This is a genomic window from Aeromonas sp. R2-3, from assembly GCF_040908375.1.
GTDB classification, from domain to species: Bacteria; Pseudomonadota; Gammaproteobacteria; order Enterobacterales; family Aeromonadaceae; genus Aeromonas; species Aeromonas veronii.
Genome location: NZ_JBFODP010000003.1, coordinates 63630 through 177240 on the forward strand (window position 1 = coordinate 63630; position 113611 = coordinate 177240).

Consider the following 113611-nt stretch of genomic DNA (forward strand, 5'->3'; position numbering starts at 1 on the left):
CTGTCGGTGAACGCCGACAGTGGCAGACCGGATTGGCTCACTCTATAGTCGGGATGCAATTTTTTGCATCGCAAATGAAGTAACCGAAGGGCAAACCGATCGCAAGATCGGGACGCAAAGCTTCCGGTCCAGGGATGAGCCGTACTTGAGATAGCGGGGCCACCACAGGTTGTTGTGCACCTTTGCCAAGAGGCCGCACTGCCGTCTGCGTTACCTGTCAGGGCGTAGCCCTTTTCGTTGCCAACATAACGAAATAGGGAAATATAAAAATGCTAAGTCCAAAGCCTACCATGCTGGCCCTCGCGGTCGGTCTGTGCTGCGCCTCGTCCGCTTATGCTGCGGCGCCCGGCAAGCCCACCATCGGATGGGGCCCCACCAAGTTTTCCATCGTTGAAGTCGATCAGGCGGCCACTGCCTACAACAATCTGGTCAAGGTAAAGGATGCCGCCGATGTGGAGGTGAACTGGAACCTCTGGAGCGGCGATCTGGGGCAGAGTGCCAAGGTGCTGCTCAATGGTCAGGAGGTGTGGTCCGGCCCCTCGGCCGCGGCGGGCAGCGCCAAATTCAAGGTGAAGAAAGGGGGGCGCTACCAGATGCAGGTGGCGCTGTGCAACGCCGATGGCTGTACCCTCTCTGATGCCAAGGAGATCGTGGTTGCCGATACCGACGGCAGCCATCTGGCGCCACTCAAGGCGCCGCTGCAGGAGAACAACAAGCCCTACGCCAACAAGTCCGGCAAGGTGGTGGGGACTTACTATGTGGAGTGGGGGGTCTATGGTCGCAAGTTTACGGTGGACAAGATCCCGGCCCAGAACCTGACCCATATCCTCTATGGCTTCACCCCCATCTGCGGCGGGGATGGCCTCAATGACAGCCTCAAGGAGATCGAAGGGAGCTTCCAGGCGCTGCAGCGGGCGTGTGCCGGCCGGGCCGACTTCAAGGTGGCGATGCACGATCCCTGGGCCGCCATCCAGATGCCGCAAGGCAGCCTCACCGCCCATGACGAGCCCTACAAGGGCAACTTTGGCGCCCTGATGGCGCTCAAGCAGGCCTATCCGAACCTCAAGATCCTCCCCTCGGTCGGCGGCTGGACCCTCTCCGACCCCTTCTATTTCCTCGGTGACAAAACCAAGCGCGATGTGTTTGTCGGCTCGGTGAAAGAGTTCCTGCAGACCTGGAAATTCTTCGATGGCGTGGACATTGACTGGGAGTATCCGGGCGGACAGGGTGCCAACCCGAAGCTGGGTAGCCCTAACGATGGGGCCACCTATGTGACACTGATGAAAGAGCTGCGCGCCATGCTCGACGAGCTGGAGGCCGAGACCGGTCGCCAGTATGAGCTGACGTCGGCTATCGGGGCCGGGGGGGACAAGATCCAGGATGTGGACTACAAGGCGGCCCAGCCCTACATGGACCACATCTTCATGATGACCTACGACTACAACGGTGCCTGGAGCAACACTGAGCTGGGTCACCAGACCAACCTCTATGCGGCAAGCTGGGATCCCGCAACCAAGTACACCACCGACAAGGCGGTGAATCAGCTGCTGGCGCAGGGGGTTGAACCGGGCAAGCTGGTGGTCGGGGCCGCCATGTATGGCCGTGGCTGGACCGGGGTGAGCGGTTATCAGGGCAACAACCCCTTCACCGGCAAGGCGACCGGCAAGGTGAAAGGCACCTGGGAGGACGGGGTGGTGGATTACCGCGACATCGTCAACAACCGGATGGGGGCTGGCTGGGAGAAGGGGTATGACGAAGTGGCCGAGGCGCCCTATCTGTTCAAGGCGGCGACCGGCGATCTCATCACCTATGACAACGAGCGCTCGGTCAAGGCCAAGGGGCAGTATGTGCTGGCCAACAAGCTCGGTGGCCTCTTCTCTTGGGAGATTGATGCCGACAACGGTGACATCCTCAACGCCATGCATGAGGGGTTGGGTCACGGCAGTGGCGTCACGCCACCGGTCAACAAGCCGCCGCTGGCCAACGCGGGCAGTGACCTCAAGGTGACCGGCCCGACCGAGGTGACGCTGGATGGTTCGGCCTCCCACGACCCGGAGAATAGCGCGCTCAGCTACAGCTGGAAGCAGATCTCCGGCCCGCAGGTTGGCTTGCTTGATGCTACTCAGGCCAAGGCACGCGTGGTGCTGGATGCCGTGACTGCCGACATCAATCTGGTGTTCGAGCTGACAGTGAGCGATGACCAGCAGTTGAGTGCCAAGGATCAGGTGGTGGTGACCAACAAGGCGCCGCAGGCCAATCTGGCGCCGGTGGTGAGTCTACCTGCCACGGCCTCTGTGGAGGCGGGCAAGCAGGTGACCATCAAGGCGACCGCCTCCGATCCGAACGGTGATCCGTTGACCTATCAGTGGAGTGTGCCAGCAGGCATCACCGCAACGGGTCAGAACAGCGCCACTCTGGTGGTCACCGGCCCGAGCGTAACCAGCGACACCGGCTATGACCTGAGCGTCACTGTCTCCGACGGCGGGCTGGATGCCAGTGCGGCAACCCGTCTGACGGTCAAACCGGCCAGCAGCGGCGGTGGTTGCACGGCGACCGATCCGGATGCGGCCAACTGGCCAGTCTGGAAAGCGGCCAGCACCTATAACAGCGGCGACAAGGTGAGCCACAACCAGCTGGTGTGGCAGGCCAAGTACTGGACCCAGGGCAACGAACCTAGCCGCACCGCGGATCAGTGGCTGCTGGTGAGCAAGGTGCAACTGGGTTGGGATGCCAATGTGGCCTACAACGGTGGCGAGCTCACCACCCATAACGGCCGTCAGTGGAAGGCGCAGTACTGGACCAAGGGCAATGAGCCCGGCAAACACGACGTCTGGCAGGATGTGGGGGCCGCCAGCTGTAAATAAGCATTGAATGGTGGCGGGGCATGCCAGTCATGCCCCGTTTTTTCTCCCCGCTTCGCCACATTCTGGCGGGTCTGCCAACCGGTTTCCCCCAGCTTCTCTCTTGTGCTTGCAAAGCGGCCCTTCCGGGCTAGTGATTAATGCTCTCCCCGCTTGCTGGCATCTGTGCCGCACGCTGCTCTTTGTGGTGCCACTTGTGTTGATACATGTCGGCATCGGCTCTGGCAAACGCGGCGGCAAAGTCGCCGCGATAGGGGGCCATCCCCATGCTGCACGAGATAGTGGGGGAGGCGCTGGCCAGCATGGTCGTCAGCCTGGCCATCGCCTGTTGCAGTTCGGTCGGTGTCAGAGTGGTGAGCAGCACAAACTCATCCCCGCCGAAGCGGGCGGCAATCACCCCCTGACCAAAATGCTGGCGTATGCCGTCTGCGATAAGGCGCAGGGCCTGATCACCCGCCAAATGGCCACTGCTGTCATTGAGCTGCTTGAGATTATCCATGTCGATCAGCAGCAGGGTGCCTTCCGGCTGTGCTTGCAGAGCGAGTTCGAATTGCTGGCGATTGGCGAGCCCGGTCAGCTGGTCGGTATTGGCCAGCTGATAGATGCGGCGGGACTGCTGATAGATGGTGATGGCGTGGCGAATATCCCGCGCCAAGATCGCCATCAGGTGGCTGTCGTAGCGGGTAAAGGCATTACGTTTGCTGCTGTCCATATTGATCATGCCGTAGAGCTGACCATCGATATGGATCGGGGTCGCCAGCGTGGCCTGGATGGGCAGGTCGGTGCAGTTGACCAGCAGCTCTCTATCCTGTTCGGACAGAGGCATGGTGGCATTTACCTTCGACAGGTCGTTGATCAGCAGTGTTTTGTTGCAGCGCCCCTGAGTCAGCTTGTACTGAAAGGTGTGCTCCAGCGGCAGATTTATCCGCCGCAGTTTCACCAGATCCATGCCGATGGCCGCTTCATACCTCAACATGCCTGTGCCCGGCAGCAGCTTGATCAGGCAGCCCATCTCGGCCCCCGGGATCAACATCACGGCTCGTCTGAGCAGATCCTCCAGAAAGGCCTCTTCGGTCTGGTATTGCGCCGAGTTACGGGCCAGTTCGGCGGTGGTTTCGTTGATCTTGAGCGCCTCACTCAGATGCTGCCACTGGCGGTGCAGATGGTAGCGGTAGTGGCGATAGAGCCAGAAGGTGCAGATAAGGTAGCTCTGGACTAGCAAGGTGCTGGAAAGCGGCGCCCTTTGCCAGCCATTGAGACTGTTGATAAGCCAGATCATCCCGGCCAGTGGCAAGGCATAAATCGTCAAACGAACAAATTTGTCGTATCTGGATAACCGGGTGCGTGAGGGCAATTCGCTGGGCATGAAGACACCTGCTGACCATGCAAAGCGGCGATTATAAATTCATTAGTTGCGATACAGATGGGTCTTTTGTCGCATATTGTTCTTACTCATTGATTTTTCTCAATTTGGTGTGATGCAGATCAAAAAAATGGTGTGAGGTATCTGGTTGGAGGTGATGAGATTATGTCTGCATATCCGGCTGTTTTTTAAACATTAATTTCTTGAAAGTAGGTAATTGTCGGGGTTGGTAACTGGTGGGCTGGCAATGGTCCGATTTGCTTACTTATCAGAATTACCCTACAGTCAATCGGCGATTATTTATCGCCAGAAATAACGTTGTGACAAGGGCAAACCGATTGAAAAGTCGGGACGCAAAGCTTCCGGTCTAAGGGTCAAGACGACCTAGGATAGCGGGGCCACCACAGTAGAATGCAGGCTGCCTTTGCCAAGGGGTGGCCGTTTTTGTGTCACCTGTCGTGTTGCGTTGCCCTTTCGTTTTTCCAATAACGAAAAGGAAAGCAATATGCTAAGTCCAAAACCTGCACTGCTGGCTATGATGGTCGGCACCCTGCTCGCCTCCTCCGCCGCTTATGCGGCAGCTCCCGGCAAACCCGCCATCGGTTGGGGCCCCACCAAGTTTGCCATCGTCGAAGTCAACCAGTCCGCGACCGCTTATAACGAGCTGGTCAAGGTGAAGGATGGCGCCGATGTGACCGTCACCTGGAATCTCTGGAACGGCGATATCGGCCAGAGTGCCAAGGTGCTGCTGGATGGCAAGGAGGTGTGGTCCGGTCCCGCTTCCGCCGCGGGTACCGCCACCTTCAAGGTGCACAAGGGGGGCCGCTATCAGATGCAGGTCGCGCTGTGCAACGGCGATGGCTGTACCCTGTCTGATGCCAAGGAGATCGTGGTCGCCGATACCGACGGCAGCCACCTCGCGCCGCTCAAGCCAGCCCTGCAGGAGAATAACAAACCCTATGTCAACAAATCCGGCAAGGTGGTTGGCACCTACTATGTGGAGTGGGGGGTCTATGATCGCAACTTCACCGTGGACAAGCTGCCGGCCCAGAACCTGACCTATATCCTCTATGGCTTCACCCCGATCTGTGGCGGTGATGGCCTCAATGACAGCCTCAAAGAGATTGCCGGCAGCTTCCAGGCGCTGCAACGAGCCTGCGCCGGGCGCAAGGATTTCCAGGTCGCCATTCACGATCCCTGGGCCGCGCTGCAAAAAGGGCAGGGGTCACTGGTTGCCTGGGATGAGCCCTACAAGGGCAACTTCGGCAATCTGATGGCTCTCAAGCAGGCTTATCCGGACCTGAAGATCCTCCCCTCCGTCGGTGGCTGGACCCTCTCCGACCCCTTCTTCTTCATGCATGACAAGGCCAAGCGTGACGTGTTCGTCGCCTCGGTCAAAGAGTTCCTGCAGACCTGGAAGTTCTTCGACGGTGTCGATATAGACTATGAGTTCCCGGGCGGCGACGGCGCCAACCCCAATCTGGGGGACAAGACCAAAGATGGGGAAACCTATGTGCTGATCATGAAGGATCTGCGCGCCATGCTCGACGAGCTGGAGGCCGAGACCGGTCGCACCTATCAGCTCACTTCCGCCATCGGTGCTGGTTACGACAAGATTGAGGATGTGGATTACAAGGCTGCCCAGCAGTACATGGACCACCTCTTCGTGATGAGTTACGACTACAACGGTGCCTGGAGCAATACCTCCCTGGGTCATCAGGCCAACCTCTATCAGGCTACCAACGGCTCGGCCAACAAGCGCTACAACACTGATGCAGCGGTGCAGCAACTGCTGGCGCAGGGGGTTGACTCCGAGAAGCTGGTGATCGGTGCCGCCGCCTACGGTCGCGGCTGGAAAGGGGTGAGCGGTTATCAGGGCAATGACCCCTTCACCGGCACCGCCACCGGCAAGATCAAGGGCACCTGGGAAGATGGCGTGCTGGATTATCGCCACATCGTCAACAGCCATATGGGCGCAGGCTGGGAGTACAACTACGACGAGACTGCCGAAGCGGCCACCCTGTTCAAGCCCTCCACCGGCGAGCTGATCACCTATGACGACGAGCGCTCGGTCAAGGCGAAAGGCCAATACGTGCTGGCCAACAAGCTGGGCGGGCTCTTCTCCTGGGAGATCGATGCCGACAACGGCGACATCCTCAACGCCATGCATGAAGGTCTCGGTCACGGTGAAGGGGTTACCCCGCCAGCCAACAAGCCGCCAGTGGCCAACGCGGGCAGCGATCTGAGTGTCACCGGCCCGACCGAGGTGACGCTGAACGGCTCTGCGTCACACGATCCGGAAAATGGCGCTCTCACCTATAGCTGGAGGCAAGTCTCCGGCCCGCAGGCCGCTCTGCTTGATGCCACTCAGGCCAAGGCCCGGGTTGTACTCGATGCCGTGTCCGCCGACATCAATCTGGTATTCGAGCTGACGGTGACCGATGACCATCAACTGACCGCCAGGGATCAGGTGGTGGTGACCAACAAGGCGCCGCAGCCCAACCTGCCTCCGGTGGTGACTTTGCCTGCCAGCGTCAAGGTGGAAGAGGGCAAGCAGGTGAGCATCACCGCCAAGGCATCCGACCCCAATGGCGACGAGCTGATCTACCAGTGGCAAGTGCCTGCCGGTATCACGGCGACCGGCCAGAACAGCGCCACCCTGGTGGTCACCGGCCCGGCGGTGGATGTCGAAACCGGTTATGACCTCTCTGTGACCGTCTCCGATGGCGCACTCGATGCCAACGCGGCCACCCGTCTCACCGTCACGCCAATCAACGAAGGTGGTGAGGGTGGCTCTTGCAACACCACAGATCCGGAAGCAGCCAACGTTCCCGCATGGCAGGCCAGCAAGGTCTATAACGGCGGTGACAAGGTGAGCCACAACCAGCTGGTATGGCAGGCCAAGTACTGGACTCAGGGTAATGAGCCGAGTCGCGCCGCCGATCAGTGGGCGCTGGTGAGTCAGGTTGATCTGGGTTGGAACGCAGCCGTTGCCTACAACGGCGGGGATCTCACCAACCACAACGGCCGTCAGTGGAAGGCCAAGTGGTGGACTCAAGGCAATGAGCCGGGCAAGCACGATGTCTGGCTGGATATCGGGGCAGCAAGCTGTAACTGAGGCCTCCTCACCGATGACGGGGCATGGCGACATGCCCCTCATTCCCGGTAGCAATATGAACGAGAACCCGACAATGACCACAAATGTGACCCGAATCGCTGCCCTCATCATGGCAACCCTGGCGGCTGGCCCCCTGTCTGCCGCCACCTCGCCCCTGATATTCAATGAGACGACACCGCAAAGCGATCTGGCGGGCAGCCTGGCTGCCAGCGTGCAGTTTGCCCAGAGCCAGATCCTGCCGTCCCATCCCAAAGAGGGGGATCGCCAACCCATCCTGACCAGCCTGCGCAAGAGCCTGCTGCTGGTTAAACCGCTCCAGGCCGACGGGGTGACCCCCATGACGGTGGAGGCCCGTGACGGCAGCGGCGAGCTGCTGGGCACCTTGACCTTGTCGCCGCCATCGGCGCTGCCAGAGACTGTCTACCACCTCGCGGGGGCTCCAGAAGGGGGAGTGAGCTTCGTCCCTGAGAGCGGCACCACTGCCATCATCAGCAGCAGTGCTGATTTGGCCAAACTGAACGACAAGAGCGGCGCCTTCCTCAAGGAGCGGCTCACTGGTCGCGCGCTGGTGGAGATCCAGACCGCCGACGGCCGCTGGGTTCGGGATATCTACCTGCCCGTGAGCCCGGAGCTGGAGGGGAAGATGGTGCGGATCCGCTCCAGCGCCGGTTATAACTCGACGGCCTTCTATGGCGAGCGACAGGTGACCGTCTCCCGTGGCCAGACCCTGCAGTTCAAGTTTGCCAATGGGCAGTGGTTCCGCGAGGGGGAGCTGGAGAACAACCGCATCACCTATGCAGCGGATACCTGGAGCGGCGAGCTGCCTGCCGAGTGGATCCAGCCCGGACTGAACCTCTCCGTTCGGCAGGGCAATCTCAGTGGTGAACTGCGTGACATCAAGGTCGGCGCCCCCGGCGAGCTGCTGCTGCACACCATCGACATCGGCATGCTCACCACGCCGCGGGATCGCTTTGCCTTTGCCAATGACAAGGAGGCCCATCGCGAATACTTCCAGACCATTCCGGCCAGCCGGTTGATTGTCAGTCAGTATGCACCGCTCTCCCTGCCTGAGGTGATGCTGCCCAACGGCACATTGCTGACTGATTTTGACCCGAGCGAGGGGGGGTGGCATGGCGGCACCATGCGCCAGCGCATCGGCAAGGAGCTTATCTCCCACGGTATCGACAATGCCAATTACGGCATCAACAGTAGTGCCGGTGAAGGGGAGGGAAGCCATCCCTTTGTGGTGGCCCAGCTGACGGCGCACAACAGTCGCGGCAAGTATGCCAATGGAGTTCAGGTGCACGGTGGTTCCGGTGGCGGTGGCATCGTCACGCTGGATGATTCGCTGGGCAACGAGTTCAGCCACGAGGTGGGCCACAACTTCGGCCTTGGCCACTATGTGGATGGTTTCCGCGGCTCGGTTCACCGCAGTGCCGATCAGCTCAACTCCAGCTGGGGCTGGGACAGTGACAAACACCGTTTCATCCCCAACTTCTCGCCGACCCGCACCAATGAGGATGCCTGTCTGGATGGCCAGTGCCAGCCACCGTTCGATGGCCGTAAGTTTGGCCACGATGCGATGGCGGGCGGCCGCCCTCTCTCCGGCGCCAACCGTTTCACCCTCTATACCCCCAATTCGGCCGCCATCATCCAGCGTTTTCTGGAGAGCAAGGCGGTGTTCGATGCCAACTCGGCCACCGGCTTTAGCAAGTGGAACAGTGCGACGGCCAGGATGGAGTCCTATCAGCACACAATCGAGGGGATCGAGAAGGTCGATGCCCCCATGGATGCCCTGAGCGAGGCAGGACTGAGTGCCCTGCTGGCGGATTACGACTTGGTCAGGGTCGCCATGTGGGATGGTCGCTGGACCCGTGATATCCGGGTACCGATTGCCTCTGCGGACAACCGTGGGCGCAGTCTGACCATCGATCACGGGGCCGGTTACAACAGTCGCCTCTTTATCAACGGCAAGGAAATTGTGGTGAACCGGGGCTTCAAGAAGAGCTTCACCTCGGATGGCCAGAGCTGGGTGGAGGTCTCCCCCATCGATACCAAGGTTGCGCGCAAGCCCGAGCAGTTCGGCGTGCCGGTGACCACTTTGGTGGGCTATTACGATCCGCAAGGAGCCCTGCGCAGCTACATCTATCCGGCACTGCACGGCGCCTATGGCTTCACCTACCCGGATGACAGCAGCACCCTGTCCGGCAATGACTGCCAGTTGCAGGTGGAGACCCGCGATGGTCTGCAGCGCTTCAGGCTGGCCAATCACAGAGCGGCCAGTAGCGTCATGAACAAGTTCCACATCAACCTGCCTACCGCCAGCGAGCCCGGCCGCGCCACCATCCAGTGCCGTGGCCAGACACTGGTACAGCAGAGCTTGCTGCCACCGCAGCAGGCGCTCTCCTTTACCGTCAACGGGCGGCCGCTGGAGCAGGGCGTGGTTGAGAACCAGTCTCCGGTGGTGACCGTGCCGGCGCAGCTTGGCGGCATCGGCGGTGAGTGGCTGACCATCACTGCCGAGGCGAGCGATCCCGAGGGGGATGCGCTCAGCTACCGTTGGCACTTCCCCGCGGGCTGGCAGGCGGAGGGCGAGACCAGTGCCAACCTGCGTCTGTTACTGCCGGTTGTCACCACCAGCGAGCAGCATGAGCTGAGTGTGAGCGTCTCGGACGGGGTACATCAGAGCGAAGGGCGCGTCGTGCTGACGCTGGCCCCCGTGGTCGACGGCTCTTGCAACACCACAGATCCGGAAGCGGCCAACGTTCCCGCATGGCAGGCCAGCAAGGTCTATAACGGCGGTGACAAGGTGAGCCATAACCAGCTGGTATGGCGTGCCAAGTACTGGACTCAGGGTAATGAGCCGAGCCGCGCCGCCGATCAGTGGGCGCTGATGAGTCAGGTTGATCTGGGCTGGAACGCAGCCGTTGCCTACAACGGCGGGGATCTCACCAACCACAACGGCCGTCAGTGGAAGGCCAAGTGGTGGACTCAAGGCAATGAGCCTGGCAAGCACGGCGTCTGGCTGGATGTCGGGGCGGCAAGCTGCCCCTAGGTTGAGTCCATGATGAAGATGGCGGAGCCTGTTCAGGCGGGCTCTGCCTTTTGCCACAAAACCATAGAGAGCAAGAATAATGAAAAAAAACCGCATCACCCTTCTGCTTGCCGGCATGATGCTGAGCGGCCACCTGTGGGCGGCCGAGGCATATGACATCAACAAATCCTATTCGGGCGGCAGCCAGGTCAATTACAACGGCCTGGTTTTTGAGGCCAAGTGGTGGGTCAACCCGGGTCAGACTCCCGGCATGGCGGCCGCCAATGAGTGGGATACCCCGTGGAAGCTTGTCGGCGAAGGGGAAGTGACCCCGCCGGATACCGGCGGCGATGACAAGCCCAATCCGCCGACACCTACCCCGCCGGATGGCAGCACCACCCCCGTCTATATGAGCCAGGCCGAGCTGGATGCCAAAGAGAAGGCGCTGACCGACTTCCCGGCGATGGAAGCGGTCAAGGCCTCCATCGCTACCCGGGACAATCTGGTGGTCGAGGCGGTGCAGCCGGGCCGTGCCGACAACCCGGGCAACGTCAAGCGGATCGAAAGCCTGTTGAGCGAGGGTCAGTTCAACTACCTCTTCCCGCTGCGCGCCCCCGAGTACACCTATCGCGGCCTGCTGCAAGCGGCGGCCAAGTTCCCGGCTCTGTGCAGCGACTACAGCGATGGCCGCGATGCCGATGCCATCTGCCGCAAGACGTTGGCAACCATGTTCGCCCACTTCGCCCAGGAGACCGGTGGCCATGAAAACTGGCGCCCGGAGGCCGAGTGGCGTCAGGCGCTGGTCTACGTGCGCGAGATGGGATGGAATGAGACCATGCGCGGCGGTTACAACGCCGAGTGCCGCCCCGATGTGTGGCAGGGTCAGCAGTGGCCGTGCGGTACGTTCGACAATGGCGAGTTCAAGAGCTACTTTGGCCGCGGCGCCAAGCAACTCTCCTACAACTACAACTACGGCCCCTTCTCCGAGGCGATGTTCGGCACGGTGCGCACCCTGCTCGACCGCCCCGATCTGGTGGCCGACACCTGGCTGAACCTCGCCAGTGCGGTGTTCTTCTATACCTATCCGCAGCCGCCCAAGCCCTCTATGCTCCACGTCATCGATGGCACCTGGCAGCCAAACGAGCACGACAAACAGAACGGTCTGGTGCCTGGCTTCGGGGTCACCACCCAGATCATCAACGGTGGGGTGGAGTGCGGCGGCCCGATCGAGCACGCCCAGTCCCAGAACCGCATCAACTACTACCGCGAGTTTGCCAACTACCTCGGGGTGGCGGTGCCATCCGACGAAGTGCTGGGTTGCAAGAACATGAAGGTGTTTGACGACAATGGCGCCGGTGCCTTGCCCATCTATTGGGAGCAGGACTGGAGCTATGTGGCAGAGAACCCCAACGGCGGCAAGAGTTACGCGTGCAAGCTGGTGGGTTACCAGACCCGTTTCAGTGCCTTCAAGGCAGGGGATTACAGCCGCTGTGTTCAGCACTTCTATCCGGAGGTGGTGATCGAAGATAACGGCGGTGGCACCAACCTGCCACCAGTGGCCAATATCACTGGCCCGGCTCAGGCCGAAGGTGGCAGCAAGGTGACTCTCTCCGGCCAGCACTCCAGCGATCCGGAAGGCAAGCCGCTCTCCTATGCCTGGACTATCCCGGCTGGAGCTTCTGCCCCTGCGCTGGATCAGGTCACTCTGGAGTTGACTCTGCCCAAGCCGGCCAGCGATACCAAGCTGGAGATCAAACTGACGGTGACCGATGAAGGGAGCTTGAGCCGTAGCGCCACCCATAGCCTGCTGGTGAAAGGGGAGGAGGGGGGCGTAACGCCGCCTGACTATCCGGCCTATAAAGAGGGGACTCCCTACAAGGCGGGCGAGCGGGTCAGCAATGGCGGTGCCAGCTACGAGTGCAAACCGCACCCCTACACCGGCTGGTGTGCAGGTGCCGCCTGGGCTTATGAGCCGGGCAAGGGTACGGCCTGGGCCGATGCCTGGATCAAGCTCTGAGCCGTTCTAGGGTTACAAGGCTTGCCGATTAGCCGGAGCACTATCTGGTGCAATGACAATCCGGAGCAATAAAAGATGGGGCCTGCGGGCCCCATTCTTGTTTGGTGGAGTTCAGGTTTGGCCGTGGAACATCTGGCCCGGACAGGACAGCGCCTCGAAAGGGCTGTGTGATGATGTGTGCTGTTGTTTTATTACATTTTCCGTGAAAGGCTTTCAGTAATTATTTGCCGTAGCGGAAGTAGTATTCACGGGTGGAGGGGGCATAGGCATCTTTCTCTACAACGCCGTTCTTGGTGGTTGCACCGCGCAGGTGGAACAGGACTGCCAGATTCTCAAACATGGTTTACCTCATCGCTCTGTCATTTATGGTTATGGTGTGTGACCTGGGTCACGGTTTGATCCTATGGTCATTTGTGAGCTAGATCAACTTTCAGTGTTGTAAATTTACAAAAATCATGGAAAGGGTTTTCAAATGCAATGCCCTTTATGGAAAGGCTTTCCCGAGGTGACGGGGGAGAAGCTGATGATCAGCTAGCAAAAGGGGCCTGAGAGCGGGGGCGTTGCACGGGGAAAGAGGCTTGCTGCACGGCCTCTCCTTTATAGGTGCTTGAGCCGATTTGTGACATAAAACAGAGAGATAGCACGCGTCTTGCTGGTAAAAACAGCGAACTGCTGCAATTTTGACTAAACGAATCAGTCGCGGTTATTTTAGGGTTGACAGCAAAGCGGGTGATGCCTATCATGCGCCTCCGTTGCCGGAGATAACTTCGTCAGCGCCGAGGTGAGTTGGGGTTATAGCTCAGCTGGGAGAGCGCTTGCATGGCATGCAAGAGGTCCGCGGTTCGATCCCGCGTAGCTCCACCAAATTATCCTCGAACAATCTGGAATCAAAGGGGTTATAGCTCAGCTGGGAGAGCGCTTGCATGGCATGCAAGAGGTCCGCGGTTCGATCCCGCGTAGCTCCACCAGATTCTTGATTGACATGAAGTACCCAGGGCAGTGTGGTGTGTATCACCCAAGCCGACCTTTGTGGGGTTATAGCTCAGCTGGGAGAGCGCTTGCATGGCATGCAAGAGGTCCGCGGTTCGATCCCGCGTAGCTCCACCATTATTTAGGATGAATGGCCGCCAGAACCATTCATTAAGTACCGAATTTGGGGTTATAGCTCAGCTGGGAGAGCGCTTGCATGGCATGCAAGAGGTCCGCGGTTCGATCCCGCGTAGCTCCACCAAATTCAGAGTGACTGCAGGTCATTCACAAAAATCGGGGTTATAGCTCAGCTGGGAGAGCGCTTGCATGGCATGCAAGAGGTCCGCGGTTCGATCCCGCGTAGCTCCACCAAATTCTTGTTACAAGAAGCAAAAAGGCCACCGCATCGCGGTGGCCTTTTTATTTTCTCCATCATTTATTTTCTCCATACGTCCGCGCCTTTCATTTGTAAATCCAATGACCTGAATGAAAAAGCCCGCGAGAGTCGCGGGCTTTGCTTGCACTATTCAGATACGCCAGTGGTTAACGGCGACGTCGCCAAGCCAGCGGCAACAGGGCCAGTAGGCCGAGTCCCAGAGCACCACCGCCTGAGGAGGTGTCCGGTTTGGTGGCATCGCTCTCCAGTCTCAGGTCGACGATGATGGGGTCATGGTCGGAGGCACTGAAGGGGTTGTCAGACTTGAGCAGGGTGCCGGTGTACTGGCTGCCGTACTCGAACAGGGAGCTCTCGAAGGAGTTGATGTGCCAGTCGGCGACACCAGCCACCTTGCTGGCCAGCGCCGAGTTGGCGAGGGCATAGTCCAGGGTGCCCAGCTCCCCGTCGTAGCTGTAGGAGATGGCTTTCTCCTTGTTGAATTTGACGTTGAGATCGATCAGGCCGTAGCTGCGAGTCACTTCGCGACCGAGCTGTTCATAGGACTGCTCACCGATAAAGGTGTGAGAGGCCGATACGATCTTCCGCTCGCTGGTGGCCGGGTTGTAGTCGGTCAGCACCCGGATCGGATCTTCCTTGGCGTAGGAGTTGAAGTCGCCAACCAGCAGCACCTGGCCCGGCAGTTTGCTGACCGCTTCACCCAGCACCTTGGCCGCGCTCACGCGGAACTCGGTACACTTGCCCTGCAGGTCGGCCGGTTCTGTCTTGCCATCGCCATTTTCGTAGCAGCCTGACCCCTTGGATTTGAGGTGGTTGACCACCAGCGTCAGCGGCTCCTTGCTCTTGGCGAGGGTGAAGGTCTGAACCAGAGAATCGCGCTGACCAGCTGTCTTGGCTACACCACCAGTGGTGTAGCGCTGCTCCGGCAGCTTGATGACGCTGGCATCTCCGCTGGGGGTGAGCAGGGCAGGGCGGTAGATCATCGCCACCATGATGGCGTCGCCGCCGAAGAACTTGCCATCGGTAAGGGCAGTGACCGGCAGACGCACATAGGCGTAGTGTTTGCTCGCATCCTTCTGCTGTTCGTTGAGGCGGGTCACCAGATTGTGGAGGGCCGAGTTATCCTCGAAGCCGTTGTTCTCCATCTCCATCAGGCCGAGCAGATCGGCATCCATTGCGGTAATGGCATTGACGATCTTGGTGCGCTGCTTCTCGAACTCAGGCTGGCTTTTGGCACCCCGGTTGCAACCTTTGGCGTTGTCGGCATCCGCCTGATCCTTGCACAGGATATTGAGTGCGCCGCCGATGCTGGAGTGGCTGGTGAAGTAGTTGAGCACGTTGAAGCTGCCGATCCGCAGATCGCTGCCAGCGAGGCGAGCTGGCGCGTCTTGACGATCCTCTTCAGGGCTGCGCAGCAGAGCACCGGCAGTCAGGGTGACATCGCTCGGTACCACCAGACGGAACGCATCCTTGTTGTATACGATCACCCCCTCCAGCCCGGTCAGTTGATCACCGATGCGCAGATATCCCTGATCGGCATCCCAGCTCGGGAACCAGGGCAGTACGCCATCCGGTGCTTTGTAATCAGACTCGACTACCAGACGGTTACTGCCATTTTTGGTGGCCAGTGCGACAGCGTCCGCACTGTTGGCAACATGAAGTTGGGTCGGTTTGATCAGCGGGGTTTTGTGGGCCAACTCTACGTTGTTGCGATAGACCTTATAGTCGAAGCCGTAGTTGCGGGTCAGGTGCAGGTCACTGCGGCTGTCGAGCCGTACCCGCATCCCTTCGTGGCGATTGAGCGCTTGCGCCAGCGTCTCCCCTTCATTGACCTGCAGTACGCTGGTCGGCACATTCAGCCCTTGTGCGGTGACTTGCAGGCGGGCTTTGCTGGATTCGAAGGTGGGTTTGAGCTGGGTGCCGCCGTAATACTCCTCGACCTTGGCTTCAAGGCAGAGTTCAGCCCCCGGTTTGATGTCTTTATATTTGGTCGCGAAGTCCTTGTCGTTCAGATAGACAAAGATGCCATCAGAGGTGGCCGGATCGCCATCACCCACCGGGTCGGTCAGATAGAACCCCTTGGTCAGGCTTTGGCCCAGCGTCGTCACGATACCGCGAACGTTGAAGGTGCCCGTGCTGATTTTACCGGTCACATTGCCGTTCTTGTCGGTCACGGTCTGGGTGGCCAGCGCGCTGGCGGAGCCTGTACCCTGAATGGTCGGGATGGGGGTGAGTTGAGCCGGATCGGACGGGCAGACAAATGCCGCATGGGCGCCTGAGGATGCAAGTGCCAGCCCCACGGCCAGCGACAGCAGGGTACGAGTACCTTTCATAGGTGTTCCTTTTTTATTTTTGCCAGTGATTCCATAGCCTTGGCTCGTTGACCAAGGGCGCGCATTGTCACATTTCTGGCATGTCATACCAGTGAGCCAACGCACATTAAATGAATCTGGGAAGGTGCGGGAAAGCGTTTTTATGATCCCAGTAACGATATGATTTTTTTGATAATTCAATCAATTTTAACCCTGTGATCATGACGCTTTCGTGGCAGGGGATAATTCTCTTTGAGAATAAAGATTGAGGGGATCTTGTCGCCTTCCTATACTGGGTTCGTTCCTCACGGAACCCAGGTAAAGGGCAAACCGGCAGTGATGTCGGGGCGCAATGCTTCCGGTCTCGATCGTGGATCCAGATAGCGGGGTTTCCCTGGGTGAGGGGTGGTTTTTGTGGCAGGTCCATTGCCAGTTGTCTGCGCCCATCATGCAGGTTGCGATTGTTCTTTGCCTTGGTGACCAATGCCAAGACAAAACAAGGAAGATAACAATATGCAACAGCTCTTCAGACCCAGCAGGCTTGCCATGCTGGTCGCCCTTGCGGCTGCGCCCGCGTGGGCTCAGGCCGCTTATCCCGCCTATAAATCCGGTACTGCCTACAAGGCTGGCGATATCGTCAGCAACGTCGGTGCCCTCTATGAATGCAAAGAATTTCCCTATTCAGGCTGGTGCGGGGCATCCCCCTATCACTATGAGCCGGGTGTCGGGGTGGTCTGGGCAGATGCCTGGAAGCCCTATGGTGGCGAGGTGCCTCCTCCTGCGATCGGCGTAGCCATCAGCTCACCGGCTGCCGGTGCCAGCTTCAACGAAGGTACCAGTGTGGCGCTGGCGGTGACCTTGAGCGGCCCGGTAACGGCGTTGGCCCGGGTGGAATATCTTGTCGACGGCAAGCTGGTCGCCACGGCGAGCGCCTCGCCCTGGAGTGCCAGCTGGAGCGCCGCCGGAGTGGGGGCCCATACCCTCAAGGCTCGCGCGCTGGATAAAGATGGCAAAGTGCTGAGCGAAGCGGATTCGAGCTTCAACGTCGCCGCCGTGGTGGCGCCAGAGGCCCCCAAGGCGAGCATCAGCAGCCCGGCCAATGGCGCCAAGGTGACGCTGGGTCGCAGTGTGGCGGTGAGCGGTAACGTCACCGATGCCAACAACGATGTGGCCAAAGTCGAGCTCTATGTCGACGGCAAGAAGGTGGGCGAAGATACCACTGCCCCCTGGCAGGTGAACTGGACGCCGGATGCCAAAGGCAGTGCCGCCCTCAAGCTGGTGGCCACTGACAAGAGCAATCTGAGCGGCGAGTCGGCGGCAGTGACCGTCAATGTCGAGGAGGCCGCGCTGCCGCCCACCGGTGGCAACCTCTCTTGTGACATTCGCCAGGTCTATCGCCCGGATGGCTACGAGTGCATGGGGGATGACCATGCCCGCCGGGTCATCGGCTACTTCACCTCCTGGCGCACCGGCAAGAACGGCCTGCCCGCCTATCTGGTGAGCGATATTCCATGGAACAAGATCACCCACATCAACTATGCCTTCGCGGCGGTGGATGAGCAGAGCCACACCATCAAGGTGGACGATGCAGCCACCAAGATGACCTGGGATGGCGTGCCGGGTGCCGAGATGGATCCTGAATTCGCCTACAAGGGCCACTTCAACCTGCTGTCGAAGTACAAGAAGCAGTATCCGGACGTGAAGACCCTCATCTCGGTCGGCGGCTGGGCCGATACCCGCGGCTTCTACACTGCCACTACCAAGGGTGACTGCTCGGTCAATACTGCCGGTATCAACACCCTGGCTGACTCGGCGGTGAGCTTTATCCGCCAGTACGGTTTTGACGGGGTCGATATCGACTACGAATACCCCACTTCGATGAAGGATGCGGGCAATCCCAACGACTTCCCGCTCTCCAACCAGTGCCGGGCCAAGCTGTTTGCCAATTACGAGGTGCTGATGAAGACCTTGCGGGCGCGGCTCGACAACGCCGGTAACGAAGATGGCCGCAAGTATATGCTGACCATCGCCTCACCGGCCTCGGCCTATCTGCTGCGCGGGATGGAGAACTTCCAGGTCACCCAGTATCTCGACTACGTCAACCTGATGACCTACGACTTCCACGGCGCCTGGAACCACTTTGTCGGTCACAATGCGGCCCTGTTCGACAACAATGCCGACCCCGAGCTCTCCCACTGGGGCGTCTATACCCAGACCCAGTTTGGCGGTATCGGTTACCTCAACGCCGCCTGGTCTGCCCACTACTTCCGCGGTGCGCTGGCGGCTGGCAAGATCAACGTTGGCGTGCCCTATTACACCCGCGGTTGGCAGGGGGTGAGCGGTGGCAGTCATGGGCTGGGTGGCAAGGCAGCCCTGCCGAGCCAGAACGAGTGCCAGCCGGGCACAGGTGGCAGCACCATTCCGTGCGGCAACGGGGCGGTCGGCATCGACAACATCTGGCATGATCTCGACAAGAACGGCAAAGAGATCGGCGGTGGCGCCGTGCCCATGTGGCATGCCAAAAACCTGGAGCACGCGGCCAGCCTCGGCATCACCACATTGCCAAGTTATGGCACTGCCTGGGGTCTGGATCCCAACAATCCGGCCGACGTGATGCAGGGCAAGTATGTGCGTTACTACGATGACAAGGCCCACGCGCCCTGGTTGTGGAATGAAGAGAAGAAGGTGTTCCTCTCAACCGAAGATGAAGAGTCCATGGGCCACAAGCTCGACTACATCATCAAGCGAGGTCTGGGTGGCGTGATGTTCTGGGAGATGGCGGGTGATTACGCCTTCGATCCGGCCAAGAACGAGTACGGCATGGGCAGTACCCTGACCACCCTGGCTTATGAGAAGTTTGCCAAGGCAACTCCGTACAACACCAAGCAAAACGATCTGGCCGCGCCGAGCGCCCAGCTCGACATCCAGGTCAGCCTCTCCGGCTTCAAGGAAGGGGACTCCAACTACCCGATCAACCCGAAACTCAAGCTGGTCAACAAGTCGACCCAGACCATTCCGGGCGGCGCTCGCATCGAGTTTCTGGTGCCCACCTCCACCTCTGACACCATCACGGATCAGAGTGGCATGGGCCTGAAAGTGGTGGAGAGCGGTGGCAACGATAACTCGGAAGGCATTGCGGGCGAGAAGGACTTCCACAAGGTCGCCATGAACCTGCCGGGCTGGCAGACTCTGGCGCCGGGGGCCGAGATTGAAGTCGCCATGACCTACTACCTGCCCGCCGCTGGCGTGCCGAGCGGTATGCGCATCATCAGTGGCAGCCAGACCATTGGTCTCAAGGTCGAGTTCCCGACCCTGCCGGAGGCCGTGCTGGGTTCGGGTGGCGGCGAGAATCCGGGCACCAGCTGCAGCAGCCAGAACGTCAATCCGGCGGCCTACAAGGCCTATCCGAGCTGGCCACAGGGGGATCATGCCAATGGCGGCGATCGCATCACCCATAACAAGGTAGTGTGGCAGGCGAACTGGTGGACCAGCAGCGAGCCCAAGGCAACCGATGGCAGCTGGAAGTCTGTCTGTAGCTATTGACTTTAAAATCAATGAGATAAGTGAGGCTTCGGCCTCACTTTTTTTGTCTGGTTGGTCGCTCTGGTTGAAAATGCGCCTGCCTTTCCTGGCGGGCAGCCTCTATAATAGAGTCGATTAATAATCAGATGGATATCAGCGTATGGCGAGTATATTGGATTCCGTTGATCAACGAACTCAACTGGTGGGGGAAAACCGCCTCGAGTTGTTGATGTTTCGTCTCGGCACCCGTCAGATGTTCGCCATCAACGTCTTCAAGGTACGGGAAGTGGTCAAGTTGCCCCATCTGAGCAAGATGCCGGGCTCCCATCACAATATCAGCGGGGTGGCCAATATCCGCGGCACCTCGATCCCGGTGATCAACCTGCGCAGCGCCATCGGCATGCGCCCCATGCCCATCGACAGTGAATCCAACCTCATCATCACCGAGTACAACCGTACCATTCAGGGCTTTCTGGTGGGGCAGGTGGCCAACATCGTCAACATGACCTGGAAGGATATACTGCCGCCGCCGCGCTCCGCCGGGCGCGCCAACTACCTCACTGCCATCACCCGCATTCCCGAAGATGGAGTGGAGCAGATCGTCGAGATCATCGATGTGGAGAAGGTGCTGGCGGAGATCATCACCTATGACATCCGCATCTCTGAAGAGGTGCTGGATCGGGAGATCCTGCCCGAGATGCATGGCCGCAAAGTGCTGATCGTCGATGACTCCAGCACCGCCCGCAATCTGGTGCGCGAGACCCTGGGCCAGCTTGGGCTTGAGGTGATCGAGTGTCAGGATGGTTTGCAGGCGCTGACCCTGCTCAAGGGGTGGTGCGATGCTGGCAAGAAGGTGACCGACGAGATCCTGCTGATGATCACCGATGCCGAAATGCCGGAGATGGATGGCTACCGCCTGACCCACGAGGTGCGCAGCGATCCGCGCATGTCTGACCTCTTTATCACCCTCAACACCTCCCTGAGCGGCAACTTCAACGAAGCCATGGTCAAGAAGGTGGGGTGCGACCGCTTTATCTCCAAATTCCAGCCTGACTTGCTGGTCGGCGTGGCCCAGGAGCGGCTGCGTCAGGTGCTGGAAAGCTGAGAAACTGCCTGCCGGTTATGCTAAATCAATAACAACACATCCCGCTTCGGCGGGATGTGTTGTTATTGGGTATTGGCGATGGATTGGGTGAATCAAGGTGCCACGCAGAGATCGTCGACCGCTCAAAACATCCGATTTGGCGGGATGCTTGGTTATGGGATATTGGCGATAGACGGCGGGCTTATTGGCTGAGCAGCGGCTCCATAAAGCGGGCGACTTTATCGCGGATTTGTGGCTGGGCCGCCGGGGTGGGATGAATACCATCGTTCATCATAAGTTCAGGGCGCAGCGCAATATCATCCATAAAGAAGGGGAGCAGCGGCAGATCGTTAGCCTGGGCCAACTCGGGAAAGATCTGTTCGAACTGGCGCAGATAGCGGGCACCGTAGTTGCGGGGCAGCTGGATTTGGGTCAACACCACACGGGTCTGCTGCTCCTTGGCGAGCGCGATCATGCTGGCCAGATTTTGGCGGGTAATGGTCGGTGCGAAGCCACGCAGGCCATCGTTGCCCCCTAGTTCGATCAGCAGCCAGTCCGGCTTGTGCTCCTTCAGCAGAGCGGGCAGACGGGCCAGCGCCCCCTGGGTCGTTTCACCGCTGATGCTGGCATTGAGCAGGGTGTGTTTGCCCCCCTCCTCCTGCCATTTCTGGTTGAGCAGGGCGGGCCAGCTCTGCTCAACCTGCATTTGATAGCCGGCGCTCAGGCTGTCTCCCAGCACCAACAGGGTCTGGGCCTGAGTCGACGAGAGCAGGCTGCCGAGGCCAACGAACAAGACAAACAGAATACGCACCATCAATTCAACTCCCGCTATGGATTGTCATCAAGGGATTGGAACAAAGGATACAGAGCATGAGTTCAACCCCCATTATTGTCGTCAAGGGCCTCGGCAAATCGGTTCGCCTCGGCCAGGAAAGCCTCACCATCCTTGAAGGGATCGATCTGCAAGTCAATAGTGGCGAGACGGTGGCCCTGGTCGGCGCCTCCGGCTCCGGCAAGTCCACCCTGCTGGGACTGCTGGCCGGGCTCGATCTGCCGAGTCAGGGGGATATTGAAATCCTCGGCAAATCCTTGGGCGAGCTGGATGAAGAGGGGAGGGCCAGATTGCGCGCCGAGCAGATCGGCTTTGTGTTCCAGTCGTTCCTGCTGCTCCCGACCATGACGGCGCTGGAGAATGTGATGCTGCCCGCCGAGCTGCGCGGCGAGCGTGATTGCGAACCAAGAGCTCGCGAGCTGTTGGCCGCGGTCGGGCTTGGCGAGCGGTTGCACCATCTGCCGCCACGGCTCTCCGGCGGTGAGCAGCAGCGGGTGGCCATCGCTCGCGCCTTTATGACCCGCCCCAGTCTGCTGCTGGCGGACGAGCCGACCGGCAACCTCGACAGCAAGACCGGCGAGAAGGTGATAGAGCTGCTGTTTGAACTCAATCGCAAGCACGGCACCACGCTAGTGGTGGTAACCCATGACCATCAGCTGGCCGAACGCTGCCAGCGGCAACTGGTCATGACGGCGGGTCGGCTGGATCGCGAGGTGACCCATGGTGTGGTGTAACGGGGTGAGCTGCGGGTCATGTGGGAGATGCAAGGGATGATGCAGTGGCGATTGGGATGGCGACTGCTTCGCCGGGAAGGTTTCAGCGGCGAACTGCGCTGGTTTGTGCTGGCACTGGCCCTGAGCGTGGCGTGCATCTTGAGTGTGGCGCTGGTAGCTGATCGGCTCGATGCCGGACTCAAGGCATCGGGCCGCGACTTTATCGGGGCGGATCGGGTGTTGCGTACTGCCGCTGCTCTGCCGGATGGTTGGCTGGAACGAGCGAAACTGGATGGCTTGGCGGTGCAGACCACCGTCAGCTTCAACAGCATGCTGTTTCACGGTGATGCCTTGCAGCTCGCCTCCATTCGGGCGGTGCCCGATGGTTTTCCCTTCTACGGCAAGCTCACTCTGGAACCTGCCCGTGCCCCGGCTCCCGGCGAGATCTGGCTCTCCGCCCGGGTGATGCAGCTGCTCAAGGCCAAAACGGGGGATGAGCTGGAGGTGGGCAATACGGTGCTCAAGGTGGCAGGCCTGCTTGGCGAGGAGCCGGATCAGGGCTTCAGCCCCTTCCTGCTGGCGCCGCGTGCGCTGATCCACAGTGCCGATATCGAGGCGACCGGCGCTCTGCTCCCGGGCAGCCGCCAGCAGTGGCGCTATCTGTTCAAGGGGCCGCGAGAGTCGCTGGCCCGTTACGAGCAATGGCTGCTGCCGCAGTTGCAGGCCGGACAGAAGTGGATCAAACCGGATGACAGCGAATCCCAAGTGGGCCGCTCGCTGGCCAATGCCGAGCGTTTCTTCCGGCTCGCCTCGCTAAGCGGGGTGTTGCTGGGGGCGTTGGCGATGGGGATTGCGGTGCGCCACTTTGCCGAGCGCCAGACCAATATGGTGGCGTTGCTCAAAACCCTGGGGGCATCCCGTCGCTCGCTCTGGCAACTGATGGGAACCCTGCTGCTGTCGTTGACGCTTATCGGCGCGTTGCTGGGTCTGGTGGCGGGCACAGCCATGCAGTGGATCACCTTGCAGCTGCTGGGGGATCTGCTGCCGCCGGATCTGCCGCCCCCCTCCTGGCGACCCTTTGCGCTAGGCGTGGCGGTGGCGCTCTTTATCACCCTGCTGCTCGCTTTTGTGCCCTTCTTGCGGCTGCTGAAAGTGCCGCCGCTGCGGGTATTGCGCCGGGAGCTGGAGGCGGGGATTCCCCCCTGGATGGCCCTGCCGGTCGGCCTGCTCGGGCTGTTTGCGCTGGTCTGGGGCTTTACCGCCGATGTGCGGCTGGCGCTGGGTCTGGTCGGTGGCATGGGCTTGCTGATGGGGCTGTTGGCCCTGCTGGCTGCGTTGATGTTGCGGCTGGGAGCGAGAGTGAGCGGGCCTCATGCCTTGCGGCTGGCGCTGGCCCACCTGTCGCGCGAGCGCAGCAGCGGCCTGTTTCAGCTGGCGGGCTTTGCGCTGGCATTGATGCTGTTTGGTCTGTTATGGGCGGCCCGGGTCGATCTGCTGGATGAGTTTTCGGCCCGTCTCCCGGTTGATGCGCCCAACCGTTTTCTGGTCAATGTGGCGGAGAACGAGCGGGAGGGGATCCTGAGCGAACTGGCGGCAGCCGGGGCCAACACTTCCGACTTCTACCCCATGGTGCGCGGCAGGCTGACCCATATCGCCGGTGAGGCGGTGGGCGAGGGGGCCAGCAGTGGCCGCGAGGGGGTCGATCGGGAGCTCAACTTCACTACCACAACAACCCTGCCAATCGACAACAAGCTGGTGGCCGGTAAATGGCTCGCTGGCCCCGGCGAGGTGTCGGTGGATAGTGAGCTGGCCAAGCGGCTCGATATCAAGCTGGGGGACATGCTCGCCTTTACCATCGAGGGGCGCAGCTTCGGCGCCAGGGTCACCAGTCTGCGCAGCATCAAGTGGGACAATATGCGGCCCAACTTCTACATGATCTTCTCCGAGGATCTGCTGGCACCCTTCTCCCGTACCTGGCTTGGTAGTTACCGATTGCCCGAGGCGGGGCGCTCTGCCGAGGTGGAGTTGATCCGCCGTCACCCCACGGTGAGCCTTATCGATGTGGATGACCTGATTGCGCGGCTCACTCAGGTCTCGGAGCAGGTGAGTAGGGCGCTGGCGCTGATGCTGGGGCTGGTGACAGTGGCGGCACTGCTGGTGCTGCTGACCCAGACTCAGGCCAGCATGGCTCAGCGTCGGCGCGAGCTGCTGCTGATGCGCACTCTGGGTGCCAGCAGCGATCTGCTCAGGAAGATGCTGCGCTGGGAGCTGGTGGCCAGTGGTGCGCTGGCGGGGCTCTGTGCCGCCATGGTGGTGGAGCTCTGCTCCTTTGGCCTGCAGTGGTGGTGGTTCGAGGGGCAGTGGCAGTTCCACTGGGCTATCTGGCTCGGCCTGCCGACGCTGGGGGCACTGCTGGTGACGCTGGCGGGGCAGGGGATGCAGCGTCAGCTGCTGGCTGGCACCCTGAGCGATCGGCTGCGGGGGCTGGGTCAGGGACTGTTGTAATCCTGCCAGCGCGAGCCGATGCACACAAGGTGCAATAGCGCAGCCACAATAAACAAGCAGCCCGACCATTGGCCGGGCTGCTTGCTATGTGAGGTGCTGATGAGCGGACGCAGCGAGCGGGTGTGAGTTAGCGGGGCTCACGCAGCAGATTGGTGAGGGCGCTCGGCAGTTCGGGATAGCTGAAGTGAAAACCGGCCTGTTGCAGCCGCGCTGGTATCACCTTTTGTCCGGTCAGCAGCAGATCGGCCGCCTCCCCCATCACCAGTTGCAACAGCGGCGCCGGGACGAAGAAGAGGTGTGGACGGTGCAGCGTGGTGGCAAGGGTCTGGCTGAACTCCCGGTTGCTGACCGGATGGGGCGCAGTGCCGTTGAAGATGCCGCTGCACTCTTCGTGATCCAGCAAGAACAGCATGGCGCGCACCAGATCCTGCACATGGATCCAGCTCATCATCTGGCTGCCCGATCCCATGGGGCCGCCGAGTCCGAGTCGGTAGGGGGGGAGCATTTTGGGCAGGGCGCCGCCATCCATGCCAAGCACCAGCCCGATCCGCACGATACAGACCCGGGTTTGGCGGCTCTGGGCCTCCTGCGCCAGGGTCTCCCACTGCTGGCAGAGCTGGTGGGTAAACTCGTCGTTGGGAGAGCGGCACTGCTCGTCGAGGGTTTCGGTGCCCTGTCTGCCATACCAGCCGATGGCGGAGGCGTTGATCAGCACCTTGGGCGGCGTGCTGGATAGCTTGATGAGATCCACCAGCTGCTCGGTCAACAGCCAGCGGCTATCGCAGAGCAGCTGTTTGCGCGACTCGCTCCAGCGTCCGGCGGCGATGGGTTCACCGGCCAGATTGATCACCGCGTCCACGTCATTGAGGTCATCGAGCCGGTCGAGGTTATCCAATACCTTGATATCGTGGCCCAGCAGGGAGTAAGCGCGGCTCCCCTGCCTACTCAATACCACGACCTCGTGATTGACCTTGAGATGGGCAACCAGCTTGCGGCCGATAAAGCCGGTTCCTCCGGTAATAAGAATCTTCATCGCTGCATGCTCCTGCTGCCGTTTGCTCAACTTTAATGGTGTGGCTTCCCTTCAACAAGTGAGACGTGCTTCGGGAGTTTTCTGTTTGACGTTTGTTAACTCTATCCTCTTCTTACGACATATTGTTGAACAATAGTTTGAATTGATTGATTTTTGTTGGGTGGACATTTGTTGAACAATCGCTATTATGGCGACCCTTTTCGCCTGTCCAACGAGGCTGTCACCCATTATCCGAGCATCAAAGAGGCCGCCATGCCATTTCGTCGTTTGAAACTTCGCCAGCTTTACTCGAGGATTCTCTTGGCGCTGCTGATGGGGGGCGGGATCCTGCTGCTGGGGGTTGTTGCCGTTATCTGGCAGACGGTGACGGAGACAGAGCGTGATGCCGATTCACGGTTGCAGCATGCCCGTGTGATGTTTGAGCGCTCCATCGGCCATGCCCAGCAGGCAGCCATCAATGTGAAGGGGATGCTTGGTCACTCGTGCAAGGAGGCGGCACAACTGCTGCGCGAACAGGTGGCCACGGTGCCTTATGTCCGTTCCGCCAATCTGGCTGTAGGCAGCCACATCTATTGCACCTCGCTCTATGGTGACTACGATGGCCCCTTCAATCCCGACCGCTATGTGGATGGCAGGTTGCAACTGCTGCCTGGCAATGAGGTCACACCGGATCGCCCCTTGATCGTGCTGCGTCATGAAACGGACAAGGGGAGTGTGCTGATCGGTGTAGATGGCTACTACCTGCGCAATACCCTGGAGATCTCCAGCAAGAACTCCCCGATGGCTCTGGTGGTGGGGCAGAGGGCACTGTTTGGCTCAGGTCAGGTCGGGGCGGCGCCCTCTCCGACAGAAGAGGGCTATATTGCCCTCGCTTCGGCCGATTTCCCCTACCAGGTCGTCACCCGGGTCACGGTGCATGACTACTGGAGCCACGCATGGCGCTATTCCAGATATACCTTGATCCTCTCTCCGCTGCTGGCGCTGCTGATTGGATTCGGCACCTTCAGGCTGATGGGGCGTAGCAGCTCGCCAGCGGAGGAGCTCAAGCGGGCGTTGATCGAGGAGGAGTTTATCCCCTATCTGCAGCCGGTGGTCTCCGGTGAGGATGAGCAGTGGCGTGGCTGTGAGGTGCTGATGCGCTGGCAGCATCCCAAGCAGGGGATGATCTCGCCGGATCGCTTTATTCCGCTGGCGGAAGATAGCGGGTTGATCGTGCCCATGACCAGCCTGTTGATGGCGCAGGTGCGCGACCACTTCTCCCCTTATGCCCGCAAGCTGCCGGCAAAGTTCCATTTTTGCTTCAATATCAGCGCCAAGCACTTTCAGGATCTCGACCTGTTGGCTGACTGCAAGGCGTTTCTCGACGCATTTAAAGACAATCCCGTTGATTTGGGGCTGGAGCTGACTGAGCGTGAACTGCTGGTGGCTGATGAGACAACGGCTCAGATGTTTGCCGAATTGCGCAAACTGGGCGTGTTGATCTCTATCGATGATTTTGGCACCGGTCACTCCAGTCTCACCTATCTGCAACAGTTTCAGGTCGATGCACTCAAGATTGATCGGAGCTTTGTAGAGATGATCGGCACGGATGCACTCTCAAGCCATATCGTTGAAAACGTGATTGATCTGGCGAAGCGACTTGAATTGATCCTGATCGCGGAGGGGGTCGAGAAGCAGTCGCAGGCGGACTACCTGCGGGCTCGCCACGTTGACTATCTGCAAGGGTATCGTTACAGCCGCCCCATCCCGATGAAGCAGTTTTGCAAGACCCTGTTTGGCTGAACGGTTGAATGGGGAGCATAAAAAAACCAGCGATCGCTCGCTGGTTTTTTGTTGGTACGGTTTGGCTTGGGCGATCAGAGCATGCGCTGGAGGGCGCGGGCCAAGCGTTTGACCCCCTCTTCAATGGTCGCTTCATCGACGCAGGAGAAGCTCAGGCGCAGGGTGTTCTTGATCTCGGGGCGCACGTAGAAGGGGGCGCCGGGTACGAAGGCCACCTTCTCCTTGATCGCCTCGTCAAACAGCGCCATGGCACTGATGTGGGTTGGCAGGGTCAGCCAGAGGAACATACCCCCTTCCGGTCGGGTGTAGCTGACGCCGGGCGGGCAGTGACGGGTCAGCGCGGCCTCCATGGCGGCACGCTGGCGACCATAGACCTCCTTGATCTTCTCCAAGTGAGCGTCGAGGGAGTTGTCGGTCAGGAAGCGGTGCAGCACCTGCTGGCTGAAGGCGTTGCTGTGCAGATCGGTCGCCTGCTTGGCGATGGTCACCTTCTTGCGCAGCCACTCCGGCATCACCATCCAGCCCAGACGGAAGGCGGGCACCACGGTTTTGGAAAACGAGCCGAGCAGCACGGTATTGTTTGGCGCCAGCTTGGCAATCGGGGGGAGATGCTCCCCTTCGAAGCGCAGCTCGCCGTAGGGATCATCTTCCACCATCAACAGCTCGTGGCGAACCAGCCGCTCGGCCAGTGCCTCGCGGTTGGAGCGGCTGTAGGAGACACCGCTCGGGTTCTGGAAGTTGGGCACGCCGTAGAGCAGCTTGGCATTGGAGCCGCTTGCCAGCAGCGCATCCAGCGCTGCCAGGTCCAGTCCCTCTTCTTCCAGGGTGATCGGCTTGAAGGTGGGCTGGTAGACAGAAAAAGCCTGAATGGCGCCAAGGTAACCCGGCTCTTCGATGATGAGATCCTGACCCTCGTCGATCAGCACCTTGCCCAGCAGATCCAGCGCCTGCTGGGAGCCGCTGGTGATGAGGATGTTGTCCGGATTGATCTGCATGCCGTGGCGGGCCAGATAGCGGTCGGCAATATATTGGCGCAGCGGGGCGAAGCCCTCGGTCGCCGCATATTGCAGGGCGGCAGCCCCTTGCTCGCGCAGCACATCCTGACAGGCCTGATCGATCGCCTTGACCGGAAACAGGTGGGGATTGGGCAGGCCACCGGCGAAGGAGATGATCTCCGGATTGGCGGCAACTTTGAGGATTTCACGGATAAAGGAAGGCTCGACCTTCTCGAAGCGCTGGGCAAAAAACGGCTGCATAGACAATTCTCTCGGCATGTGGGCGGTCGCTCCATTCGACCGCCAGGTTATCCGTTTGTATCAGATTTCAGAAATGAGGCAATGATTGTCACAAAAATCGCCAAAAAAGGGCTGGAACGACTCTACTGCGGATTATATTGGACGGTTAGTCGGTGTGGTGATGCCAGTGAGGGAGCAGGGAAGTGGATGGCCGGAATATTTGTTGCGCGAAACACTTGCGCCTTGGGCCTATCTTGGGATAATTCGCTCCCCTGTTTTCGCGGGTCGATGAAATGCCGAGCCGCGAGCGGTCCCGCTCGGGATCGGACACAAGATGTATTACCCGGATTGATGAAATAACGAGACCATTATGCCTGTGACCCAAGATGTATTTAACGAAGACGGCAAGTTCATGCGCAAGATCCGCAGCTTTGTCCGTCGCGAAGGCCGCCTGACCAAAGGGCAGGAGAAGGCCCTGGAAGAGCTCTGGCCGGTCATGGGCATCGATTTCGAGCCAAAGCAGCTCGATCTGGTCGCACTGTTTGGCCGTGAAGCACCTGTGGTGCTGGAGATCGGCTTTGGCATGGGCGCCTCTCTGGTAGAGATGGCCAAGAATGCCCCCGAGAAGAACTTCATTGGTATCGAAGTGCACTCCCCGGGCGTGGGTGCCTGTCTGGGTACCGCTCAGGAAGCGGGGGTCACCAATCTGAAGGTGATCTGCCACGATGCGGTGGAAGTGCTGGAGCACATGATCCCGAACGGTTCCCTCTCCTGCCTGCAGCTCTTCTTCCCGGATCCCTGGCACAAGAGCCGTCACCACAAGCGCCGCATCGTACAGCCTGCGTTTGCCCAGGACATTCGCCAGAAGCTGGCCATCGGTGGCGTGTTCCACATGGCGACCGACTGGGAAAACTATGCCGAGCACATGCTGGAAGTGATGAGCGCTGCCGAGGGTTACGAGAATACCTCTGCCACCGGCAACTGGGTGCCTCGTCCGGACTGGCGTCCGCTGACCAAATTTGAACAACGTGGCCACCGTCTCGGCCACGGGGTTTGGGATCTGATTTTCAAGCGTGTCAGCTAAGCTGGCACGTCAACACACCTAGCGTATCAACTAACTTGAGGAGCTATCATGGCCAATCGTAGCCGCCGCCTGCGCAAGAAACTGCGCGTCGATGAATTCCAGGAAATGGGTTTCGACATCAGTTTCAACTTCCCGGTCGGCACTGCCGAAGAGACCATCGATGCGGTAGTCGATGCGATGATCGATGAGGTTGTTGAACCCCGTAAACTGGCTTTTGCCGGCTCCGGTCACCTGGCCTGGGAAGGGATGATCTGCACCCAGCAACTGGGCAAGTGTACCGAAGAAGACCGCGCCGCCGTCAAATCCTGGCTGGAAGGCAAGGGGATGGAAGCCGTGGTCGTTACCGAGCTGTTCGACCTCTGGTACGGTGAACCGGCCTGATACAAGGCTGCCGCATCTGGCGCCTTGTTGTGGGTAACTGAAAAATCCCGCCGCTGGCGGGATTTTTGTCAGTGGGGATGGGATCTCCACCGCTGTTTTAGTCATGGAATCGCTTATTGCTTATGGTGTTGTCATCCGAATTACTGGCCAGCATCCTTGAAGAGGTGCGCCCGTTGCTGGGACAAGGCAAGGTGGCCGACTACATTCCGGCACTGGCTCAGGTACCGGCCGATCGGCTGGGTATCGCAGTCTGTACCGTCGAGGGGGAGCTGTTCACCGCCGGTGACGCTTTTGACCCCTTCTCCATCCAGAGTATCTCCAAGGCCCTGAGCCTGACCCTGGCACTCACCCTCTATCAGGAGGAGGAGATCTGGGCCCGGGTTGGCAAGGAGCCCTCCGGCCAGCCCTTCAACTCGCTGGTTCAGCTTGAGTTCGAGCAGGGGATCCCCCGCAACCCCTTTATCAATGCCGGGGCGCTGGTAGTGAGCGATCTGCTGGAGACCCGCCTCACTGCGCCCCGTCAGCGTACCCTTGAGCTGGTGCGCCGCCTTTCCGGCAATCCGGCCATCATGGCGGATCAGGTGGTCGCCCGCTCCGAATATCAGCACTCTGCCCGCAATGCCGCCATCGCCTATCTGATGAAGGCCTATGGCAACTTCGAAAACGAAGTGGACAAGGTGCTGCAAAGCTACTTCAATGCCTGTGCCATTCGCATGAGCTGCGTCGATCTGGCGCGGGCATTCATCTATCTGGCCAACCGTGGTGTACCACTGGGCGAGAGCGTACCGCTGCTGCCAGCCCGCACCACCAAGCAGGTCAACGCCCTGCTCGCCACCTGCGGCCTTTATGATGAGGCTGGCGATTTTGCCTATCGGGTCGGCATGCCGGGCAAATCGGGGGTCGGCGGCGGTATCATCGCCCTGATCCCGGGCGAGCTCTGCGTCTGTGTCTGGTCGCCCGAGCTCAACAAGGCCGGCAACTCGCTGGCGGGCACGGCGGCACTGGAGCTGCTGGCCGAGCGGCTGGGCCGCTCCATTTTTTAACCTTGTTCACTATGAATCGAGAAATCACCATGAAACGACATCTTCGCTTCCTGCAGGCCGCGCTGGCGACCTTACTGCTCTGGTGTGCCCTGCCCGCCGTGGCAGGGGAGTTGCCACCGCTCTCGCTGGCCGATGCCAAGGCCAAACAGGCTGTCATCCTGGATACCCGCGCCAGCTACTTCTATCAGGGGTGGCCGATGGAAGGGGAGAAGCAGGGCGGTCATGTGGCGGGCGCTGAGAACCTCTCAGCAGAATGGAAATACAGCGATGAAGAGTGGCCAAAGGCGCTCGAGATCAAGGGGCTGAAGGCCGATCGTCCGGTTGCCCTCTACGGTGCGTCCCGCGAAGTGGCCGAGGTGGCCCGTCTGCTGCGCAAGCAGGGGATCAAGCAGCTGTTCGAGCTGCAAGGATGGCAAGCCGCACCGCGCGAGTCGCTGGCACGCTGGCAGCAGCTGGTCTATCCGCGCTGGTTGGCGGATCTGCAAGAGGGCAAGCCGGTTGCGGCGGCGCCCAAGGGAGACTGGAAGCTGTTTGAAGTGGATTGGGGTTCACCCAAGGCCTACCTCATCAGCCACATCCCGGGGGCCGGATATATCGATACCAACAGCCTCGAAGAGGAGCCGCTGTGGAACAAGGTCTCTGACGAAGCGCTCAAGAAGCTGCTGCTGGATAACGGCATCCGTCACGACACCACCGTCATCCTTTACGGTCGCAACACCATGGCGGCTGCCCGTGCTGCGCACCTGATGATGTATGCGGGGGTGGAAGATGTGCGCCTGCTGGACGGTGGCCTGGATGCCTGGTTTATCCAGCACCTGCGTACCGAAACCGGTCTGCCCAACAAATATGAGCCGGTGAAGGAGTTTGGCGTGGCCATTCCCGCTCACCCCGAGTACTACACCACGCTAAGTCAGGCGAAAGAGCTGCTCAAGCAGCCCGATAGCGCACTGGTCAGCGTGCGTACCTGGGACGAGTTTGTCGGCAACACCTCAGGTTACAGCTACATCAAGCCGAAGGGCGATATCCCGGGGGCCAAGTGGGGTCATGGTGGCGTCGATGCCAACAGCATGAGCGACTTCCACAACCCGGACGGCACCATGAAGCCAGCCCGCGAGATCCTCGCCATGTGGGAGCAGTGGAATATCGAGCCAACTCAGCAGGCTGCGTTCTACTGCGGTACCGGCTGGCGCGCCTCCGAGGCCTTCTTCTACGCCTGGCTGATGGACTGGAAACAGATCAGCGTCTACGACGGCGGTTGGTACGAGTGGAGTTCCGATCCCAAGAACCCGACCGTGACCGGTGAGCGTCAGCCTGCCAAGTCATGATTGCGCATTTGCGCTTGAAAGAAGAGGCCGGACAGAGATGTCCGGCCTTTTTCATTGCGCTCGCCACCCGGCCAGATAACTAGGCTAAGTCGCTGATTATTGACGGCGATCCCGCTTTGCTCATCCCATCATCCCGTACCGTGCGATTGAACTAGGCTTCAAGAAACATCCTCGTGGTGAGGATGATCGCAGAAGAGGCCGCAATGAAAAAACTGATGATGATCCTGGTGTGTGCCCTGGGGCTGGTGGCATGCAGCTCCCAATACATCATGAGCACCAAGGATGGCAAGATGATCACCACAGAGAGCAAACCCAAGCTGGACGAGAGCACCGGCATGTATCGCTATTACGATCATGAAGGGCGCGAGGTGATGATCAAGAAAGATGACGTGACTCAAATCATGGAGCGCTAAGCGCTCTCTTGCCGCAAGGGCCGCTATCTGCGGCTCTTCTCTTTTTGCCGAAAAGTCGCGCTGTTTTCTCTGTTGATCCCCGCACATTCGCAGCAAATTCAGTCGTGATACAGCTTCCGTTATGGTTTAACCCTTATCATCACACTCCATTTTTTATTGGAGGTGTTATGTCCTTGATGTCTATCTGGAATTCCCGTTTTTCTGCACGCAGCTTGCTGGGTGGTGCCTTGCTGGTGGTGGCGTCAGCCAGCCATGCCGGTGACGATCAGTTCACGCTGGGGCGGACTATTTTGCTGGGAGCCGGTGATCATGGTGCGACAATTCCTTTGGTGGTTTGCCGTCAGACCAAATATATCAAGGTGAAGGCGGAGCGTGATTTGACCCTGGATCGGGTGGTGGTGACCTATGGCGGTGATCGTACCAAGACCATTCGTTTCGATCGGGAAATGAGCAGTGATAAAGAGACCGAGTGGAAATCACTGGGCTCGCGTCGCTGTGTGAAAAAAATCGAAGTGTACGGTAATTCAGAGCGCAGCAAAGCGGGCGTAAAAGTATTCGGCCGCAAATAATTGATGCGTTTTTTCTGCGCAGACAGATGAGTTAAAAATAATGGCGAGCCGTGGCTCGCCATTATTTTTTATGGTCGGGTTCGCTATTTTTTCGGCCGAAATGGCTTGATGACGGTTTCATCGCACTCAAGATACGGCCCTTCCATCAAATCGATACAGTAGGGGATGGCGGGGAAGACTGCATCCAGACATTCGCGGATTGATTTGGGCTTGCCCGGCAGATTGACGATCAGGGTATCGTCGCGCAGCCCGGCAGTCTGGCGCGAAAGAATGGCGGTCGGCACAAATTTGAGGGATTCGGCCCGCATCAGCTCGCCAAAGCCCGGCATCATGCGGTCACATACCGCCTCGGTCGCTTCCGGCGTGACATCCCGCTTGGCCGGGCCGGTGCCGCCTGTGGTGACGATGAGACAGCACTGCTCCTCATCCGCCAGCCGGATCAGGGTCGCTTCAATCTGATCCTGCTCATCGGGGATCACCTGATAGACAGGTTCCCACTCCGAGGTCAGATAGGCGTTCAGGGTGTCGATGATGGCCTTGCCGGAGAGGTCTTCATAGATGCCCGCGCTGGCGCGATCGCTGACGGTGACGATACCGATTTTTGCCTTGCTCATGGTCTGCTCTTGAATGTCCGATAAAAGTGGCAATTAAAATAACATAATCAGTGAGATATGTTAAACCGTCAGGAGATGACGCGGGTCGGTGAGGGAAGAATAAAGTGTCGAATGAAGCAAAATAAGGCCACCCGGATTTTTATTTGCAATAAAAAACAGAAAATCACAACCTAAAATGTATAAGTGTTTTATCTCGCCTGAATTAAAAACAATCGCTTGTTTCCAAACACAATTAAAATAGATAGACACCCTCGTAGTGACCATTGTCCGGTTTAGTCGCCAGTGGATGGATTGAACCCTTTTTAGCCGCGTCGTATATACAGATTTATATGGCTGGGACGTGATGGTGTGGTACTGCAGTGTGTTGCCAGCAATAGTCGCCAAGGAGGGCATATGGAGTTGCCTGATTTTGACACCCTGAAGGAGTTGGCTGCGAGTGAGCCCTCCCGGCTGGATGCGATTCTGGAGCAGCAGATCGACCAGTTGATGGCCCGAGCGAGCCCCGATCAGCAGCGCCGTCTGCGCGGGTTGCAGTTCAAGATTGATGGTCAGCGCCGTCTGGCGAAAAACAATCTTGATAGCTGTATCCGGATTACCAACATGATGCGGGAATCTTTTTATTTGATGCGCAGCGAAATGAGCCAGTTCAGAGAAGAGGGGGACCCTCCGCCTGAAAGCGATGGCAGTGGTAAAATAATCCGTCTGGCGGACTATCGACGTCGTAAATAATCTGCAATAACCCCCTTGGTTGATATTTCAGCCAAATCGGTGAGGCCATAATAAAGGGAAATGCTGGCGACCTGATTGTTATGGTTTTTAATGTTAGTCGTAATGTATTTGTGATGTAATTTCTTTTCTCCTTCTTGTAATAACTAATTAGTCAGGTTGTGATAGGGGTGGATGAATAACAGTAAAAGTTAGGCTAATATGGCCGAAATTTTTATTGCTACGACTCGAAGGGATTATGAGAAGTATCACACCAAGACGGGTGTTGTCGCGGGAGCAACAGACAGAGATCACCCGCATTATCGTCAAGGTGGGTCAGATGTTGGCCCAGTTCGGGGCGGAGAGCCGGATCATCGAGCAGACCACGGTGCGGCTGGGGATGGCGCTGGGGCTGGAGAGTGTCGAAATGGCCATCTCTTCCAGTGCCATCGTACTCACCAGTCTCTATCAGGGGGGTTGCGTCACCACTACCCGGCGGGTGCGCGAACATGGCATCAATATGCAGGTGGTGTGCGAGATCCAGCGGATCTGCATCATGGCGGAAAAAGAGCTGATCGGTGCCCGTGAAGTGCGCCAGCGCCTCGAAGCCATCGTCCCCTTCCACTATCACCCCTGGCTGGTGGTCCCCATGGTGGGGCTCTCTTGCGGCGCCTTCAGCCTGTTGTTTGGTGGTGACTGGCCCATCTTCCTGGTGACTTGCTTCTCGTCTGCCGTGGCGATGCGGGTGCGTCAGCTGATGGCCCGCCATCACCATAGCCCGCTCATCAACTTTGCCGCCACCGGCTTTATCGCTACTTTGCTCTCCTCCAGCGCCACCTTCTTCAACTGGGGTGACCAGCCCTATCTCGCCATGGCGGCCAGCGTGCTGCTGCTGGTGCCGGGCTTTCCGCTGATCAATGCGGTCTCCGACATGGTGAAGGGCTACTTCAACATGGGGCTGGCCCGCTGGGGGACCGCGACCTTGCTGACCATCAGCGCCGCCATAGGTATCATTTTGGCCATGTCGGTCACCGGGATCTGGGGGTGGAAAGTATGATGGATTTGCTCTGGCTACTGGCCAAGGATGCCTTCTGGTCCTCCATCCCGGCGGTGGGGTTTGCCATGCTGTTCAACGTGCCGCCACGGATGCTGAAGTATTGCGCCATGGGCGGCGCGCTGGCCCACAGCCTGCGTACCCTGCTGATCCACTATGGTATGCCCATCGAGTGGGCGACGCTGGCTGCGGCGACCACGGTCGGCTTTGTCTGCGTCTACTGGTCTCGCCGTCTGCTGGCGCCGCGTCCGGTGTTCAGCGTTGCCTCCATCATTCCGATGATCCCGGGCAGTTATGCGTTCAAGACCATGATTGCGGTGGTAGAGCTCAACATCAATGGCGTGACCATGGAGTTGATCCAGAGTGCGGTGGAGAACGGCCTCAAGGCGCTCTTTATCGTCGGTGCTCTCAGTTTCGGTTTGGCGATCCCCTCTCTGGTCGTGTACCGTAACCGCCCCATAATCTGACAGACGGTGAGAGGCCCCATGAAGATTTCCATGATTGCCGCCATGGCCCACGACAGGGTGATCGGCAAGGACAACCAGATGCCCTGGCATCTGCCTGCCGATCTGGCTCACTTCAAGCGTGTCACCCTCGGTAAACCGGTATTGATGGGGCGCAAGACCTTCGAATCTATTGGTCGACCGCTGCCCGGACGGCGCAATCTGGTGATCAGTCGCAATCCCGGCTATCAGGCTGAGGGCATTGAGGTGGTGGGCTCCGTCGAGGCGGCGCTGGCGCTGTTGGCAGGCAGCTCGGTGGAGGAGTTGATGGTGATCGGTGGTGGTCATCTCTATGCCGAGATGTTGCCGAGCGCGGATTGCCTCTATCTGACGCAAATCGATCTGGCGGTGGAGGGGGATACCCGTTTCCCCGCTTTTGACGATGGCCACTGGCAACGCGTTGATTGCGAGAGCCACCCTGCCGATGAGAAGAACCCGCACCCCTATAGCTTCGAGACCTGGCTACGCCGCTGACGGGCGAATGCTAATGGGCAAATAACAACAAGGGCATCTTCGGATGCCCTTGTTGTTCTGTTGGGTTTTCAAGACGGGATTAGATGCCTGAGCCGTCGTTCTCGCCATTTTCCTCGTGCAAACCGCACTCGCGCTTGAGGCCGAAGAAGCGGGTCTGCTCCTCGCTCATGCCCGGTTCCCACTTGGCGGTGGTGTGGACATCGCCCACCGAGAGATAACCCTGCTCCCACAGCGGGTGGTAGGGGAGGTCGAACTCCTTGAAGTAGTAGAAGACATCCTTGTTGCTCCAGTCGATCACCGGCAGGAACTTGAAGCGGCCGCGCTGGATGCCCAGCACCGGCAGCTTGCCACGGCTGCCGGACTGCTCCCTGCGCAGGCCGGAGAACCAGGTCTGGGCCCCCAGCTCACGCAGGGCGCGGTCCATCGGCTCCACCTTGTTGAGCTGGTTGTAGCGGGTGATCCCCTCCACCCCCTGCTCCCACAGGAGGCCAAATCGCGCCTCCTGCCAGGCTGGGCTGAGCTCGGCCCGATAGATCTTGAGATTTAGCGCGAGGCGCTCGGTCAGCTCGTCGATAAAGCGGTAGGTCTCGGGGAACAGATAACCGGTATCGGTCAGCACCACCGGCACATCGGCCCGCTCGCGGCTCACCAGATGGAGCATCAGCGCCGCCTGAATGCCGAAGCTGGATGAGAGCACATGCTCCCCCGGCAGATTTGCCAGGGCCCAGCGCACCCGCTCGGGGGCACTCATGGTATCCAGCTCCCGGTTGAGGGGCGCCAGCGCCTCGACTTGCTCCTCACGGCCGAGGGCCAGCAGTGCCTGTAGGTCAAGACTGCCATCTTCAGTGACATTAAGCGGCAGATTAAGCGGCATAGAAATCCCTCGCAGAATCGATAACGGGGGCAATCACCCCAACTCGGATCACGAAGTCGCCGAAGCACTCACCTTGATTGCGCTCGGTGGCCCAGCGGCCGATCAACGCGTCCAGTTCGGCCAGGATCTGCGGCTCGGTGATGTTCTCCTGATAGAGGCGCGGAATGCGGGTCCCCTCCAGGTTGCCTCCCAGATGGAGGTTGTAGCGGCCGGGCGCCTTGCCCACCAGACCCACTTCCGCCAGCATGGCGCGGCCGCAGCCGTTGGGGCAGCCGGTGACCCGGAAGATGATGGCGTCATCAGCCAGGCCGTGCTTGGCCAGTAAGCCTTCGATGTCGGTGACAAACGCCGGCAGCATGCGCTCCGCTTCAGCCATCGCCAGCGGGCAGGTGGGCAGGGCCACACAAGCCATGGACTGCTTGCGCTGCTCGCTTACGCCGTCATCCAGCAGGCCGTATTGGCGCGCCAGCCCTTCGATGCGGGCTTTCTCGCTGGCAGGTACCCCGGCGATGATCAGGTTTTGGTTGGCGGTCAGGCGAAAATCCCCCTGATGCACCTTGGCGATCTCCAGCATGCCGGTTTTGAGCGGCTTGCCCGGGAAGTCAAGCAGGCGGCCATTCTCGATAAACAGGGTGAGGTGGTGCTTGCCGTCGATCCCCTCGACCCAACCGAAGCGATCGCCACGGCTGGTGAACTCATAGGGGCGAACCGGCCCGAACTGGATGCCAGCGCGACTCTCCACCTCGGCCTTGAAGGCTTCGACGCCAACCCGTTCAAGGGTGTACTTGGTCTTGGCGTTCTTGCGGTTTACCCGGTTACCCCAGTCGCGCTGGGTGCTGACCACGGCGGCGGCCACCTCCAGCACGTGGGAGAGCGGAATAAAGCCAAAGTCGCTCGCCTTGCGCGGGTAGGTGCTGGTGTCGCCGTGGGTCATGGCGAGGCCACCACCCACCAGCACGTTGAAGCCTACCAGCTTGCCGTGTTCGGCAATCGCTACGAAGTTGAGATCGTTGGCGTGGATATCCACGTCGTTATGAGGCGGGATCACCACAGTGGTCTTGAATTTGCGCGGCAGGTAGTTGGAACCCAGGATCGGCTCCTCATCCTGCCCCAGTTTTTCACCGTCCAGCCAGATCTCCACGTAGGCGCGGGTCTTGGGCAGCAGGTGTTCGGATATCTTCTTGGCCCACTCGTAGGCCTCCTGATGCAGCTCGGACTCCACCGGGTTGCTGGTGCAGAGCACGTTGCGGTTCACATCGCCGGCGGTGGCGATGGAATCGATGCCGGTGCTGTTGAGGGTCTGGTGCATCAGCTTGATGTCGCGCTTCAATACCCCGTGGAACTGGAAGGTCTGACGGGTGGTCAGGCGGATGCTGCCGTAGAGGCTGTGCTCTTCGGCGAACTTGTCGATGATCTGCCACTGGGCCGGGGTGATGATCCCACCCGGCAGGCGGGCACGCAGCATGACGTTGTGCAGCGGCTCCAGCTTCTGGGCAGCGCGCTCCGGGCGGATGTCGCGGTCATCCTGCTGATACATGCCGTGAAAGCGGATCAGCTGGAAGTTGTCGCCGTTGAAGCCGCCGGTGAGCGGGTCTTGCAGATCTTGCTCAATGGTGCCGCGCAGGAAGTTGCTCTCGCGCTTGAGGCGCTCGTTGTCGGCCAGCGGCCCTTCGACCGGTCCCGCTTTGGGGTGAGAAAGAGGTTGTTTGCTCATCAATAGACATCCCTTTGATAACGTTTGGCACGACGCAATTCGCTCAAATACTCTTCTGCTTCCTGACGGCTCTTGTGGCCGTGTTCGGCAATCACTTCCAGCAGGGCCTCCTGCACATCTTTGGCCATCTTGTTGGCGTCACCACACACATAGAAGTGAGCGCCTGCTTCCAGCCACTGGTAGAGCTCCTGGCCCGCTTCACGCAGACGGTCCTGCACATAAATCTTGTTGGCCTGATCCCGGCTGAAGGCTAGCGAGATCTTCGACAGCAGCCCAGATTTCACATAACGCTGCCACTCCACCTGATAGAGGAAATCCTGGGTAAAGTGGGGGTTGCCGAAGAAGAGCCAGTTCTTGCCCTCGGCCCCCTGCGCTTCCCGTTCCTGCATAAAGGCGCGGAACGGGGCGATGCCGGTGCCCGGGCCCACCATGATGACGGGGGTGTCGGGGTTTTGCGGCAGGCGGAAGTTGTCGTTGTGCTCCACAAACACCCGCACCTCGCCATCCTCAATCAGCCGATCCGCCAGATAGGAGGAGGCGGCGCCAGAGCGCACAGTGCCATCTTCCTGCGGGTAACGCACCACACCGACGGTTAGGTGCACCTCCTCTTCCACTTCGCTCTGGGCAGAGGCGATGGAGTAGAGGCGCGGGGTGAGGGGGCGCAGCAGGCTGACCAGCTGCTCGGTCGTGAGGGCGGTCGGGAAGCGTTTCAGCACATCCACCACCTGGGCAGAGGCGACCAGTGCATTGACCTGGGCCTTGTCGCCAGCCAGATCTTTCAGCGCCGCATTATCCGATATGTCAGCGAGCCCTGTGATAAAGCTGCCGTGCAGCCGGGTCAGTTCGAAGTGACTGGTCAGGGCTGCGCGCAAGGCGCCGTGGGCCGTGGCTTCATCGCCAGAGAGGCCGGTCAGGGCCAGCACTTCGCCCACCAGTTCGGCGTCATTGTCGAACCAGACGCCGAGGGCATCACCCGGTTGATAGGTGATGCCGGAGTCGGCCAGATTGATCTCGATATGGCGGATATCCTTGGTGGAATCCCGGCCGGTGATCTTCTGATTGACCGACAGGCGGGCAGGGAAGGGATTCTCCTTGCTGTACTGGCTGTGGCCAACCGCCTGCTGTACCGCGCTGGCTACGCTGCTGCCAGCAGGGCTGGCAGAGAGGGTGGCGGCGATGGCGTTGAGTGCCTGCTCGCCCCAACTCTTGGCCGCATCCTGATAATCCACATCAAGGCTGGCGAGTTCATAAATGCGCTCGGCCCCAGCTTTGGCGAGGAAGTCGTCAAAATCTTTGCCGGTCTGGCAGAAAAATTCGTAGGAGCTGTCACCCAGCCCCAGCACCGCGAACTTGAGGCCGTCCAGCTTGCCAATCTTGCCTTTTTTAAGCTGCTCGAACAGATCGACGGCGCTCTCCGGCGGTTCACCCTCCCCGTAAGTGCTCACTACCACCAGCAGGTGGCTCTCTTTCTTGAGCTGCTTGGGTTTGTAGTCGGCCATCGACGCTAGGGTGACCGGTAGACCGCGGGCCTCGGCCTGCGCCTTGATGGCAGTGGCGACCCCTTTGGCGTTGCCGGTCTGGGAGCCGTAGAGAATGGTCAGGCTGCCGCTGGGCGCAGCCACGGCGGCGCTGGTTGCAACGCCTTGGTGACCGCTCTGGGAGAGGCCGTAGAGATATCCGCTCACCCAGGCCAGTTGCTGGGTATTGAGGGTCGAGAGTACCTGACCCAACTGACGTTGCTGCTCGTCAGAGAGGGGGGATAGGTTGAATGGGGAATCCTTCAATTGCATCACACGCGTCTTCCATGGTCTGATTTTTGGCCAGATTAAAGGGCGTGTTGGATAACAACAAAGAATAAAAATGTCTTCTTTATTCTATTAATGCATTAAAGGGGCAGAGGTACGCCTGTTCCCGCAGCAAAAGAGGGGCGTGGTATAAAGAGCGTTAAATGAGAGCCACTTGATAACACAGGAAGTGCCATGTCGAATATCCGATTGTTTCATGTCAATGCGTTCAGTCAGCAGCCCCTTGGTGGCAATCCCGGGGTGGTCGTATTGGGAGCAGCCCTGCCTGATGCCAGCCAGTTGGCGATGGCGGCCGAGTTCAATCTCTCCGAGACGGCCTTTCTGGTGCGACTTGGCAGGGCCCATTACCAGTTACGCTGGTTCACACCGAAAGTCGAGGTTGATCTCTGCGGTCATGGCACCTTGGCGGCTGCTCATGTGTTGTGGCAGACAGGGGCGGTCGCTGCACACGAGACTATCCGCTTCGAGACCCGCAGTGGTGAGCTGCTGGCCCGGCGCGAAGGGGAGTGGATTTGGCTCGATTTTCCGCGTATCGCGTTGACGCCACTGACGCTGGATCCCGCCTATGCTGCCGCGCTTGGTTGCCAGCCACGACAGACCTTGGCGGTCGGGGCCAAGTTCTTGCTGGAGCTGGCAAGTGAAGAGGAGATCCGTGCGCTTTTGCCAGATTTTCATGCTCTGCGTGCTTTGCCGGGACGGGGGGTGATAGTTACGGCACCCTCAAACGGCCCGAACCATGACTTTGTCTCCCGCTATTTCGCCCCTTGGGTGGGCGTCGATGAGGATCCGGTTACTGGTTCCAACCACTGCGCTCTGGCGCCCTTTTGGGCCGAACGGCTTGGTAAACGGCAACTGCGGGCCCGTCAGATTTCGGCCCGTGGTGGTGAGTTGCGGCTTGAACTGCAGGAGGGTCGGGTACTGATGGCCGGTCAGGCCGTCACCTTGTGGCAGGGAGAGTGGCTGCTACCGCCAGCCTCATAAGCGGTAAGCGTTCGTCAATTGTTGTGAGCATTATAAAAAAACGCCCCGCAGTGGCGGGGCGTTTTTATTGGCTATCACGCTCGGGATTGACCCAAGGGATGTAGCTAACTTCTGCGGGCCTTATTTCTGCGGACGCAGGGCCGGGAACAGGATGACGTCACGGATGGTGTGGCTGTTGGTGAACAGCATTACCAGACGGTCGATACCGATGCCCTGACCGGCAGTCGGCGGCAGGCCGTGTTCCAGTGCGGTGACAAAGTCGGCGTCGTAGAACATGGCTTCGTCGTCGCCTGCTTCTTTCTGATCAACCTGATCCTGGAAGCGCTTGGCCTGGTCTTCTGCATCGTTCAGCTCGGAGAAGCCGTTGGCCAGCTCGCGGCCACCGATGAAGAATTCGAAGCGGTCGGTTACATCCGGGTTCACGTCGTTGCGGCGGGCCAGCGGAGATACGGCAGCCGGGTACTCGGTGATGAAGGTCGGTTGCAGCAGCATGTGCTCCACGGTCTCTTCGAAGATCGCGGTGATCACGTGGCCCAGCTCCCAGCCCTTCATCAGCTCGATGTGCAGACGCTTGGCAACGGCCTTGGCGCTCTCGAGGGTAGCCAGATCGTCCAGGGTCACATCCGGGTTGAACTTCAGGATGGACTCGACCATGGTGAGGCGCTGGAACGGCTGACCGAAATCGATGGTCAGGCCCTCTTCGCCCTCTTTGGCGTAACGGATCTTGGTGTCGCCCAGAATGTCCTGCGCCAGGGTGCGCAGCAGCTCTTCGGTCAGGTCCATCAGATCGATGTAGTCGGCGTAGGCCATGTAGAACTCGATCATGGTGAACTCGGGGTTGTGACGCACCGAGATACCTTCGTTACGGAAGTTGCGGTTGATCTCGTAGACACGCTCGAAACCACCGACCACCAGACGCTTCAGGTAGAGCTCCGGAGCGATACGCAGGTACATGTCGATGTCCAGCGCATTGTGGTGAGTGACGAACGGACGCGCGGAGGCACCACCCGGGATGACTTGCATCATCGGGGTTTCCACTTCCATGAAGCGCTTTTCGTTGAAGAACTTGCGGATACCGGCAACCACCTGGGTGCGGATCATGAAGGTCTTGCGGGACTCTTCGTTGGCGATCAGATCCAGGTAGCGCTGGCGGCAGCGAGCTTCCTGGTCGGTCAGGCCTTTGTGCTTCTCGGGCAGCGGACGCAGCGCCTTGGTCAGCAGGCGGATATCGGAAACGTGAACGGAGAGCTCACCGGTCTGGGTCTTGAACAGGGTACCTTCGACACCCACGATGTCGCCCAGATCCCACTTCTTGAACTGCTCGTTGTAGAAACCTTCCGGCAGGTCGTCACGGGTGACGTAGACCTGGATCTTGCCGGCCATGTCCTGCAGGGTGGCGAAAGAAGCCTTGCCCATGATCCGGCGGGTCATGATGCGACCGGCAATCTTCACCCGTTTACCCAGGCTCGTCAGCTCCTCGGCGCTCTTGTCGTCGAACTCTGCGTGCAGATCGCCAGAGAGGCTGTCGCGACGGAAGTCGTTGGGGAACGGATTACCCTGGGCGCGCAGGGCGGCCAGCTTGGAACGACGCTCGGTCATCTCGTTGTTGAGTTCGAGAGTTTGGTCGACTTCCGGAGTGATGGTTTGTTCAGACATGGTGATTCCTGCTTGTTTACAGACCTGATTTCAGGCTGGCTTCGATAAACTTGTCCAAGTCACCGTCGAGCACCGATTGGGTATTACGGGTTTCGACGCCGGTGCGCAGATCCTTGATACGGGAGTCATCCAGCACATAGGAACGGATCTGGCTGCCCCAACCGATATCAGACTTGGTCTCTTCCAGGGCTTGTTTCTCAGCGTTCTGCTTCTGAATTTCCAGCTCGTAGAGCTTGGCTTTCAGCTGCTTCATACACTGGTCTTTGTTTTTGTGCTGGGAACGGTCGTTCTGGCACTGTACCACGACACCGGTCGGAACGTGGGTAATACGCACCGCGGATTCGGTTCGGTTAACGTGCTGACCACCGGCACCGGAGGCACGGTAGACGTCGATCCGCAGATCCGCCGGGTTGATCTCGATATCGATATCGTCGTCGATCTCGGGGTAGACGAACACAGAACAGAAGGAGGTGTGACGGCGGCCACCGGAATCGAACGGAGACTTGCGAACCAGACGGTGCACGCCGGTTTCAGTACGCAGCCAGCCGAACGCATATTCGCCGGTGAACTTGATGGTGGCGGATTTGATACCGGCCACGTCGCCTTCGGAGCATTCAATCAGCTCGGGCTTGTAACCGTGGGCATCGCCCCAGCGCAGGTACATGCGCAGTACCATGTTGGCCCAATCCTGTGCTTCGGTACCACCGGAGCCGGATTGAATATCGATATAGCAGTCGGAGCCGTCGTGCTGACCGGAGAACATGCGGCGGAACTCGAGATCCACCAGCTTGGCTTCCAGCTGTTCGGATTCGGCGATGGCTTCGTTGAAGGTCTCTTCGTCTTCCCCTTCCACGGCCAGGCTCACCAGCATCTCGACGTCATCCACGCCCTGGGTCAGGGTGTCGATGGTGCCGACCACGTTTTCCAGCGCTACGCGCTCTTTGCCCAGCGCCTGTGCGCGCTCGGGTTCATTCCATACGTCCGGCTGTTCCAGCTCGGCGTTGACCTCTTCTAGACGCTCTTTCTTGGCGTCATAGTCAAAGGTACCCCCTAAGAAGCTCGGTCCGCTCAGACAGCTCCTTAAGTTTATTTAATACGGGATTAACTTCGAACATCGTGAAAACTCTCAGGGTCGATGTGATTTAAAAACGGGATATTCTAGCCAATTGTGGAAGGAATAAACAGGGTTGCCTTGGCTTGTGCGGCTCATGCCGTCAATTTCTGGTGCACTTTTCTCCACCTCGGTAGAAAATATCGCCCGCCGACCCATTTTCAGGTTCAGTTTTGGCCATTCGGGTCGCTAATGACTACGTGTAGTGTTGTGCAATTTAGGGAAAAACCCGCTCCTCACCTCAATAAGAAGAACACATGATGAAAAACCTGTCACTCAAGCAGAAGATACTGTTGTCAGTGGTGATCGCCCTTTCGTTGGTGATTTTGTTGCTCTCCTGGCAGAGCTATAGCAGCCAGAAGTCCCTGTTGCTGCAAGGCAGCCAGGAGCAGTTGCAACGGCTGGGTACCCAGCAGGCCGAGCGTGTCAGCGACTGGCTCGCCGCCCGTCGCGACGTGATCCAGGCGCTCGGCAACAAGGCCGGTGCCGACCCCCTCAATGCCTTGCAACAGGCACAAGTTTCCGGCCGTTTCCAGCTCACCTATTTCGGTGAGAGCAGCGGCAAGATGAATGACTCCGATCCCTCCATCAACCGCGATGGCTACGACCCGCGCTCCCGTGGCTGGTACCAGGAGGCGATGAGCAAAGGTGGCCTGATTGTCACCAAACCCTATCTCGATGTGGCTTACAACATCATGGTGGTGACCCTGGCCCAGCCGGTTGCTGGCGGGGTCGTCGGTGGTGACCTCTCCATCGCCTCGCTGGTGGAAGACGTGACCAAGATGCAGCTGCCTGCCGACGGTTTCGCCATCATGATGCACAAGGATGGCACCATCATCGCCTATAAGGATGCTGCCAAGGCGATGAAACCGGCCAGCGAGATCGACAACGATCTGACCAACGCGCTGATCGAGCAGAGCAAGTCGAGCAAGGAACTGGTGCCGGCCTACTTCGACAACGAAGGTCGCGACAAGCTGCTGTGGGCGGCTGATATCCCCGACACGGATTGGGAGCTGGTGCTGGTGCTGGACAAGGCCGCGCTGGAAGCGCCGCTCTCCTCTCTGCTGATGACCCAGCTGGGGATGGCGCTGCTGGTGCTGGTGGGGAGCATCCTCGCTATCTCCTGGCTGGTCAGCATGCTGCTTGGCCCGCTCACCAAGGTCTCCCAGGCGTTGGCCCGCATTGCCGATGGTAACGGCGATCTGACCCAGCGCATCAAGATCGACGCCAACGACGAAGTGGGCCAACTGGCCAACAGCTTCAACCGTTTCGTCGGCAGCCAGCATCAGCTGATCGGCAATATCCGTCAGCTGGCCAACGAGTTGAACGCCGATGCCGAGCGCAGTCTGGTGACCAACCAGGCCGCGGTGGACGAGCTGCAGCGTCAGCAGCAAGAGGTGACCATGGTCGCCACTGCGGTCACCGAGATGGCGAGCGCTACCATGGAGATCGCCGGCAACGCCGAGAATACCGCCGCCGCTGCCCAGCAATCTGCCCAGAGCAGTGAGCAGGGCAAGATGCTGGTCAACAAGACCCGCCAGTCCATCAATGGTCTGGCTGAAGAGGTGGGGCAGGCGACCGAGGTGATCGGCGAGCTGAGCCGTCACGCGCAGGCCATCACCAGCATTCTCTCCACCATTCAGGGGATTGCCGAGCAGACCAACCTGCTGGCGCTGAACGCAGCCATTGAAGCGGCCCGTGCCGGTGAGCAGGGGCGTGGTTTTGCGGTGGTGGCTGATGAGGTGCGGGTACTGTCGCGCCGTACCCAGGACTCCACCCAGCAGATCCAGTCCACCATCGAGACCCTGCAACAGACTACCGCCCGTGCGGTGAGCCTGATGCAGACCAGTCAGGGGCTGGCGGACAACAGCGTGCAGGATGCCGATCAGGCGGTGCGTGCGCTGGAAGAGATCACCAGCGCCATCTCCCTCATCTCCGACATGGCGGGTCAGATCGCCACTGCCGCCGAGGAGCAGACCCAGGTGACCGGCGAGATCACCCAGAACACCACCGCCATCAAGGATGTGAGTGACGAGATCACCGCCGCCGCCATGCGCGATCTGGATCAGGCCCACAGCCTCAAAGGGCGTGCAGCTGACCTTAACCAGCAGGTGTCGACCTTTATCCTGTAAGGTGCAACTCACGGTCTGTTCCGGCTGAGATAAACAAGCCCCGTCCTCTGTCGAGTGCGGGGCTTTTTGTTGTTCGGAGGGTGTGCGGGCTTGGTGATTTCGGGCTGTCTAGGTTGCTCGCGGGTCACTCTGGTGGCGGATACGAGCCCCGGTTCTGCCTGCGTCAGCTGGCGAGTAGAGAACAAACAAAGAGCCCACCGAAAGGTGGGCTCTGATCATATACGTCTGACGGAAAGGGAATTACAGGAATGGCATCGCCATAAACAGCTTGATCACCATGGCGTTGATGATGTCGATAAAGAAGGCGCCCACCATGGGCACCACCAGAAACGCCAGGTGGGAGGGACCGAAGCGCTGGGTGATGGCCTGCATGTTGGCGATGGCTGTCGGGGTGGCCCCGAGGCCAAAGCCGCAGTGACCTGCCGCCAGCACGGCCGCATCGTAATTTTTGCCCATCACCCGGAAGGTGACGAAGATGGCGTAGAGCGCCATCGCCACTGTCTGGGCGGCCAGCAGGATGAAGATGGGCAGTGCCAGGCTGGCCAGATCCCACAGTTTCAGGCTCATCAGTGCCATGGCGAGGAACAGCGACAGGCTGACGTTGCCCAGCAGGGAGACCTCGCGATCGCTCACCTCATGCCAGTTCAGCAGGGTCAGGACGTTGCGCAGCAGCACGCCGACAAACAGCACGCAGACAAAGATCGGCAGCTCGAAGGCGCCCCCTTTGAGCGAGGCGGAGAGCAGCTCGCCGCCCTTGAGGCTGATGGCGATCAATGCCAGCGTTTCGATAACGCTGAAAGTGGTGAGGGGGCGCTCCATATCGGGCATTTCGAAGCCCTGTGGGGCCTCATCCTGATTGTGCTCCTCACCGGGCACCTGCACTTTCTTCACCAGATAGCGAGCCACCGGGCCGCCGATCAGTCCGCCCAGCACCAGACCGAAGGTGGCACAGGCGATGGCGAGTTCGGCGGCGGATTGCACCCCGTATTTCTCGGAGAAGGTAGCGCTCCAGGCCGCACCGGTGCCGTGGCCGCCGGAGAGTGTGATGGAGCCGGCCAGCAGCCCCATGTGGGGATCCAGACCGAGCAGGGTCGCCAGACCGACACCCAGACTGTTCTGCACCAGCAGCAGGCCGGTGACCACCATCAGGAAGGTAACCACCGCCTTGCCGCCGCGTTTCAGGCTGGCGAGATCGGCGGAAAGACCGATGGAGGCGAAGAAGGCCAGCATCAGCGGGGTTTGCAGACTGGTATCAAATTGCAGCTCCATTTGCAGGGTGGAGCGCAGCAGCAGTAGTACCAGCGCGACCACCAGGCCGCCGGCTACCGGTTTGGGGATGTTGAAGGTACGCAGCAGCCCGACTCGGGTAACCAACACCCGGCCAAGCAGCAATACCAGAGTGGCAGCGACCAGCGTTGCGTAGGAATCAAGTTGTAACATTCAGTACTCCCATGTTGATTGGCTGTGTCTTTCATAGCAAAAGACTTACAGATTCAGCCGGGATGAAAACAGTGTGGCTTATGTGCCAGCAAAGAAGGGGAAACATCTCCCCGCCCCAGGAAAGATGGGGCTTGTGCGGGCCTGAAATGCTCAGGCATCCAGATGAGATTTTAGTAAAATCCGGCGGATTGTAGCAAAAAGCATCGTTTAATTCCATCTTTGTCGTATTAATGCTCGTTTTAGTCGTTTATTGTGACATTTAACACTATGTAGGTAGAGGGCGGAAAAGCCGAAAAGGGTGCATGGAACGGCTGTCATTTGGGGCGCCAGTCTCTATAATTCGCCGGTTTCCGCTGCACGCAGAGGCGCTGGCGGGCGTTGACATTGTGGTTCACCCCGACATGGTTCATGTTTTGGCGGTGTTCACTTCATCAAGAGGAGAGGGTGTGAAGAAGTCTATCTACATTGCCTACACAGGCGGCACCATTGGGATGCAGCGTTCCGATCACGGCTACGTGCCGATGGCGGGCTTTATGGAAGACTGTCTGGCGCGGATGCCCGAGTTCCACCGCCCCGAGATGCCGGATTACCATATCCACGAATATGCGCCCCTCATCGACTCCTCCGACATGACCCCGGCGGATTGGCAGCGCATCGCCGAAGACATTCGCGACAACTACGAGAAATACGATGGCTTCGTGATCCTGCATGGCACCGACACCATGTCGTTCACCGCCTCGGCGCTCTCTTTCATGCTGGAAGATCTGCACAAGCCGGTCATCATCACCGGTTCCCAGATCCCGCTGGCCGAGCTGCGCTCCGACGGCCAGCAGAATCTGCTCAACGCCCTCTACATCGCGGCCAACTACCCGATCCACGAGGTGACGCTGTTCTTCAACAATCAGCTCTATCGCGGCAACCGTAGCAAGAAGGTGCACGCCGACGGCTTCCACGCCTTCGACTCCCCCAACTATCCGCCGCTGCTCAACGCCGGGATCGCCATCTCGCTGGAAGCGGGTGAGCTGGGCGTGCCCTCCGCGCGGCCGCTGGTGCTGCACGACATCACCCCCCAGCCCATCGGCGTGGTGACCCTCTATCCGGGGATCTCCAGCGAGGTGATCGCCAATATCCTGCAACAGCCGGTGAAGGCGCTGATCCTGCTGTCGTTCGGGGTCGGCAATGCGCCGCAGAACCCGGCCATGCTGGCGCTGCTCTCCGAGGCTTCGGCTCGCGGCGTCATCATCGTCAACCTGAGCCAGTGCCTGCACGGCAAGGTCAATATGGGGGGCTATGCCACCGGCAACGCCCTGTCGCGGGCCGGGGTGATCTCGGGCTTTGACATGACCGCCGAAGCGGCGCTCACCAAGCTCCACTTCCTGCTGAGTCAGGACTTGCCATCCCACCGCATTCGCGAGTTGATGCAGCAGTCGCTGCGTGGGGAGCTGACGCCCTGAGAAACTGTCCGCGACCTTACTGCGAAGCCGTGATCAAGGCTCATGTGCTGCTCGGAATCCTCATGTATGTATATACACTCCGGTTCCTGCGCTGCTCTTCACCTTGCTGACGTCTTCTCGCTACAGGTCGTGAACAGCTTCTGACCTCCCTACCATGGAGAGTGGAAAAAGAGGGGAGCCATAATGGCTCCCCTCTCTGTTGTGGCCGCTGCGAGCGGTCTGCCGAGTCAGGTTCAGTGGTTAAGGTCGACCCGTACTATCTCTTCCTCATTGCGATACTGACGCTTGAGCTCGCTCTTGCTCTTCATCACGATCTCGCCGTCACGGCCGATGTTCATGTGTTCGGGATTGTCGATGTGCATCGACTGCCAGGCCATCACGGCTTGCAGGGAGGTGGCCTTCTGCTCGTCGGTCAGGGGCTTGCCATCGGGCCACTTGCCCAGCTCGACTGCGGTTTTGAGCTGCTCATACACCTCTTCGGGCATCTGCCTGATTGCTTGTAAAAACTCACCCTGTTGAAACGACATCCGGCCTCTCCTTGAACTATTGAGCCATAAACAGCGGGATCTGATGGGCCATGCAGGTAGACCCTATCGGTCTATGCAGGTAGATCCTGGCGGACTACGCCAGCCATCTGCTCCATCACCCGCACTACCTGACAACTGTACCCGAACTCGTTGTCATACCATACGTAGAGCACACAATGATCCCCTTCGGCGATGGTCGCCTGGGAGTCGACGATGCCCGCATAACGGGAACCTACCATGTCGGAGGAGACCAGCTCGGTGCTGGCGCTGAAGTCGATCTGGCGGTGCAGGGCCGAGCTTAGCGCCATCTGCTGCAGATAGGCGTTGAGGCTCTCCCGATCGGTGGCCTGCTCCAGCGACAGATTGATAATCGCCAGCGAGACGTTGGGGGTCGGCACCCGGATGGCGTTGCCGGTTAGCTTGCCCTTGAGTTCGGGCAGCGCCTTGGCCACCGCCTTGGCGGCGCCGGTGCTGGTCATCACCATATTGAGGGCCGCGCTGCGACCGCGGCGCTCGCCTTTGTGATAGTTGTCGATGAGGTTCTGATCGTTGGTGTAGGAGTGGACCGTCTCCACGTGGCCGTGGCGGATGCCGAACCGCTCCTGCATTACTTTGAGCACCGGGGTGATGGCGTTGGTGGTACAGGAGGCGGCGGAGATGATCCTGTCATCCGGGCCTATTACCTCATGGTTGACCCCGAACACCACGTTCTTCATCTCCCCCTTGCCGGGAGCGGTCAGCAGCACCTTGCCAGCACCGCGCGCTTTCAGGTGCTCGGAGAGGCCTGCCTCGTCACGCCATACCCCAGTGTTGTCGACGATCAACGCATCGTGAATGCCGTAGGCTGTGTAGTCGATGTCGGCCGGGCTATTGGCGTAGATCACCTGAATGAAGGTGCCGTTGGCGATGATGGCGCTGCGCTCCACATCCACCTCGATGGAGCCGTTGAAGGGGCCGTGCACCGAGTCGCGGCGCAGCAGGCTGGCACGTTTCTCCAGATCTCCGTCGCGACCACCGCGTACCACGATGGCGCGCAGTCGCAGCGGATTGGCGGCGCCGGTACGCTCGATCAGCAGGCGGGCAAGCAGGCGACCGATACGGCCAAAGCCGTAGAGCACCACGTCGGTCGGCTGCGGCATCTGGCTGCGGCCAAGGGCCGGTGCCAGTCGCGTTTGCAGATAGTCCTCGATCCCCGCTTCATCCTGATGATCCTGCCAGTAGCCGACTGCCAGCTTGCCAAGGTCTACCTCGGCGGCGGTGGGTTTGAGGGCAACGATGGCCTGAAGCAGGGGGAAGCTTTGCTGGATGGGGAGGGGAGCGCCCTGGTGGCGGCGGACGACCCGGTGGGCCTTGAGGATATCGATGGTGGAGGCGTTTTGCAGCGGGCGGCCGTAGAGGGTGATCTCGACCCCTTGTTGTCGGTAGAGGCGACCAATCAAGGGCTGCATGGCTTCGGCGAGCTCCTGGCTCTCCTGCCACGCTTGCAAGTAGTGCTCGTGGGTCATTGACCAGATCCTTTATTTCACGTTGTTGGTGTAAATAGAAAATTCGTCGAATGCAGATCAGTGTAGGGGTGTATATTTCGTTATATTATTCTGCAATCGCGGCCTTATATGGCGCGCGCATTGTAATGGATATGTAACCGGTTTGCTAGCCGGAGGTGGCCCGTAAAGGCGCCAGTTGTTACCAACCGCGTTACCAACAAGATGTGAACCATGGCCAATTTCCCCCTGCGACAGACCTTCATCATGCTTTCAGTCGGCCTTGCTGTGGCTGGCTGCAATGACGATCGGATCCATAACATCTGTGGCAATCATCCCGAGCTCTGCCAGGATCTGGTGGACGATGGCTGGTGTCGCTACGAGCGTACCGATGTGATCCGCAGTCGCTTCTATCTCAAGGAGGAGGGGACGGATCGGCGCAAGTACGAGCTGATGCGCAACCTTGAGCGCTATCTCAAATGTGCCGAGCGCTCCACCAGCATTGAATACAAGAATGCCCGCGAGCAGAAGAGTCCACGGGTAGAGGGAATGCTGGCGGCCGGGGATCAGTTGGCCCAGCTCGATGCGGCGACCCGCAATTCACAGGATCCCTACCTGCTGCTCTGGCACTGGACCAACAACACCAACGAGCTGGCTCGTCAGCAGTTTATGGCGCTGGAAGGCACCAAGGCGCTGGATGAACCCGAGTTGCAACTGGCACTCGGCGGTATCTACGCCAAGAGTGACCCGGAAAAGGCCATTGCCACCCTGCAGCACGGCCTCTCCCTCTATCAGGAAGGGGACAAGGTTAACAGCCGTATATTCACCTCCCTCAGCACCCTCTATATGGGCCAGAAACAGTATGGGTTGGCCTATCTGTGGGGTAAGGTGAGCGAATCGTTTCAGGATAGTCCCGAGGTCTCAGCCAAACGTTTTGGCATCTACCACACCCTGAGCAAGACAGAGCAGGATGGCTACGATGTGCGGGCTGCCGAAATTGTCGAGCAGCTAAAGTATGGCAACTACCGGCCCTGAGGCAGTGATGACGATGCTCTCCCCGGCCAACTGCTGGCCCAATCCGTTCGATCTCTCTTTCGTTCATGGCGAGGTACGTACCGATGGCCGCACGCTTGAGCGCCTCACGGTGCGTGCCGTGGTGCCCCGTGGCGACGAGCTGCTGCTGGTCCACTCCCGGGTCAACGGCGATCTGATGTTCCCCGGGGGCGGCATTGAAGCGGGGGAGAGCCACCATGTGGCGCTCGCTCGCGAGCTGCTGGAGGAGTGCGGTGCCGAGCTGCGGGAAGTGGGGGGCCTGCTTGGCGAGACCCGTGAATATCGCGCCGCCCGCGAGCCGGGGTTCGATGCCTACTGCATCCGCTCGCTCTACTACTTGTGCCGGATTGGCGATCAGCTGGTGGCCCCGCAGCCGCAGCCCTACGAGATCCGCCTTGGCTTCGTGCCCGGCTGGTTTGCCCTCGATGAGGCGCTGCAGACCAACAAGACCCAGCTGGCGGGGCCCTGTCCCCAGTGGACGGCGCGGGAGACCCGGGTGCTGGCCCAGTTGCAACGCTGGCATCAGCAGGGGATCTTTGACAACGATTGTTGAACACATCAAACGGAAACGGTCAGTGATACTAATAAAAAGAGCGCCAATAGGCGCTCTTTTTCATTGTAAGGGTGGCGGTTACTTGGCCTCCCTGTCGTACGAGATCATTTGACCTCTTCGCCCTTGGCTTGCAGATCAGCATGGTAGGAGGAGCGAACGAAAGGACCACAGGCGGCGTGGGTAAAGCCCAGCTCCATGGCGACATCTTTCAGCTCGTCAAACTCTGCGGGCGGCACGTAGCGCTTGACCGGCAGGTGGTGGCGGCTCGGCTGCAGATACTGACCCAGGGTCAGCATGTTGACGCCGTGGGCGCGCAGATCTTTAAGTACCTCGACGATCTCTTCGTTGGTCTCGCCAAGGCCCATCATCAGACCGGACTTGGTCGGCACGTGGGGGTGCATCTCCTTGATGCGGCGCAGCAGCTCCAGCGACCACTTGTAGTCGGCACCCGGGCGGGCGACGCGATACATGCGCGGCGCGGTTTCCAGGTTGTGGTTGAAGACGTCCGGCGGGGTCTCGCGGAACACCTCCAGCGCCTGCTCCATCCGGCCACGGAAATCCGGAGTCAGGATCTCTATGCGGGTCTGCGGGCTGTGTTCGCGGATCTCGCGGATGCAGTCGGCGAAGTGCTGAGCACCGCCGTCGCGCAGATCGTCGCGGTCCACCGAGGTGATCACCACATACTTGAGGTTCATCTCCTTGATGGTCAGCGCCAGCTTCTTCGGCTCTTCCGGATCGAGTGCCAGCGGGCGGCCGTGGGCCACGTCGCAGAAGGGGCAGCGACGGGTGCAGATGGCGCCCATGATCATAAAGGTGGCGGTGCCGTGGTTGAAGCACTCCGCCAGGTTGGGGCAGGAGGCCTCTTCACAGACCGAGTGCAGCTTGTTCTTGCGCAAGGTGCTCTTGATATGTTCGATCTTCTGGCTGGAGGGGGGCAGCTTGATCCGCATCCAGTCCGGCTTGCGAAGGAGTTCTTCGTTGGGATCCGGCATGAATTTCACCGGGATCAGGGCCATCTTGTCGCCATCGCGCAGCTTGACGCCCGGCTCCATACGAACGGGTTTGCTCATGATTCACTCTCGGTGTTTGTTATTGTTTGATAGCCAATCAGGCGAGCCAGTTCGGCCACCAGAATGGATTGCGCCTCGGCCACGCTCTGCGGGCCGCCCAGGGCGCTGGTCTGGGTCATGGCCATGCCCGCATAGCCGCACGGATTGATGTGCAGGAAGGGGGTCATGTCCATGTTGATGTTGAGGGCCAGCCCGTGGAACGAGCACCCCTTGCGGATGCGCAGACCCAGCGAGGCCAGTTTTGCCTCCATGCCAAGGTCATTTTTCACATAGACCCCGGGGGCATCGGCCTTGGCATAGGCCTGGATATCGCTTTTGGCGAGGGTGTTGATGATGGCTGTCTCCAGCGCGGTCACCAGCTCGCGAACCGAGAATTTGCAGCGGCGGACATCCACTAGTACGTAGAGCACCAGCTGGCCCGGGCCGTGATAGGTCACCTGACCGCCGCGATCGCTCTGCACCACCGGGATATTGCCCGGATTGAGCAGGTGTTCGGCCTTGCCGGCCTGACCCTGGGTGTAGACGGAATCGTGCTCGACCACCCAGAACTCGTCCGGGGTATCGCTGGTACGGTTGTCGGTGAAGGCTTTCATGGCGTCCCATACCGGCTGGTAGGGGCGGCGACCCAGCTGCCTGACAATCAGGCTGGACTGGGCGGGGATCTGGGATGACATGGCGTCCTCGCGGCGTGCTGCGGCCAAAAACAGTCGCCCCGCAGAACGGGGCGAGAGAGAAATTACAGTACGTATTTCACCAGCTCGATCTTGCCAAGGGCGTGGTACATCGCTTCGATGTGCTCCTTGCTCTGGGCAGTCACGGTCACGCGGACCGAGTGGTAGTTGCCCTTGGAGCTGGGCTGGACTGTCGGGCTGTAGGTGCCGGGGGCGTGCTGCTGCAGCACTTCAACCACCATTTCCGGCAGTGCCGGGTCGGCAACGCCGAGTACCTTGAACGGGAATTTGCAGGGAAACTCCAGCAGTTCATCAAACTTGGTATTCATTTACTCACCTTTTGCGTCATCACCGGGATGACTTCATCTTGGATGGCTAGTGGCCGATGGCCCGTGGAGGCCGCCATTTCAAGTCTATATGGGCACGGCTCATAACTATATGGGCGCTGCCCGGACCGGGATCAAGGCCAGGATCGGTCAGACAAGGATGGAAGTGCTGCTTTTTACCACAAATCAGGGTGAGGCGGAACCTGCAGTTTACAGGGTTATTCACTGCCTTTGCCGGTCACAGACAGCAGCGGCGCCTGTTGGCGCCGCTGTTTGGTGAGGATTGTGCGTTGGATTACTTGAACCAGCTGGTGACCAGCAGTACCAGATAGTCCCACAGACGGCTCATCAAGCCACCTTCCTGCACCTCTTCCAGGGCAACCAGCGGCACCTGCTTGATCTCTTTGTCGCCCTGTTTCAGGAACACGGTACCGACGCGCTGCCCCTTGGCCAGCGGCGCTTTCAGCTCGCTGTCGAGCTGGAAATCAGCCTTCAGGTTGTTACCCTGACCGCGGGTGACCAGCACGGAGACATCTTTGTCGACGCCCAGTTTCACTTCCGGTTTGTCGCCCATCCAGATCTTCTGGGTAACTAGCTCGGTGCCTGCCTTGTACGGGGTCAGGCTCTGGAAGAAGCGGAAGCCGTAGGTGAGCAGTTTTTTGCTCTCGGCGGCGCGGGAGGCTTCGCTGCTGGCGCCCAGTACCACGGCGATCAGGCGCATGCCTTCGTTGTTGGTGGCAGAGGAGACCAGGTTATAGCCGACCTGACTGACGTGGCCGGTCTTGATGCCATCCACTTGCAGGGATTGATCCCACAGCAGGCGGTTGCGGTTGTGCTGGGTGATGCCGTTGAAGACGAAGGATTTCTGGGAGTAGATCTTGTACTCCTCCGGCAGGTCGCGGATCAGCGCCTGACCCAGACGGGCCATATCGTGAGCGGTACTGTAGTGACCTTCCGCATCCAGACCGTGCGGGTTCATGAAGTGGCTGTCGTTCATGCCGAGCTTGGCGGCCCAGCTGTTCATCAGGCTGGCGAAGGAGTCGGTGCTGCCTGCCAGGAACTCAGCCATGGCGACACAGGCGTCGTTGCCGGACTGGATGATGATGCCCTTGTTCAGGTCATCGACGGAGACCTGCTTGCCCACCTCGATAAACATCTTGGAGGAGTCGGAGTAGTTCTTGGACCAGGCGTTCTGGCTGATGGTCACCATGTCGGTGCGCTTGATGTTCCCCTTCAGCAGCTCCTGGCCGATGATGTAGGAGGTCATCATCTTGGTCAGACTGGCGGGCGGCAGACGCTCTTCGGCGTTCTGCTCGGCCAGCACCTGACCTGAGTAGTAGTCGATCAGAATATGGGCCTTGGCGGAGATCTCCGGCGCGGCGGGAACCACCATGGGCATGGCATTCGGGGTCGGTGTCGGCACCGGCGTATTGGCCTGGGCGGTTACGCTGATCAGTGAGGCCAGAAGAACTGAACGGGCAAATTTGGACATCTTGAAATTCCTGCGAGCCAGATGGGGATAAAATGCGGGCCTAACTATACCAGATGCGCCCGCAGGTTATAGCCCGAGATGGCGATCAGAACTGGTTTTTTATCCATCACTCCCTGTCATCACGCCATAAAACGACGTGATGACAGTGAGTAAGCGGTTAGTCACATCCGCGGCAAAAGGGGACGATCAGGGCACGATAAAGGCCTGTTCCAGTCCGCCCTGACGTACTTTTTCCAGCACACTTGCCTGCTGGTCGGCGGCGACCGGGCCAATCAGCACCCGGAAAATGGCGCCATGGGCATCGATCCGGTAGGGCACGCCGTAACGCTGGGTCATCACCTTGCCCATCGCCTCGGCCCGATCCCGGGAGCCGCTGGCCAGTACCTGGATCATCTTGCCATCCCCACTACTGGCGGGCGCTGCGGCCTTGGCAGGCGCTGGCTTGACAGGTGCCGCTTTGGCTGGCTTGGCGGCGGGCGCCTTGACGGGAGCGGGAGCGGGAGCGGGTGCGGCAGCGGGAGTGGCCATCGCCAGCGCGGTCGGTTCACCCAGGAAGCCATCTTGCGACAGCGTGTTGGAGGCCGCAGCCGGAGTGGTCGGGGTCATCTCGATGGGCTTCATTGGCTCCATGATCACCATCTGATCCGGAGTGTCGCTGATCAGCTCCAGCCGTACTCGGGCCTCACCGCTATCGACCATCTCCAGCTGCTTGGCCGCTGCGTAGGAGAGGTCGATCAGGCGCGGGCTATTGAACGGGCCGCGATCGTTGACCCGCACTATGGTCTCCAGCCCGTTGTCCAGATTGGTGACCCGCACATAGCTCGGGATGGGCAGGTTGCGGTGAGCGGCACTGAACAGCTTGCTGTCCAGCACATCGCCGTTGGCGGTCTTCTGGCCGTCCAGATCCGGCGACAACCAGCTGGCGGTGCCCTCTTCGCTGTAGTGTTTGATGTCGCGCCACACCTCGTGCTTCTGCTTGCCGATCCAGTAGTCCCGGTTGCCGCTGGCACTCAGGGGCTCGGGGCGCGGAATGGCGCCGGTGGCTTGCGGGATCTCGATAACGGGTGGCTTGCTGACCGGTGCTTGCGGCTCGACGGGGGCGCTCTGTTCCGGCTGGCTGCTACAGGCGGCCAGCAACAAGCTCAGGCTGAGCGGGAGGAGTTTGTGACGAAGATGCATACGCTTCCTGAATGGCTTGGCTAAGTTGATACACCGCCATCGCATAGAGTGGGCTGCGATTGTAACGGGTGATCACATAAAAGTTATGCCGTGCGACCCAGTATTCCGGTCCATCGGCTTGGGCAAACACCAGCAACTTGACCGGCGTCTGTGGGGCCAGCGGCGTGGCGAGCTCAATCCCTGCCGCCGCCAGTTCTGACCACTGTTGTGTTAACTCGGGCTCAGGCCTGAGTAGAGGTTCGACTGCCATCAACCCGATCTGGGCCGGTTCCACCACGGATTCGCCCCAGCGCCACTGGTGGTTGGCAAAATAGTTGGCCACGCTGCCGATGGCATCGACCGGGTTGGCAAACAGATCCCGCTTGCCATCCCCGTCAAAGTCGACGGCATAGTGGCGATAGCTGGAGGGCATGAACTGCCCCATCCCCATGGCGCCGGCATAGGAGCCCTTGAGGGTATCGAGTTGCCACCCTTCCTCTTTGGCCAGCACCACCAGTTGGGCAAACTCCTTGGCAAAGAAGTCGCTGCGCTCCGGGTAGTGGAACCCCAGGGTGTAGAGGCTATCGAGCACCGGATGGCGGCCCATCTGGCGACCGTAGAAGGTCTCGACTCCTATGATGGCTACGATGAGCGAGGCGGGCACCCGATAGGTCTGCTCCGCGCGGGCCAGCGTCTCGGCATGTTGTTGCCAGAACTGCTGGCCATCACGGATGCGATCCGGGGTAACAAACAGCGGCCGGTAGCGATGCCAGGGTTTGCCCTCCCACGGCTTGCTGATGGTGTCGAGCACCTCCTGCCGTAACTGGGCGCGGGCGACGGCCGCCTGCAGCTCCGCCAGCGGCACCTGCTGCTGTTCGGCGAGCAGGGCCAACCGATCCGGCGACACGGCGGCGGTCGCCATCGTGGTGGCGAGCGAGAGTAGCAATCCAACCCGTCTCATCAGGCGAGCAGTCTTCTATGAGTCTGGATGGACATCAGGATACCGAATCCGGCCATCAGGGTCACCATGGAGGTGCCGCCATAACTCACCAGCGGCAGGGGCACCCCTACCACTGGCAAGATGCCGCTCACCATGCCCATGTTGACGAACACATAGACGAAGAAGGTGAGGGTGATGGCACCACCCAGCAGTCGCTCGAAGCTGTTCTGGGCCTGCATCGAGATAAACAGGCAACGGCTGATGACGTAGAGGTAGAGCACCAGCAGCAGGGCAACCCCTACCAGACCGAACTCCTCGCTGAATACTGCGAAGATGAAGTCGGTATGGCGCTCGGGCAGGAACTCCAGCTGGGATTGGGTCCCTTGCAGCCACCCCTTGCCAAAGACGCCGCCGGAGCCGATGGCAATCTTGGACTGGATGATGTGGTAGCCGCGGCCGAGCGGGTCTTTCTCCGGGTCGAGCAGCATCAGCACCCGCTGGCGCTGGTAGTCGTGCATCAGGAAGAACCAGAGTACCGGCATAAAGGCCAGCATCAGCAGGACCGCCAAGCCGATCAGCCACCAGCTGAGCCCCGCCAGGAAGATGACGAAGAAGCCGGAGGCGGCCACCAGAATGGAGGTGCCAAGGTCAGGCTGGGCGGCGATCAGCAGGGTGGGCAGCAGCACCATGATGAGGGCGATCACCACATGGCTGAACTTGGGGGGCAGCGAGTGGCGACTGAGCCAGGCGGCCACCATGATCGGCATGGAGAGCTTCATCACCTCGGAGGGCTGGAACTTCATAAAGCCCAGATCGAGCCAGCGCTGGGCCCCCTTGCCGATGTGGCCGAACACGTCCACCGCAATCAGCATCAGCACAACCACGGCGAACAGCGGCACCGACCAGCGGGCGTAGAGGGAGGGGGGCAGCTGGGCCAGGCCGATCATCAGAGCAAAGGCGAGACCGCCGCGCACCAGCTGGCGCACGATGGAGTCCATATCCTGACCGGAGGCGGAGTAGAGCACCACCATGGAGAGGGTCATCACGGCCAGCAGACCGAGCAGCAGGGGCAAGTCGATATGCAGCTTGTACCAGATGCTCTGCTGGCGGGCAGAATTACTCATTGGGAGCGACCTCACTCGGTTGGGACGGCTTTTCCGGTGCCGGTGGCAGTTGCGGATCAGGGGGCAGCAGATAGGCATCCAGCATCTGGCGTGCAATGGGCGATGCAGCTCGACCACCACCACCTCCGATGGAGTTTTCCAGTACCAGAGCTACCACCGCTTTGGGTGCCTCGAAGGGGGCATAAGCAACGAACAAAGCGTTATCGCGATGCTCCGCCTTGACCGTCTTGATGTTGTAAACCTGATTTTCCTTCAAACCGACTACCTGGGCTGTGCCCGATTTGCCGCCTGAGGAGTAAGGCGCCTTGGCAAACGAGTGACGGCCACTGCCTTCACTGCCATGGTTGACTCGCCACATCCCATCCTGTGCCACTTTCCAGAAGCTGTCGTTCTTGAGCTTGAGGGCGATATTGGGGTTGATGGGGGCATCGACTACCCCCGCCTGGGAGGCTGTGCTCTTGAGCAGGTGCGGGGTGACGTCGTGACCATTCTGGGTCAGGATGCTGATCGCCTTGGCCAGTTGGAGCGGGGTGGCGCTCCAGTAGCCCTGACCGATACCGACAGAGATGGTGTCACCCTGATACCAGGGCTGGCGCCAGCGGGCCATCTTCCAGTCACGGGACGGCATGACACCCTTGGTCTCTTCATAGAGATCGACCCCTGTGTACTGACCGAAGCCAAACTTGGTCATGTAGCTGTGGATCTTGTCGATGCCGACCCGATAGGCGAGATCGTAGAAGTAGGTATCTGCCGAGACCTCGATGGCGCGATAGACGTCGAGCCAGCCATGACCCCAGCGGCGCCAGTCGCGAAACTTCTTGGTGGTACCGGGAATGGAGAAGCTCGGGCCGCCGAAATAGCGGTAGCCCGGGGTGATGGCCCCCTCGTTGAGACCCATGATGGACATCATGGGCTTGACGGTGGAGGCAGGGGCATAAATGCCCTGAGTGGTGCGATTCACCAGTGGCCGCGCCGGATCGTTGAGCAGCGCCGAGTAGTTGGCGCTTGAGATACCGGTCACGAACAGGTTGGGGTCGTAGCTGGGGCTCGACTCCAGGGCCAGGATGGCGCCGGTTTTCGGGTCCATCATCACGATGGCACCGCGCTGGCCAGCCAGCAGTTGCTGGGCCTTGAGCTGCATCCGGACGTCGATATTGAGGTAGATATCCTTGCCCGGAATAGGTGGCTGGAACTTGAGGGTGCGGACAATCCGGCCGCGGTTGTTCACCTCGACCTCCTGATAGCCCGCCACACCGTGCAGCTCATCCTCGTAATACTTCTCAACCCCCTGCTTGCCGATATCCTTGGTGGCCGCGTAGTTGGCGAGTTTTTCTTCCTTCTCGAGGCGCTCTACGTCACGGGTGTTGATCTTGGCCACATAGCCCAAAGCATGGGTGAGGGTGTCACCAAACGGGTAGTAGCGTTTGAGGTAGGCCTCGATGCTGGCGCCCGGGTAGTTATGCTGATTGACCGAGAAGAGGGCCACCTGATATTCGGTCAGCTTCTCGTAGAGGGCGACCGGCTTGAAGCGGCGCTGGCGCTTCACTTCGGCGAGGAACTTCTCCTTGGTGCCTTCCGGCAGACCCAGCAGGGTGATCAGCTGGTCGGCGGTTTTTTCGAGATCCTTGGTCTCTTCCGGCACGATTTCCAGACTGTAGACCGGGCGGTTTTCCGCCAGCAGCACACCGTTGGTGTCATAGATGAGGCCCCGTGGCGGTGCCACCGGCACCACGCGGATGCGGTTGGAGTTGGAGCGAGTCTGGTAGGTGTCGTAGGACTCGACCTGCAGATAATAGAGATTGCCCAGCAGCACCAGCATCAGCACGACGATACCGATGTAGGCTACCAGGGTGCGCCGGAAGAACAGATTGCCCTCGGCACTGTGATCGCGCATTTCGATGCGTTGTTTCAGCATGCCTTTACCTCAAGACCCTTGGGGGCAATAAGAGCAGGAACTGCATTGTTCACTCTCTGTGATAGGGGTGAATATGAGAGGTGAGACTCCAGAGACGCATGGCTCACTCTCTATGATACGGATGATTGGTGGTGATGCTCCAGGCCCGATAGAGGCTCTCGGCCACCAGCACCCGCACCAGCGGATGGGGCAGGGTGAGCGGTGACAGTGACCAGCTCTGTTCGGCGGCAGCCTTGCATTCGGGGGACAAGCCTTCCGGCCCGCCTACCAGCAGGGCTACATCGCGGCCATCGAGTTTCCACGCCTCCAGCTGGGTAGCCAGCTGCTCCGTGGTCCAGGGCTTGCCCGGAATGTCGAGGGTGACGATGCGCGAGCGCCCCGCAGCCGCCAGCATGGCTTCCCCTTCCTTCTGCAGGATGCGGGGAATGTCGGCATTTTTTCCCCGTTTGCCTGCGCCGATCTCGACGAGTTCAAACGGCATGTCTTTGGGGAAGCGGCGACGATACTCTTCGAAGCCATGCTCTACCCAGGCGGGCATCTTGGTGCCCACCGCAATCAACTGGATCTTCATGGTCGTTACACTTGTGCTCTTATTGCGTATTCATTTGAGCGGCACCGCTCCACAGCTTTTCCAGTTGGTAGAAGTCACGATGTTCATCCTGCATCACATGCACGATCACCGAGCCCATATCTACCAGCACCCATTCACCGCTCAGTTGCCCTTCCACGCTCAGCAGATCCAGACCCGCGTGGCGGGCTTCGCTGGCCAGATGGTGGGCAATGGCGCTGACGTGACGACTGGAGTTGCCGGAACAGATGATCATGGTGTCAGTAATGCTGGATTTGCCGCGTACATCGAGGGTGATGATGTCGCGGCCTTTCATGTCATCGATCTTGTCGATGATAAAGGCATGCAATTCTTGGCCTTGCAATGAGTCTCTCCTGTATTCCGGCGCGCAGCGTTTGCGTCAGGGCGGCGGATTATATCATGGTCACTCCCGTTTCCCATCGGGCGGGGCGGGATTACGACAGGGGCTAGCGGCGGTTGGCGCGGTAGAGCCCCTGTTGATCAATATAGTGCGCAACCGACTCGGGCAAGAGGTAGCGGGTGTCTTGTCCCGCATCCAGCAAGGCCCGCAGTCGGGTGGCTGACAGTTCGATGGGCTGGTTGTCCGCCAGCCAGATATGACCGGCCAGACGCTGATGCAGCGCGTTGGCATCTGGGGTGTGATGGCGCGCCAGCAGCTGCGCCACCCCGGCCGGATAATCCGGTTGCCAGCCCGGCCGTACGCTCACCACCAGATGGGCATAGTCGAGCAGCTCCTGCCAGCGGTGCCAGCTTGGCAGGCTCAGCAGGGAATCCATCCCCATCAGAAAACAGAGCGGCGTATCGGGCAGTTCACGACGCAGCTCGATCAGGGTATCGATGGTGTAAGAGGGCTTGTCCCGTCTCAGCTCCCGCTCATCCACCACAAAGTGGTGGTTCTCCGCTGCCGCCAGCTTGACCATGGCGAGGCGCTGTTCGCTGGAGCAGAACGGATTGGCACGGTGGGGCGGGATATGGTTCGGGATCAGCCGTACTTCGGCCAGATCTATCGCATCGCGCGCCTCGATGGCGGGGCGCAAATGGCCGATATGGATAGGGTCGAACGTGCCCCCCAGCAGGCCAATAGGCGCCTTCAGCACGGGCTGCTCTCCATCACCAGCGGCAGCGGGGTGCCATCACGAAAGCCGAGGGCAATGGTCTGCAGCATCAGCCAAGCCTGTTCGGTATCGAAGCGGCGCTGGGCGTCGTCCAGCTGGGCCATCAGCTGCCACAGTTGCTGCAACTTGGCAAACGGCAGGCGGGTCAGTGCTTGCTGAATGAGCTGCTGGCGGCTCTGCCAGATGCGCAGGCGGCTGAAGTGCTCACCCAGCGGCTGGCCGTTGCGCATCGCCAACGACAGCTCGGTCAGCTGCTCCAGCTCGCGGCAGAGGGTCCAGGCCAGCATCCCCGGCTCGGTGCCTTCGGCCCGCAGGGCGGCCAGAATGCGCTGGGCCCGGTTCACCTTGCCCTCCAGCAGGGTATCGACCAGCTGGAACGGGGTGAAGTGGGCGTGGCGGATAATGGTCTCTTGCAGATAGGTGACGCTGATGGGCTGGGGCGGCGAGAGCAGGGTCAGCTTCTCGATCTCCTGGCTGGCGGCCAGCAGGTTGCCCTCGTAGGAGTGGCACATGAAGTTGATGGCATCGGGCAGCGCCTTGAGGCCGAAACGCGCAAAACGGGCGCTCATCCAGCGCGGGAAGAACTTGGGCTCCGGATGGTTGACCGGCACATAGGTGCCAATCTGGTAGAGCTTGTCGAACCAGGCTGCCTTCATCTGGGTCTGGTTGAGGCGACCGCCACTCAGCACCAGCAGCAAATCTGGATGAAGCTGCTTGCCAATTTCGCTGATGCGGGCGGCCAGATCCTTGTCCACCTTGGCGGGCAGCTCCAGCTCGATGATCTGACGGGCGGAGAAGAGGCTCATGGCCTGACAGGCATCGTAGACCTGATTCCAGTCCAGCCCCTGTTCCACCACGAAGGTGTGGCGCTCATCGAAACCCTGCTTGCGGGCGACCTGACGGATGGCATCGATGGCCTCCAGTCGCAACAGGGGCTCGTCGCCAAAAACGAGATAGCAGGGCCGAAGCCCTGCTTTGAGGTGGTCACCAAATTGTTCCGGGTAAATCCGCATCAGAAGCTGACCTGACTCAACTGCCGGATCACCTGATTGGCCGCCTGCTCCTGCATTTCGCGGTTGAGCTGCTCCTGCTCACGGGAGGAGGCGAGCGCTGCATCCGGCTTGTTGAGGAAGCTGCGGTTGAAGTTGATGGGGAAGACCTGAGTTGGCTTGCCCGGTACCGAGATGGTGAACTGGGTACCAAAGCCCAGCACATATTCGGTGTCCGTCCCCAGCGCGTTGACCGAGGCAACCTGACTGGTGCTGCCTACACCGCCCAGAGTGAGCACCGGAATGCCCTCCTTGTCGGCCAGGGTCACGCCAGAGGCCTTCAGACGGGTGGTAACCATCCGGTAGAAGTCGCTCTTGTTGTCGCCCACGACCTTCATGGTCATCAGCTCGCTCGGAATGCCGTTGCCGCGCATGTGAAAGCCGCAGCCTTGCAGCAGCAGACCAGCCAGCACGATGGCCATCCAGCGGGTGAAGATGGTGCCCATAGAAAATCCTCTTTGCATTAAGGGAAAGCGGCGGGCGCAGGGCCCGCCGTTATCATCCGTTTGCTGTCACAGATTGGCAATGATCAGTTGGCAGCCAATTAGTTAGCGACAATGTTGAGCTGTCATGGGCCGGTACGTCGTTACCCATGAGTGGCCACACAGTCAGCCAAGGTCGCCAAATGGTATGACATCAGTTGGCAACCGATCAGTTAGCGACAATATTGAGCAGCTTGCCTGGTACATAGATCACCTTGCGCACGGTCAGACCGTCGGTGAACTTCTGTACCGAGGCATCGGCCATCGCCAGCTTCTCGACGTCGGCCTGGCTGATCTCGGCCGGCACGGTCAGTTTGCCGCGCATCTTGCCGTTGATCTGCACTACCACCAGTTTCTCGGTCTCGACCATGGCCGCTTCGTCGGCCACCGGCCAGGCTGCGTGATCGATGTCGTCGCCTTTGCCCAGCATCTTCCACAGCTCGAAGCCGATGTGCGGGGTGATGGGGTAGAGCATGACTACCACAGCTTCCAGCGCTTCCTGCATCAGGGCGCGGTCTTGCTCGTCGTTGCCCAGCTTGGAGAGATTGTTCATCAGCTCCATGATGGCGGCGATGGCGGTGTTGAAGGTCTGACGGCGACCCACGTCATCGCTCACCTTGGCGATGGTCTTGTGCAGTTCACGGCGTACTGCTTTCTGCTCGTTGGTGAGAGCCGCCACATCCAGTGCGGCAACGGCGCCACCGGAGACGTGCTCAAAGGTGACGCGCCACAGGCGACGCAGGAAGCGCTGGGCACCCTCTACGCCGGAGTCGGACCACTCCAGAGTCATCTCTGCCGGGGAGGCGAACATCATGAACAGACGGACGGTATCGGCGCCGTAACGCTCGACCATCAGCTGCGGGTCGATGCCGTTGTTCTTGGACTTGGACATCTTGGTCATGCCGGAGTGCATTACCTCACGACCTTCGTTGTCGATGGCCTTGGTGATGCGACCCTTCTCGTCACGCTCTACCTTGACGTCGGTCGGGCTGACCCAGACGTTGCCGCCCTTCTCGTCTTTGTAGTAGAAGGCGTCGGCCAGCACCATGCCCTGACAGAGCAGGCGCTTGAACGGCTCGTCGCTGTTGACCAGACCCGCGTCACGCAGCAGCTTGTGGAAGAAGCGGGCGTAGAGCAGGTGCATACAGGCGTGCTCGATACCGCCGATGTACTGATCCACCGGCAGCCAGTGGTTGGCAGCCGCCGGATCCAGCATGCCCTTGTCGTAGTCCGGAGAGCAGTAGCGCGCGTAGTACCAAGAGGACTCCATAAAGGTGTCGAAGGTATCGGTCTCGCGGAACGCTTCCTGACCGTTGTAAGTGGTCTTGGCCCACTCGGCGTCAGCCTTGATCGGGCTCTGGATACCGTCCATCACCACATCTTCCGGCAACAGTACCGGCAGCTGATCTTCCGGCGTCGGCACCACGGAACCGTCAGCCAGGGTCAGCATCGGGATGGGGGCACCCCAGTAACGCTGACGGGAGACCCCCCAGTCACGCAGGCGGTAATTGACGGTGCGCTTGCCTTTGCCCAGCCCTTCCAGCTTGCTGGCGATGGCATCGAAGGCGCCCTGGAAGTCGAGACCGTCGAACTCGCCGGAGTTGAACAGCACGCCCTTCTCGGTGTAAGCGGCTTCGCTCACGTCGACGTCGCCATCAACCGGCTTGATCACCGCCTTGATGTCGAGGCCATATTTGGTGGCGAATTCGAAGTCACGCTGATCGTGGGCCGGAACCGCCATTACGGCGCCGGTGCCGTAGTTCATCAGCACGAAGTTGGCGACCCAAACCGGTACCTTGCGGCCATCCAGCGGGTGAATGGCATAGAGGCCGGTGGCCATGCCCTTCTTCTCCATGGTGGCCAGTTCTGCTTCGGCTACCTTGGTGTTCTTGCACTCTTCGATAAAGGCGGCCAGCTCCGGATTGTTCTGGGCTGCTTGCAGCGCCAGCGGGTGACCGGCAGCGATACCGACATAGGTGACGCCCATGAAGGTATCCGGACGGGTGGTGTAGACCTCCAACTGCTCAGCCTGACCCTCGATGGCAAAGCTGATGTTGACCCCTTCGGAGCGGCCAATCCAGTTGCGCTGCATGGTCTTGACCATCTCCGGCCAGCCTTCCAGATTGTCGATGTCGCTGAGCAGCTCTTCGGCGTAGTCGGTGATCTTGATGAACCACTGGGGGATCTCTTTCTGCTCCACCGGGGTGTCACAGCGCCAGCAGCAGTTGTCGACCACCTGCTCGTTGGCCAGCACTGTCATGTCGTTCGGGCACCAGTTGACGGAGGAGGTCTTCTTGTAGACCAGCCCCTTCTCGTAGAGCTTGGTGAAGAACCACTGCTCCCAGCGGTAGTAATCCGGTTTGCAGGTGGCGACTTCACGATCCCAGTCATAACCCAGACCCAGCATCTTCAGCTGGTTCTTCATGTATTCGATGTTTTCGTAGGTCCAGGGCGCCGGTGCGGTATTGTTTTTGATCGCGGCGTTCTCGGCCGGCAGACCGAATGCATCCCAACCTATGGGTTGCAGCACGTTCTTGCCATTGAGGCGTTGATAACGGGAGATCACATCACCTATGGTGTAGTTACGAACGTGCCCCATGTGTAGTCGACCAGACGGATAGGGGAACATGGACAGGCAGTAGAACTTCTCCTTGTCTACCTTCTCCACGGCCTTGAAGGTTTTCTTGGCATCCCAGTGCTTTTGCACTGCTGGTTCGATTGATTGGGGAACGTATTGCTCTTGCATTGGTGACATCCGGATCTGTGAAATGAATAGATAAATCAGCTGGGAAATCGCAATAGAATACCCATATCCTGCGGCGGCAACAACCGCCAGCGTCCCTTGGGCCTTAAGCCGGGCCAGATCAGGGTTTAGTAGAGGAGTTAGAGCCATGGACAAACGTCAAAAAGGGTACGAAGCCTTCATTGCCGAGCTGCAAAAGCAGTGGCAAGAGACTGAAGAGTTCCAGGGGGAGCGCCTCAACCGGATGATTGCCAAGGTGCAGGCCTATCTGGAGGCTGCCAGCGACCTGACTCAGGACGAACTGGCGCTGATCGCCGAGTACGTGAAGCGTGATCTGGGCAACTATGACGAGGGGCGCCATGAGGATAGTGCGCAGGTGGAAGAGTCTGCCTTTATGTTGGCCCTCAAAGACACCGCCTGGTCCTGGTTGGCGGATGTGACCGACCGCGCCCAGGTGGAGTGGCGCGAGCTGGCTGACGAGCTGGAGCACAAGGGGGTCTATGAGGCGGGCGACTGGGTGGGGCTCGGGGTCATGGTGTGCGACCAGTGTGGCTGGCGCCATACCGTGCTGCATCCCCAGCAGCTCGATACTTGCCCCGAGTGCGGCTGCGCCGAGTATCATCGCGAGCCGCTCTCGCCCTGAGTCATGCCATCAATGTGGACGAGATAACGAGCAAAAAGGCGCCATCAGGCGCCTTTTTCTTACTTGCAGGTTTCGTCGGGGCGTTTACTTGCCCGCGACGGAGAGGCCGCCAAAACGGATCTGCGGGGCGTAGAAGCCCTTGCCGTCGTTGTGGTGCAGGGTATCGCCGACCGCTTCCAGCTCGCCCAGCAGGCGGTAGAAGTTGCCTGCTACCGTGATGCCGCGCACCGGCTGCAGGCGAACGCCATCGCGACAGAGGAACCCTGACGCGCCAAAGGAGAAGTCGCCGCTCACCGCATCGGCACCGGAGTGCAGGCCGTCCAGCTTGACCAGCTCCAGATAGTCACCGCGCTGCACCTCCGCTTCGCTATGGGGGCCCGCGCCAAACACCAGATGGCGAGCGGTCACATCGAGGGCGCTGCGAGCGCCGCGGGCGGCCGAGCCGTTGCTGGCGACGGCAAAGTGGCGGGCAGTAGCGCTGTTGTGGAGCAGGGTCTTCAGCTCCCCTTCGCCAATCAGCAGCAGATCCGAGCTGGCCGCCCCCTCGCCATCAAACGCCTTGATGTTCATGCCGCCCGGCATATAGACCCGGCTTTCCAGAGTGAGCCAGCGTGACGCCACGCTTTGGCCGACCTTGCTGCGCCAGGGGTTGATCCCTTGTTGGGCCCACTTGCCCGACAGCACGCCCTGAAAGCAGCCAAACAGGCTGGCGAAGCAGTTGGTGCTGAAGATGACGCTGTAGCGACCGCTCGGCACCGCTTCACCGGGCAGCAGACCATCGGCGATGGCGTAGATCTGCTCGATCAGGGCCTGACTGTCCAGCTCGTCGAAGCGACGGCCATACTGCCCCTGCGAGTGCATCGACTGGCGGCCATCCCGTTCCACCAGCGCCGAGGTGTAGCAGCCGACGCTGAACTCGCCGTGCTGGCAGAGGGTGCCCTGACTGTTGGCGAGCCAGAGCTGGCTCTCCCCTTCGAAGAAGCTGTTGTAGGGGGCGCCGCTCACATCGGGCATGGCCAGCATGTCAGATTCCAGACGCAGGGCCAGGGCGATCTTCTCCTCAACCGGCGTGCTATCGGGCTGGTTGATCTCGGCGCAATCTGTGGTGATCCGGCTATTGGCCACCGAGATGCGCTGATCCGCATCCACCTTGGCAAAGCGGCTGGCATCGAGCGCATCCTGCAGCATGGCATCCAGCGCCAGCTCATCGAGGGATTCCGAGTAGGCGATGCCGACTCGGCCCTCTTTGATCAGGCGAATACCGAGTTGCTGGCTGCTGGTGACCTTGTATTCACCCAGCTCGCCCTTGTCTGCCTTGAGGGAGAAGGCCTTCTCCTGATTAGCGATGATGTCTGCCTCGGCGTTGAGGTCGGCCACCTTGTCGAGCAGGCGGGTGAGCAGTTGGTTCATGTCGAGCTGGCTCATCAGGCGTTCCCTCCCACCAGAATGTTGTCTACTTTCAGCGCCGGCTGGCCCACCGAGGTGGGGACCGAGCCCGAGACAGAGCCGCACATACCGGCGGCCAGCGCCAGATTGCGGCCCACCATGGAGATCTCTTGCAGCACCTGCGGGCCGGTACCGATCAGGGTGGCTGATTTGAGCGGTCTGGTGATTTTGCCGTGCTCGATGAGGTAGGCCTCCTGCACATTGAAGTTGAATTCACCGGTGCCGGGCTGTACCGAGCCGCCCCCCATCTTCTTGGCGTAGATGCCGTGCTCCACCGTGGCCAGCATATCGTCGAGGCTGTGGTGGCCCGGTTCGATATAGGTGTTGCGCATGCGCGAGGTGGGAGCGTACTTGTAGGATTCGCGCCGCCCGGAGCCGGTGCGGGCGTAGCCCGTCTTGAGGGCCCCCATTCGGTCCACCAGAAAACCGGTCAGTACCCCGTCCTTGATGAGCTGGGTGTGCTGGGTCGCCATCCCCTCGTCATCGACGTTGATGGAGCCCCAGGCGTTGCCTTGCAGTCCCTCGTCCACCGCATTGACCTCCGGATTGGCGATAAGCTGGCCCATCTTGTCGTGGAACACCGATGCCTTCTTGGCCACCGAGGTGGTCTCCAGCAGATGACCGCAAGCCTCGTGGAAGATGACGCCGCCAAAGCCGTTCTCCATGATGACCGGCAGGGTGCCGCTCGGGCAGGGAGCCGCGCCCAGTTTCACCAGTGCCTGACGGGTGGCGGTGAGGGCCAGCTCGCGCGGATCGATGCGATCGGCATGCTCCCAGCCCATCAGGGCGCCGGGTGCCTCGTAACCGACGCTCTGCTCGCTCCCTTCCATGGCGATGGTCTGGGCCATGATGCGGTTGTAGTGGCGGCGATCGGCGACTTGCAACCCTTCGCTGTTGAAGATCTCCACCTCCTGCTCCCAGCCCAGCACGTTGCCGGAGAACTGGCTCACCTTGTCGCTCTCGGCGCGGGCCGCCGCATCCATGGCGTGCAGATAGGCGATCTTCTGCTCCAGCAGCTTGTCGGCCGACAGGGGCAGGGCCACCGGGTTGCGGTCGGTCAGGCGGGTGAAATCGAAGGCGGTGGCGGTCACCACGGGGTCGCGGCGGTCTTTGGCCGCCAGCAGGGTGACGATGCGCAGCAGCTCGTCGCGGCTGGCCAGATTGGTGTAGCCGTAGAGCACCTTGTGGCCGTAACAGAGGCGCACACCGATGCCGAAATCGAGGCCACCGCTGATGTTCTCTATCTGGCTGGAGAGCAGGCTGAGCTGGCTGCGGCGCTTGCGCTCGACAAACAGCTCGGCGAAATCGGCACCCAGCGCCAGCGCGTGATCGAGCACGTCACGGGCAATGGCGGGGGCCAACAGGGAGAATGGGGTCATAGAATATCCTTTTCTGGTCTGTCCGTTTGCTTCCGACATCCGGCTCTGATTGTTATGGGATGTCGAGTCCATTGTTGCAGACCAGCACAAAAAAGTCGCTATAGCGTCATGCGATGATACCGATTGAGAAAATCGGTGCGATAACTGCGCCCGGCGGCCAGGGCCAGGCGCTCAGGGTCGTTTTGCCAAAACGTGGGAAAGATCAGAGCAGGGCGTGGATTTCGCTCAGGATCTGCTCGACCCACTGCTCGATGCGCGGATCGGTCTGGTCATATTGGTTGGCATCATCGAGGGCTAGCCCGACGAAGTGACGGCCATCGTCGATCAGTGCCTTGGAGGCATCGAATTCGTACCCTTCGTTGGGCCAGTAGCCCACCAGCTTGACTCCTTTTGGCACCAGCTGGTCGTGCAGCATGCCGAGGGCGTCCTGGAACCATTCGCCATAACCGAGCTGATCGCCGAGGCCAAACAGGGCCACGATGCGTCCCTCCAGATGGAGATCGGCGATATCTTCCCACCGGGACTCCCAGTCCTCCTGCAGTTCGCCAAAATCCCAGGTGGAGATGCCGAGGATCAGGATCTCGTAATCCTCCATCAGGCGCAGGGAGACATCCTTGATATTGTGAATATCCACCAGCTCGGGGCCGATGAGGGCGCGGATCTTCTCGGCAGCCATCTCGGTGTAGCAGGTGGTGGAACCGTAAAACAGACCAATCTTCATCGCTCTTCTCTCTGTTGGCGCTTTCTCGCTTGCTTTTGGCGCGTTCTCGCATGCTCGTGTGGGCTGCGCCATGTTGGCAACACGATGGGTAACGTAAGGGGAGGGCGCCAGTCTAGCAGATTGCCATTCGACCTTCACCGCCCGGCAAGGGGCGTGGCAAACGTGCCTTATCTTTCCAATGAAAGTGCCTTGTCTTTCCAAGGAGTTGACGCGTTACAATGGGCCATCGATCCCCTGATTGCAGCGCACCATGAGCAAACCCGACCCACATCCCCTGATTGAACCCTTTCTCGACGCCCTCTGGCTGGAGCGGGGATTGTCTGACAACACGGTCAGCTCCTATCGCAGCGATCTGGAGAAGTTCTCCCTCTGGCTCGACGAGCAGGGGAGCTCGCTGCTGCTGGCGGGGATGGACGAGATCCAGCACTACCTCGCCTGGCGGGTCGATCATCAGTTTGCGGCCAGCAGTACGGCCCGCTTCCTGTCGGCCCTGCGCCGCTTTTACCAGTATCTCAACCGCGAGAAGCTGCGCAGCGACGATCCGACCGTGCTGCTGGAGGGGCCCAAGCTGCCGAAAAAACTCCCCTCCGATTTAAGCGAAACGGAGGTGGAAGCACTCTTGAGTGCGCCGCTGGTGGATGACCCGCTGGAGTTGCGGGACAAGGCGATGCTGGAGCTGCTCTACGCCACCGGCTTGCGAGTTTCCGAGCTGGTGGGGCTCACTGCCGAGCATGTCAGTTTGCGTCAGGGCTTGGTGCGGGTTGTGGGCAAGGGCAACAAGGAGCGGTTGGTGCCGATGGGCGAGGAGGCGATGCACTGGCTGGAGCGTTACAACCGGGAGGCCCGTACCCTGCTGCTGGGGGGCACCAGCTCGGATGTGGTGTTTCCCTCCAAGCAGGCCCGTATGATGACCCGCCAGACCTTCTGGCATCGCATCAAGCTCTATGCCCTGCGGGCCGGGATCAACGGTGAGCTGTCCCCCCATACCTTGCGCCACGCCTTTGCCACCCATCTGCTCAACCACGGCGCCGACCTGCGGGTGGTACAGATGCTGCTGGGCCATGCGGATCTCTCCACCACCCAGATCTACACCCATGTCGCCAACGAGCGGCTCAAGGCCCTGCACGGGGAGCACCACCCCAGAGCTTGAGTGGCTGGCCTCCCAAAAACAAAAAACCGCCAGCAAGCGGTTTTTTTATCTCTACACGACAGGAGATGGCGCTTATTTCCCTTGCTGGGATTTCAGCAGATCACGGATCTCGGTCAGCAGCTCCTGATCCTTGGTCGGGCCTGCCGGGGCGGCGGCTTCCTCTTCCTGCTTTTTCTTCAGGGTGTTGATGGCCTTCAGTCCCATGAAGATGGCAAAAGAGATGATCAGAAAGTCGATGATGGTCTGGATGAACTTGCCATAGGCGATGACCACGGCGGGTGTTGCACCTTCTGCGGCCTTCAGGGTGACCGCCAGGTCGCTGAAGTCCACGCCGCCCAGGATCAGGCCGATGGGCGGCATGATCACGTCACCGACAAAAGAGGAGACAATTTTGCCGAAGGCGGCACCAATGATGATACCGACCGCCATATCGATGACGTTGCCGCGGGCGGCAAAGGCTTTGAACTCTTGAATCAGACTCATTATTTCCTCCGAAATTAAACAAGATAGCGCGTTGATTACCCTTGCCAAAGGGTGAACTCTTGTCAGGAAAAACAGAGGCTAAGCCGCGTTGTTCCTGTCGTCCTGACTAGCTTGCGGGCGTTATGAGTCCTTGGCAATCGGGGGGAACCATTTTTTTGGTACAAAGTGATATTAATTTTTTGGTAAGTAGCTGGTTGAATGATGAGCTGTGCTGCTGTAGTTTGCTGGGTCGATTCATTCATACCACGTGAGTAAACAAGTGAAGTATTTACTACTGGGAATGATGCTTTTGTGCACATTTGCTGCCAGAGCGGGGATGGATACCCAAGCCTTGAAACAGACCATCACAGCCCGGCTGGGGGTCCCCGTCTATCTGGTTGAACCGACCCCGATCGCGGGGTTGTATATGCTGGGCACCTCACAGGGGGTGCTCTACAGCGATGCCAAAGGGGATTATGTGGTGCAGGGGGTCATGCTTGATATGACCCGCGACATGAAGAACCTGACCATCTCGGGTATGCGCGAGCAGCGCCGACTTGGTCTGGCGCAGGTGGCCCATGCCCCCATCGTGCTCAAGGCCCGGGATGAGCGTCACCGGGTCGCGCTGTTTCTCGGCGAGCAGGACGCCAGACGTCGTCAGCTCTCCGGCACTTTGCAACACCTGCAGGCATCCGGGGTGAGCGTGGCTCTCTATCCGGTGATTGATCACGCCGAACGGGCTGCCGACTGGTGCAGCGATCCCCTGCTGCAAAATGATCCGTTAAAAGCCTATTTGCCTCAAACGGCATGTAGTGAGACCCTTATCCAAAATATTGGCCTGAGCCAATGGTTGGGGGTCAAGGTACTGCCGGCCTGGGTCTCCTCCGACGGGGATCTGGTGCGCGGGTATCAGAGCCCCGAACAGCTGCTCAAGATACTGGATCATATTGATGTCCCTGCAAATCCGTCGTCGTCCGCGAGTTGATGATTCCCATCTGCCTGCCACCCTGCATCCCCTGCTTCGCCAAATCTTCGCCAGCCGTGGCGTAGAGGATCCCGCCCTGCTGGAGCGCAGCGCCAGCCAGCTGTTGCCGCCCCAGCGCCTCTATGGCATGGAGCAGGCGGTGCCGCTGCTGGCGGAGGCCCTGACCGCCCAGAAACGGATCCTTATCGTCGGCGACTTCGACTGCGACGGAGCCACCAGTTCGGCGCTGTGTGTGCTGGCTCTGCGCGCCATGGGTGGCCGCCATATCGATTTTCTGGTGCCCAATCGCTTCGAGTTTGGCTACGGCCTCACCCCCGAGATCGTCGAGCTGGCGGTGGCCCGCGGCGCCGAGTTTCTGATCACGGTGGATAACGGCATCTCCAGCATCGCCGGAGTGGCGGCGGCCAAGGCGGCCGGCATGCAGGTACTGGTTACCGATCACCATTTGCCGGGTCAGGAGCTGCCTGATGCCGATGCCATCGTCAACCCGAACCAGCGCGGTTGCGATTTCCCCTCCAAGTCGCTGGCCGGGGTGGGGGTAGCCTTTTACCTGATGGCGGCCCTCAACACCCATCTGCGTCAGCTTGGCTGGTACGAACGGCAAGGGTTGCGAGCCCCCAATGTGGCGGATTACCTCGACCTGGTGGCCCTTGGCACGGTCGCCGACGTGGTGGCGCTCGATGGCAACAACCGCATTCTGGTCCATCAGGGGTTGCAGCGGATCCGGGCTGGCCGTTGTCGCCCCGGCATTCAGGCGCTGGTGGATGTGTCGGGCCGCGATGGTCGCCGCCTCACTGCCGCCGACCTCGGCTTTGCGCTGGGGCCGCGCCTCAACGCGGTAGGGCGCCTCGATGACATGTCCCTCGGGGTCGCCTGTCTGCTCTGCGATGACCTCAATCTGGCGCGCCAGCTTGCGGCCGAGATGGACAGCCTCAATCAGGAGCGCAAGGAGATCGAGCAGGGGATGCAGCAGGAGGCCCTCGCCACCCTGGAGCAGATCCGGTTTCGCGATGGCGAGGTGCCGTCGGGCATAGTGCTGCATCGGGACGAGTGGCATCAGGGGGTGGTGGGGCTGGTGGCTTCCAAGGTGAAGGAGAAGTACTACCGCCCGGTCATTGCCTTTGCCGAGAGCAGCGAGAGCGAGCTCAAGGGCTCCGGCCGCTCCATCCCCGGCGTGCACCTGCGCGATGCGCTGGAACTGCTCGATACCCGCCATCCGGGCCTGATGGGCAAGTTTGGCGGCCATGCCATGGCGGCGGGGTTGACCCTGCCCAAGGCCAACATCGAGGCGTTCGGTCGGGCCTTTGAGGCGGTCATCAGTGAGCTGGTGACACCGGAGCTTTTGACCGGGGTGTTGCTCACCGATGGCGAATTGTTGCCGGATGAGCTCAACCTCGAGCTGGCGGAGCTGATTCGCGCCTCTGGCCCCTGGGGTCAGGCCTTCCCCGAGCCGCTGTTCGACGGCGAGTTCGTGCTGGTGCAGCAGCGGCTGGTGGGGGAGAAGCACCTCAAAATGATGCTGACAACCGATTCCGGTCACGCGGTGGATGCCATCGCCTTTGGCGTCGATCTCAAGCGCTGGCCCGATGCCTCGGTGAAGCGGGTGAGGCTTGTCTACCGGCTTGACGTCAACGAGTGGCGCGGCAACCGCAGCGTGCAGCTGCTGGTGGAGCATCTGGAGGCAGCCGATCTCTGAGCCGGTAGTATCGCTGCTTTGTTGCTGACATCGTTGACAACGGCCACCCTCGGGTGGCCGCTTTTGTTGGCGGATCTCTGGAAAAGGGCGTTGACCTGTCTATAGCTTCACAGTTTAAGCTCATCTCTATCGGGTCATCTGAGGGCCCGCACCGTGAGTGATTGCCATGAAAATATCCGAACTGGCCCACCGCTGCGGCCTCGCCCGCTCCACCCTGCTCTATTACGAGAAGCTGGGAGTGATTGCCGGTACTCGGGCCGCCAACGGCTATCGCCACTATGACGAGGGGGATCTGCAGCGACTGCAGATGGTGCAGGCCCTGCAGGCAGGTGGTCTCAGCCTCAAGCAGTGCCTCGCCTGTCTGGCTGGCGAGATAGAGCAAGCGGCATTGCAGGCCCGGGTCAGGGAGCTGGATGAGGAGCTGGCGCGGATGCAGCGCGCCCGGGATCTGTTGGCGGATCTGGCAGGGCTGCGCCCGCGCTCCGGTGAGGAATTCAAGGCCTGGCAGCTGCAACTGAAGCGCGAGGCACCGGAGGCCTACTTCGCGTGGGCGATGAAACAGGGTTTTAGCGAGAAAGATCGCTACCACTTGCAATGGTTGAGCAAAGACATGAATGAACATGAGCGTTACATCAAGGACTTTATCCAGCTGCTGGATGGCATGAGTTACTGGGGGCCGGGGGATCGCGCCTTCACCCAGCAGCAGTTTGCCGCCTTGCCCATCCGGCCGCGCCGGATCCTTGACATGGGTTGCGGGCGCGGTGCCTCGACCATGGCGCTGGCTCAGGTGACCGATGCCACTATCGTAGCCATCGATCTGGAAGAGGAGGCACTGGCCGCCGTGGCGCACTCCGCCCGTGCGGCGGGCTTTGAGCATGTCTCCACCCTCTGCGCCAACATGGCGGCACTGCCGGACGATCTGGCCCCGGCCGACCTCATCTGGGCAGAGGGGAGCGCTTACGTGATGGGGGTTGCTAATGCGCTGAAGGCGTGGCGTCCGCTGCTCGCGAGCCCGCAGTCTTGCATCGTGCTGAGTGATGCGGTCTGGCTGACCGATAACCCGCCCGAGGAGGCATTAGCATTCTGGCAGCAGGATTATCCCGCCATGCAGACGCTGGCGGGCCTGCTTGAGACGGTACAAGCGGCAGGCTACCGCTGCCTATCACACACACCCTTGCCGATGAGCGCCTGGAACAACTATCTGGACCCTATCGAGGTCAATCTGGTGCGCTATCGAGACGAGCTGTGGGAGAGTGCCGCCTGGCAGGACTTGAGCCGGGAAGTAGCCATCCACCGCCAATATCTGGGCAGTTACGGCTATGTGATCTGCTGCCTGCAAAAAGATGCGTGATAATTTGTCGTAAAAAAATGAGGCGCCTGTGGGCGCCTCGTTGTTTATCAGGGATGGTGGATGGCCATTACAGCTCACGGGCCCAGGGGTGAGCCTTGGGGCGCAGCGCCAGGGCCAGACCCAGCAGCAGTACGGTCAGACCGTAGAGGGGCCAGCTGCCAAAGCGCAGGTAGGGGGTCTCGCCGTGGGCGGGACGCACCTCGCTGCGCAGCACACCCGCTTCAAACTGCGGGATCTGGCCGATGATGCTGCCATCGATCTCGGTCACGATAGTGATGCCGGTGTTGGTGTCGCGCAGCAGCGGACGAGCCAGCTCCAGTGCGCGCATCCGGGCGATCTCCATATGTTGCCAGGGGCCGATGCTGGTGCCAAACCAGGCATCGTTGGAGACGGTCAGCAGGAAATCGGTATCGGCATTGACGTTGCGGCGCACCTCCTCCGGGAAGATGATCTCGTAGCAGATGGCGGCGGCAAACTTGAGCCCCTTGGCGATCAGGTTTGGTTGCACCTCGTCACCCCGGCTGAAGGAGGACATCGGCAGGTTGAAGAAGGGGGCGATGGGGCGCAGCAGATCTTCAAACGGCACGAACTCACCGATGGGCAGCAGGTGGTATTTGTTGTAGCGGTTGGAGTGGTTGTAGAAGTAGGACTCCTTGCCATCCGCATCCTGCACCCCCATGCCGAGCACGGTATTGTAGAAGCGCTGTTGCTGCTCGTCGTAGTGAATAATCCCAGCCAGCAGGCCGGTATCGTTCACCTTCATCGCCTTGTCCAGATTCTCCAGATAGGGGCCCATCGCCTTCTCGATGGCCGGGATCGCCGATTCCGGCCAGATGATGATGTCGGCATCCTGATTCTCGCGGCTCAAGTCCTGATAGGTGCGCACCGTGGGGGCCAGCGCCTCCGGATCCCACTTGAGGGACTGGGCAATATTGCCCTGCACCAGTGCCACCTTGACCGGTTCGCCACGGGTCACCCAGTTGAGCTGCATAAGTCCGTGGGCACCGGCAACCAGCAGGGCGGGCACCGCCAGCCAGAGCGGGGAGCGGGACTTCCACACCAGCCAGATAGCGGAGGCGGACAGCAACAGGGCGAGGGTGATGCCCTGCACCCCGAGAATGGGGGCAAAGCCCTTGAGGGGGCCGTCGATCTGGCTGTAGCCAAACCAGAGCCAGGGGAAACCGGTCATCACCCAGCCGCGCAGCCAGTCAGCGACCAACCAGAGGGCCGGGAAGGCGAGCAGCCAGCGGCTCCAGTGACGGCCGCCAAAGAAGCGGGCAAAGACCCAGCAGGCGAGCGTCGGGTAGAGTGCCAGATAGGCGGAGAGCCCGGCCAGCAGGACGAAGGCGACCGGCAGCGGGATGCCGCCAAACTCGGTCATGCTGACATGGATCCACCACAGCCCCGGCAAAAAGAGTCCCATGGCGTAGCCAAAACCGCGCCAGGCAGCCTGTTTCGGCGTGGCTTTGTCCAGCAGGGCGTAGAGGCCAAGCAGGGAGGGGATCACCAGCGGCCAGTAGCCGAAGGGGGAGAAGGCCAGCACCGCGATGGCGCCAGAGGCCAATGCACTGAGGCTTAACAGAATTTTGGAAGTAACAGGGGATAATCTCACGGGCGATGGTGCTCGTCTTGGTGTGCAACTGGGGTCGAATGGCCGGTATCTTAACCTGTAAGCGGGGCAACGGCGAGCCTCGATGCCGGTGGCAGAGAGCACAACGCCCCGAGGTCGGGGCGTTGTTTCACACATCGAGCGGATCTGCCTATTGCGGCTCGGATTGCGCCGCCGCGTGGTGCTCGGGGATCTTCACCTGCAGCTGCTGCAGACGGCGCCGGTCGGCATGCATCACCTTGAACAGGTAGCCGTCCAGCTCGATCTCCTCGCCCTTCTTTGGCAGGTGGCTGAAGGCGTGCATTACCAGACCACCCACCGTATCCACCTCTTCATCGCTGAATTTGGTGCCGAAGAAGTCGTTGAAATCCTCGATCTCGGTCAGGGCGCTGATGGAGAAGACCCGCTTGCTGAGGCGGCGGATTTCGTCCGGCTCATCCTCGATGTCGTCAAACTCGTCGTCGATCTCGCCAACGATCAGTTCCAGTATGTCTTCGATGGTCACCAGACCGGAGACGCCACCAAATTCGTCGACCACGATGGCCATGTGGTAGCGCTCTTCACGGAACTCCTTGAGCAGACGGTCAACCCGTTTGCTTTCCGGCACGATCACCGTGGGGCGCAAGATTTTCTCGAGCTGCAGCGGCTCGCTGGCGTGATGGCCGCCAAACCCGAAGGGGAGCAGATCCTTGGCGAGCAGAATGCCCTCCACATGATCCTTGTCCTCGTTGATCACCGGGAAGCGGGAGTGACCGGACTCGATGATCACCGGCAGGATTGCATCCACCGGTTGGGACTTCTCGATGGTCACCATCTGGGAGCGGGGGATCATGATATCGCGCACGCGAAGATCGGCGATCTCCAGCACCCCCTCGATCATGTCCTTGGTGTCCTGATCGATGAGGTCGCGCTCTTCGGCATCGGCTATCACGTCTACCAAATCATTGCGGTCTTTTGGCTCGCCCTGGAAGAGTTGGCTGAGTTTGTCGAGCCAGGTTTTCTTCGGCGAGCCGGTACTAGGGTGATCGTCGGTCATTTTTTCTCTTGGTTACTCGCTTAAACACACTTGAAATTGTTCGGGTTATATAAGGATGGCCATCTGCTGTTTCAAGTCGATGACCGTCCGACGTTTTACTCTTCGTCGTTCAGATAAGGATCGGCAAAACCGAGCTCCTGCATGATGTCGCGCTCAAGCGCTTCCATCTCTTCGGCTTCCTCATCCTCGATATGGTCATAACCTAGCAGATGCAGACTGCCGTGCACAACCATGTGGGCCCAGTGGGCCATGAGGGGCTTGCCCTGCTCCTCGGCCTCGCGCTCTACCACCTGACGGCAGATCACCAGATCGCCGAGCAGCGGCAGCTCCAGACCGGGTGGCGCCTCGAACGGGAAGGATAGCACGTTGGTGGGCTTGTCCTTGCCGCGATAGGTGAGGTTGAGCTCGTTGCTCTCCGCCTCGTCGACGATGCGCACCGTCACTTCAGCCTCCTGCTGGAAGCCGAGAATGGTGCCGTCGAGCCAGCCTTGCAGCTGGGCTTCGGTGGGCAGGCCGTCGGTGCTGGCACTGGCCAGTTGCAGATCCAGGGTTACGCTCATTGCTCGCTCTCTTTGCTGGAGTTTGTTTGGCCGGCCACCTTCTCGGCTGCCTGTTTGGCATCGAACGCCTCATAGGCCTGCACGATGCGGGCCACCACCGGGTGGCGAACCACGTCTTTGGACTCGAAGAAGTTGAACGACAGACCATCGACCCCTGGCAGCACTTCCAGCGCGTGGCGCAGGCCGGATTTGGCGTTGCGCGGCAGGTCTACCTGGGTGATGTCGCCGGTGACCACCGCCTTGGAGTTGAAGCCGATCCGGGTCAGGAACATCTTCATCTGCTCGGTGGTGGTGTTCTGGGCCTCATCGAGAATGATAAAGGCGTCATTGAGGGTTCTTCCGCGCATATAGGCGAGCGGCGCCACCTCGATGATGTTGCGCTCCATCAGCTTCTCGACCCGCTCAAAGCCCAGCATCTCGAACAGGGCGTCGTAGAGCGGGCGCAGGTAAGGATCCACCTTCTGGGAGAGATCGCCAGGCAGGAAGCCCAGCTTCTCGCCCGCTTCCACCGCCGGACGAGTCAGCAGAATGCGGCGAATTTCCTGACGCTCCAGCGCATCCACTGCTGCCGCGACCGCCAGATAGGTCTTGCCGGTACCGGCCGGGCCTATGCCGAAGCAGATATCGTGGCGCACGATATTAGCAATGTACTGGGCCTGATTTGGGCTGCGTGGCTTGATGAGACCGCGCTTGGTCTTGACCGTCACCTCCTTGCCATAGGGGATGCTCGGTGCCGGTTCGTCATCCTGCTCCAGCACTCGCGACTCCTGAATGGCCAGATGGACCATGTCGGGGGTGATGTCGGTCACCTTGCCACCCTTGAGGGGCTGGGTTTCCACATAAAGGTGCTTGAGGATGACGGCGGCGGCATCCATCTGGGCCGGTTTGCCCACCAGCTGGAAGTGGCTGTCACGGTAGCTGATCTCGACGCCGAGGCGGCGCTCCAGCTGCTTGATATTGTCATCGAAGGGGCCGCACAGGCTGGCAAGGCGCTGGTTGTCGGCGGGCTCCAGATGCAGATTCAGGGTCGAGATGTGTCGGCTCAAAATATCCTCGTCTCAAGGCGCTCCCCATCCGCCGGGCGAATGGGGAGGAGGGGATTAATGGGGTGTGAAGGCGGCCACGCCCAGCTCGTCCGGTACGTTATCCGGGCGACGGGCCAGGATTTCGCTCGGTGCCGTGGCGATCCGCAGGTTCATCTCGCTCTCGCCGCGGATGAACTTGCCGCGCAGGGAGTTGGGACGCACCTCGGTGATCTCCACGTCGGCAAAGCCGCCGATCAGGGTATGCTGGCCTTCGAAGTTGACCACCCGGTTGTTCTCGGTGCGGCCACATAGCTGCATCGGGTCGAGCTTGGAAGGCCCTTCCACCAGGATGCGTTGGGTGGTGCCCAGCATGGCGCGGCCAATCTGCATCGCCTGGTTGTTGATGACGTGCTGCAGGCGGGCCAGACGGGCTTTCTTCACTTCCATGTCGACATCGTCGGGCATGTCGGCGGCCGGGGTGCCCGGGCGCGGACTGAAGATGAAGCTGAAGCTCATGTCGAAACCCACATCCTCGATCAGCTTCATGGTCGCTTCAAAGTCTTCGTCCGTCTCGTTCGGGAAGCCAACGATAAAGTCGGAGCTGATGGTGATGTCGGGACGGGCGGCACGCAGACGACGGATCTTGGATTTGTACTCCAGGATGGTGTGCGGGCGCTTCATCATGGTCAGAATACGGTCGGAGCCGCTCTGCACCGGCAGGTGCAGGAAGCTGACCACTTCCGGGGTGTCTTTGTAGACTTCGATGATGTCGTCGGTGAACTCGATCGGGTGGCTGGTGGTGTAGCGAATGCGATCGATACCGTCGATGGCGGCCACCAGACGCAGCAACTCGGCGAAGGTGCAGATGCCGCCATCAAAGGTCGGGCCGCGGTAGGCGTTGACGTTCTGGCCGAGCAGGTTCACTTCGCGCACGCCCTGCTGGGCGAGCTGGGCGATTTCGTAGAGCACGTCGTCCAGCGGTCGGCTCACCTCTTCACCGCGGGTGTAGGGCACTACGCAGTAAGTACAGTATTTGGAGCAGCCTTCCATGATGGAGACGAACGCGGTGGCCCCTTCGGCGCGCGGTTCGGGCAGGCTGTCGAATTTTTCGATCTCGGGGAAGGCGATATCAACCTGGGCACCACGGCCCTCTTGCACTTCCTTGATCATGGCGGGCAGGCGATGCAGGGTCTGCGGGCCGAACACGATATCCACATAGGGAGCGCGTTGGCGAATCGCATCGCCCTCCTGAGAGGCAACGCAGCCACCCACGCCGATCACCAGACCGGGCTTGTTGGCCTTGAGCTTTTTCCAGCGTCCCAGCTGGTGGAACACCTTCTCCTGCGCCTTTTCGCGGATGGAGCAGGTATTCAGCAGCAAGACATCTGCCTCTTCGGGCTCTTCGGTAAGGGTGTAGCCATTGCTGGCATCCAACAGGTCGGCCATTTTGGACGAGTCATACTCGTTCATCTGGCAACCCCAGGTTTTAATGTGAAGTTTCTTGCTCATTGCTTCTCTTGACTTGTTTTGAAATCGGCATGGTCAAAGGACCGCGCATTTTACTCCGCAATCTGGATACTGCCTAGCTAATATCCAGATGGCAATGGTGCTCACCCGATACCTGTTGCCAGCAAGCTCAATAAGCTTTCTCCTTGATTTGACGCAGCAATTCCCCGTTTGTCTCACTGTTTATCAGTCGCCCTTGCGCTATCATGCAGCCATCCGGTTCACGTCCGGGCGCTGTCGCCGGACGCACCCTTTCAGGAATAAATGTATGGAACAGTGTGATATCGCCATCGTCGGCGCCGGCATGGTGGGCGCCGCCACCGCCTGTCTGCTGGCAGCTCAGGGCCTCTCGGTGCGGGTCATCGAGACCCAACTGCCGGAGCATTACGCGCCGGAGCAGCCGTTGGATCTGCGGGTCTCCGCCATCAGTCAGGCCTCGGTGGCGCTGCTGGAGCAGGCCGGTGCCTGGCACCATCTGCAGCAGATGCGGCTCTGCCCCTACCGCCGACTGGAGACCTGGGAGCTGGACGGTTTTGCCACCCGCTTCAATGCCGCCGATCTCGGCTTGCCCCAGCTTGGCTACATCATCGAAAACCGGTTGGTACAGCTCGCCCTGCTCAAGCGGATGGAGGATTTTCCCACCATCCAGACCCACACCCCGGCGGCGGTGACCAGCCTGCGCCAGAGTGCAGATGAAGCTGTGCTGACTCTGGACGACGGCACCGAGCTGGCGGCCCGATGGGTGCTGGCTTGCGACGGCGCCGAATCCCACACCCGCAAGCTGGCGGGTATCGGCGTATCGCGCTTCGAGTACCGCCAGCACTGCATGCTGATCAATATCGACACCGACTTTGCGCAGGAAGATATCACCTGGCAGCAGTTCACCCCGAGCGGCCCGCGCGCCTTCCTGCCACTACCAGGCCAGCACGGCTCTCTGGTGTGGTATGACAGCCCGGCCCGGATCCGGGCGCTGGCGGCCATGAGCAACGAAGGGCTTGCCGCCGAAGTGCGCCGCCACTTCCCGAGTCGGCTCGGCGGGTTCACCGTCACCGGCAAGGGGAGCTTCCCGCTGGTGCGCCGCCACGCCAACGACTATCACGCCGGTCGGGTGGTGCTGCTTGGCGATGCTGCCCACACCATCAACCCGCTGGCGGGGCAGGGGGTCAACCTCGGCTTCAAGGATGTGGCCTGCTGGGCTGATCTGCTGCAAGGAGCTGGCGCCGACTGGCATCAGCTGGCGTTGGCCGAGCGTTACGAGCGACGCCGTCGCCCCGACAACCTGCTGATGCAGTCGGGAATGGATCTCTTCTACGGGGTATTCAGCAACGAGATTGGCCCGCTCAAGCTGGCCCGCAATCTTGCTCTCAATCTGGCGGACAAGGCGGGCCCGCTCAAGGAGATGGCGCTGCGCTATGCACTGGGGCTGGTTTGACAGGTAGAAACCAGGTAACACGGGCAGAATGCGCGAAGGAGCAAAGGTGATGAACAAGGCACTGTTGGTGATCGATTTTATCAACGATATTGCCCATCCCGACGGGCGCATTGCCGCCTCCGCAGCCCACGTGGTGGAGCAGGATGCCATTGCGCATGCCAATCAGGCGCTGGCCCATGCCCGCGCCCACGGCTGGCTGGTGGTGCTGATCAAGGTGGGCTTTGACGGCGGCTATCAGCTGCAACCCAAAGGCTCCCCCATGTTTGGTCGCGCTCACCAGCAGGGTGCGCTCTCTTTGGCTGACAGCGGCACCGACTTTCATCCTGATCTGGATGTGCAGCCCGGCGATCTGGTGCTGACCAAGCCCAGGGTCAGTCCCTTCTATGGCACGGCGCTGGAGCCTGCGCTGCGCGCCAATCACATCGACCACCTCTATCTGTGCGGGGTGAGCACTAGCTGGGCCATTCAGGCGGCGGCGCGGGATGGTCACGATCGCGACTACGCCATCACCATTCTGGAGGATGCCTGCGCCGCCGCAGATGCCACCGAGCATCACACCTCGCTGCGGATGCTGGGCCGTATCGCCGAGATCATCAAGGTGTCCCGGCTGGCTTGATCCTTAACGCAGGCAGCACCCGAGCACCGTGTTGAGATTGACTCAGCGGCCCCTTGTCGGGCCGCAGCGCTTTTGGGCAACATGATTGTCGGGCAATATAGTGCTCACATGGATAACAACAAGGATGGACAGATGCGTTATCAGGGACGGATCGCGAGCTGGAACGAGGCGCGCGGCTTTGGATTTATTACGCCGGAGCAAAATGGCGCCGAGCAGGCAATCAATGGAGCACGCAGTGCAGGGCTGTTTGTGCACGTTACGGCGCTGCAATCAGATGGCCGCGTGCCCGAGCCGGGGGAGCGTGTCACCTATCTGATCGGCAGTGGCCAGGATGGCAAACCGAGGGCGTTACAGGTCTTTTTCCCCGATCGCCCGCTCACGTTGGCGGATGCCGAGCCTTCATCCGCATCATCGGCGGCGCCATCGTTTCGGGCGGCAAGTCAGCCGCCACGATCCACCTCGACCAGAGAGAGAAGTAACCCCTATCGACGTCGCAAGAGCAGCTGGAGTGGCAAATTGATCCCTCTGCTGGTGCTCGTCGGCCTCTTTTCCATCTATTCCCGTTTCTCGGCCGAGTCGATGGCGCCATTGCCGGTCTCATCTTTCAATCAGGAGGAGGTCAGCACGCCACAGGCAACAACCTTTATTCGTCAGTGTGATGGTCGGCAGCATTGCTCCCAGATGACCTCCTGCGAGGAGGCAACCTGGTTTTTGCAACATTGCCCGAACACCAAAATGGACGGAGAGGGCGATGGCATCCCCTGCGAAAATCAGTGGTGTGGCCATTAAATGTGACTTATCAGATACATATGCTCATGATGTGCTCTTGTGATCCGGACCTGGGAAACTGGCCTGAAACCTTGCCGGATAGTGTTCGATGGTGAAATTTGGTCTCAGTTGGCTAAGTGGGAATGGGGTGCTTTACTCTATCTGCTGACTTTATTGTTAATAGATGGCGGTATGCCACTTTTGCCACAGGATGGCCATCATGGTGGATGATATACAGAGGCCGCGAAGTCACTTCTCCGAGCGGGCTCATTATCTGGCTGCGCTGCTGGATTCGCTGGAAGACCAGATATCGGTGATAGATCGGGATGGCGTGATCCATTACACCAATCTCGCCTGGGATCTGTTTGCCGAGCAAAACGGCATGCCCAAGGGATATAACTGGATTGGGGTCAATTACATGGGGGCTTGTGACGCTGAATCTGAGCCCTCTGGATTGGCTGCTGTGGAGGGGATCCTCCGGGTTATCCGTCATCAGCAGGAGAAGTTCTATCTGGAATACCCCTGCCACAGCCCCGACACCCAGCGTTGGTTTATGATGCGAGTCGCGCCGGTACCCGGGCTTGATGCCGAGTATTTTTCCATCGCCCATATCAATATCACCGAGCGCAAGCTGCTGGAGCTGGAAGTTGCCAGCCTCTCCCAACATGATCCCTTGACCGGACTGGCCAATCGGCGGCTGTTCAACAGCTTTTTGCATAACGAGTGGCGGCGCAGCATGCGTGAACATACCCCGCTCTCCCTCATCATGCTGGATCTGGATAACTTCAAGGCGTGCAATGACCATCTTGGTCATCAGATGGGGGATGGCTCCCTCCAGCTGGTGGGCCATCTTCTGCAATCCTTCTGCCAGCGTCCGGCGGATCTGCCCTGCCGTTTTGGTGGTGACGAGTTTGCCCTGATCCTCGGCAATACCGATCGAGATGCGGCCCAGCGGATTGGAGAGGAGATCCGCCAGGCCATCAACGATCTCGACATCGTGGTGGCAAATAATATTCAGCTTAGCGCCAGCATTGGCATTGCTACCTACACGGCAGAGCAACTGCTGGAGGGGGAAGGTGCGTTGCTGGCCGCGGCCGATGCGGCGCTTTATTGCGCCAAGGGGGCGGGTAAAAACCGTAGCCACTGCGCCAGCTGTTGAGCCGCATTGCCGCTTTTGTCCTGCATGCGCCCCCTTGATGGGGGCGCACTGTTTTGACGTGGCACGATGTTAGCTACCAGCGAGCGTTGGTTTCAGCGCTCGGGCGTGGCCGACACCGGCAGGGGATGGCTGGCGATCACCTGCCTGACGAAGTGATCCCTGATGGGGTCGGCAAAGTCCGGATTCCATACCATGCTGACCTCCCACTCGGAGCTGGGACCAGAGAGGGGATAGAGGGTGACATCGGGCCCTGCGATAAAGCTGACGCTGCGCGGCAGGATGGCGTTGCCTATGCCTGCCGCGACCAATGCCACCAGCGTCTGGATATCCTCGGCCTCCTGGACCATGCCGGTCAGCCGATTGGCGCCGAGAAAACCGGCGATCTGCTGGCTGAGCCCGGGGCAGCGGTGGCCCACCATCTGCAACAGGGGTTGACTGGTCAGTGCCTGCTGGACGTCGAATGCGGCCGGGTCTGGCTCGGTCATCCGTGTCGGCACCGCCAGCACCAGCCGGTCGATCAGCAGTTTGTGCTCCTGTAACTGCGGCATCTGAGGTCTGCGCATAAAGCCCAGCTGCAACTGGCCGGAGAGCAACTGCTCCTGCTGGATGGCGGAGGGCATATCCTGCAGATGGACCATCACGTCCGTGACCTGCTGTTTGAAGCGGGCCACCAGCGAGGGTGCAAGCGCGAAACTCGACAGACCGAAGCCAATCTTGAGCCGACCGGCTACCCCGCTCGCCACAGCCAGCGCATGGCTTTCGAACTCCCGACCGTGCTCGACCAGCGCACTCGCCTGAGTGAGCAGCTGGGCGCCGAGCGCCGTCAGCTCGGCGCCGTGGCGGCCCCGTTTGAACAGGGTGCAGCCCAGCGTCTGCTCCAGCCCCTGGATCTGCTTGGTGAGTGCCGGCTGGGTGATAAAGAGGCGGCTGGCCGCTTCCCGGTAGTTGGCGGTGTCGGCCAGCGTCACAAACGCCTGCAGTTGCCTCAAGTCGAATCTCATTCCAATTGGTTATCCAAAGTGGCGATTTATTGATTATAAATTATCTAATCGCCTTGTTCTAATGGCTCTGCAAGGGGGGAATCGCCCTCCTCTGAACCGGAATAAGGAGCCATATCATGTCCACTCAACGTTATCTTTTTTTGATCAAGGGCAAGCTGGTGCTGGCCCAGCCATTGGCGGCCCCGGAGACGGGGGAGCTGCTCGCCAGCCTGCTGCAACAGGGTTTTGTGGTCGGCCCCTTGCAAGTGTGGGCTGGCAGTGCCGAGCAGGCGCTGGCCTGTTATGAGCGTGCCGCCCAGCAGCAGGCCTTTGCCGATGCACTCTCTGGCTCTCTGCCCGAGCTGGCCGGGGTGTCTGTATGAGCGCTGGCATGAACACGCTCACCCTGTCGGTATCCGCCCTGTTGCTCGATATGGATGGCACTCTGGTCTGCTCGACCTGCGATGTGGAGAAGGTGTGGCGGCTCTGGTGCCAGTATCATCAGCTTGCCCCTGAGCCGGTACTGGCTCTATGCCACGGTATGCGCTCACGTGAGGTGATCCGGGCGCTGGCCCCGCAGCTGGATGTGGAGCGGGAGGCGGCGCGGCTCGACGAGCTGGAGATGCTGCATACCGGCGGCGACGCCATCGCAGGGGCTGGCGAGTTGCTGCGCCATTTGCCGCCAGAGCTTTGGGCCATCGTGACCTCCGCCAGTGAGCAGGTTGCCCGTCACCGCCTGAATTGTGCCGGTTTGCCGCTGCCGGCTGTGCTGGTGGGGGCCGAAGAGGTGGTCAATGGCAAGCCCGATCCCGAGCCCTATCTGCTGGGAGCCAAACGGCTTGGCGTGTCGCCCGATTGTTGTCTGGTGTTCGAGGATGCCCCGGCCGGTATCGAGAGTGCCCTGCGTGCAGGTTGCAGTGTGGTGCAGGTAGGGGGCGATGCGCCGCTCAATCCGGCGGTGGTGGCGGTGATCCGCGACTGGTGCGAGGTGAATATGGAGCCGGGGGAGACGTCCCTGTTGGTGACGCTGCCCGCCTGAGCGGTGGATAGAGCGCGTTACGACCGCAGATTGCGGTATGAACCATTGCCATCAACACTGTATGCCGCAATAAAAACGCCCCCGAGATGCGGGGGCGTTTTGCTTTCTCAACGGTTATTTGAAAACACGGAAACGGGTAGCGTCGTCGATAAAGGTCTTGTCACCGGCCGGTTGCTTGATGCTGCCAAAGGGCATCTGGGCACGCAGCAGCCAGCTGGCGGGCAGGTTCCACTCCTTGCGTACCGCCTCGTCGATCAGCGGGTTGTAGTGCTGCAGGGAGGCACCGACTTTCTCCTGTGCCAGCGTCGTCCAGACCGCAAACTGGGCGATGCCGGTGGCATGTTCCGACCAGATGGGGAAGTTGTCGGCATAGAGGGCGAATTTTTGCTGCAGATCCTTGATGACGTCGGTGTCTTCGAAGAACAGCACGGTACCGAAGCCTGCGCGGAAGCTGCCATCTACCTTGGCCTCACTCTGGGCGTAGGCTTCCGGCGGCACAATCTTTTTCAGCTCGGCTTTGACGATATCCCACAGCTTGTGGTGCTGGGCGCCAAACAGGATGACAGCACGGGAGCTCTGGGAGTTGAAGGAGGAGGGGCTGTGTCTGATGGCATCCTGGATCAGGGCCGTCAGCTGCTCCGGCGTATGGGACACCTGGTCGCCCAGGGCATAGATGGTACGACGTGCTTTGATCTGCTCGATAAACGGACTGCTCATAACATCTCCTTGTTCTGCTTGGCGTTGCAGCCGGTGATGGACGGTTTGTCCAGCGCCTGCCGAATCAGGTATAGACTATAACACCCGCGATGCAGAGCGGGGTTAACCGGGGGTAACTAGCGTTTTTCCTGTCAGTTGATATTCGTTTGCGAACCTTGACGTTTCGCTAATGTTGGAAATGTCATTTAAGGGGCGCGAAAGTGATATTAATCAACGATTCACTCTCCTTTCTCTCCCACAATCCTCGTATGTTTTCTTGGTTCGGATGTGATGTGAGCCGTTCGTATCTCAATAAACGCTACTATGTGCTGGTCCCCCTCTCTGCATTGATTGGTTTGATGATCCTGATAGTGACGATCATCATGGCTATTGCCAGCTATCTGAGGGATATCGACATGACGGTATCCGGTTTCGGCCACATGGCATCCTCCGTTGAAGCGTCCCTGATCCACGAGATGGTGAAGGTCAATGAGCGGCAACTGGCGGTGCTGGAGGCCTCGCTCGACAAGGAGAAGATCGCTCGCGGCGGGCTGGCCGACTCCCCCATCTGGGCCATTGCGCACAAGATCAAACCAGGCAACCACTACATCTACTTTTACAACCTGAACGCGGATCGTATCGACAGCTACCCGGACTGGCTACCGCCCCCCGGTTATCAGGCGGCGCTGCGACCCTGGTATCAGGTGACCACCATGCCGGGCGACGAGCTCGTCTGGTTTGGCCCCTACCCTGAATACAATACCAATGAACTGATACTCAGCCTGATTAAACGGGTGCGGGACGATCAGGGGCAACTGCTGGGGCTGCTGATGGTCGACATGTCATTCGACTCGCTGCAGCAGGCGCTACAGCGGACAGTTGGCGGCAATCAGGCCGCACTCTATCTTACCTTGCGCGACAGCGGCCAGCTGGTGGTGGGCAGCAATATGGATCTGCTGGCAGATTACCCCATCGAGCAGCATCAGGGCCAGCAGTGGCTCGGTCTGGATGTGTTGTGTCATGGCACTTTCCTGAAGCGCGAGCTGGCGGACATTGGCTGGGATCTCAATATCTATCTGCCGCCCGTGCTGTTTCGCAACAGCCTCTATGAGGCGCTGCAGATGGTGGTTTTGCCATTGATCTCCCTGTTTGCCATCTGGTGTTGCACACTGAGTCTGCTGGTGCGGATCTTCCGCCAGGAGCAGGCGCTGGTGTCGGGTTCACTGACCGGTATCGTGCGCAATCTGGAGAGTTCTCCCCCCATCACCAAGGCCAATACCTGGTTTGTGCGACGCAGCCTGAACGAGATCGATCAGGTCAGGGCCAGCTTCCTCAAGGGGCAAGATGCGCTGTTGCGGGACCCTCTGACCGGTATCATGAACCGGCGAGCCTTCGAGCAGCACAAGAGCGCGCTGGAGCTGAGGGGGGAGCGCTTCTGGCTGCTGCTGTTTGATATTGATCACTTCAAAGGACTCAATGACAGTCGGGGTCATGCCTTCGGCGATCAGGTGCTGTGTCGGGTGGCCAACTGTCTTGCTGATGTGCTGGGGGTGAGCAGGGTTTACCGGATTGGTGGCGATGAGTTTGCCTCTCTGCTGCAACAGCCACAGGATGAGCTGGCGGAGAAGCTCAATTGTCTGCTTGACGTGGTGCGACATCAACAGTGGCGTGAGCACAAGGGGCAGGTCACCTTGAGTATCGGCGGCGCCTGCCATTCACCCCTTGCCGACCCCATCTTCGAGCGTGCTGATGCAGCCCTTTATCGTAGCAAGGAGGCTGGCCGGGACTGCTGGCATTTGGCGGATGAGGCTGCTGACTGACAGCTTTTGTCCCAGCGCGGCGGGTCTGTGCCGGGACACGACAACCAGATTGTGGGGCGCCCAGCCGTAATAGTGTGGCTTTTTGGTGATTTTAATCTTTAAATTCAATCGCTTGATTTTACTCTTCCATTCTGGGCGGTGGCCGTGCGGCCATTGACTGTCGCATCCCTCATTTCTGCTGGCTGGCGAACCCCGTGGCACTTTGTATAGTGCCGCTGAATATTAATCAGGTTTGACAGGAGTACCCATGGAGATGAATTCGCGTGCTCTTCGCGCACTGGCATTGCTGGGTGCCTTGCTGGCTGGCAGCGCGACCGTGCATGCTTCCGAGACCCTCAATACCATTTTGGGTGGCGGCGCAGGTGGTGTGGCGGGCACCATGATCGGCAAGGAGCTGGGTGGCGATACCGGTGCGCTGGTGGGAGCGGCGTTAGGCGGTGCTGCTGGTGGGGCAGCGACGGCCAACAAGGGCAACAAGAATGAAGCGGCCCTTGGCGGCGCTGTGGGGGCGCTGGGCGGTGCCGCCATCGGCAAGAGTGTCGGTGGTGAAAACGGTCAGCTGATCGGCGCCGGGGTCGGCGGGGCGAGCGGTTCGGCCATCGGTGCCAAGACCGGCGATGGCCACAAGAGCCAGGATCGCTATTACGATGATGACGACGATCATCACCATCACAAGCACCACAAGAAGTACAAAAAGCATAAGAAGCACAGATGGCATGACGACGATTGATGCGTGTGCAGTGAGTGCGGAAGATGCAAAACGGGGCCTGTTGGTCCCGTTTTGCATGGTGTGGTCACTCGATTTTGCGGTGACTCGCTCGTGCGGTTACACCAGCCGGTGCTGGCGGCGACCGGCGGCAAAGGCGTTGATGTTGTCGATAAGCTGGTCGGCCAGTCGCTGCATCGACTCCTCGCTGGCCCAGGCCACATGGGGGGTCAGAATGAAGTGGGGGTATTGCAGCGCCTTCATCAAGGTATGGTCGGGGGGCGGGGGTTCGACGCTCGCCACATCGAAACCGGCGCCACCGAGGCGGCCGTTGGCCAGCGCTTGCAGCAGCGCCTCCTCATCCACCAGACCGCCACGGCCGACGTTGATCAGCAGGGCGCCCGGTTTCATCAGATCCAGCTCCCGCTCGCCAATGAGGTTGCGGGTGTAGGGGGTGAGCGGGCAGTGCAGGCTGATGACGTCCGAGCTTTGCAGCAACTCGTCGAGGGGCAAGCGGTCCTCGTCGTGACTGGCGCCGATCTGGCTCTGGGCGTAACGCACTGTCATCCCCATCCCTTTGGCCCGCTCGCCGAGCGCCTGTCCGAGCGTTCCTTTGCCGATGATGCCAAGCTGCTTGCCGTGCAGATCCATGATGTTGTGGTCGAAGAAGCAGAACTGGCCGCTCTGTTGCCAGCGCCCCTCCAGCAGCGACTGGCGCCAGCAGAAGAGGTTGCGCGACAGGGCCAGCATCAGCGCCATGGCGTGCTCCGGCACCGAGGGACCCGAGTAATTGCGGATATTGCACACCCCGACGTTGGCGGCGCGGCACGCTTCCAGATCCACGTTGTCGCTGCCGGTTGCGGCCAGGGCGATGAGTTTGAGCTCTGGCAGCAGGGCCAGTTCGGCGGCGCCGATCCGTACCTTGTTGATGATAGCGATGCTGGCATCTTTGAGCCGTTCCACCACCTGTTCCGGGGTAGTACTTGGATAGCTCTGCCAGTGGTGGGGGAAGTCGGGGTGATGCAGGGTGATGCCCGCATCCAGGGTATCGCTGTCGAGAAACACAATCTGCTGCATGGGCCTTCCTGCCATTGTTCAGGTTCGAGAGGCCATGATGCCAAAGAGGATGCGGTCAGGGCCAGATCGTCGCCGTGGCAGGGTTGGGCTTTATCCGGCAGATGTGAGCTGGCGCGCGCTTTATTGCGCCACGGTGGCGGCTGATTTAGAGCCAGCCCAGATGGTTGAGCCAGCCCTGAATGCGGGTGGGGGTCTCCTCCAGCTCCATCAGGGCGTAGGGGCGATAGTTGAGCTTGTGGCTGCGCCGGCTCTCGCTTTTGCGGGCCTCGGCGGCCAGCAGGGGCCACCGACCGCCATCCTCCTGATAGAGGTCCAGGGTGGGGATGGCCGCCTGAGCCACCTGTTTGGCCAGGGTCTGGTTGCTCTGCTGGTTGGGGAAAAAACCATCGAGCAGCACCAGTGCATCGGGGGCTGGCAACTGTTCGCTAGCAATGAGGTTGGTGGTCCAGGCAGCGCCTGTGCCTTGCGCCAGGATCAGCTTGAAGCCCCCCTCCTGCAGCTTGGCGTCCGCCAGCTTGCTGATCCGCTCGGCAAACTGTTTGCGAAATGTATCGCTGTTTTTCGCTTTTTTCTCGGCGGCTGGGTCCAGTTCGGTCTGCTGGGGGGAGGGGAGTAGCAGCAGGGTATCAAAGCCCAGTCGACCGAGGGCGCGAGTCAGTTGCCAGAGCTGGCCGCTGCGCTGCCAGTCGGGCAGTAAAATGGCGAGCCCCAGATAGTTTTCACTGTCGTGTTTGGCAAACAGCACCGTCTGCTTATCGATCTGGGTGGCATCGGGCAACCCTTTCCAGTCGCTCGCTTGCCAGTGGTCGAGGGGCATAGGTTCGGCAACGGGGGGCGCAACCTCGCTCGCCTCTGCCCCATGGCCAGCCAGCAAGGTCAATAACAGCAGTGATAAGGATAATCTGGCCATAGTGTGCTCCCCCGGTTATCTGGGTTAGCGGCGGCGGCGGGATTTTCTGAAGGCGGGCGATGTGATGGCAACTCGGAGGCAATAAAAAAGCGAGCCGGTGGCTCGCTTTTTTGCAATCAATTCAAAGCGGTCAATTAGTTGACGCGACGCTTGAATTCGCCGGTGCGGGTATCGATTTCGATCTTGTCACCGATCTCTACGAAAGCGGCAACAGCCAGCTCGTAGGTAGTGCCTTTCAGACGGGCAGGCTTGGTCACTTTGCCGGAGGTGTCGCCACGGGCAGCCGGTTCGGTGTACTCAACTTCGCGCACGATGGTGGTCGGCAGTTCTACGGAGATGGCTTTCTCGTTGTAGAAAGTCACTTCACACAGATCTTCCATGCCGTCTACCAGGTAGTTCAGCACGTCACCCAGGTTGTCTTTCTCTACGTCGTACTGGTTGTACTCGGTGTCCATAAAGACATACAGGGGGTCGGAGAAGTAGGAGTAGGTGCACTCTTTACGCTCCAGCTGAACAACGTCCAGCTTGTCGTCGGCCTTGAAGACAGTCTCGGTGGCGCTGCCGTTCAGCAGGCCTTTCAGCTTCATTTTGACCACGGCGGAGTTACGGCCGGATTTGTTGAATTCAGCCTTCTGGACCACCATCGGCTCGGTGCCGATCATGACTACGTTACCAGCGCGGATTTCCTGAGCGGTTTTCATGTAAAAAATTCCTGTTCGTGAAACGGACGGATAAAAACTGCCAGATTATATACGGCTTTCCAGAAATTTCACCAACCTCGTGACGAGATCCCCATCCCGGAGCAACTTCTGTGACCAGCTTCGCCCATGTTGCTGCCAAATGGCGCTATATCGGGGCCATTGGGCCCAAAGTTCGCCGCAATCTTCGCCACGGTTGAGAGCCAGATTGAAGCGGCGCAGCCATTGGCCGCACTCGGCGGGTAGATCGGATAAGTAGTGGTCAAGGAACTGCTCCAGCTTGACCAGATGGGCCTCCTCCTCCTGTTGGTAGATGTGCCAGAGGAAAGGACGAGCCGCCCACTGGGCCCGTACGAAGGAGTCCTCCCCACGCACCAGATTGAGATCGCAGGTCCACAGCAGTCGATCGTAGCCAGCCTGATCGGTCATCGGCAGCAGCTTGATGGTGAGGTTGCCCGAGTGGAGCAGATCCCCCGCTTTGGCTGCAGGGATGGCATCAGTCAGACCGGCACCGGTGAGCACATCGTTGAGAGAGCGCCCCAGCGGCAGCAGCAGGGTGACGGGCGTGGCGCTCTGGCACCAGCTCTCGACCAGACTCTTCAGCGCATTGCTCTCGTAGGTAAAGAGACTGACCCGCAGCTCGTTCTCTTGTTTTGGTGGCAAACCGAGACTGGCCCAGTAGGCTGCCAGTCCCGCATCATCTTGCTGCCACAGCTCCCGTTCGGCGATCAGGTCGTGCTCGCACAAAAGGCCGCCGGTTTTAGCGGTAAAGCCCGGGAAGAAGAAGTATTTGTTGAGGCTTTTATTGCCAACACGCTGGGGCGAGGCTAGGCCGTGGCAATCCTCGACCCAGCTCTCTGCCGAGAGGTACTCCAGATTGATCCAGCAGGGGGGCTTGGGTTGGCTCGCCATCAGTTCGGCCATTTGTGCAATGAAGGGGGCGGGCAGTTCGCAGGCAAAGGCCTCGATCACCACCCTGGCCGGAGTCATGTCGGTCGGCAGGGTCTCATGCCAGTGCTGGATATAGATGCCATCGACCCACTGACCATCCTGCTCCGGGTCGAGCCCGGGACAGATGCGGGCGAAACTTGCCAGATCGTCCACCCAGAGCCGCACCTGAACCGCATCGCCATGTGCCGTTATATTCTCCTCCCGCTTTAGCTGGCGGGCGAGTCGCCAGGTGACACCGATGTCGCCGAAGTTGTCGACGACGCAACAGAAGATATCCCAGTCAAACGGGGGCAGGGGAGTGGTCATGGCTCGGGATCCCAGATGCAAAAAAACCGGTGCGCAGGGTAGCACACCGGTTGACTGGCTTCTAACCGTCAGCGCGTGACGGAGGTCTGTGGCAGGTTACTCCTTGCCGTAGACGTTGTTCTCTTGCTCACGCACCCGGATGAAGGTGGTGCGTTTGGTCAACTCTTTCAGCTGGCTGGCGCCCACGTAGGTACAGGTGGAGCGCACGCCGCCCAGAATGTCGCGCACGGCATTCTCGACCGGGCCGCGGTATGGCAGCAGAACGGTTTTACCCTCGGAGGCGCGGTATTCGGCGACGCCACCAGCGTGCTTGTCCATGGCGCTGGAGGAGCTCATGCCGTAGAACTTCATGAAGGGCTCACCGTCTACATCGACGATCTCGCCACCGCACTCCTCGTGGGCTGCCAGCATGCCACCCAGCATGACGAAGTCGGCGCCACCGCCGAAGGCTTTGGCGACGTCGCCAGGGCAAGTGCAGCCGCCGTCACCGACGATCTGGCCGCCGAGGCCGTGGGCCGCATCGGCACACTCGATGATGGCGGAGAGTTGCGGATAACCGACACCGGTCTTGACGCGAGTGGTGCAGACCGAGCCCGGGCCGATGCCGACTTTGACGATGTCGGCGCCGGAGAGGATCAGCTCTTCGACCATCTCGCCGGTCACCACGTTGCCCGCCAGAATGACGTGGTTGGGGCAGGCTTCACGAATCTTGCGTACAAACTCGACGAAGTGTTCGGAGTAGCCGTTGGCCACGTCGACACAGATGAAGCGCAGCGCTTCGGACATGGCAAGGATCTGGCGGGTCTTGGCGAAATCTTCAGCCGAGGTGCCGGTGGAGACCATCACATGGCCCAGCAGCGCCGGGTCGGTCTCGTTGACGAAAGCTTGCCACTGCTCAAGGCTGTAGTGCTTGTGTACCGCGGTCATCATCTCGAAACCGGCCAGCGTGCGCGCCATGGCAAAGCTGCCGACGGTATCCATGTTGGCGGCGATGACGGGTACGCCTTGCCATTGGGTCTGAGTGTGTTTGAAGGTGAACTGACGGGTCAGGCTTACTTGGGAACGGCTCTTGAGAGTAGAGCGCTTGGGGCGGAACAGGACATCCTTGAAACCGAGCTTCAAGTCTTCTTCGATACGCATTACAAATTCCTTATTGAGCCTTGTTGAAAGTCACTTTTGCAGTGGCAAATTTTCGGCAGGCGCAAAAAAACCGGTGGTTTTCAGGCCCTCCGGTTTACAACAGTGTAGGCAAAAATCCCTTCAGAACAAGACTGATAATTTGTAAATCCTTGTGGTAGCCTTTGGCGTCACAACCTGAGGTTAACCACCAGTTTCATCCAGCACCGTTCGGTGCCTTGCTCTCCTTCGATATTCCCGCTCGCTTGGGCCGCCGTTCGGCCACTCTTTGTCGTCTCTCTCCTGACCTGCCAGATATTATCCAAGTAGCTGAAATAAATCGGATTGACCCACAATAGGACTGTGGTAGATCTGGGCGCAGGATTGACAAGGCGGGGCAGTAAAATGGGCAAGATGATGGTGGGGATCACCCTGATGCTGGCACTGTGTGGCAGTGTGCTGGCAGAGACCCCGACCAGCTATGGCTGGATCGAGAAGGGACTTATTTTGCCCACCGGCGTGGCGGTGAAGATGAAACTCGACACCGGGGCGCTCACCTCTTCCCTCGATGCTCGCGCCATCACCAGATTCAAAAGGGATGGCAAGCGCTGGGTGCGCTTCATGCTGGTGGTAACTGATGCCGACAGCGGCAAACTGGTCAAACAACAGTTCGAACGGAGGGTCGAGCGCAGCGTGACGGTGCGCGGTGCGGGCGGTATGGCGCAGCGGCCAACGGTGACCATGTCCATCTGTCTGGGGAACAAGGTGTATGAGGAGTGGTTCACCCTGCGGGATCGCAGCAAGATGATCTATCCGGTGCTGCTGGGCCGACGTCTGCTGGCGGAGCTGGGCCCGGTGGATTCCAGTCGAACCTTTACCGTGCAACCAGATTGTGATTGAAAGTAAAGAGCCCGCTCGCGGGCTCTTTACTTATCGCTTATCTTGCCGGCGGGAGCGGGAGTAACACGCTCACCTCCAGCCCCTCTTCCGGTCGGTTGTGGACATCGAGATCGGCGCCGTGCAGTTGGGCGATGCGCGAGACGATGGCCATGCCGAGCCCCACGCCATCCCCCTGCTGGGGATTGACCCGAAAGAAGCGTTCATACAGCCGGGGCAAGGCGCTGGCGGGAATGCCGGGGCCATTGTCGCTCACATCCACCCTCACCCGGTTGCCCTCTCGCTGAACCCGCACCCTGATCTCGCCCTCCGGCTGGGTGTAGCGCAGCGCATTGTCGATGAGATTACTGAACAGCAGTTCGAGCAGGGTGGCCTGCCCCATCACCAGCAGCGGCAATTCACACTCCAGCGACAGCTGCTGCTCCTTCTTGAGGGCAATGGGAGCCAGGGTCGCCAGGGTGCCTTGCAGCAGGTGGCCCACCTCCAGTTCGGTCAATACCAGTCCCTGTTGATTGTCGATACGGGCCTGGGTCAGCAGCTGGCGGATCAGCCGATCGCTGCGATCGAGGGCCTGCAGCATCTTGTGCAGGGATTGCTGGCGGCTCACTTCATCTTCGGCCGCAAGGGCATTTTCACTGTGGATCCGCAGTACCGCCAGCGGGGTGCGCAGCTCGTGGGCCGCCTCGTTGGTGAACTGCTTCTCCCGCTCTATGGTCTCCGCCAGCGCCTGCATTAGCCGGTTGATCTCGTTGGTGAGGGGGGTCAGTTCCTGAGCGCTTATCTTGAGGCTGAGCGGGCTCAGGTTGGCGGGGTGACGTTCGCTGATGGCCTGGGCCAGCTGACGCAAGGGGGCCAGCCCGCGAGTGATGAGCCACCAGAGCAGGGCCAGCAGAAAGGGCAGGGTGATCAGCAGCGGCAGCATGGTGAGGGTGGCCATCTTGCTGGCCAGTTCGCTGCGCTCGTCGTCCCGCTCTGCCACCACCAGCCAGGTCTGCTCCTGCTGGTTGTAGAGGGTGAAGGTGCGCCACTGGTGATTATCTTTTTCGACCGTGTCGAAGCCGATGGCCAGGGTGACCAGCGGCTGATCCGGGGCGCTGGGGGCGCGCAGCAGCAAGCCGCCCTTTTCATCGAGCAGCTGGAAGTAGAGATTGCGCTCGAACTCGTGGCCGTAGGGGGTGATCTCCCGATCCTCGCCGGTCAGGTTGAGGCTGGGGTCTTTTTGCCACTCATCGGGGTTCTGCGCCTCCCACTCCTGATAGACGGTGCCATTGGCGGGCAACTGCCCCTGCTGGGCCATATAGCGGGCCAGCAGCTGGTTGGTGATGCGCGCAGACTGGGCGAGGCGGGCATCAAACAGCTCCTCCATTTCGTGGCTCGCCTCCATGTAGCCGATAAAGGCGCTGATGGTGAGACTCAGGCTCACCAGCGTCAGGATACCGGTGAGCAGAAAGCGGCGAATGGAGCGGGGACGTTTCATCGTGCGGGTGTCCGGCTTGGCTGTTCGAGCTGGGGAATGATGTAACCAACACCGCGAATATTGCGGATGAGGTCGCTGTAGAACTTCTTGCGCAGATGGTGGATATGCACCTCTACCGCGTTGCTCTCGGCGCCTTCATCCCAGCCGTAGAGGCTCTGTTGCAGCTGATCCTTGCTCAGCACCCGGCCGCTCTGGCTGATCAGCTCCTGCAGCAACTTGTATTCATGGGGGGTGAGTTTGACCGCCTCGCCCTGATAGGTGACCTGCTGGGATTCTGGATAGATAAGGATATCGCCATACTCCAGTACCGCCTGAGCCTGCCCCTTGCTGCGGCGAACCAGGGCGCGCAGACGGGCGTTGAGCTCCTGCAGGGCGAAGGGCTTGACCATGTAGTCGTCGGAGCCGGCATCGAGGCCAACCACCCGATCGTCCAGCGCATCGCGGGCGGTGAGGATCAGCACCGGCAGCTGGTGTCCTTCACGCCGCAACTTGCGCAGCAGGCTGAGGCCATCGATGTCTGGCAGGTTGAGATCGAGGATCAGGGCGGCGAACTCGTCGCTCTTGAGGGCTGCCAGAGCGGGCAACCCCTGTTGCAGCCAGTCCACCGTGTAGCCGCTATGGCGCAGTGCATCCTGCATACCATCCCCCAGCATCACATCATCTTCTACCAGCAGGATCCGCATTCTTTTCTCCCTGTTTGTTGGGTGTGGCGATCTGGCTCAGCGCCAGGGCGTGCCGTGGCATAAACAACCCTGCCCACCAGTATGCAAGCTGGTGGGCAGAGTTTAAATAGTTCTTTGATCCATCAGGGTTTTATAGCTTGGCCAGCCGATCGCGGATCTCCATTCTGCGCCCTTCGTCGGCCACTTCGCGACCTGGGCGGGCCGGGGCGGCCAGCGCCTTGTCGAGGTAGGTTTTGGCCTCGGCCTTGCGACCCTGATCCAGCAGGAAGTCGCCATAGAAGAAGTTGGGGTCGATGCCATCGGGATTGATGGCCAGCGCCTGCTTGAGCAGTTGCTCTGCCTTTTCGTCATCGCCAAAGCCGACCGGCCAGCCGGGCACCTGATAGTAGAGGGAGCCCAGACTGGTGTAGGCGGAGCCGTCCAGCGCCTTGGGATCCTGTTTGAGTGCCAGCTCCAGCTTGGCTTTGGCCTCTTTCACCAGACCCAGTGCCCCCAGCCCCCCTTTGGCCCCCGCCCAGGTGCTCTTGACGATGGCAGACCAGATCAGCAGATCGGCGCGAAAAGGCTCCTTGGCGCTGGCCGCTTCGGCCTGGGTGCTCAGGGTTTCGAGGCAGCTCTCTTTCGCCTTGCCGGTCTGTTGATACTGGCAGACGGCCCACTGTTGCTGGATGGGGACGAGGGCATCACCCGCGGCCATGACCGAGGTGGACCCCAGCAGGATGGCGATGGCACAAGAGGTCACTGATTGACGGAAAAAGTTCATATTAATGCTCCTTCTTGGTCGGGATCGGGCGGGACAAGTCTGGTTGTGGCGCACTGTTTGCGCCGGCATCAGCCGTCCCTGGCTGAAGATGACGGGCATAACGTTTGATGATCGGCAGCTGTCTGGCCAGCGCCTTGTCGACGATTCCGGGCAGCAGGGCGTTGAGCCGCACGAACAGTTTTTCCGGCCAGCCGAGCCAGCTGCGGCGGGTTTCGTTGCACAGGGCGATGACCGCCTCTTCGGCCACCTCCTGCGGGCTGTCAGTCTGGGTGCCGAGCGCCGCATTCATCTCGTAGGCGGCCTCGGAGTTGAGCTTGGTACGGGTGGCGCGGGGGGAAAAGTGCAGCACCTTGATGCCGCTCCCCTCCAGCTCCCGTCCCAGCGCTTCGCTAAAGCCGCGCAGGGCAAATTTGCTGGCGCAGTAGACGCTGTAACCGGGGTAGCCGATGCTGCCCAGACTCGACCCCATGTTCATGATGATCCCCGGCTTGCGCATGGTTGGCAGCAGGGCTCGGGTGAGCTGGATGGGCGCCTCGATATTGAGCAGCAGCTGGCGCTCCACCTGCTCGAAGCTCTGATCTTCCAGCCAGGCAAACTGGTTGCAGCCAGCATTGTTGATCAGGATGTCGATCCCGTCCTCCAGTGCCGGGTGTTGCAACAGCTTGGCCCGCTCCTGCGCAGAGCCGAGGTCGGCGAGCACCACCTGATGGCGCTCGGGATGAGGCAGTGACTTGCACAGCCGCTCCAGTGCCGGGCCGCGACGACCGTGCAGCAGCAGGTGTGCCCCCTGGGCGGCCAGCTCCTGCGCCAGCTCTTCACCTATGCCACCGCTGGCGCCGGTGAGCAGCACGAGTTTCCCTTCAAGGTTCATGGTATGGATTCCCTTTTTGCTGTCTGCTGCCGACTTACGGTGTGGCGGTGAGGTTGTAGAGCATCTCGCCATAGAGGCGATAAACCACCTTGGCCCCGTGGATGATGGCGGCCTGATCCGCCGGACTCTCGACCCGATCCATCAGGGATTCAAAGAACTTGAGGTGCTCCTGATCCAGGGCGCCGTGGGAACTCAGGTAGCTCATCGCCTGCGGTGGCAGGCCGAGTCCCTTTTTCAGCTGGTCGGCAACGGTGAGGGCGATGGCGACGCTGGTGCCTTCCAGTACCTGCACCATGCCGAAGAAGCCCATGGGGTTGCCGCGCTGGATCTGATCGTAGAGGAAGGCGACCATCAGCTCGATGGGCAGCCCGGGCTGGCCGTGGCGCACCGCCTCGGCATCACCGCCACAGGCGCGGATATCGCTTAAGATCCACTCCTGATGGCCATACTCCTCGTCGATGTACTCGGCAATGGCGCCACGCACCCACTCGTACTCCTGACCCAGCTTGCCGCCGGTTGCCATCAGCAGCGGAACTGTGTGGCGCACGTGGTAGTAAGCCTGCGCCAGAAAGGCGAGATAGGTGTCACGGCTGATATCGCCACGGCGGCAGGCTTCGATGATGGGGGCGTTGAACAGATGCTCACGCTCCTGAGCAGTGGCTTGTTGCAGAGTCTGGTAGAAGCTCATGACGATTCTCCTGTAAGGCATTGGCTGATTTGCCGGGAAAAGTGTTGGTAAATCTCGTTGCGACGGGGGCGCCCGTTGGCGGTCAGCAGGCCGGGATGCTGGTCGAGTGCCACCGGCAACCAGTAGTGCAGGCGGGCATAATCGGGCAGCCGCTGGTTCAGACCTGCGATCTGGCGGGGCAGATCCGCCTCTTTGCCCGGCAGGGGCTGGATCAGCGCCACGTTGGCGGGTTGACCATCGCCAAACACCACGATGCGAGCGATGGCGGGGCAGAGCTGGGCCTCGGCCTCCACCCACTCTGGCGAGAAGTTGCGGCCAAAGGCGGTGATCTGGACATTCTTCTTGCGCCCGGTGATATGGAGGTAGCCTTCTTCATCGAGGTGGCCCAGATCGCCTGTGGCGATCTGCATGGCAGAAGGTTCGCCGGTGGCGATCTGTTCGGGAGTCGGTTCGTTGCTGCCGAGATAGCCCAGCATGGCACTGCCGCTCACCATAATTTCGCCGTCGCTGGCGATGGTGACCTGACAGTGAGGCAGGGGGCGGCCTACGCTGCCTGGCTTGTCAGCATCCAGGCTGTTGAGCGCCACCACGGAGCCACACTCCGAGAGGCCATATCCCTCATACACCGGCAGGCCGAGCTGGCGGGCATGTTTGATCAGGTCGGGGGCCACCTTGCCGCCACCGACGGCAATAAAGCGCAGGCTCTTGAGCTGTTGGGCCAGCGTCGGGGTGCTGGTGCAGAGCGCCAGCAGCAGGCGCAGCAGTTCGGGCACCAACACCAGACTATGGGTCGACCAGCGCAGCAGGGCTTCTCCCAGCATGGCAGGGTTGAGCGAGCTGGAGCCGGTGAAACCGAGCTCCCCGAGGGACGGAATGCGGCTGCAGGCGCCGGTCAGCAGCGGCACATAGAGGCCGGTGATGTTCTCAAGCAGGGTCGCCAGCGGCAGCAGGGTCAGGTGTTTTTCTACCTTGGCTGGCGCGACTCGCTCGGCCAGCGCATGGCTTACCGCCATCATCTGGGTCAGTGACAGGCAGACGCCCTTGGGCTGGCCCGTGGTACCGGAGGTGTAGGTGATCTTGGCGGTGCCCTTGGGCAGTGCCGGTCGATTAGCCGGTATGTGGCGCCAGAGTGGCAGCTCGCCTGTGATCAGCGAGAGCGGCTCGGCGGCATGCCACCCCTGATGATATGGGCCGACCAGCGCATCGGCGCCGCTGCTCTCCAGCAGCCACTCTTGCTGCTCAAGGCTGAAGAAGTGGGGTACCGGGATCACCACGATCCCGGCTTTGGTGCAGGCGAGATCCAGCAGCGCCCAGGGCAGGCCGTTGTCCAGTTGCAGCGCCAGACGGCTGATGTCGAGCTGTTGCAGCTGACTGGCCAGACGCTGGATCTGTTGCCACAGGGTCTGGTAATCGAGGCGCTGCTGGCTGCTCAGTAGCGCAGGGGATTGCGGATTCTCGTGGGCATGTTTGGCGATGGCGTCGAACAGGCTCATTGGGCGCACCTTATTTGATGGGTCTGGTTATCACTGCACTTGCCTGCATCCTCAAACAGAGTCGGCATGGGGGCCAGCAGATTGAGCAGCAGGCTGCGCTGGGCGAGCACCTCGCGCCCCTGATTGATGTCACCCACCATCACCTTGGGTTGGCAGCGGTAGTACTCACCCCAGGCGTCGGCGTCGGCCCCCACCTGATGGGCCTGTGCGGGGGCCAGCTCCACCGGGTTGAGTTGCAGCCGGGCAAAGCTGTTGCGCAGCTTGGCCGTGCCGGTAAAGACTACGTAGTCGAGGGTGTTTTCACATAGCAGACGACACAGCGCCGCAAACATCAGGCGGGCATTGCCCGGTTCGCTGCAGGCCAGATTGCCCACTTCGATAATGCGGTTGCGTGCCGGATAGACCCCGAGGCGGGTGTTGATGGCGGCCTCGATGGGTTGCTCCAGATACTGTTCCAGATAGAGAGGCCCCTCACTGGCATGATTGAGACCACAGGCACCGACCAGCGTCCCGTCCGCCCTGTAGAGCCCCAGCAGGCAGGGGAGAAAATGGGGGATGCGGGCGTTGAACTCGAGGGTGTAGGCGGCCTGGATGTAGGTTTGCAGCGCCATGACCTGCTGCGGGGACTTGGCTAGCAGCAATCGGTAGGGGGCCTGGATCTCGATGGTCATGGGTGACTCCTTCTCTTGCGATGGTTTGAGAGTAAAAGGGCAAACTTAAGAAACCCTTAAGGAGCAAAAAAAGTTGTCAGCGAGGCAGCGGGCAGGCAATCTGCGCCGCTGTTATCCAACAGGAAGCCCCCAAGAGGAACCGCCATGTCATCCACCGTCAGCTGCCCCCTGTGTGCCAGCCATCGCAGTTATCCCCTGTCGGTGGCGGGCAAGCGCTATCATCGCTGCCTCGCGTGCGAGCTGGTCTGGCTGGATGAGGCGGATCATCTGGATGAGGCGGCGGAGAAGGCGGTCTATGACGGTCACGACAACCGGGTGGATGATCCCCGTTATCGCAGCTTTCTGATGCGGGCTTTTGGTGAGGTGCTGGCGCGGGTGCCAACCCCTGCCAGTGGCCTCGACTTTGGCTGTGGCCCGGGGCCGGCGCTGGTGGCGATGGGGCGCGAGGCGGGTTACCAGATGGCGGGGTATGACAAGTTCTACGCAGATTTTCCCGAGTTGCTGACGCGTCAGTATGACTTCATCACCAGTACCGAGGTGATCGAGCATATTGCCGAGCCGCGCACGGTGCTGGCGCAGTTGTGGGATTGCCTCAAGCCTGGTGGCCTGCTGGTGCTGCAAACCCAGCGGGTGCTCAGTGACGAGCGGTTTAAAAACTGGCGCTATCGCCACGACCCGACCCACATCGTCTTCTTTGCCGAGGCATCGTTTCGGGTGCTGGCTGCTCGCTGGCAGGCCGAACTCAGCTTCCCCCACGCCGATGTGGCGGTATTGCAGAAAGGCACGCCCTGAGGCGTGCCTTCGTCTGTTACTCGTCGAGTTCTTGCTCGGCGCTACTCCTTGTAGCCCTTGTCCTGCCACTGGTAGTACATCAGGGCAGATTTGACGCCGATTGACTTGAACGGCTCTGGCGGCAGCCACATCGGCAGACTCTGCTCCGCGTGGTTGAACCAGGGGTGATCCTTGCCTTGATAGAGGCTGGCCACAATGTCGCCAAACAGGAAGGAGAGATTGATGCCGTGGCCGTTGTAGCCGAGGGCGTAGTAGATGTTCTTGTGATCCCCCATTACCCCCACTGCTTCGGTGCTGTCACCTGTCATGCCGAGCACCCCGTCCCACACCTGCTCAAATTTGATCCCCTTGAGGGCCGGATAGAGGGTCACCAGCTCGCTCATCATCATCTCGCTGACCCGGTTAAGATCGCCCTTGTAGTTGAGGCCGTCGTTGAAGACGTACTCGGCATTGCCGCCACCGATGACGATGCGGTTATCCGGGGTCAATACCAGATGGAACAGGATGTTGCGGGTGTCGTAGTAGGGCAGCCGACTCTGCCACTGGATGGCGGCCAGCTGTTTTTTGGTAAGCGGCTCGGTGACGGCGCTCTGGGCGTGCACCGGAAAGACCCGGCCGCTGAAGTAGCCAAGTTTTGAGGTATAGCCGTTGGTCGCCAGCACTATGCTGTTGGCGGTCACCTTGTACTTGTCGGCCACATTGAGCTCGATCTGCTTGCCCTCCTTGATCCCCAGCACCGGGCTCTGTTCATAGATGGTGACGCCCGCCTGCTCCACCGCCTTGCGCAGGGCATTGACCAGTTTCATGGCGTGAACTTGACCACCATTGGGGTCGTAGACCGCCCCCACGTAGCGGTCGGTGCCGAGTTTTTCCTCTGTGGTATCGGCGTTCCAGTACTGGAGCGGGATGCCGAGGCGATTGGCGGTTTTCACATAGTCGCGGTACTCGGCGATATCCTCCTCATCGAGGAGCGCTTCCACATAGCCATCGAGCTTGAGGTCGGCCTCGACGCCGGTTGAGGCGACCAGCGCCTGCAGCTTGCGCATGCTGGCGACGGTGAGATCGTAGTGGCGCTTGCTCGCTTCCCCCTCTTCGTAGAGGTCCATCACCTCGGAGCCCGGCAACACCATGCCGCCGTTGCGGCCCGAGGCGCCGCTGCCCACCTGTTTGGCCTCGAAGATAGCGATCTTGAGCGACGGATTGGCCTTGGCCAGATGCCATGCACTGGAGAGGCCGCTGTAGCCGCCACCTATGATGGCGATATCCACCTTCATGTCTTGCGCCAGCGGGGCACTATCCTCTGCCGGTTTCTCCTTGAACCAGTAGCTGGTGTTGGGCTCAAAGTCGCTCATCTTGGGGCCGCAGGCGGCGAGGAAAAAACAGCTGATGCACATGGTCAACGCTCGTTGGCAAAGGGTGGTCGGATTCATCTTCTACTCCGGTTACAGATACAAAATATCAAATCATTTCATCGGGTTGGGCGGTATTGACCCGGCGGCCTATGTCTCTCAGCCTGGCCAGCTGATCGGCAAGGCCGGGTCCCTCATCCAAGCTGGTGACAAAGTTCCAGAGGTAGGTCATCACAGCATAGACATGGCCTGCCGAGACCTGGGGCTGGGCCATCAGCATGGTGATGGCCAGCAGGAACAGCAGGGAGGCGCTGATGCCGACCGCCAGAAAAGCGAGTGCCTCCCGATCCGAAATCCGGATGCGGAGCCAGGCCAGCGCGCGGTAGTGGCGGGCGAGGCTGGCTGATTGGGCATGGGTGACCAGTTTGACCTCGTGTTCCAGCCGATCGTTGAGCCGCTCGTGCAGCAGCTGGTTCTTGCGCGAAAAGCCGGGCAGCAGCAGGCCGAACAGCAGCAATATCCCCATGCAGGCGATGCCGACCCAGAACTCGATCACCATCAGCATCACGGCCGCCCCGACGATGGAGATCAGGCTGGTGGCCAGGATCGGGATATGTTTCTCGAAGAAATCGACAAACTCCCGCGCCAAGGTGACCCGCGCCACTATGGTAGATTGCCCCTCCTGCTGCTGGCGTTGTGTCAGGATCACCGGCACCGCCAGTGCCGCATAGATATGGGTAAAGGCGCGGGTGTCGACCGCCCGGCGCAGGGCACCGATGAGCCAGAACAGCAGGACGATGAGGGCGTAGCTTGAAGCCTGCCACCACTGGCCCTTGACGATGGCGTCGATGGCAAAGCCGGCGAACAGGGGATAGACCACCAGCAGGATGTTTTCGAGGGCCACCAGCGAGAAGGTGCCCGCCAGCTTGAGGGGATTGGCCCGTGCAATCGCCCCCAGCGAACGACCGGCCGAGTGTGGCAACGGCGTGGCCTGCTCGTCGCAACTGGCTGCCGAAGTGGTTGGTGTTGTCATGGGTTATCTCCTAAGATGTCGGAAACGCTAAGTTTGAGCGAGTGCTCAAAGTTTGTTTGAGCGACTGCTCAAAGTCAAGCAGATCGATTGATATCGCAGGAGGTCAGATGGCACGCCCATCAGCAGAACAGCGCAAAGAGATGATCATCGAGGCCGTACTGGCCCTGTTTCGAGAGAAGGGGATGGCGGCATCGTCAACCCGTGATATTGCCGAGCGCACCGGTCTGGCGCGCAGTCACGTCTACCACTACTTCAAGGATTGGAAGGAGCTCTGCCTCTGCGCCGTGGAGCGTTTCACCAGTCAGGAGATCGCCGAGCAGCGGGAGTGGTTGCTGCCGCTACCCGCCCGCGAAGCGTTGCCGCTGTTTGTGCGGGACAACCTGCCGACCAGTCAGGATGCCTCCTGGGCCATCTATCTCGATGCCTGGAACGAGTCACTGCGCGACCCTGTGTTTGCCGAGAGCTACCGCAAAATCATTCTGGCGTGGCGCGAGGTGCTGGAGCAGATCCTGCAAAAGGGGATCGACAGCGGCGAGTTTGTCGCGGGCGATGCCCGGCGACTGGCGCGTCAGATCACCTCTCTCATCAACGGCTATGCCGATGACCTGATTCTGGAGCCGACCCCCGAGACGGTAGAGGCCACTTATCAAGAGATCATGCTGGTGGTCAATCAGCTGGTCTTGCCCCCGGCCCATTCATAGCGGCGCTGGCACACAGGGAGGGGAGGCATACCAGCGTGGTACCTCCCCGTTTTTGTTGGCCATCCGCCGGGCGCGCGATGGTCAGATACCAGGGAGCGGTTGTTGATGTCGATTACCCATTTGTCACTGCAAGATGCCCGTCATCTGCAACTGGCGGCGCAGGGGCTGCTTGCCCCCCGTCGCAGCAAGGCGACCCCGGCCGATCTGCTGGCCACCATTCGCCGCATGGCGCTGCTGCAGATCGATACCATCTCGGTGGTGGCACGCAGCCCCTATCTGGTGCTGTTCAGCCGGCTTGGCCAGTACGAACCGAGCTGGCTGGAGCAACTGCTGGCTGACGGCGAGATCTTCGAATATTGGGCCCACGAGGCCTGCTTTGTGCCCCGCGAGGATTACCGGTTGTTGCGCCACCGGATGCTCGACCCCGCCGCCATGGGGTGGAAGTTTTCGGCCAACTGGCTCGCTACCCATCAGCAGGAGATCGGTCAGCTGATCGAGCGTATTCGTCAGCACGGCCCGGTGCGGGCGGCTGACTTTGAACGCACAACCGGCAAGGGGAATGGCTGGTGGGACTGGAAACCGGAGAAGCGCCATCTCGAGGTGTTGTTTACCAGCGGTCAGCTGATGGTGCGGGAGCGGCGCAACTTTCAGCGAGTCTATGACCTGGCCGAGCGGGTTATCCCCGAGTGGAGCGACCAGCGGGATCTGCCGAGCGTCGAGCAGGCGCAGCGGGATATGGTGTGCGCCAGCTGCCGGGCGTTGGGGCTGGTCAAGACTGGCTGGGTTGCGGACTACTACCGGCTGCGGCGCGGCAAATATGACGCCTTGCTCCATCAACTGGCGGACGAGGGTGAACTGTTGCCGGTACGAGTGGAGGGATGGCAGCACGGCGCTTTTGTGCACGCCTCGCTGGCCGATGAGCTGGCAAGGGCACAGGCGGGCACCCTCAAGGCAACCCATACCACGGCCTTGTCGCCGTTCGATCCGCTGGTATGGGATCGCAAGCGAGCCAGTGAGTTGTTCAACTTCGACTATCGCATCGAGTGCTATACCCCGGCCCCCAAGCGTCAGTACGGTTACTTCGTGTTGCCCTTGCTCCATCGCGGCAAGCTGGTGGGCAGAATGGATGCCAAGGCCCATCGCCAGCAGGGGATCTTCGAGATCAAGAGCCTCTATCTGGAAGCTGGTGTGAGAGTGACCCGTACGCTTGCACAGGATCTGGCGAAAGCCCTGCAAAAGCTGGCTGACTGGCACCAGACACCGCAGCTCCGTTATGGTGCCATTCCGGCCAATTTGCTGGCGTTGTGGCATGAAAGCGCCCCTGCAAAGTGAGCAAAATCCCTTCTGGGCTAAGCTGCAAGAGGGATAAACAGTTCGGGAGCGGGAGATGAGACGAGCAGGAACATGGTGGGCGGGATTGGCGATGGCCATCTTGTCCCCTGCGTTATGGGGGCAAGAGCCGCCAGTGAAGATTTGCCTGGGAGAGGGCAACGAGTGGGCCCCCTTTACCTACTGGGAGCGCAAGGACGGGGTGCCCGATACCAGCCGCCTGACCGGTTCTGCGACGACGCTGGTGCTCGATGCCCTGCAACAGAGCGGGCTCTCGCACCAGATCCGCTATCTGCCCTGGGCACGGGTGCAGCAGGAGCTGGCGGATTATCGCCAGAATGGTCTGTGCGAGCTGACCTGGGATGCCAGCTACAAGCCGGAGCGGGCCGAGTTTGCCTTCTACAGCGTTCCCCTCTACTACACCCACCTCGGTTTTTTCTATCTCAAGCGCCGCTACCCCGAACCGCCGGATCTGCAGACGGTCAATCGATCCCGGGTGTGCGGGGTGATTGGCTACAACTACACCCCCTACGGGCTTGCGCAGGAGCCACGCCGGGTCAAACAGTTGCAGCAGGCGCTCGATATGCTGGAGCGGGATCGTTGCGACTTTCTGCCAAGTGAAATCGAACCTCTGGTGGCAGGCATCAGCCTTGGCATCTACCGCAGCGAGAGCGGGTTGCTCAATCTCGCCCTGCCCAGCCGCAAGGGATTCTATCTGCTGGTGAGCAAGGGCTCCCCCCGCGCCCACCAGCTGGTGAATATCCTCAATCAGTCGCTGGTGGCGTTTCAGGAAGGGGGGCATACGGATGAGGTGATGCGCCGCTTCTTGCCGGCAATGGAGTAATAGCGAAGGGGTGCTGTCATTCTGGGGAGCAGATAAACAGAGGGCCAGCCGGTGCAAACCGGCTGGCCCTTTTTTACGTGAGAGGCTGTCAGGCCGCCAGACGGGTCAGTACCTTCACCAGCAGCTCGATGCGCGGGGCAATGCTGGCCAGATCCAGATACTCCTCGTCACTGTGGAAACCGGCACCGATAGGGCCCAGACCATCCAGAGTGGGGATGCCGAGGGCGGCAGTGAGGTTGGCATCGGAGCCGCCCCCCACCTCCTGCCAGCTGATCGGCAGCCCCAGTTCGGTGCCACACTCTTCCACCAGCAGCATCAGTGCCTGAGTGCCTTCTGATGGCACCATGGCCGGTTTGTGGGCCTCGCGGGTCAGCTGGATGGTGACACCGTCCAGATGGGGACGCTCGGCCAGGGTCAGCAGATAATCGTCGATCTGGTGGTACTCCTGATTGTCCCAGAAACGGACATCCACCACGGCGCTGGCATGGGCCGGCACTATGTTGGCGCCATTGCCCCCCTCGACAATGCCGATGTTGAGGGTGGTGCCGCTCTCGAAGTTGGTCAGGGCGTTGATGGCCAGGATCCAGTGGCCCAGCTCGGTGATGGCGCTGCGCCCCTTCTGCGGTTCGTTGCCTGCGTGAGCCGCCTTGCCGGTGAAATCGATGCGATAACGGGCCATCCCCTTGCGCGCCTTGACCAGCGAGCCATCGGCGCGGGCCGCTTCGGCCACCAGCACCTGTTTCGCCTGTTTGGCCACCGTTGCCAGCCAGTCACTGGAGTGGAGGGAACCAATCTCCTCGTCCGGGTTCATGCAGACGCAGATGCTCAGGCGATCGCGCACCTCGCGGGGCAGTTCACGCAGGGCATAGACGATGTTGAGCAGGCCCGATTTCATGTCGGAGACACCGGGACCGTAAGCGCGCTCACCATCGACGCTCATCGGGCGGGCGGCGGCGGTGCCGAGGGGGAAGACGGTATCCATATGGCCGATCAGCATTACATCGATCTGCGCCGCATCAGGCTGGTTGCGGATCTCCAGCCCCACCCCCGCGGCGCCGCAGTCGACCCGCTTGATCTGCCAGCCGCCCATCGCCTCATATTTAGCGGCCATCAGGTCGGCGACCGCCGCAATGCCCGGCTGGTGCAGGGATCCGCAATCCAGATTGATCAGCGGGGCCAGTTCGGTCAGGTATTGATCCAGAGAAAAAGTCATTGCTTGCTCCACTATCAGGTTCGGGTCAGAGAAGGATGTTCATCACCAGCATGGCGCCGAAGGCGTTGAGTACCGAGATGGCGACCATGATGGGGATGTAACGCCCTTCGGTGCCGATGCAGCCGAGGATGCGGCCCATGTACTGTACCTGGGAGCCCATCAGGTAGATGGCTGGCGCCAGAATGGCGATGTGAGTGCCGTTGAGGATCCCCTGATCGAACAGGGTGATGACCACACCGACCGCACCGCCCATCGACATCCAGGCGCCGATCAGCACGGCTGCCGCCTCTCCGGGCAACCCGAAGATGGCCATGACAGGGGAGAAGATGGCGCCCATGGCATCCAGTGCGCCGGTGATCTGCAGCGCCTTGATGATGACGAAGGCCATCAGTACGTTGGGTACGGTGGAGGTGGTGGCGATGACCCAGCCCTTCTTGGCCCCTTCGACGAAGATATCGGTGACGATGGGTTTCTTGATGTTGGCCTGGCTCATTTGGCTTGCTCCTGAGTGTTGAGGGTCTGCTGGGTGTTGTTATCGGTCTGCTTGCCTTCGCTCATATTGAGGTAGAC

At 60.2% G+C, this 113611-nt stretch carries 98 protein-coding genes, 5 tRNA genes and 3 riboswitches (1 of these 106 running past the window's edge); of the genes, 47 read left to right on the plus strand and 56 right to left on the minus strand.

The genetic code is table 11. The features are described 5' to 3' along the window. The first annotated feature begins 79 nt into the window (after positions 1 to 79). Positions 80 to 167, plus strand: a riboswitch (cyclic di-GMP riboswitch). Between the two features lie 102 nt (positions 168 to 269). Then, a complete protein-coding gene (locus tag AB5Z02_RS00325) occupies positions 270 to 2864 on the plus strand; it encodes a glycosyl hydrolase family 18 protein (RefSeq protein WP_368214897.1) in 2595 nt (864 codons plus the stop codon). Between the two features lie 127 nt (positions 2865 to 2991). Here the strand turns inward: AB5Z02_RS00325 and AB5Z02_RS00330 are convergent, their stop codons facing one another. Further along, positions 2992 to 4227 carry a diguanylate cyclase gene (locus AB5Z02_RS00330; RefSeq protein WP_368214900.1) on the minus strand — a complete coding sequence of 412 codons (1236 nt, stop codon included), beginning with the start codon at positions 4225 to 4227 and terminating at the stop codon, positions 2992 to 2994. Between the two features lie 315 nt (positions 4228 to 4542). Further along, positions 4543 to 4630, plus strand: a riboswitch (cyclic di-GMP riboswitch). A 99-nt stretch (positions 4631 to 4729) separates the two neighbouring features. Here AB5Z02_RS00330 and AB5Z02_RS00335 point away from each other — a divergent pair. From AB5Z02_RS00335 to AB5Z02_RS00370, 8 genes are all read left to right on the plus strand, one after another. Beyond that, complete coding sequence (locus AB5Z02_RS00335) at positions 4730 to 7342, plus strand: glycosyl hydrolase family 18 protein (protein WP_368214903.1); 2613 nt, start codon at positions 4730 to 4732, stop codon at positions 7340 to 7342. Positions 7343 to 7415: 73 nt separating this feature from the next. After that, positions 7416 to 10397 carry a M66 family metalloprotease gene (locus AB5Z02_RS00340; RefSeq protein ID WP_368214905.1) on the plus strand — a complete coding sequence of 994 codons (2982 nt, stop codon included), beginning with the start codon at positions 7416 to 7418 and terminating at the stop codon, positions 10395 to 10397. Positions 10398 to 10476: 79 nt separating this feature from the next. Continuing rightward, positions 10477 to 12393 carry a glycoside hydrolase family 19 protein gene (locus tag AB5Z02_RS00345; protein WP_368214907.1) on the plus strand — a complete coding sequence of 639 codons (1917 nt, stop codon included), beginning with the start codon at positions 10477 to 10479 and terminating at the stop codon, positions 12391 to 12393. 788 nt (positions 12394 to 13181) lie between these two features. After that, a tRNA-Ala gene (locus AB5Z02_RS00350) sits at positions 13182 to 13257 on the plus strand. A 28-nt stretch (positions 13258 to 13285) separates the two neighbouring features. Further along, positions 13286 to 13361, plus strand: a tRNA-Ala gene (locus AB5Z02_RS00355). 63 nt (positions 13362 to 13424) lie between these two features. Further along, positions 13425 to 13500, plus strand: a tRNA-Ala gene (locus tag AB5Z02_RS00360). 48 nt (positions 13501 to 13548) lie between these two features. Then, positions 13549 to 13624: transfer RNA gene (locus AB5Z02_RS00365), tRNA-Ala, on the plus strand. A gap of 34 nt (positions 13625 to 13658) precedes the next feature. Next, positions 13659 to 13734 (plus strand) — tRNA-Ala (locus tag AB5Z02_RS00370). Between the two features lie 171 nt (positions 13735 to 13905). On the opposite strand, the gene AB5Z02_RS00375 is transcribed toward AB5Z02_RS00370, so the two are convergent. Continuing rightward, entirely contained in the window at positions 13906 to 16089 is a 2184-nt protein-coding gene (locus AB5Z02_RS00375) for an ExeM/NucH family extracellular endonuclease (RefSeq protein WP_368214910.1), read from the minus strand. 293 nt (positions 16090 to 16382) lie between these two features. Continuing rightward, a riboswitch (cyclic di-GMP riboswitch) is annotated at positions 16383 to 16465 on the plus strand. A 149-nt stretch (positions 16466 to 16614) separates the two neighbouring features. Between AB5Z02_RS00375 and AB5Z02_RS00380 the strand changes: the two genes are divergently transcribed. Both AB5Z02_RS00380 and AB5Z02_RS00385 read left to right on the plus strand, forming a co-directional pair. Then, positions 16615 to 19611: a glycosyl hydrolase family 18 protein gene (locus tag AB5Z02_RS00380; protein WP_368215014.1), complete on the plus strand. Its 2997-nt coding sequence runs from the start codon at positions 16615 to 16617 to the stop codon at positions 19609 to 19611. Positions 19612 to 19750: 139 nt separating this feature from the next. After that, complete coding sequence (locus AB5Z02_RS00385) at positions 19751 to 20695, plus strand: chemotaxis protein CheV (RefSeq protein WP_005362471.1); 945 nt, start codon at positions 19751 to 19753, stop codon at positions 20693 to 20695. Positions 20696 to 20876: 181 nt separating this feature from the next. Here the strand turns inward: AB5Z02_RS00385 and AB5Z02_RS00390 are convergent, their stop codons facing one another. Further along, positions 20877 to 21488, minus strand: coding sequence for an arylesterase (locus AB5Z02_RS00390; RefSeq protein WP_201992031.1), 612 nt, complete (start codon positions 21486 to 21488; stop codon positions 20877 to 20879). Between the two features lie 56 nt (positions 21489 to 21544). Here AB5Z02_RS00390 and AB5Z02_RS00395 point away from each other — a divergent pair, with 56 nt between their 5' ends. Continuing rightward, a complete protein-coding gene (locus AB5Z02_RS00395) occupies positions 21545 to 22240 on the plus strand; it encodes an ABC transporter ATP-binding protein (RefSeq protein WP_139477396.1) in 696 nt (231 codons plus the stop codon). Between the two features lie 36 nt (positions 22241 to 22276). Then, positions 22277 to 24724 (plus strand): ABC transporter permease, encoded by a 2448-nt coding sequence (locus AB5Z02_RS00400; protein ID WP_368215015.1) that lies wholly within the window; start codon positions 22277 to 22279, stop codon positions 24722 to 24724. Between the two features lie 127 nt (positions 24725 to 24851). On the opposite strand, the gene AB5Z02_RS00405 is transcribed toward AB5Z02_RS00400, so the two are convergent. After that, positions 24852 to 25757, minus strand: a complete 906-nt coding sequence (locus AB5Z02_RS00405) for a TIGR01777 family oxidoreductase (protein ID WP_110302630.1) — start codon at positions 25755 to 25757, stop codon at positions 24852 to 24854. Between the two features lie 252 nt (positions 25758 to 26009). On the opposite strand from AB5Z02_RS00405, the gene AB5Z02_RS00410 reads away from it, so the two are divergent. Beyond that, on the plus strand, positions 26010 to 27539 hold the full coding sequence (locus AB5Z02_RS00410; protein ID WP_368214913.1) for an EAL domain-containing protein: 1530 nt from the start codon (positions 26010 to 26012) through the stop codon (positions 27537 to 27539). 74 nt (positions 27540 to 27613) lie between these two features. Here the strand turns inward: AB5Z02_RS00410 and AB5Z02_RS00415 are convergent, their stop codons facing one another. Then, positions 27614 to 28795: a PLP-dependent aminotransferase family protein gene (locus tag AB5Z02_RS00415; protein WP_368214916.1), complete on the minus strand. Its 1182-nt coding sequence runs from the start codon at positions 28793 to 28795 to the stop codon at positions 27614 to 27616. A 349-nt stretch (positions 28796 to 29144) separates the two neighbouring features. On the opposite strand from AB5Z02_RS00415, the gene trmB reads away from it, so the two are divergent. The 6 genes from trmB (at position 29145) to AB5Z02_RS00445 (ending at position 33589) form a co-directional block, all read left to right on the plus strand. After that, entirely contained in the window at positions 29145 to 29858 is a 714-nt protein-coding gene (gene trmB, locus AB5Z02_RS00420; RefSeq protein ID WP_005335228.1) for a tRNA (guanosine(46)-N7)-methyltransferase TrmB, read from the plus strand. 48 nt (positions 29859 to 29906) lie between these two features. Next, the gene (locus tag AB5Z02_RS00425) at positions 29907 to 30239 is read left to right on the plus strand and encodes a YggL family protein (protein ID WP_005348158.1); all 333 of its coding nucleotides are present in this window, start codon (positions 29907 to 29909) and stop codon (positions 30237 to 30239) included. A gap of 122 nt (positions 30240 to 30361) precedes the next feature. Beyond that, entirely contained in the window at positions 30362 to 31282 is a 921-nt protein-coding gene (gene glsB / locus AB5Z02_RS00430; RefSeq protein ID WP_368214918.1) for a glutaminase B, read from the plus strand. 29 nt (positions 31283 to 31311) lie between these two features. Further along, the gene (locus AB5Z02_RS00435) at positions 31312 to 32607 is read left to right on the plus strand and encodes a sulfurtransferase (RefSeq protein WP_040066781.1); all 1296 of its coding nucleotides are present in this window, start codon (positions 31312 to 31314) and stop codon (positions 32605 to 32607) included. A gap of 203 nt (positions 32608 to 32810) precedes the next feature. Further along, on the plus strand, positions 32811 to 33020 hold the full coding sequence (locus tag AB5Z02_RS00440; RefSeq protein ID WP_005335219.1) for a YgdI/YgdR family lipoprotein: 210 nt from the start codon (positions 32811 to 32813) through the stop codon (positions 33018 to 33020). Positions 33021 to 33187: 167 nt separating this feature from the next. Continuing rightward, positions 33188 to 33589: a DUF2541 family protein gene (locus AB5Z02_RS00445; protein ID WP_005335217.1), complete on the plus strand. Its 402-nt coding sequence runs from the start codon at positions 33188 to 33190 to the stop codon at positions 33587 to 33589. An 83-nt stretch (positions 33590 to 33672) separates the two neighbouring features. On the opposite strand, the gene mog is transcribed toward AB5Z02_RS00445, so the two are convergent. After that, positions 33673 to 34203, minus strand: a complete 531-nt coding sequence (gene mog / locus AB5Z02_RS00450; protein ID WP_005354170.1) for a molybdopterin adenylyltransferase — start codon at positions 34201 to 34203, stop codon at positions 33673 to 33675. A 393-nt stretch (positions 34204 to 34596) separates the two neighbouring features. On the opposite strand from mog, the gene AB5Z02_RS00455 reads away from it, so the two are divergent. From AB5Z02_RS00455 to folA, 4 genes are all read left to right on the plus strand, one after another. Further along, on the plus strand, positions 34597 to 34932 hold the full coding sequence (locus AB5Z02_RS00455; protein WP_005348142.1) for a DUF3135 domain-containing protein: 336 nt from the start codon (positions 34597 to 34599) through the stop codon (positions 34930 to 34932). A gap of 235 nt (positions 34933 to 35167) precedes the next feature. Then, positions 35168 to 35965: a threonine/serine exporter family protein gene (locus AB5Z02_RS00460; protein WP_005348133.1), complete on the plus strand. Its 798-nt coding sequence runs from the start codon at positions 35168 to 35170 to the stop codon at positions 35963 to 35965. After that, positions 35962 to 36429 carry a threonine/serine exporter family protein gene (locus AB5Z02_RS00465; RefSeq protein ID WP_026035076.1) on the plus strand — a complete coding sequence of 156 codons (468 nt, stop codon included), beginning with the start codon at positions 35962 to 35964 and terminating at the stop codon, positions 36427 to 36429. Before AB5Z02_RS00460 ends, AB5Z02_RS00465 begins: the two co-directional genes overlap by 4 nt. Positions 36430 to 36447: 18 nt before the next feature. Next, positions 36448 to 36939, plus strand: coding sequence for a type 3 dihydrofolate reductase (gene folA / locus AB5Z02_RS00470; RefSeq protein WP_201972888.1), 492 nt, complete (start codon positions 36448 to 36450; stop codon positions 36937 to 36939). Between the two features lie 79 nt (positions 36940 to 37018). On the opposite strand, the gene AB5Z02_RS00475 is transcribed toward folA, so the two are convergent. The 3 genes from AB5Z02_RS00475 to AB5Z02_RS00485 are packed head-to-tail and all read right to left on the minus strand — an operon-like array spanning position 37019 to position 41317. After that, complete coding sequence (locus tag AB5Z02_RS00475; protein ID WP_201972889.1) at positions 37019 to 37813, minus strand: phosphoadenylyl-sulfate reductase; 795 nt, start codon at positions 37811 to 37813, stop codon at positions 37019 to 37021. Further along, entirely contained in the window at positions 37803 to 39527 is a 1725-nt protein-coding gene (gene cysI / locus AB5Z02_RS00480; RefSeq protein ID WP_245147649.1) for an assimilatory sulfite reductase (NADPH) hemoprotein subunit, read from the minus strand. The genes AB5Z02_RS00475 and cysI overlap by 11 nt, the downstream gene beginning before the upstream one ends. Continuing rightward, entirely contained in the window at positions 39527 to 41317 is a 1791-nt protein-coding gene (locus tag AB5Z02_RS00485) for an assimilatory sulfite reductase (NADPH) flavoprotein subunit (protein ID WP_368215017.1), read from the minus strand. The genes cysI and AB5Z02_RS00485 overlap by 1 nt, the downstream gene beginning before the upstream one ends. A gap of 189 nt (positions 41318 to 41506) precedes the next feature. Between AB5Z02_RS00485 and AB5Z02_RS00490 the strand changes: the two genes are divergently transcribed. Next, positions 41507 to 42313: a PhzF family phenazine biosynthesis protein gene (locus AB5Z02_RS00490; protein WP_368214923.1), complete on the plus strand. Its 807-nt coding sequence runs from the start codon at positions 41507 to 41509 to the stop codon at positions 42311 to 42313. Positions 42314 to 42433: 120 nt separating this feature from the next. On the opposite strand, the gene lysS is transcribed toward AB5Z02_RS00490, so the two are convergent. Next, the gene (lysS, locus tag AB5Z02_RS00495; RefSeq protein WP_005335201.1) at positions 42434 to 43969 is read right to left on the minus strand and encodes a lysine--tRNA ligase; all 1536 of its coding nucleotides are present in this window, start codon (positions 43967 to 43969) and stop codon (positions 42434 to 42436) included. A 16-nt stretch (positions 43970 to 43985) separates the two neighbouring features. Beyond that, a protein-coding gene (gene prfB, locus AB5Z02_RS00500) for a peptide chain release factor 2 (protein WP_100645262.1) occupies positions 43986 to 45084 on the minus strand; the annotation gives its coding sequence in 2 pieces (ribosomal slippage) (positions 43986 to 45008 and positions 45010 to 45084; 1098 coding nt in all). 256 nt (positions 45085 to 45340) lie between these two features. Here prfB and AB5Z02_RS00505 point away from each other — a divergent pair. After that, entirely contained in the window at positions 45341 to 47212 is a 1872-nt protein-coding gene (locus tag AB5Z02_RS00505; RefSeq protein ID WP_368215018.1) for a methyl-accepting chemotaxis protein, read from the plus strand. Between the two features lie 240 nt (positions 47213 to 47452). Here the strand turns inward: AB5Z02_RS00505 and gltS are convergent, their stop codons facing one another. Continuing rightward, the gene (gene gltS / locus AB5Z02_RS00510) at positions 47453 to 48652 is read right to left on the minus strand and encodes a sodium/glutamate symporter (RefSeq protein ID WP_005348115.1); all 1200 of its coding nucleotides are present in this window, start codon (positions 48650 to 48652) and stop codon (positions 47453 to 47455) included. 446 nt (positions 48653 to 49098) lie between these two features. Between gltS and ansA the strand changes: the two genes are divergently transcribed. Next, positions 49099 to 50106, plus strand: coding sequence for an asparaginase (ansA, locus tag AB5Z02_RS00515; RefSeq protein WP_042054747.1), 1008 nt, complete (start codon positions 49099 to 49101; stop codon positions 50104 to 50106). A gap of 233 nt (positions 50107 to 50339) precedes the next feature. Here the strand turns inward: ansA and AB5Z02_RS00520 are convergent, their stop codons facing one another. Next, positions 50340 to 50633: a YeaC family protein gene (locus tag AB5Z02_RS00520; RefSeq protein ID WP_368214926.1), complete on the minus strand. Its 294-nt coding sequence runs from the start codon at positions 50631 to 50633 to the stop codon at positions 50340 to 50342. Positions 50634 to 50704: 71 nt separating this feature from the next. Continuing rightward, a complete protein-coding gene (locus AB5Z02_RS00525; protein ID WP_368214928.1) occupies positions 50705 to 52138 on the minus strand; it encodes a glyceraldehyde-3-phosphate dehydrogenase in 1434 nt (477 codons plus the stop codon). A 210-nt stretch (positions 52139 to 52348) separates the two neighbouring features. Between AB5Z02_RS00525 and AB5Z02_RS00530 the strand changes: the two genes are divergently transcribed. Both AB5Z02_RS00530 and AB5Z02_RS00535 read left to right on the plus strand, forming a co-directional pair. Then, entirely contained in the window at positions 52349 to 53149 is an 801-nt protein-coding gene (locus AB5Z02_RS00530) for a DUF2989 domain-containing protein (RefSeq protein ID WP_368214931.1), read from the plus strand. 7 nt (positions 53150 to 53156) lie between these two features. Then, positions 53157 to 53720, plus strand: coding sequence for an NUDIX domain-containing protein (locus AB5Z02_RS00535; protein ID WP_368214933.1), 564 nt, complete (start codon positions 53157 to 53159; stop codon positions 53718 to 53720). 104 nt (positions 53721 to 53824) lie between these two features. On the opposite strand, the gene lipA is transcribed toward AB5Z02_RS00535, so the two are convergent. The 14 genes from lipA to leuS all read right to left on the minus strand — a co-directional run bounded on the left by lipA (position 53825) and on the right by leuS (position 68397). Continuing rightward, positions 53825 to 54790, minus strand: coding sequence for a lipoyl synthase (lipA, locus tag AB5Z02_RS00540; protein WP_005335190.1), 966 nt, complete (start codon positions 54788 to 54790; stop codon positions 53825 to 53827). Beyond that, positions 54787 to 55464 carry a lipoyl(octanoyl) transferase LipB gene (gene lipB, locus AB5Z02_RS00545; protein ID WP_368214936.1) on the minus strand — a complete coding sequence of 226 codons (678 nt, stop codon included), beginning with the start codon at positions 55462 to 55464 and terminating at the stop codon, positions 54787 to 54789. Before lipB ends, lipA begins: the two co-directional genes overlap by 4 nt. Positions 55465 to 55526: 62 nt before the next feature. After that, positions 55527 to 55790: a DUF493 family protein YbeD gene (gene ybeD, locus AB5Z02_RS00550; RefSeq protein WP_005335178.1), complete on the minus strand. Its 264-nt coding sequence runs from the start codon at positions 55788 to 55790 to the stop codon at positions 55527 to 55529. Positions 55791 to 56082: 292 nt separating this feature from the next. Further along, positions 56083 to 57279, minus strand: a complete 1197-nt coding sequence (locus AB5Z02_RS00555) for a D-alanyl-D-alanine carboxypeptidase family protein (protein ID WP_005335176.1) — start codon at positions 57277 to 57279, stop codon at positions 56083 to 56085. A 186-nt stretch (positions 57280 to 57465) separates the two neighbouring features. Then, a complete protein-coding gene (locus AB5Z02_RS00560; RefSeq protein ID WP_368214939.1) occupies positions 57466 to 58458 on the minus strand; it encodes a septal ring lytic transglycosylase RlpA family protein in 993 nt (330 codons plus the stop codon). Then, entirely contained in the window at positions 58400 to 59398 is a 999-nt protein-coding gene (mltB, locus tag AB5Z02_RS00565) for a lytic murein transglycosylase B (protein ID WP_231720122.1), read from the minus strand. The genes AB5Z02_RS00560 and mltB overlap by 59 nt, the downstream gene beginning before the upstream one ends. Beyond that, the gene (gene rodA, locus AB5Z02_RS00570) at positions 59398 to 60501 is read right to left on the minus strand and encodes a rod shape-determining protein RodA (RefSeq protein WP_005335170.1); all 1104 of its coding nucleotides are present in this window, start codon (positions 60499 to 60501) and stop codon (positions 59398 to 59400) included. The genes mltB and rodA overlap by 1 nt, the downstream gene beginning before the upstream one ends. After that, positions 60494 to 62416, minus strand: a complete 1923-nt coding sequence (mrdA, locus tag AB5Z02_RS00575) for a penicillin-binding protein 2 (RefSeq protein WP_005335168.1) — start codon at positions 62414 to 62416, stop codon at positions 60494 to 60496. Before mrdA ends, rodA begins: the two co-directional genes overlap by 8 nt. A gap of 103 nt (positions 62417 to 62519) precedes the next feature. Continuing rightward, positions 62520 to 62987 carry a 23S rRNA (pseudouridine(1915)-N(3))-methyltransferase RlmH gene (gene rlmH, locus AB5Z02_RS00580; RefSeq protein ID WP_005335166.1) on the minus strand — a complete coding sequence of 156 codons (468 nt, stop codon included), beginning with the start codon at positions 62985 to 62987 and terminating at the stop codon, positions 62520 to 62522. 19 nt (positions 62988 to 63006) lie between these two features. Continuing rightward, positions 63007 to 63348, minus strand: coding sequence for a ribosome silencing factor (rsfS, locus tag AB5Z02_RS00585; RefSeq protein ID WP_005335165.1), 342 nt, complete (start codon positions 63346 to 63348; stop codon positions 63007 to 63009). Positions 63349 to 63451: 103 nt separating this feature from the next. Continuing rightward, complete coding sequence (gene nadD, locus AB5Z02_RS00590; protein ID WP_368214942.1) at positions 63452 to 64102, minus strand: nicotinate-nucleotide adenylyltransferase; 651 nt, start codon at positions 64100 to 64102, stop codon at positions 63452 to 63454. Continuing rightward, positions 64096 to 65133, minus strand: a complete 1038-nt coding sequence (gene holA / locus AB5Z02_RS00595; RefSeq protein ID WP_042054737.1) for a DNA polymerase III subunit delta — start codon at positions 65131 to 65133, stop codon at positions 64096 to 64098. Before holA ends, nadD begins: the two co-directional genes overlap by 7 nt. After that, complete coding sequence (gene lptE, locus AB5Z02_RS00600; RefSeq protein ID WP_005335160.1) at positions 65133 to 65615, minus strand: LPS assembly lipoprotein LptE; 483 nt, start codon at positions 65613 to 65615, stop codon at positions 65133 to 65135. Before lptE ends, holA begins: the two co-directional genes overlap by 1 nt. Positions 65616 to 65820: 205 nt before the next feature. After that, the gene (gene leuS / locus AB5Z02_RS00605; RefSeq protein ID WP_227274202.1) at positions 65821 to 68397 is read right to left on the minus strand and encodes a leucine--tRNA ligase; all 2577 of its coding nucleotides are present in this window, start codon (positions 68395 to 68397) and stop codon (positions 65821 to 65823) included. Between the two features lie 145 nt (positions 68398 to 68542). Here leuS and AB5Z02_RS00610 point away from each other — a divergent pair, with 145 nt between their 5' ends. Further along, a complete protein-coding gene (locus AB5Z02_RS00610; RefSeq protein ID WP_058059281.1) occupies positions 68543 to 69037 on the plus strand; it encodes a zinc ribbon-containing protein in 495 nt (164 codons plus the stop codon). 84 nt (positions 69038 to 69121) lie between these two features. Here AB5Z02_RS00610 and AB5Z02_RS00615 read toward each other — a convergent pair whose 3' ends face one another. From AB5Z02_RS00615 to fldB, 3 genes are all read right to left on the minus strand, one after another. Next, positions 69122 to 70462 (minus strand): TldD/PmbA family protein, encoded by a 1341-nt coding sequence (locus AB5Z02_RS00615; RefSeq protein WP_368214946.1) that lies wholly within the window; start codon positions 70460 to 70462, stop codon positions 69122 to 69124. Continuing rightward, positions 70462 to 71862 (minus strand): TldD/PmbA family protein, encoded by a 1401-nt coding sequence (locus AB5Z02_RS00620; protein WP_368214948.1) that lies wholly within the window; start codon positions 71860 to 71862, stop codon positions 70462 to 70464. Before AB5Z02_RS00620 ends, AB5Z02_RS00615 begins: the two co-directional genes overlap by 1 nt. 202 nt (positions 71863 to 72064) lie before the next feature. Beyond that, the gene (fldB, locus tag AB5Z02_RS00625) at positions 72065 to 72583 is read right to left on the minus strand and encodes a flavodoxin FldB (protein WP_021229741.1); all 519 of its coding nucleotides are present in this window, start codon (positions 72581 to 72583) and stop codon (positions 72065 to 72067) included. 250 nt (positions 72584 to 72833) lie between these two features. Here fldB and xerD point away from each other — a divergent pair, with 250 nt between their 5' ends. Beyond that, positions 72834 to 73733 (plus strand): site-specific tyrosine recombinase XerD, encoded by a 900-nt coding sequence (gene xerD, locus AB5Z02_RS00630; RefSeq protein WP_151286089.1) that lies wholly within the window; start codon positions 72834 to 72836, stop codon positions 73731 to 73733. A gap of 72 nt (positions 73734 to 73805) precedes the next feature. Here xerD and mscL read toward each other — a convergent pair whose 3' ends face one another. Next, positions 73806 to 74216 (minus strand): large-conductance mechanosensitive channel protein MscL, encoded by a 411-nt coding sequence (gene mscL / locus AB5Z02_RS00635; RefSeq protein ID WP_047438040.1) that lies wholly within the window; start codon positions 74214 to 74216, stop codon positions 73806 to 73808. Positions 74217 to 74532: 316 nt separating this feature from the next. On the opposite strand from mscL, the gene AB5Z02_RS00640 reads away from it, so the two are divergent. The 3 genes from AB5Z02_RS00640 (at position 74533) to AB5Z02_RS00650 (ending at position 78227) form a co-directional block, all read left to right on the plus strand. Next, a complete protein-coding gene (locus AB5Z02_RS00640) occupies positions 74533 to 75180 on the plus strand; it encodes a disulfide isomerase DsbC N-terminal domain-containing protein (protein WP_368214950.1) in 648 nt (215 codons plus the stop codon). After that, entirely contained in the window at positions 75146 to 76876 is a 1731-nt protein-coding gene (recJ, locus tag AB5Z02_RS00645; RefSeq protein WP_368214952.1) for a single-stranded-DNA-specific exonuclease RecJ, read from the plus strand. Before AB5Z02_RS00640 ends, recJ begins: the two co-directional genes overlap by 35 nt. A 166-nt stretch (positions 76877 to 77042) precedes the next feature. Beyond that, positions 77043 to 78227 (plus strand): MerR family transcriptional regulator, encoded by a 1185-nt coding sequence (locus tag AB5Z02_RS00650; protein ID WP_368214953.1) that lies wholly within the window; start codon positions 77043 to 77045, stop codon positions 78225 to 78227. Positions 78228 to 78294: 67 nt separating this feature from the next. On the opposite strand, the gene lnt is transcribed toward AB5Z02_RS00650, so the two are convergent. The 5 genes from lnt to miaB form a co-directional block, all read right to left on the minus strand. Next, positions 78295 to 79839: an apolipoprotein N-acyltransferase gene (gene lnt, locus AB5Z02_RS00655; RefSeq protein WP_368214955.1), complete on the minus strand. Its 1545-nt coding sequence runs from the start codon at positions 79837 to 79839 to the stop codon at positions 78295 to 78297. Between the two features lie 148 nt (positions 79840 to 79987). Continuing rightward, positions 79988 to 80872 carry a CNNM family magnesium/cobalt transport protein CorC gene (gene corC / locus AB5Z02_RS00660; RefSeq protein WP_005354092.1) on the minus strand — a complete coding sequence of 295 codons (885 nt, stop codon included), beginning with the start codon at positions 80870 to 80872 and terminating at the stop codon, positions 79988 to 79990. A 95-nt stretch (positions 80873 to 80967) separates the two neighbouring features. Further along, entirely contained in the window at positions 80968 to 81432 is a 465-nt protein-coding gene (gene ybeY, locus AB5Z02_RS00665; RefSeq protein WP_005354089.1) for an rRNA maturation RNase YbeY, read from the minus strand. Further along, the gene (locus AB5Z02_RS00670; RefSeq protein ID WP_368214957.1) at positions 81429 to 82478 is read right to left on the minus strand and encodes a PhoH family protein; all 1050 of its coding nucleotides are present in this window, start codon (positions 82476 to 82478) and stop codon (positions 81429 to 81431) included. Before AB5Z02_RS00670 ends, ybeY begins: the two co-directional genes overlap by 4 nt. Before the next feature lie 54 nt (positions 82479 to 82532). After that, positions 82533 to 83966, minus strand: a complete 1434-nt coding sequence (miaB, locus tag AB5Z02_RS00675; protein ID WP_005335132.1) for a tRNA (N6-isopentenyl adenosine(37)-C2)-methylthiotransferase MiaB — start codon at positions 83964 to 83966, stop codon at positions 82533 to 82535. A gap of 265 nt (positions 83967 to 84231) precedes the next feature. Here miaB and AB5Z02_RS00680 point away from each other — a divergent pair, with 265 nt between their 5' ends. The 4 genes from AB5Z02_RS00680 (at position 84232) to AB5Z02_RS00695 (ending at position 87938) form a co-directional block, all read left to right on the plus strand. Next, positions 84232 to 85395 (plus strand): FAD-dependent oxidoreductase, encoded by a 1164-nt coding sequence (locus AB5Z02_RS00680; protein WP_042061083.1) that lies wholly within the window; start codon positions 84232 to 84234, stop codon positions 85393 to 85395. Between the two features lie 49 nt (positions 85396 to 85444). Next, a complete protein-coding gene (locus AB5Z02_RS00685) occupies positions 85445 to 86011 on the plus strand; it encodes a cysteine hydrolase family protein (protein ID WP_368214958.1) in 567 nt (188 codons plus the stop codon). Positions 86012 to 86143: 132 nt separating this feature from the next. After that, positions 86144 to 86800: an excalibur calcium-binding domain-containing protein gene (locus AB5Z02_RS00690; RefSeq protein WP_368215019.1), complete on the plus strand. Its 657-nt coding sequence runs from the start codon at positions 86144 to 86146 to the stop codon at positions 86798 to 86800. Between the two features lie 199 nt (positions 86801 to 86999). Beyond that, positions 87000 to 87938 (plus strand): diguanylate cyclase, encoded by a 939-nt coding sequence (locus AB5Z02_RS00695; protein WP_368214959.1) that lies wholly within the window; start codon positions 87000 to 87002, stop codon positions 87936 to 87938. A 92-nt stretch (positions 87939 to 88030) separates the two neighbouring features. Here the strand turns inward: AB5Z02_RS00695 and AB5Z02_RS00700 are convergent, their stop codons facing one another. Then, positions 88031 to 88939, minus strand: coding sequence for a LysR family transcriptional regulator (locus AB5Z02_RS00700; protein WP_368214960.1), 909 nt, complete (start codon positions 88937 to 88939; stop codon positions 88031 to 88033). 116 nt (positions 88940 to 89055) lie between these two features. Between AB5Z02_RS00700 and AB5Z02_RS00705 the strand changes: the two genes are divergently transcribed. Together AB5Z02_RS00705 and AB5Z02_RS00710 are read left to right on the plus strand one after the other, a co-directional pair. Continuing rightward, positions 89056 to 89301 carry a hypothetical protein gene (locus tag AB5Z02_RS00705; protein ID WP_005354070.1) on the plus strand — a complete coding sequence of 82 codons (246 nt, stop codon included), beginning with the start codon at positions 89056 to 89058 and terminating at the stop codon, positions 89299 to 89301. A gap of 8 nt (positions 89302 to 89309) precedes the next feature. After that, on the plus strand, positions 89310 to 89957 hold the full coding sequence (locus tag AB5Z02_RS00710; RefSeq protein WP_368214962.1) for an HAD-IA family hydrolase: 648 nt from the start codon (positions 89310 to 89312) through the stop codon (positions 89955 to 89957). Between the two features lie 114 nt (positions 89958 to 90071). On the opposite strand, the gene AB5Z02_RS00715 is transcribed toward AB5Z02_RS00710, so the two are convergent. After that, the gene (locus AB5Z02_RS00715) at positions 90072 to 90674 is read right to left on the minus strand and encodes a nitroreductase family protein (protein ID WP_005348028.1); all 603 of its coding nucleotides are present in this window, start codon (positions 90672 to 90674) and stop codon (positions 90072 to 90074) included. Positions 90675 to 90922: 248 nt separating this feature from the next. Between AB5Z02_RS00715 and AB5Z02_RS00720 the strand changes: the two genes are divergently transcribed. Together AB5Z02_RS00720 and AB5Z02_RS00725 are read left to right on the plus strand one after the other, a co-directional pair. Continuing rightward, positions 90923 to 92473: a diguanylate cyclase gene (locus AB5Z02_RS00720; protein ID WP_368214964.1), complete on the plus strand. Its 1551-nt coding sequence runs from the start codon at positions 90923 to 90925 to the stop codon at positions 92471 to 92473. Between the two features lie 247 nt (positions 92474 to 92720). Next, complete coding sequence (locus AB5Z02_RS00725; protein ID WP_368214966.1) at positions 92721 to 93203, plus strand: YMGG-like glycine zipper-containing protein; 483 nt, start codon at positions 92721 to 92723, stop codon at positions 93201 to 93203. A 96-nt stretch (positions 93204 to 93299) separates the two neighbouring features. Here AB5Z02_RS00725 and AB5Z02_RS00730 read toward each other — a convergent pair whose 3' ends face one another. The 5 genes from AB5Z02_RS00730 to AB5Z02_RS00750 form a co-directional block, all read right to left on the minus strand. After that, positions 93300 to 94256 carry a D-2-hydroxyacid dehydrogenase gene (locus AB5Z02_RS00730; protein WP_368214968.1) on the minus strand — a complete coding sequence of 319 codons (957 nt, stop codon included), beginning with the start codon at positions 94254 to 94256 and terminating at the stop codon, positions 93300 to 93302. A 145-nt stretch (positions 94257 to 94401) separates the two neighbouring features. Continuing rightward, on the minus strand, positions 94402 to 95166 hold the full coding sequence (locus AB5Z02_RS00735; RefSeq protein WP_368214969.1) for a DUF3530 family protein: 765 nt from the start codon (positions 95164 to 95166) through the stop codon (positions 94402 to 94404). 134 nt (positions 95167 to 95300) lie between these two features. Beyond that, a complete protein-coding gene (efp, locus tag AB5Z02_RS00740; RefSeq protein WP_005335100.1) occupies positions 95301 to 95867 on the minus strand; it encodes an elongation factor P in 567 nt (188 codons plus the stop codon). A 45-nt stretch (positions 95868 to 95912) separates the two neighbouring features. Then, entirely contained in the window at positions 95913 to 97121 is a 1209-nt protein-coding gene (earP, locus tag AB5Z02_RS00745; protein WP_368214971.1) for an elongation factor P maturation arginine rhamnosyltransferase EarP, read from the minus strand. A 96-nt stretch (positions 97122 to 97217) separates the two neighbouring features. Further along, complete coding sequence (locus AB5Z02_RS00750; RefSeq protein WP_005348017.1) at positions 97218 to 98261, minus strand: GMP reductase; 1044 nt, start codon at positions 98259 to 98261, stop codon at positions 97218 to 97220. Between the two features lie 381 nt (positions 98262 to 98642). Here AB5Z02_RS00750 and AB5Z02_RS00755 point away from each other — a divergent pair, with 381 nt between their 5' ends. Continuing rightward, on the plus strand, positions 98643 to 99137 hold the full coding sequence (locus AB5Z02_RS00755) for an ATP-dependent zinc protease (protein ID WP_368214973.1): 495 nt from the start codon (positions 98643 to 98645) through the stop codon (positions 99135 to 99137). Positions 99138 to 99174: 37 nt separating this feature from the next. On the opposite strand, the gene AB5Z02_RS00760 is transcribed toward AB5Z02_RS00755, so the two are convergent. From AB5Z02_RS00760 to AB5Z02_RS00790, 7 genes are all read right to left on the minus strand, one after another. Next, positions 99175 to 100611, minus strand: coding sequence for an ATP-binding protein (locus AB5Z02_RS00760; protein ID WP_368214975.1), 1437 nt, complete (start codon positions 100609 to 100611; stop codon positions 99175 to 99177). Next, on the minus strand, positions 100608 to 101294 hold the full coding sequence (locus tag AB5Z02_RS00765) for a response regulator (RefSeq protein ID WP_005335091.1): 687 nt from the start codon (positions 101292 to 101294) through the stop codon (positions 100608 to 100610). The genes AB5Z02_RS00760 and AB5Z02_RS00765 overlap by 4 nt, the downstream gene beginning before the upstream one ends. A 130-nt stretch (positions 101295 to 101424) precedes the next feature. Next, positions 101425 to 101991 (minus strand): tetratricopeptide repeat protein, encoded by a 567-nt coding sequence (locus tag AB5Z02_RS00770; RefSeq protein WP_234704167.1) that lies wholly within the window; start codon positions 101989 to 101991, stop codon positions 101425 to 101427. A 67-nt stretch (positions 101992 to 102058) separates the two neighbouring features. After that, positions 102059 to 102928 carry an SDR family oxidoreductase gene (locus tag AB5Z02_RS00775; RefSeq protein ID WP_236323057.1) on the minus strand — a complete coding sequence of 290 codons (870 nt, stop codon included), beginning with the start codon at positions 102926 to 102928 and terminating at the stop codon, positions 102059 to 102061. Positions 102929 to 102962: 34 nt separating this feature from the next. Then, positions 102963 to 103616: a TenA family transcriptional regulator gene (locus tag AB5Z02_RS00780; protein ID WP_021229767.1), complete on the minus strand. Its 654-nt coding sequence runs from the start codon at positions 103614 to 103616 to the stop codon at positions 102963 to 102965. Then, positions 103613 to 105109, minus strand: a complete 1497-nt coding sequence (locus AB5Z02_RS00785) for an AMP-dependent synthetase/ligase (protein WP_368214976.1) — start codon at positions 105107 to 105109, stop codon at positions 103613 to 103615. The genes AB5Z02_RS00780 and AB5Z02_RS00785 overlap by 4 nt, the downstream gene beginning before the upstream one ends. Continuing rightward, complete coding sequence (locus AB5Z02_RS00790; RefSeq protein WP_368214978.1) at positions 105106 to 105780, minus strand: thermostable hemolysin; 675 nt, start codon at positions 105778 to 105780, stop codon at positions 105106 to 105108. Before AB5Z02_RS00790 ends, AB5Z02_RS00785 begins: the two co-directional genes overlap by 4 nt. Positions 105781 to 105924: 144 nt before the next feature. Between AB5Z02_RS00790 and AB5Z02_RS00795 the strand changes: the two genes are divergently transcribed. Continuing rightward, the gene (locus tag AB5Z02_RS00795; protein ID WP_368214980.1) at positions 105925 to 106572 is read left to right on the plus strand and encodes a class I SAM-dependent methyltransferase; all 648 of its coding nucleotides are present in this window, start codon (positions 105925 to 105927) and stop codon (positions 106570 to 106572) included. 41 nt (positions 106573 to 106613) lie between these two features. Here AB5Z02_RS00795 and AB5Z02_RS00800 read toward each other — a convergent pair whose 3' ends face one another. Beyond that, positions 106614 to 108002, minus strand: a complete 1389-nt coding sequence (locus AB5Z02_RS00800) for an NAD(P)/FAD-dependent oxidoreductase (RefSeq protein ID WP_368214982.1) — start codon at positions 108000 to 108002, stop codon at positions 106614 to 106616. A gap of 28 nt (positions 108003 to 108030) precedes the next feature. Continuing rightward, complete coding sequence (locus AB5Z02_RS00805; RefSeq protein WP_368214984.1) at positions 108031 to 108954, minus strand: ABC transporter six-transmembrane domain-containing protein; 924 nt, start codon at positions 108952 to 108954, stop codon at positions 108031 to 108033. A 107-nt stretch (positions 108955 to 109061) separates the two neighbouring features. On the opposite strand from AB5Z02_RS00805, the gene AB5Z02_RS00810 reads away from it, so the two are divergent. The 3 genes from AB5Z02_RS00810 to AB5Z02_RS00820 all read left to right on the plus strand — a co-directional run bounded on the left by AB5Z02_RS00810 (position 109062) and on the right by AB5Z02_RS00820 (position 111828). Beyond that, a complete protein-coding gene (locus tag AB5Z02_RS00810; protein WP_151286109.1) occupies positions 109062 to 109655 on the plus strand; it encodes a TetR/AcrR family transcriptional regulator in 594 nt (197 codons plus the stop codon). 105 nt (positions 109656 to 109760) lie between these two features. Continuing rightward, on the plus strand, positions 109761 to 110987 hold the full coding sequence (locus tag AB5Z02_RS00815; RefSeq protein WP_368214985.1) for a winged helix-turn-helix domain-containing protein: 1227 nt from the start codon (positions 109761 to 109763) through the stop codon (positions 110985 to 110987). Positions 110988 to 111078: 91 nt separating this feature from the next. Further along, complete coding sequence (locus tag AB5Z02_RS00820; RefSeq protein WP_368214987.1) at positions 111079 to 111828, plus strand: substrate-binding periplasmic protein; 750 nt, start codon at positions 111079 to 111081, stop codon at positions 111826 to 111828. An 88-nt stretch (positions 111829 to 111916) separates the two neighbouring features. On the opposite strand, the gene AB5Z02_RS00825 is transcribed toward AB5Z02_RS00820, so the two are convergent. The 3 genes in view from AB5Z02_RS00825 to AB5Z02_RS00835 are tightly spaced (at most 25 nt apart) and all read right to left on the minus strand, a layout consistent with a single transcriptional unit that may run on beyond the window. Continuing rightward, positions 111917 to 113041, minus strand: coding sequence for a M20 family metallopeptidase (locus tag AB5Z02_RS00825; RefSeq protein WP_368214988.1), 1125 nt, complete (start codon positions 113039 to 113041; stop codon positions 111917 to 111919). Positions 113042 to 113066: 25 nt separating this feature from the next. Further along, entirely contained in the window at positions 113067 to 113534 is a 468-nt protein-coding gene (locus AB5Z02_RS00830; RefSeq protein WP_005335063.1) for a YjiG family protein, read from the minus strand. Beyond that, a protein-coding gene (locus AB5Z02_RS00835; protein ID WP_005335061.1) for a nucleoside recognition domain-containing protein crosses the window boundary here: on the minus strand, positions 113531 to 113611 show its 3' end. It continues 648 nt past the right edge of the window; 81 of the gene's 729 nt are visible here — the last part of the coding sequence; its start codon lies beyond the right edge, outside the window; it ends in the stop codon at positions 113531 to 113533. The genes AB5Z02_RS00830 and AB5Z02_RS00835 overlap by 4 nt, the downstream gene beginning before the upstream one ends.

What these genes read in the sequence shown, in the direction of transcription:
- AB5Z02_RS00325 (WP_368214897.1), top strand. Translation starts at nt 270, where the DNA reads ATGCTAAGTCCAAAGCCTACCATGCTGGCCCTCGCGGTCGGTCTGTGC.
- AB5Z02_RS00330 (WP_368214900.1), bottom strand. Translation starts at nt 4,227, where the DNA reads ATGCCCAGCGAATTGCCCTCACGCACCCGGTTATCCAGATACGACAAA.
- AB5Z02_RS00335 (WP_368214903.1), top strand. Translation starts at nt 4,730, where the DNA reads ATGCTAAGTCCAAAACCTGCACTGCTGGCTATGATGGTCGGCACCCTG.
- AB5Z02_RS00340 (WP_368214905.1), top strand. Translation starts at nt 7,416, where the DNA reads ATGACCACAAATGTGACCCGAATCGCTGCCCTCATCATGGCAACCCTG.
- AB5Z02_RS00345 (WP_368214907.1), top strand. Translation starts at nt 10,477, where the DNA reads ATGAAAAAAAACCGCATCACCCTTCTGCTTGCCGGCATGATGCTGAGC.
- AB5Z02_RS00375 (WP_368214910.1), bottom strand. Translation starts at nt 16,089, where the DNA reads ATGAAAGGTACTCGTACCCTGCTGTCGCTGGCCGTGGGGCTGGCACTT.
- AB5Z02_RS00380 (WP_368215014.1), top strand. Translation starts at nt 16,615, where the DNA reads ATGCTGGTCGCCCTTGCGGCTGCGCCCGCGTGGGCTCAGGCCGCTTAT.
- AB5Z02_RS00385 (WP_005362471.1), top strand. Translation starts at nt 19,751, where the DNA reads ATGGCGAGTATATTGGATTCCGTTGATCAACGAACTCAACTGGTGGGG.
- AB5Z02_RS00390 (WP_201992031.1), bottom strand. Translation starts at nt 21,488, where the DNA reads ATGGTGCGTATTCTGTTTGTCTTGTTCGTTGGCCTCGGCAGCCTGCTC.
- AB5Z02_RS00395 (WP_139477396.1), top strand. Translation starts at nt 21,545, where the DNA reads ATGAGTTCAACCCCCATTATTGTCGTCAAGGGCCTCGGCAAATCGGTT.
- AB5Z02_RS00400 (WP_368215015.1), top strand. Translation starts at nt 22,277, where the DNA reads ATGATGCAGTGGCGATTGGGATGGCGACTGCTTCGCCGGGAAGGTTTC.
- AB5Z02_RS00405 (WP_110302630.1), bottom strand. Translation starts at nt 25,757, where the DNA reads ATGAAGATTCTTATTACCGGAGGAACCGGCTTTATCGGCCGCAAGCTG.
- AB5Z02_RS00410 (WP_368214913.1), top strand. Translation starts at nt 26,010, where the DNA reads ATGCCATTTCGTCGTTTGAAACTTCGCCAGCTTTACTCGAGGATTCTC.
- AB5Z02_RS00415 (WP_368214916.1), bottom strand. Translation starts at nt 28,795, where the DNA reads ATGCAGCCGTTTTTTGCCCAGCGCTTCGAGAAGGTCGAGCCTTCCTTT.
- trmB (WP_005335228.1), top strand. Translation starts at nt 29,145, where the DNA reads ATGCCTGTGACCCAAGATGTATTTAACGAAGACGGCAAGTTCATGCGC.
- AB5Z02_RS00425 (WP_005348158.1), top strand. Translation starts at nt 29,907, where the DNA reads ATGGCCAATCGTAGCCGCCGCCTGCGCAAGAAACTGCGCGTCGATGAA.
- glsB (WP_368214918.1), top strand. Translation starts at nt 30,362, where the DNA reads ATGGTGTTGTCATCCGAATTACTGGCCAGCATCCTTGAAGAGGTGCGC.
- AB5Z02_RS00435 (WP_040066781.1), top strand. Translation starts at nt 31,312, where the DNA reads ATGAAACGACATCTTCGCTTCCTGCAGGCCGCGCTGGCGACCTTACTG.
- AB5Z02_RS00440 (WP_005335219.1), top strand. Translation starts at nt 32,811, where the DNA reads ATGAAAAAACTGATGATGATCCTGGTGTGTGCCCTGGGGCTGGTGGCA.
- AB5Z02_RS00445 (WP_005335217.1), top strand. Translation starts at nt 33,188, where the DNA reads ATGTCCTTGATGTCTATCTGGAATTCCCGTTTTTCTGCACGCAGCTTG.
- mog (WP_005354170.1), bottom strand. Translation starts at nt 34,203, where the DNA reads ATGAGCAAGGCAAAAATCGGTATCGTCACCGTCAGCGATCGCGCCAGC.
- AB5Z02_RS00455 (WP_005348142.1), top strand. Translation starts at nt 34,597, where the DNA reads ATGGAGTTGCCTGATTTTGACACCCTGAAGGAGTTGGCTGCGAGTGAG.
- AB5Z02_RS00460 (WP_005348133.1), top strand. Translation starts at nt 35,168, where the DNA reads ATGAGAAGTATCACACCAAGACGGGTGTTGTCGCGGGAGCAACAGACA.
- AB5Z02_RS00465 (WP_026035076.1), top strand. Translation starts at nt 35,962, where the DNA reads ATGATGGATTTGCTCTGGCTACTGGCCAAGGATGCCTTCTGGTCCTCC.
- folA (WP_201972888.1), top strand. Translation starts at nt 36,448, where the DNA reads ATGAAGATTTCCATGATTGCCGCCATGGCCCACGACAGGGTGATCGGC.
- AB5Z02_RS00475 (WP_201972889.1), bottom strand. Translation starts at nt 37,813, where the DNA reads ATGCCGCTTAATCTGCCGCTTAATGTCACTGAAGATGGCAGTCTTGAC.
- cysI (WP_245147649.1), bottom strand. Translation starts at nt 39,527, where the DNA reads ATGAGCAAACAACCTCTTTCTCACCCCAAAGCGGGACCGGTCGAAGGG.
- AB5Z02_RS00485 (WP_368215017.1), bottom strand. Translation starts at nt 41,317, where the DNA reads ATGCAATTGAAGGATTCCCCATTCAACCTATCCCCCCTCTCTGACGAG.
- AB5Z02_RS00490 (WP_368214923.1), top strand. Translation starts at nt 41,507, where the DNA reads ATGTCGAATATCCGATTGTTTCATGTCAATGCGTTCAGTCAGCAGCCC.
- lysS (WP_005335201.1), bottom strand. Translation starts at nt 43,969, where the DNA reads ATGTCTGAACAAACCATCACTCCGGAAGTCGACCAAACTCTCGAACTC.
- AB5Z02_RS00505 (WP_368215018.1), top strand. Translation starts at nt 45,341, where the DNA reads ATGAAAAACCTGTCACTCAAGCAGAAGATACTGTTGTCAGTGGTGATC.
- gltS (WP_005348115.1), bottom strand. Translation starts at nt 48,652, where the DNA reads ATGTTACAACTTGATTCCTACGCAACGCTGGTCGCTGCCACTCTGGTA.
- AB5Z02_RS00520 (WP_368214926.1), bottom strand. Translation starts at nt 50,633, where the DNA reads ATGTCGTTTCAACAGGGTGAGTTTTTACAAGCAATCAGGCAGATGCCC.
- AB5Z02_RS00525 (WP_368214928.1), bottom strand. Translation starts at nt 52,138, where the DNA reads ATGACCCACGAGCACTACTTGCAAGCGTGGCAGGAGAGCCAGGAGCTC.
- AB5Z02_RS00530 (WP_368214931.1), top strand. Translation starts at nt 52,349, where the DNA reads ATGGCCAATTTCCCCCTGCGACAGACCTTCATCATGCTTTCAGTCGGC.
- AB5Z02_RS00535 (WP_368214933.1), top strand. Translation starts at nt 53,157, where the DNA reads ATGACGATGCTCTCCCCGGCCAACTGCTGGCCCAATCCGTTCGATCTC.
- lipA (WP_005335190.1), bottom strand. Translation starts at nt 54,790, where the DNA reads ATGAGCAAACCCGTTCGTATGGAGCCGGGCGTCAAGCTGCGCGATGGC.
- lipB (WP_368214936.1), bottom strand. Translation starts at nt 55,464, where the DNA reads ATGTCATCCCAGATCCCCGCCCAGTCCAGCCTGATTGTCAGGCAGCTG.
- ybeD (WP_005335178.1), bottom strand. Translation starts at nt 55,790, where the DNA reads ATGAATACCAAGTTTGATGAACTGCTGGAGTTTCCCTGCAAATTCCCG.
- AB5Z02_RS00555 (WP_005335176.1), bottom strand. Translation starts at nt 57,279, where the DNA reads ATGTCCAAATTTGCCCGTTCAGTTCTTCTGGCCTCACTGATCAGCGTA.
- AB5Z02_RS00560 (WP_368214939.1), bottom strand. Translation starts at nt 58,458, where the DNA reads ATGCATCTTCGTCACAAACTCCTCCCGCTCAGCCTGAGCTTGTTGCTG.
- mltB (WP_231720122.1), bottom strand. Translation starts at nt 59,398, where the DNA reads ATGAGACGGGTTGGATTGCTACTCTCGCTCGCCACCACGATGGCGACC.
- rodA (WP_005335170.1), bottom strand. Translation starts at nt 60,501, where the DNA reads ATGAGTAATTCTGCCCGCCAGCAGAGCATCTGGTACAAGCTGCATATC.
- mrdA (WP_005335168.1), bottom strand. Translation starts at nt 62,416, where the DNA reads ATGCTGAAACAACGCATCGAAATGCGCGATCACAGTGCCGAGGGCAAT.
- rlmH (WP_005335166.1), bottom strand. Translation starts at nt 62,987, where the DNA reads ATGAAGATCCAGTTGATTGCGGTGGGCACCAAGATGCCCGCCTGGGTA.
- holA (WP_042054737.1), bottom strand. Translation starts at nt 65,133, where the DNA reads ATGCGGATTTACCCGGAACAATTTGGTGACCACCTCAAAGCAGGGCTT.
- lptE (WP_005335160.1), bottom strand. Translation starts at nt 65,615, where the DNA reads ATGGGCACCATCTTCACCCGCTGGATGGCCATCGTGCTGGCTGGTCTG.
- leuS (WP_227274202.1), bottom strand. Translation starts at nt 68,397, where the DNA reads ATGCAAGAGCAATACGTTCCCCAATCAATCGAACCAGCAGTGCAAAAG.
- AB5Z02_RS00610 (WP_058059281.1), top strand. Translation starts at nt 68,543, where the DNA reads ATGGACAAACGTCAAAAAGGGTACGAAGCCTTCATTGCCGAGCTGCAA.
- AB5Z02_RS00615 (WP_368214946.1), bottom strand. Translation starts at nt 70,462, where the DNA reads ATGAGCCAGCTCGACATGAACCAACTGCTCACCCGCCTGCTCGACAAG.
- AB5Z02_RS00620 (WP_368214948.1), bottom strand. Translation starts at nt 71,862, where the DNA reads ATGACCCCATTCTCCCTGTTGGCCCCCGCCATTGCCCGTGACGTGCTC.
- fldB (WP_021229741.1), bottom strand. Translation starts at nt 72,583, where the DNA reads ATGAAGATTGGTCTGTTTTACGGTTCCACCACCTGCTACACCGAGATG.
- xerD (WP_151286089.1), top strand. Translation starts at nt 72,834, where the DNA reads ATGAGCAAACCCGACCCACATCCCCTGATTGAACCCTTTCTCGACGCC.
- mscL (WP_047438040.1), bottom strand. Translation starts at nt 74,216, where the DNA reads ATGAGTCTGATTCAAGAGTTCAAAGCCTTTGCCGCCCGCGGCAACGTC.
- AB5Z02_RS00640 (WP_368214950.1), top strand. Translation starts at nt 74,533, where the DNA reads ATGGATACCCAAGCCTTGAAACAGACCATCACAGCCCGGCTGGGGGTC.
- recJ (WP_368214952.1), top strand. Translation starts at nt 75,146, where the DNA reads ATGTCCCTGCAAATCCGTCGTCGTCCGCGAGTTGATGATTCCCATCTG.
- AB5Z02_RS00650 (WP_368214953.1), top strand. Translation starts at nt 77,043, where the DNA reads ATGAAAATATCCGAACTGGCCCACCGCTGCGGCCTCGCCCGCTCCACC.
- corC (WP_005354092.1), bottom strand. Translation starts at nt 80,872, where the DNA reads ATGACCGACGATCACCCTAGTACCGGCTCGCCGAAGAAAACCTGGCTC.
- ybeY (WP_005354089.1), bottom strand. Translation starts at nt 81,432, where the DNA reads ATGAGCGTAACCCTGGATCTGCAACTGGCCAGTGCCAGCACCGACGGC.
- miaB (WP_005335132.1), bottom strand. Translation starts at nt 83,966, where the DNA reads ATGAGCAAGAAACTTCACATTAAAACCTGGGGTTGCCAGATGAACGAG.
- AB5Z02_RS00680 (WP_042061083.1), top strand. Translation starts at nt 84,232, where the DNA reads ATGGAACAGTGTGATATCGCCATCGTCGGCGCCGGCATGGTGGGCGCC.
- AB5Z02_RS00685 (WP_368214958.1), top strand. Translation starts at nt 85,445, where the DNA reads ATGAACAAGGCACTGTTGGTGATCGATTTTATCAACGATATTGCCCAT.
- AB5Z02_RS00690 (WP_368215019.1), top strand. Translation starts at nt 86,144, where the DNA reads ATGCGTTATCAGGGACGGATCGCGAGCTGGAACGAGGCGCGCGGCTTT.
- AB5Z02_RS00695 (WP_368214959.1), top strand. Translation starts at nt 87,000, where the DNA reads ATGGTGGATGATATACAGAGGCCGCGAAGTCACTTCTCCGAGCGGGCT.
- AB5Z02_RS00700 (WP_368214960.1), bottom strand. Translation starts at nt 88,939, where the DNA reads ATGAGATTCGACTTGAGGCAACTGCAGGCGTTTGTGACGCTGGCCGAC.
- AB5Z02_RS00705 (WP_005354070.1), top strand. Translation starts at nt 89,056, where the DNA reads ATGTCCACTCAACGTTATCTTTTTTTGATCAAGGGCAAGCTGGTGCTG.
- AB5Z02_RS00710 (WP_368214962.1), top strand. Translation starts at nt 89,310, where the DNA reads ATGAACACGCTCACCCTGTCGGTATCCGCCCTGTTGCTCGATATGGAT.
- AB5Z02_RS00715 (WP_005348028.1), bottom strand. Translation starts at nt 90,674, where the DNA reads ATGAGCAGTCCGTTTATCGAGCAGATCAAAGCACGTCGTACCATCTAT.
- AB5Z02_RS00720 (WP_368214964.1), top strand. Translation starts at nt 90,923, where the DNA reads ATGTTTTCTTGGTTCGGATGTGATGTGAGCCGTTCGTATCTCAATAAA.
- AB5Z02_RS00725 (WP_368214966.1), top strand. Translation starts at nt 92,721, where the DNA reads ATGGAGATGAATTCGCGTGCTCTTCGCGCACTGGCATTGCTGGGTGCC.
- AB5Z02_RS00730 (WP_368214968.1), bottom strand. Translation starts at nt 94,256, where the DNA reads ATGCAGCAGATTGTGTTTCTCGACAGCGATACCCTGGATGCGGGCATC.
- AB5Z02_RS00735 (WP_368214969.1), bottom strand. Translation starts at nt 95,166, where the DNA reads ATGGCCAGATTATCCTTATCACTGCTGTTATTGACCTTGCTGGCTGGC.
- efp (WP_005335100.1), bottom strand. Translation starts at nt 95,867, where the DNA reads ATGAAAACCGCTCAGGAAATCCGCGCTGGTAACGTAGTCATGATCGGC.
- earP (WP_368214971.1), bottom strand. Translation starts at nt 97,121, where the DNA reads ATGACCACTCCCCTGCCCCCGTTTGACTGGGATATCTTCTGTTGCGTC.
- AB5Z02_RS00750 (WP_005348017.1), bottom strand. Translation starts at nt 98,261, where the DNA reads ATGCGTATCGAAGAAGACTTGAAGCTCGGTTTCAAGGATGTCCTGTTC.
- AB5Z02_RS00755 (WP_368214973.1), top strand. Translation starts at nt 98,643, where the DNA reads ATGGGCAAGATGATGGTGGGGATCACCCTGATGCTGGCACTGTGTGGC.
- AB5Z02_RS00760 (WP_368214975.1), bottom strand. Translation starts at nt 100,611, where the DNA reads ATGAAACGTCCCCGCTCCATTCGCCGCTTTCTGCTCACCGGTATCCTG.
- AB5Z02_RS00765 (WP_005335091.1), bottom strand. Translation starts at nt 101,294, where the DNA reads ATGCGGATCCTGCTGGTAGAAGATGATGTGATGCTGGGGGATGGTATG.
- AB5Z02_RS00770 (WP_234704167.1), bottom strand. Translation starts at nt 101,991, where the DNA reads ATGGCCGCGGGTGATGCCCTCGTCCCCATCCAGCAACAGTGGGCCGTC.
- AB5Z02_RS00775 (WP_236323057.1), bottom strand. Translation starts at nt 102,928, where the DNA reads ATGAACCTTGAAGGGAAACTCGTGCTGCTCACCGGCGCCAGCGGTGGC.
- AB5Z02_RS00780 (WP_021229767.1), bottom strand. Translation starts at nt 103,616, where the DNA reads ATGAGCTTCTACCAGACTCTGCAACAAGCCACTGCTCAGGAGCGTGAG.
- AB5Z02_RS00785 (WP_368214976.1), bottom strand. Translation starts at nt 105,109, where the DNA reads ATGAGCCTGTTCGACGCCATCGCCAAACATGCCCACGAGAATCCGCAA.
- AB5Z02_RS00790 (WP_368214978.1), bottom strand. Translation starts at nt 105,780, where the DNA reads ATGACCATCGAGATCCAGGCCCCCTACCGATTGCTGCTAGCCAAGTCC.
- AB5Z02_RS00795 (WP_368214980.1), top strand. Translation starts at nt 105,925, where the DNA reads ATGTCATCCACCGTCAGCTGCCCCCTGTGTGCCAGCCATCGCAGTTAT.
- AB5Z02_RS00800 (WP_368214982.1), bottom strand. Translation starts at nt 108,002, where the DNA reads ATGAATCCGACCACCCTTTGCCAACGAGCGTTGACCATGTGCATCAGC.
- AB5Z02_RS00805 (WP_368214984.1), bottom strand. Translation starts at nt 108,954, where the DNA reads ATGACAACACCAACCACTTCGGCAGCCAGTTGCGACGAGCAGGCCACG.
- AB5Z02_RS00810 (WP_151286109.1), top strand. Translation starts at nt 109,062, where the DNA reads ATGGCACGCCCATCAGCAGAACAGCGCAAAGAGATGATCATCGAGGCC.
- AB5Z02_RS00815 (WP_368214985.1), top strand. Translation starts at nt 109,761, where the DNA reads ATGTCGATTACCCATTTGTCACTGCAAGATGCCCGTCATCTGCAACTG.
- AB5Z02_RS00820 (WP_368214987.1), top strand. Translation starts at nt 111,079, where the DNA reads ATGGCCATCTTGTCCCCTGCGTTATGGGGGCAAGAGCCGCCAGTGAAG.
- AB5Z02_RS00825 (WP_368214988.1), bottom strand. Translation starts at nt 113,041, where the DNA reads ATGACTTTTTCTCTGGATCAATACCTGACCGAACTGGCCCCGCTGATC.
- AB5Z02_RS00830 (WP_005335063.1), bottom strand. Translation starts at nt 113,534, where the DNA reads ATGAGCCAGGCCAACATCAAGAAACCCATCGTCACCGATATCTTCGTC.